Origin of the sequence: Clostridium tetani (genome assembly GCF_900167265.1) — a bacterium.
Classification (GTDB): domain Bacteria; phylum Bacillota; class Clostridia; order Clostridiales; family Clostridiaceae; genus Clostridium_G; species Clostridium_G tetani.
In genome coordinates this window covers 1-115,343 of record NZ_FUWT01000006.1, presented here as the reverse complement: position 1 = coordinate 115,343, position 115,343 = coordinate 1, and the positions used below count along the sequence as shown (strand labels likewise).

Sequence of the window (115,343 nt, the reverse complement as noted above, 5' to 3'; positions counted from 1 at the left end):
CGCTAACAAGCTTTCCATCAGCTCTACCTTTTAGTTTGGGTACAACTATACCCATAACTTTTCCCATGTCTTTTATGTTATTTGCCCCTACTTTTTCTACTGCCTGATTGACAAAATCTTTTATTTCTTCTACTGATAGTTGCTGAGGAAGGTAACTTAACAAAATTTCTATTTCAGATTGGGCCTCCTCTACTAAATCTTGTCGGCCTCCTTTTTTAAACTCAAGCAAAGCTTCTCGCCTTTGTTTGACTTCCTTAGCTAGAACTCCAATGACATCTTCATCGTTAAGTTCTTTACCATTGTTTTTTTCTTCTAATAGTATAGAAGATCTAACCATACTAATTGTATTAGCCTTAAATTTATCTCCTGATTTTAAAGCTTGTTTCCAATGTTCCTGTAATTGTTCTTTAAGGACCATATCAGTACCTTCTTTCAAAGATATTCTTATTTGAACTTTCTCTTTCTAGCAGCTTCTGATTTCTTTTTTCTCTTTACACTTGGCTTTTCATAGTGTTCTCTTTTTCTTGCTTCTGATAAAACACCGGCTCTAGCGCATTTCTTCTTAAATCTTCTTAGAGCGTTCTCTAAAGATTCGTTTTCTCCAACTTTTATTTCTGACATATTCTTCTCCCTCCCTCCGCTAGTTCAATTTATTAAATAAATTAAACACAGGCAATGCAGGTTAAATAACACACATTTCATTATATAATAAAATTACTTGTATTGTCAACAATTTCATGGGCGTTTTTCAATGCTAAAATCTCCTATAATTATCCTGGAGGCCATTGTAGATTTCTTCCTCCTAATAGATGAAAATGAATATGCTCTACCGTTTGCCCTCCTTGTTCCCCACAATTAGTTACAACCCTATAACCTTTTTCATTTATGTCTAATTGTTGTGCTAATTCTTTAATCTTAATATATATATGGGATATAATCTTTGCATCATTATCACTTAATTCATTTAAGTTTTTTATATGCTTTTTAGGAATTACTAAAACATGAGTTGGTGCTGATGGACTTATATCTTTAAATGCTAATATTAATTCATCTTCATAGACTTTTTCAGAAGGAATATCTCCTTTAACTATCTTACAAAATATACAATCTTCCACTTTTTCACCTCCTTAAAATGTCTCAACCTAACATACATAAATATTTTTCACTATTTATTATATATATATAAATTCAACATTTATGCTGCTTTTCCTTTTATTTTATTGTAATTTTCCTAAAACGTAATCTTCTTTTACTTCTTTAATAATAGTATTTACTATTTTCCCTTGTAAATTCATACTACTTTTAGTTACTACTTTTATATAATTTGGAGTATAACCTTCATAGGAGTTTTCCTCTAAATTAGATTTTTCTTCGTATAACACTTGAAGTTCTTGTTCTAAAAACTTCTCCATGAAATCTTTTTCAAGCTTTTTATTTAATTCTATTAAACTATTACTTCTTTCATCCTTTATATTCCCATCTATTTGTTCTTGTATTTCAGCAGCTTTAGTTCCTGATCTAGGACTGTATTTAAATATATGCATTTTGGATAGTTTTATTTCTTCTAAGAATCTATGGGTCTTTTTAAATTCTTCTTCACTCTCACCTGGAAAACCTACTATTATGTCCGTTGTTATTGATACACCTTTAATTTTTTCTCTAAGTTTTTGTACTATATATCTATACTCTTCTGTTGTATAGCTTCTATTCATTCTCTTTAAAGTTTCATCACATCCACTTTGTAGAGATAAATGAAAATGAGGACATAGCTTTTTCAAGTTAGAGAATCTATCGATAATGTCATCTTTAAAATATTTAGGAGATATAGAACCTATTCTGACCCTTTCTATACCTTCTATTTTATCTATTTCCTCTAATAAAGTAATTAGGTCCCAATTATCTTGAAAATCATTGCCGTAAAGAGATATCTGTATTCCTGATAGTGTAACTTCTTTGAATCCATGTTCCACTAATTTTTTTATTTCTTCTATTACCTTTTTAGGTTCTTTACTGCAAATTCCTCCTCTTGCAAAAGGAATTAAGCAATAAGAGCAAAAACTATTACATCCATCTTGTATTTTTAAAAAGGCTCTAGTCTTATCCTTATAACTTTCTATATTTAACTCTTCAAAAACATTGTTTTTTAAAACATCTTCAACTAAAATTACTTGTTCCTTTTTATTTATGTATTCTTCAACTTTTTTTACTATATCTCCTTTGTTTCTAGTACCTATAACTACATCCACTCCAGGAATTTGTGAGACTTTTTCTGGAGCCACTTGAGAGTAACAGCCTACCACTGCTATAGTGGCATTATTGTTAATTCTTCTAGCTCTACTAATCATTTGTCTGGATTTTTTATCTCCCATATTAGTTACTGTACAAGTATTTATAACATATACATCTGCTAATTTATCAAAATCCACAATATCATATCCTGATTTTATAAATTTTTCTGTCATAGCTTCTGTTTCATATTGATTAACTCTACACCCAAGGGTTGTAAAAGCAACTTTCATTAAATATTTCCTCCTAAATCTCCTAATTCATACATAAGTAGTGACACCGCTGTAAATCCAGCTGTTTCAGTTCTTAAAATTCTTGGTCCTAAGGTTATAATATTAGCTCCTATTTTCTCTAATTCTTCTATTTCATCTTCTTCAAAACCACCTTCAGGACCTATTACTACACCTATCTTTATGATTTTGTTTTTTTCAATTTTAGTAATTAGCTTCTTCATTCCAAAACCTTGTTGATTTTCATAGGGAACCACTATTAAATCCATAATCTTTAATTCTTCTAATAAATCTTTAAATTCTACAGGGTTATTTACTTTTGGTATAAGTGTCCTCTTACATTGTTTTGAAGACTCTATGGCTATTTTTTCTAACCTATCAAGCTTTTTATATTCTCCACCATATTGCTTAACCACAACCCTTTCAGTGATTACAGGTGTTATTTCCCTTACCCCTAGCTCGCAATTTTTTTGAACTATTAAATCCATTTTATTGGCTTTAGGCATACCTTGAAAAAGGTATACTTGTATAGAACTTTCATTATTTATATCTAATTTTTCTTTTATATTTACTATAACTTCTTTTTTATCTATATATGAAATTTCTCCTAGGAATTCTTCACCTTCACAATTATTTATTATAACTTCATCTTCCGTTGTAAGCCTTAAAACTTTATATATATGTTTTACGTCTTCATCTAATATTATAGCTTTTTCATTACTTATATTTTCCTTAGGCACAAAAAATTTATGCATTTATAATCCTCCCTACAAACTTGCTACAACACAAACCCATTCGCCCTGTTCTTTAATTTCTTCTATTTTGAATCCATTTTCTTTTAAACTATCCACTACCTCTTCTTTCCTATCCTTTATTATTCCAGAAGATATAAAGTATCCTCCGTCCTCTAAGAATTTCTTCACATCTTTAGATAAAAGAATTATTATATCTGCTATAATGTTAGCCACTATTATATTGCATTTTCCTTTAACTACTTCCATTAAGTCTCCGTGAAGTATTTCTATATTATCTAAGTGGTTAAAACCTACATTCTTCTTTGCAGAATCCACTGCTACTTCATCTAAATCTACTCCTATTACCTTTTTAGCATTTAGTTTAGCTGCTGCTATGCCAAGTATTCCTGATCCTGTTCCTATATCAAACACAACATCTTCTTCTTTAACATATTTTTCTAAAGACTCTATACACATTCTAGTGGTTTCATGAGTTCCTGTTCCAAATGCCATACCTGGATCTAATTCTAAAATTATCTCTTCTGGATTTTCTCCATATTCTTCCCATATAGGTTTTATTACAATTTTTTCTCCTACTTTAGTTGGTTTGTAATACTTTTTCCAATTATTTTCCCAATCTTCTTCATTAACTTTTGATGTGGTAACTATGCCCTTTCCTTTGTCGAAACCAAGCTGTTCTAAATTCTTTACACTTTCTTCTATGTATTTTAAGTATTTCATAAAATTTTTATCTTCTCTATAGTAAGCTTTTATTACAGCCCCTTCTTCTATATTAATTAAAGTTTCATCAAAATAATCCCAATCACCTTTATTTTTCTTTTGAAATTCTACATCCTTTGAATCCTCTATGGCTATGCCCTGCACATCTGTATTATATAGTATAGCTGATACTGCTTCTACCGCCTGGCTACTAGTTATTATAGTAAGTTCAATCCAATCTTTATCTTCTTTTTTCATTTTTTACCTCCATAATTTTATAGGTGTTTTTCTTTAACATTATATATTATACTATAAAAAAGGAAAACTTAAATAATAACTATAATCCGGTTATTATTTAAGTTTTCCTTTTTAATTAATAATGAACAATGAATAATTGTGGATAGCTTTTTTCCATTATCATTTCGAAAAGCTTTTAATTTTATAAAACCTTGATGTTAAGCAAAGCTTAACGAACTACACATAAAACAACTTTCTTTAACAAATCAAATAAAATTAAAATTTTTCTGAGCATAGCGAAAAAAAATACCCTTAATTGTTCATTATTCATTATTAGTTGTTTATTAAATAAAAATTTTGCTTTACAAAATTTTTATTTAAAGTTTTTCTTTATTTTATCAAAAAAACCTTCTTTTTCTGAAGATTGTATTTCTCCACTTGCTTCCATATAGGCGAATAGTGCTTCTTTTTGTTTTTGATTTAAAGACTTAGGAATATCCACTATTATGTTTACATATTGATCTCCTCGACCTCTTCCATTAACATGTGGCACTCCTTTTCCTTTTAATCTAAATACAGTTCCTGGTTGAGTTCCTGATGGTATATCGTATTTAACTTCTCCATCTATAGTTTTAACTTTTAATTCTGTTCCTAAGCTAGCCTTTGCAAAACTTATATGCTGATCTATATATATGTCATCTCCTCTTCTTTTAAAGAACGGGTCTGGCATTACTCTTACAGATATATATAAATCTCCAGGTGGACCTCCATTTACTCCAGCTTCACCTTGTCCTCTTATAGGTATTACATTGCCTGTGTCTACACCTGCTGGTATATTTACCTTTATCTTTTTTTGTTTTCTAACTGTACCTTTTCCTTTACAATCACTACATGGATCAGATATTATAGTTCCTTTACCTCCGCACATATCACAAGTATTTACACTTACAAAACTACCTAGTGCAGTATTTCTTTGAACTTTAATTTGTCCTGATCCATTACATTTAGGACAAGTTTTTGAGTTAGTTCCCGGTTTTGCTCCTGTTCCAGTACAGGTTTCACAAGTTTCACTTTTAGTTATACTTACTTCCTTCTCTACTCCAAAAACAGCTTCATTAAAGGTTAGATTTATAGAATATTGAACATCTGGTCCTTTTTGTGGTCCATTTCTTCTTCTAGAACTTCCACCAAAACCTCCAAATCCACCTCCGAAAAAGGATTCAAATATATCTCCTAAATCAAAGTCTTCAAATCCTGAAAAACCAGCTCCCCCACCATTAAAGTCTGCAGTTCCAAATTGATCATATTGAGCTCTCTTTTGTGGATCTGACAATACTTGATAAGCTTCATTTATTTCCTTGAATCTTTCTTCTGCTTCTTTATTTCCAGCATTTTTATCTGGATGATATTTTAAAGCTAATTTTCTAAATGCTTTCTTTATTTCCGCATCGTTTGCTCCCTTTTCAACGCCTAAAACCTCATAAAAGTCCTTTTTGGGCATTTTTCCACCACCTATTAAAAATCTACAAGTTAAGGGATAGGATACCCTATTCCCTTAATTTTGTAATATTAATTATTTTTCGTCATCTTCTACTTTATAATCTGCATCAACTACGTTATCATCGTTATTTGCATTTTGTCCTGCATTAGCTTCTCCAGCCATATTTGAATCAAAACCTTCTGCTCCTGGTGCCCCTGCATCTTGATATATTTTTGATGAAATTTGATAGAATGCTTGAGTTAAATCTTCAGTAGCTTTCTTTATTGCTTCTATATCTTCTCCATCTTTAACTCCTTTTAATGCATTTAATTTTTCTTCTATAGTAGCCTTATCTTCTGCAGATACTTTATCACCTAATTCATTTAAAGTTTTTTCTGTTTGGTAGAATATTTGCTCTGCATTATTTTTAACTTCTACACTTTCTTTTCTCTTCTTGTCTTCTTCTTCGAATTTCTTAGCATCATTAACAGCCTTTTCTACTTCATCATCTGATAAATTAGTTGATGCTGTTATAGTTATGTTAGCTTCTTTTCCTGTTCCCTTATCTTTAGCAGATACATTTACTATACCATTAGCATCAATATCAAAAGTTACTTCTATTTGTGGAATTCCTCTTGGAGCTGGAGCTATTCCTGATAAAGTAAATCTTCCCAAAGTCTTGTTATCTGCAGCCATTTGTCTTTCACCTTGAACTACATGTATTTCAACGGATGTCTGACCATCTGCTGCTGTTGAGAATACTTGACTTTTTCTAGTTGGTATAGTTGTATTTCTTTCTATTAATGGAGTAGCAACTCCTCCTAATGTTTCAATTCCAAGAGTTAATGGTGTTACATCTAGAAGTAATACATCTTTTACGTCTCCTGTTAATACTCCTGCTTGAACAGCTGCTCCCATAGCAACACATTCATCTGGGTTAACATCCTTTGATGGCTCTTTACCAGTAAAGTTCTTAACAGCATCTTGAACTGCTGGTATTCTTGTAGAACCTCCAACTAATATTACCTTATCTATTTCACCTATTGACATTTCAGCATCTTGTAGAGCTTTCTTCATTGGAGTTAGCGTACCTTCAACTAAATCCTGTGTTAATTCGTTAAATTTAGCTCTTGTTAAGTTCATATCTATATGTTTTGGTCCTGTAGCATCTGCTGTTATAAATGGTAAGTTTATATTTGTTTGTGTTGATGAAGATAACTCTATCTTAGCTTTTTCTGCTGCTTCTTTTAATCTTTGAAGAGCCATTTTGTCAGTTCTTAAATCTATTCCTGAATCCTTTTTAAATGTTTCTGCTATATGATCTATTATTCTTTGGTCAAAATCGTCTCCACCAAGTTTTGTATTACCATTTGTGGATTTAACTTCAAATACTCCATCTCCTAATTCAAGTATTGATACGTCAAAAGTACCTCCACCTAGGTCATATACTAATATTTTTTGATTTGTATCCATTTTATCTAATCCATATGCTAGGGATGCTGCAGTTGGTTCATTTATTATTCTTAGAACTTCTAATCCTGCTATTCTTCCTGCATCTTTAGTCGCTTGTCTTTGGCTATCATTAAAATATGCTGGTACTGTGATTACTGCTTGAGTAACTGTTCCTCCAAGATAAGCTTCAGCATCTGCTTTTAGTTTTTGAAGTATTATAGCTGAAAGTTCTTGTGGTGTATACTCTTTTCCATCTATAGTTTCTTTATGGTCTGTTCCCATATATCTTTTTATTGACATTATTGTTTTATGTGGATTTGTAATTGCCTGTCTTTTAGCAATTTGTCCCACCAATCTTTCTCCATTATCTTGAAATGACACTACGGATGGTGTAGTTCTTGCACCTTCTGAGTTTGTTATAACTACTGGATTCCCACCTTCCATAACTGATACACATGAATTTGTTGTACCTAAGTCTATACCTATTACTTTTGCCATTATTAACTACCTCCTTAAGTTTAAGCTCCTATTTCTATAAATTTATATATTTCAAATTTTTTATTTTAATTTGCAACTTTAACCATAGAATGTCTTATAATTTTATCTCCCTTTTTATAACCTTTAAGAAAGACTTCTACTACTTCTTTTTCTCCATATTGGCTATCTTCCACATGCATTACTGCATCATGTAAATTAGGGTCAAATCCATTTTCTGTGGAGATTTCTTCCACACCTAAGTTTTTAAAAGAATCCTTAAATTGTTTTAGAGTCATATCTACCCCTTTTTTTAAGTCTTCTATATCTCCTTTAGCTAAAATAGCTCTTTCTAAATTATCTAACACAGGTAAAATTTCTTTTAAAACATCTTCACAAGCACTTGCGTAAAGACCTTCTTTTTCTCTATCTGTTCTTTTTCTATAATTATCATATTCTCCTGTTGTTCTCAATAATCTGTCCTTTAAAGCTTCCATCTCATTATTTAGCTTCTCATTCTCATCTTTTAGTGTAGATATTAACTCTTCTACTTCGTTTTCTTCTTCGCTCTTATCTAATTCTTCAAATTCTTTATCCTCATTTACTTCTGATTCTTCTAATTCTTCTTCATTTAAGTCCATCTCTAAGTCTTCAACTTTTTTTTCCGCCATGTAATCATGCCTCCATTTCATTTCTTTTATGCCCTCTTACATATTTAGATATTATCATCTTTTAACAATTTGTCTAGCTCATCTACTAATGTAGATAATATAGAAACAACTCTAGAGTAAGGCATCCTAGTAGGTCCTATAACTCCTATAGTTCCTAAGGGTCTATCTTTTAATTTATATACAGCTGTTATTATAGTACAATCTTTAGCATCTTCTATAAAATTCTCTTTTCCTATCTTTATTGTGATATTATCATCACTTTTTATTAGATTTTTAACCTTATCTTTATCATCTATAAGGGATAAAAAATCTTTAGCTCTTTGAATGTCATTATATTCTGGATAATTAAATATGTTTGTAGCTCCCTCTAAATATATTTCATTAGAATCTATGCCACTTAATAATGTTTCATAAAGTACTGGCAAAATATCCTTTAACCATTTCTCATAGTCTTTAAATTCTTCTAATACTACTTTTAAAAAGTCTAAATTTATACTTTCAACTCTTATCTTATTTAGTTTAATATTTAATATCCTATTTATTTTAACTAATTCATCTATTGTCATTTTAGCATGTAGCTTTATTACATTATTTTTTATTATACCGGTATCTATAACTAAAACTAATAATACTGTGTTTGCATCTAGTCCTATTAATTGAATAGATTTAATGTAACTTTCTATAGATGAAGGTGACATTACAACGGTGGTTAGTTTAGTTAAATCCGCTAAGATAGCAGATGCTTCTCTTACAACTTTTTCAATTTCATATAAAGCAGAATTTATTATATGAGTTTTTATAGCGCATTCTTCCATAGAAGATAATTTTTGAATATTCATTAATTTATCTACATATAGTCTATAACCTTTATCTGATGGCTTCCTTCCTGATGAACTGTGTAGCTGTTCTAAATAGCCCATATCTTCTAAATCTGACATTTCATTTCTTATGGTGGCAGAACTAACACCTAAGTCATATTTTTTTGCTATGGTCCTGGAACCCACAGGCTCTGCTGTCTGAATGTAGTCATGAATTATAGCCTGAAGTATTTTTATTTTCCTTTTGTCCATTTCCATAATAATCACCCCATTTATTAGCACTCACTCTTGTTGAGTGCTAACTGCTATGATTAAAAAATATCATTCTATTTTATATTTGTCAAACTTATATAAGTATTATATTTTTATATAAATGTTAATTTTATAGTTTTTTATATTATTTATAGCTTTTATCTCATTAATACTCTCTTTTTCTAGCTAAAGTAATTTAATCCAAAATAAAGTCACACATTATACTATTAGATAATTCTATCCCTATTGATGATAAAAATATGTTGCCATGCTTTTCTATAATTAAGCCTTCATTAATATATTTTTTTATTATATCACCATAAACTTCATATATATTTTTATGGAATCTTTTATAAAATTCCTCTGTATTTATTCCTTTTATTTTTCTAAGACCCATAAACATAAATTCTTCCATAGTATCCTTTGTTAAATTTTTATAAGTGTTTATTTTTATATTCTTATTCTCATTAATTAATTTTATATAATCTTCTATATTGTGTACATTGGAGTATCTATATCCCTTTAGAAATGAGTGTGCTGCTAATCCACATCCAATATACTCTTCTAAATCCCAATAAATTAAATTGTGAATACACTCTCTATGTTCTTTTGAAAAATTTGATATTTCATATTGATGGTACCCTTTGTTTTCCAAAAATTCAATGGCATATCTATACATATCTCTTTCTATATCTTCATTAGGTAGATTTAACTTTCCTTTTTCATATAGTTTATAAAAAGGAGTCCCTTCTTCTACTATAAGACTATAGCAAGAAATATGTTCTGGATTAAGTTCTACTATCTTTTCTAATGTTTCCTTCCAATTTTCTAACTTCTGGTCTGGTATTCCAAACATTAAATCTACATTTATATTATCAAATCCTAATTTTCTTGCTAATTTATAGCTATATAAAAATTCTTCTATATTATGTATTCTACCTAATTTATTAAGTAAGTGGTGTTGCCATGCTTGCAATCCAAAACTTATTCTATTTATTCCCATTTCCTTAAAAAACTTTAATTTTTCCTCTGTTACTGTGCCTGGATTTGCTTCTATAGAGAACTCTAGGTTTTTGCTTTTATTTAAGTTATCAATGGTTTCCTTTAATATTTCCCAATATTTATTGGGTACATAACTTGGAGTACCTCCTCCTATATATATGCTTCTAATCTTTTTGTCCATACATTCTCTTTTAATTTCTTTTGATAAAGCTTCTATGTATTCTTTCATAAAGCTTTCTTTTTTAGAATAGGAAATAAAATCGCAATACTTACATTTTTCTTTGCAAAATGGAATATGTATATATAATCCTATATTCTTAAAGTTATTATAATCTTCTTTCATAAAATCACCTTATTTCACTTTAGCATAAAATATAAGGAAAATTGATATATCAATCTTCCTTACTTAATTACCTATTCTTCTGTTTTTAGAACAGACATAAATGCCTCCTGTGGTATTTCAACAGATCCTATTTGTCTCATTCTCTTTTTACCTTCTTTTTGTTTCTCTAAAAGTTTTTTCTTTCTGGATATATCTCCACCATAACATTTAGCTAAAACATCTTTTCTTAAAGCTCTTACAGTTTCCCTTGCTATTACTTTTGAACCTACTGCTGCTTGTATAGGTACTTCAAACATCTGTCTTGGTATAATTTCTTTTAACTTTTCAGCCATTTGTCTTCCCCTTGAATAGGCTCTTTCTTCAGGAACTATCATAGATAAAGCATCCACATTATCACCATTTAAAAGTATATCTAATTTAACTAATTTAGATTGAGTATATCCCTTTAATTCATAATCTAAAGAGGCATATCCCCTACTTCTTGATTTTAAAGCATCAAAAAAGTCATATATTATTTCATTTAAAGGTATGTCATAATTTAAAACTACTCTTGTAGTTTCTATATATTGCATATCTTTAAAAACACCTCTTCTATTTTGGCATAATTCCATAATAGGACCAACATAATCTGAAGGTGTTATTATAGAACACTCTACTATAGGTTCTTCCATATAAGCTATTTCTGATTCCTCTGGTAAATTTGTAGGATTAGTAACATCTATAGTTTCTTTATTAGTCTTTGTAACTTTATATATAACTGAAGGTGCTGTAGTTATAATATCTAAATTAAATTCTCTTTCTATTCTTTCTTGAATAATATCCATATGAAGTAATCCTAAAAAACCACATCTAAAACCAAAACCTAAAGCTATAGATGTTTCTGGTTCAAAGGATAGGGCTGCATCATTTATTTGAAGTTTTTCTAAAGCTTCTTTTAACTCTCCATATTTAGCACCATCTACAGGATATATACCACTAAACACCATAGGAATAGCTGGTCTATATCCTTCTAAAGCTTCTGTAGCTGGTCTTTTTGCCTCTGTTATTGTATCCCCAACTCTTGCATCTCTTACATTTTTAATAGATGCAGTAATATATCCAACATCTCCTGCTTCTAATCCATCTATTTTCATGTATTCAGGTACAAATACTCCCGTTTCAGTTACCTCATACTTCCTACCTGTTGCCATAAGTTTTATTTCTGTTCCCGGTTTTATTGTACCCTCTTTAACTCTTACATAACATACAACCCCTTTGTATGCATCATAATAAGAGTCAAATATTAAAGCTTTTAAAGGTTCTTCTTCTTCTCCTTTAGGATAGGGAACTTTTTCAACTACTGCTTCTAGTACATCTTTTATGTTTAATCCTGTTTTAGCTGATATTAGTGGTGCATCTGAAGCATCTATTCCTATAATATCTTCTATTTCCCTTTTTACTTCTTCCGGTCTTGCACTAGGTAAATCTATTTTATTTATAACTGGAACAATCTCCAAGTTATGTTCTAGAGCTAAATAGCAGTTAGCTAAAGTTTGTGCTTGTATTCCTTGAGTTGCATCCACTACTAATATAGCACCTTCACATGCTGCTAAACTTCTAGATACTTCATAATTAAAATCCACATGTCCTGGTGTATCTATAAGATTTAATATGTACTCTTTTTCATCATCTCTTTTATAAATCAATCTAGCTGCTTGAGATTTTATTGTTATACCTCTTTCTTTTTCCAGATCCATTGTATCAAGGGTTTGTTCATCCATTTCTCTTTGGGTAAGGGTTCCTGTTTCTTCTAATAATCTATCTGCGAGAGTTGATTTACCATGATCTATGTGTGCAATTATTGAAAAATTTCTTACACGCTTTTGTCTTTCACTTGTCATCCGTTTTACCTCCATCGTTTCAATGATTCAGATTAAATTATAGCATAAATTTGAGGGTATATGTCAATACAGCTTTTTATTTAGTAAAGAGGTAATGGATATTTTTTAAAGCTTCATCTATCATTAAAGTATTTTCATTAAAAGTAGTTATTATTTCTTTATTTATATTATGTATTTTATTATTTTCTTTTATTTTATCAACTATAGATGAGTTTACAATTTTTTCTTTTGTACTTACAGCTATATCCTTATTTAAATGAAAAGTATATTTAGATAGCTGAATTTTTATATCAAAGGGTTTTTTACTCATATAAACTTTAAAAGAAGAACCCTTCTTTATTGAGTTAGGTGTGGTATTACTTACTTGTAAAAAACCTAAAACTACTATTATAAAAAATGTTGATAATATAAATGCTATTCTTTTATGTTTCATAAAAAACACCCCTCTACAGTATCACTACTATAAAGGGTGTCCTTTTAATAAATAATTATTCATTTTCCATTTATGTATTCTCCAATAATTCTTGCTAAATACTTTGCTGAATTCTTAGCATCTTGTAAATTGTTACTATTAGCACCAACTTCTATTAATACAGAATTATTACTCTTGTTTTGATGAAAATGCCTTGTAACATGATCATAACAACGGTGTGGCTTGCAAAATCCAGGGAAGACCCTACTAGAAATATCTAATAAGCTATTTGCAACTTTTAAATTTTCACTATAATGCGGATTATCTTTTGCCAATACAAACATTATTTTCGCGACTTTTTCTCCATTTATACTAGTTATAAATGGTTCAATCAATTTAGTATTTTTTACTCCATCTCTATGCAAATCTATTATAAGCTTAAAATCCCCATATTTTTTTAAATATTTATCCACAGTTACTCCTGATCTTTCATAACTTCTAGTATATGCATTTGCATCGTGAAGTGTTTTATCATGTATTACCGATATTCCATAGTTATCTTCCAGCTCTTTTGTTAAAATGTCGCCCACTATACAAATATTTTTATTCATATCTAATGAAAAATTATTTTCTGGTTTATAACTTTCCGTTGCATGAGTATGATAAATAAAAATTTCTGGTTTACTTTTATCTAATTTCTTTTTTAAATTAGGATTATGAATCTTTTTATTTATTTCCTTTTTAACCTCTTCTTTTAAAACATATTTTTCGTCTAACTTAAAAGGTTCAAGTTCATAATCTTTTTGCTTATATATTTCACTTGTATTAATAAGTGAAATTTCCTTTTCTAGAACTGTTAAAGGATCTTCTAATTTTATACTGAACAATCCTAATAATTCTTTTTTTACATTAAATGAATTTTCCAATAAGTTTTCCTCATCAAATACAGTTGCCTTTACCAATGGCATACTTCTATTTAATACCTGGATATAAAACATATTATTTTTTTCAGTATATTTATTAGGATTAGCTTTTACTACTACCGGTAAAACAATAAAAAGTGTTGATATAAAAAGTAATATGTACACCCCTTTTATATTTTTATATCTTTTATTAAGAGAATATTTACGCTTCAAACCACATCTCCTCCATATAAAAATTATATGAGGAGATTGTGATTATATTCTTAAATTAATTATTCATTTTCCATTTATGTATTCCCCAATGATTCTTGCTAAATATTTTGCTGAATTCTTAGCATCTTGTAAATTGTTACTATTAGCACCCACTTCTATTAATACAGAATTATTGCTCTTGTTTTGATGAAAGTATTTTGTTCCATAACCATAATAGTGATGAGATCTATAAAATCCAGGAAAAAGTTTATTTGAAATTTCTGATAAACTATTTGCGACCTTTAAATTTTCTTTATAATGAGGATTTTTTTGAGCCAATACAAACATTATTTTTGCAACATTTTCTCCATTTATATTAGTTGTAACCGCCTTGGGATTATCTAACCCATCTCTGTGTAAATCTATTACAAGTTTAAAGTCTCCATATTTTTTTAAATATTTATCTACAGTCACTCCTGATCTTTCGTAACTCATAGCATAAGCATTGGCATCATGAACTGTTTTGTCATGTATTACAGATATTCCATAGTTATCTTCTAATTCTTTTGTTAAAATGTCTCCTACTGCACAAACTGTTTTATTTAAATCTAAAGAGAAATTCTCCTCTGGTTTGTAACTTTCCGTTGCATGAGTATGATAAATAAAAACTTCTGGTTTGCTTTTATCTAATCTCTTTTTTAAACTAGGGTTGTGAATCTTCTTATTAAGTTCTTTAGTAACAACTTTTTCTTCTTTTAAAACATATTTTTCATCTAATTTAAAAGGATGAAGCTTATAATCTGTATTATATACTTCATTTGTGTCTATAAATGCCATTTCCTTTCCTAAAATTGTTAGAGGTTCTTCTGGTTTTATACTGAATAACTTTAATAATTCTCTTTTTACACTAAAAGAATTTTCTGCTAAATTTTCTTCATCGAATACAGTAACCTTTGCTAAAGGTATGCTTTTATTTAATACCTGAATATAGAACATATTATTTTTTTCACTATATTTATTAGGATTTGCTCTTGCCACTACCGGTAAAATAATGAATAGTGTTGATATAAAAAGTAATACATATAGTTTTTTTATGTTCTTACCTCTTTTTTCAAAAGAATATTTAGCCCTCATCTCACACCTCCTCCATATAAAAATTATATGAGAAGATTGTGATTATATTCTTAATTTAAATAGCTATTTATATCCTCCAACTCTAATGCCGGTTGCAAAGCTATATTTATTCCAGTAGAAATTATTTTCGAGATAGAATCCATTAATGTGTCAACATCTTTAGGTGTAACCATTAATTCACCTACATATGGATTTAATACTTCCTTTATCATTCTTTCTTTTTCATCTCTATCTAAAGACTTTAACATATTATAGAAATTTTTATCCTTGTCTGCTACTTTTATCATTTCATCAAGAACCATATCTATAGTATCATTAGCTACAGTTGCTGCGTCTACTACAGTAGGTACACCTATAGCTATTACAGGCACTCCTAGAGTTTTTTCATTCAATTCCATTCTTCTATTTCCAACACCTGCTCCTGGTGATATACCTGTGTTTCCTATTTGTATTGTTCTATTCACTCTTTCAAGTCTTCTTGAAGCTAAAGCATCTATACATAGGATTATATCTGGCTTTATTTTATTAGATACTGCTTTTATTATTTCTGCTGTCTCTATTCCTGTAATACCTAACACTCCTGGTGAAATTCCACACACGGGTCTTATTCCCTCATCTATTTCATTTGGTATATACTCTTTTAGATGTCTAGTTATCATAATTTTTTCAATTACTTTAGGACCAAGGGCGTCTGGTGTTATATTCCAATTACCCAATCCCACAACCAAAGCTGTCATACTATCATCAATTTTTAATAAAGGCATTAAAGTCTTTGCTAAAATTTTACTTATGTGTTCTTTGTATTGTGTATCGTATTGGTTTATATCTGGTATTTCTAATGTTATATAATTTCCTATGGCTTTATTCATAGCCTTTTCACCTTGTTCATTTAATACATTTACCTCTGTAACTTTTATTCTTCCTTGTCTATATTCTTTTAGCTCTACTCCTGGAATCTCTCCAGCATTTTTTTCTTCATATATTTCCTTAGCTTCCACAGCTAAATCTGTTCTAACACTCATTTACTGTTACACCCTTTCTATGCTTTTAAACATAGTTTTCCGCAGGATTATAAATATATTCCTTTTATATAGTGAATAAAACTTTCACTTGAAGTCCTTTGAAATAAATGATATAATATCCTTTGTTAATAAATTGAGATTTGTATGCAGATTTCCCAAACTGCTTATACCCTTAATAAAATATAAGGTGGTGAAGAAATGGCAAATATAAAATCAGCTAAGAAAAGAATTAAAGTTATCGAAGCGAAAACTGCTCAAAATAAAATGATAAAATCAGCATTAAAAACTGATATTAAAAAATTCTTAACTTTTGTTGCAGAAGAAAAAATGGATGAAGCTAAGGTTCAACTTAAAAAGTGTATAAAAGCTTTAGACATGGCAGCTTCAAAGGGAGTACTACATAAAAACAAAGCTGCTAGAACTAAATCTAGATTATCAGCAAAAATAACTGCTTAATCTAGTAAAAAGAAAAGCCACCCTTAAGGTTGGCTTTTCTTTTTTACATAGCTATAGTTTGTATGATTAACATTTCCATTTCAACTTTTTTATTAGTAGAAGTACTTTTTAGTACTTTTTCCGTTTCTAAACACCTTTCCATAGCATTTTTAATTTGAGTTTCCGTAAACTTTTTACTCTGCCCTACTAATTTTGTACATATAAAATTAGGTAATCTAATTATTCTACTAATTTCTTCTATGGTTTTACCTTCTTTTACATATCTAGAAACTTGGTATATTAAATTAAACTGCCTTTCTATCATATATAATATATTAAAAATGCTCTCTCCTATATGTAATAATTCATTGAATCTATCTATGGCTTCTTTTACTCTTTTATCCCCCATTTTATCCACAAGAACAAAGATATCATCCTCCTGTTTTGCAGGAAACATATCATATATGTCTTGCTTTGTTATATCTCGTTCTAATGTATAACAACATAGTTTTTCCACTTCTTTTTCTATTATTCCCATATTATTTGGAAGATTAGAGCAAAATAATTTTAATTCTACAAGGGCAATTTTTTTACCTTTCTCTTCAAATAAATCCTTAACCTTTTTTTCTAAATCTCTTCCCTTTAAATCTTTTATTTCTATAATATCACATTTTTTATTTAGTTTTAAAACTTTGTTCTCTACTCTCTCTCTTTTTTCTTTAAATATGTAATAAAGTACTAACACTGTATTTTCTGGTATATTTTCTAAATACTTTTTGAAAGCCGAATATACTCCTTCACTCTTTTTATTCTTTCCTAAAAAGTTAGCTCTGTATATTAATACAATCTTTTTGCTAGACATAAAAGGGAGAGTTTCACAGGCATTTATAACTTCATCAAAATTCTCTAAGGTATTGCCATCGAATTTTGCAAAGTTTAAGTCAATAAAATCTTCATTTATTAATTTATCCTTTATTAATTTATTTTTTATAAGACTTATATTTTCTTTAATCATATCTTCATCTGATCCATAAAATATATAACAATTCTTAATATTATTCTTTTTAATTTCTTCCCTATACGCTCTTAAATCAATCATTTAACTCACCTATTCTGATTCTATCTTATTCTAAATATTTTTCCAAATATAATTTTGTATTCTTTATAATCATTACTTTTCATACAAATTATATCATACCCTTCATAATTATCTATATTTTTCTGGAAGTATTCTTTATAGAAATTAATAGCCTTTAGTTTATTTTCTTTTATATGAATAGGAAGATATCCCTTTGCATTGGTAATAACTTTATCTATATTAAAATTATCTTTTAGTTCTATTATATATTTTCCTTCTTCTAAGTCATAATCGCAATACATTATACTTTCATCTTTATACTTTATAATAGTTGCTTTTACTTTTTCATTTTTTAATATATATACCTTTGGAAAAACGGTATATGCGTTAAAAAATACGGCTACTAATAAAAACAAGGGTAGATATCTATATTTCACTTTACCAGCTTTATACATCATAAAACATATATATATGCTAATTATGAATATACCAAAAATCTCTTCTATGTATATTAAATCAGGGCATACTTTTATAAGTATATAGGTAGCTCCTTCTAAAAGAATACATAGATTTTTTAATACTAATATAACTAAGTTAAATATATATTTAAAGGGACATAGTATCGCCCCTATTACTCCTATAATTATTATCATTGAAAAAATAGGCATTAAAAAAATATTTCCTAGCAAAAATCCAATACTTAATTCCTTTAATGTAAATGAGCTGTAGGGAATTAAAAATATTTGTGAACTTAATGAAAGGCTTATAGCACTGTTTAATTTTGAAGGTAAAAAATAAATATATTTACTAATTTTTTTATCAAACATTAAAATTCCCAAAGTTGATAAGAATGATAACATAAACCCTATCTCCATAAAAGCATAGGGTTTTAAAAATAAAATTATTAAAAAAGCTAGAGATATAGAAGATAAACTATCATACTCTCCATAAAATTTATCTGATAATTTTAGAACTAAAATCATTATAAACGCTCTAATAGTAGAGTATTTAAATCCTGTAAAAGCTAAATATAAATATGAAGCTATTATGGCAAATTTCATAGTAAATATAATTTCAAAAATTTTATATACTAAGGCTAAATGAAAACCAGAAACACTTAGGGCATGTATTACACCTAACTTTTTGATATTATCTTTATCTTCTTTGTCTAAATATGAACTATCACCAAAACATAAAGATACTACTATTGAGCCTCTTTTTTTACCTAAAGAATTTATAAACTTATTATTTATATTTCTTTTTAAATTATATATTTTACTTCTAAAATCCCTATTTTGTAAAACATAATGCTGTATATTATATTCACCTATTATTCCTTTTTCATATACTACATTCCTTTTAAAATCTCCGCTTTCTACCTTTATAAGTTGGCCTTCTTCTAACTTTTTTATATTGTTCTTTAATATAAGTTTTCTACCTTTTATAGTCCCTTCTACCCTATAATCGTATTTATTATTTATTCTAATCAATGCACCAGTTTTAGGTTGAAAGCTAAAGTATAAATTAAAACTAATTATTCCTAAAATCGAAAATAAAAACATGATTATAGTAAAATTAATTTCTCTTAAAGTTAAATAAATTACAATATGAATTACAAGCATTATTATTAAAGTAATATAAGTGCTTTCATTAAAAATAATACTAAAAAAACATCCTAAAAATAAAGATATTGAATAAAAAACTAAAGGTCTTTCCATATAATTTCTTCTTAATTTATTAATTGCAAAGTAATCTTTGCAGCTTCAGTATAATTAGTAAAAAAAATATTTTGCAACATAAAACAAGCACCTCCACATATCATTTTATCCAATTTATAGAGGTTTAAACAATAACTAATCTTATAATAAACTCAAAACTTCATATGAATACAAACATAAATTGCATAATAATATTTAATAATATTATTATGTTTGATTTTTTATTTTTAAATAATACATTATCTGAAAACTTAAATGCATAAAAAATAAAAATTAAATTCATTATTAAATATACTAATTCTTGTCCACTTATATAGGCTAAGTTAACTTTACTTATTAAAACTATGCTAAAGTGAAGTAGTATAGTTACAAATAATATCATTTTTATAAATTTACATTTATTCTTCTCTAAAATTTTAACATCAATTTTTTGTTGTCTGTATTCAATATCTTCTATATTATAATCAAGCATTATAGCCATAGCTGAGATTAAAACAGTAACATTTTCAGTCCATAAAATTTTCCACGGACTTATAAAAAACTCTTTATTTAAAAAAGATAATAATAACAAAGCAAAGCCTTGGCAAATTGAGCAAATTAAAATATAAATCATACTCTTGTTTATACCTTTTATACAGTTTCTTGAAAATTTTATAAGCTGTAATATAGACTGATAATCTCTATTTATCCAAGTAATATCTGATAATTCTCTTACAATATTGCTTATACCAGATGCTATGCTTACATCAGCACTTTTTAAATAAGGCAAGTCCTTTATTCTACTTCCAGACATGAGTGTATTATATTCTTTATATTCCTTCGATATAAGAGTTTTATGTTTAGTATTTATTCTAGAGAATATAACTATATCATCTATGATTTTAGAAAACTCTCCTTTTGAAATATTATCTATTTCTACTCCTGATATTATTCTACTCTTTCTATCTAATAATCCCACTTTTTTTCCGTATTCCATAGCTGTTATTTTATTTTCATCTGTAACAATTACAGGCTTTATATTCATATGTTTAGATTCTCTTATTATCTCTTTCATATTTTCTTTTATTGGATTATTTATTCCTATAAGTCCTACAAAAACTAAATTACTTTCTATATTTTCTTTTAAGCTAGGTTCATAATTGAAGTTCCTATAGGCTAGGGCTATAACATTTAATCCACTATTAGACATTGCTATATCTGCATTTTTTATATTTAGTATATCCTCTTCTTTTAATTCTGTTTCTATATCCTTTTTTAGTATATGAGTACATCTATTTATTAATGCGTCAGTACTTCCTTTTATATTAGCTCTATAATTATTATCTATTTTATTTATGGTAGTCATTAACCTTCTTTCTTTTTGGAAGGGGATCTGTAATACCCTTGGATATTCTATTTTTAAATTTTCTAAGTTTAGTCCTTTTTTCCATGCTCCTTTAGCTATAGCAATTTCTACTAGGTCCTGTTTTTTATTTATAAATTCTCCCTCTTTAAATTTACTATCATTACATAAAAGCCCTATACTTAAAATTCTTTCTAACAGATTTCTCTCTTCATTACTTTCATTTAAAATACATACCTCTTTAAAATCTAATATTCTTTCTCTTATATATATTTTTTCAACTTCCATATTTCTTTCTGATATTATCCCTATTTTCTCTTCCAATATAAGAGATACGTTAGACAAATTTTCTATTACAGATAGATTCTTAATGTTCATTTCCTTTTCTTTTAAAGATTTAATTAGGAAATAAGATACTAAAGTAAACATTATAAAAATATTTCCAGGAAGAAATGCTAAAATTATGGATGGAATATTCATTAAAAAATCTTTACTTATTCCATTAAAAGCTACAAATGAAGCTATATATATAACAATGATCCATATAGCAGTTACGGAATATTTATTTATTATGCTATTTAATTTTCTCTTAGATAAGTATTTATTGTTTTTTTCTTGCCCTAACATACTTATTATATTTCCTATCTGTGTATTAGCTCCTGTTTCTACTACTATACCTTTACAGTCTCCTTCTATTACAACTGAGGTTCTAAATAGTATATTTCCCATTTGAGTTAGATTTATATCTTCATCTTCTATTTTAGTACTATACTTTTCCACCGTGTCACCTTGTCCAGTTACAGCCCCTTCTTTTACCTTTAATAAATTACTTTCAATTATTCTTACATCTGCTGGTACAATATCACCTTTATATAATAGTATTATATCTCCAGGTACTAAATCCTCTGAGGGTATCTTTATTTGCTCTCCATTTCTTATAACTAAACTTTCTTCAGAATTCAATTTTTCAAATTCTAATAAACTTTTATCTTCTTTGTATTCTCCTAAAGTAAGAAGAAATATATTAATCAAAAACATAACTCCTAATATAGCCGATAGATAAATTTCATCTTTATAAAAAAACATTATAAAAATACCAAGTAATAAAATTAACCAAAGCTTTTTAAATTGCAAAAAAGCTATATGTATGATTCCCTTACCCTTTGGTATATCTATTTCATTTTTACCCTTTATCTCTTGAATTTTATCTACCTCATGGCTATTTAGTCCAATATCATCATGACTTTTTAAATCCTTTACAGCTTCAGTCCAACTCCTACTATACCATTCAATCATTTGTTTACCTCCAAGCTTTGTCATAGACTTCCTAATAAAAGCAGTGAAATAGTGACCTTCACTGCTTTTTATAGTACTTCTATATAAACATCTTCTATTGTTGCATCTGTTATTCCCTCTATATAATTCACCACATTTTGAATCATAGAATTAGCATGATTTGTTTCATTACTTACACATGCTATACCAATTACTATATGTTGATGAATATCTTGTTTTTCCACTTCCGCTATAGATACATTAAATTTATTCTTTGTTTTGCCAATTATACTTTTCACTATAGTTCGTTTTTCCTTTAGTGAGTGTACCCACTCTGCCCTTAAATATATTTTAGCGGTTCCTATTATCATGCCCAACCCTCCAGTCTATAAATTATTATATACTATATATTAACTTATCGTATAGTATTTCACATTCATTAATGGCACATTAAATAAATTATATCCAAGATTATTTTAAATTAAATACATTATTAAAGAAATTTTAAGGTTTTCTTAAGTTTTGTAGTTTAATATATAATATAATATGTATTAGGGATAGGAGGTACTTTATGAACAATTTTAAAAATAATTTAATTCATATGTTTGCTTTATTATCTATACCTGTAATTAATATATTTTATACATTGTTAAATAATAATACTCGTGGGGTATTTCAATTGATTACTACCATTGATAATAACATTCCCTTTATGAAGGAATTTATAATACCATATATATTGTGGTATCCTTTTATGATTTTAAGCCTTTTATTTCTATGTCTAAAAGATTTAAAAGTATATTACAGGACTCTGATCACTTTAAATTTATGTCTTTTGTCCTGTTATTTAATATATTATTTTTTTCAAACCACTGTTCCAAGGCCAGATATTTATGGCAATGATATATTTTCTTATTTAACCCTTTTAATATATAAATTTGACAAACCTTTTAATTGTTTTCCAAGTATTCATGTTGTAACTTCTTATTTAATGATTAAAGGTGTAAATTCTGTAGCCTGTTCTAAAAAAATTAAACATTTAGTAGCATTTATGTCTATATCCATAATAATATCTACCTTATTTGTAAAACAGCATGTAATTATGGATGTTATATCTGCCATTTTACTTGGAGATATAATGTTTGATTTTGTATATAAATTAAGTCTTAAAGTTTTCCCATCTTTTAAAATTGAATAAATGGATATAAAAAAGAGTCTGAAGAGAAGTATTTTTGTAAAAACTTCTCATAGACTCTTTCTTATTTTAATACATTTCCTCTTTAATCCATTTTACTATTTCTTTTGTTATATTTTTTTCTTCTTCTTTTTCAGTACAATTATCAATACTTTTACATATATCTTCTACATTAAAATGAACATCTGTTAATGCATTTTTTATTTTAGAAATTAATTCTGTATTAAGCATATCAGAATACAGAAAAACTTTTTTAATTACAGCATCCTTTAGAGCAAATCCTATATCTATATTCCCAAAACTAAATCTTTTTTCAAAGTTTATTTCGAATTCAGGTGTTTCTCCAAACAACCATTCCCAAGAAGAATATTTATTCTGCAACTCTATTAATTCAGTATTACTCGAACTTACATGTAAATTATTTAATTCTCCATGATAAATCCTTGAAAAACTCTTCGTCATAGCTTTACATATTTTATCTATAGTTAAGTCTTTATGTAGTTCTTTTAAATTTATAACCCTACTTCTTACAGAATCTATACCTTTAGATTTTATCTTATCCGAAGATACATTTAAATATCTTTGTAATTTATCTACATTTACATCTACTAAAATGGTTCCATGATGATAGGCTTTACCTTCATCAAAATAAAAAGCATTTCCTGATATTTTTTTACCATCTACTACAATATCATTTCTTCCACTAAATTCTGCTTTTATTCCTATACTGTTTAGCCCATCTATTATTACACTAAGCTGCTTTCTTAAATCATATAAACCTTCACTCATTAAAAAAGTAAAATTTAAATTACCTAGATCATGGTACACTGCTCCCCCACCTGAAAGTCTTCTAGCAACTAATCCCTTTTCACTTTGAAATAATGACACATTACATTCTTTCCATGGGTTTTGATTTTTTCCAATTACTACAGTATTTTCATTTTGCCATAAATAAAATATAACCTCATCTTTTTTTAAATTATTAAATAGAAATTCTTCTAAAGCTAAATTATGATAAGGGCTAAAACTATCAGATTTTATTATTTTTAAATTTAGCTTATTCTGCAAAATGTAAAGCCCCTCCTTCTACTGCTAAAGAAGCTTCATGCACAACTTCTGCTGTTGTAGGATGAGCATGTATAGTTTCTGCTATTTGCTCTGATGTTAATCCATTTTTAACTGCCAATGTAAGCTCTGCAATTAAATCTGATGCATGTGCTCCTATAATAGATGCTCCTACAACCTTGCCTGTAGCTTTTTCTTTTATAACTTTTATAAAACCTCTATCTTCCCCTAGAGTTAACGCTTTACCATTAGCTGAGAATGGGAACTTACCTACTTCAACATCTAAATTATTTTCTTTAGCTATTTTTTCACAAACACCTACAACAGCAATTTCTGGCTCAGTGAATATAACACTTGGTACTGCTGAATAATCTATCTGAATATCTTTACCCATTATATTTTTTACAGCAACAATACCTTGATGAGAAGCAACATGAGCTAATTGTATTACATTTGTTACATCTCCTATAGCATATATATTAGATACACTTGTTTCCATTTTTGTATTTACTTTAATTCCTCTTTTATTTTGATTTAATTCTATTCCTAATTCTTCTACTCCCATATTTTCCATATAAGGTTGTCTTCCTACAGACATTAATACTTTATCGCAGAATATGAATTTTTCTTCACCCTTGTTTGTAAATTTAACTATACATCCTTCATTTTCGTCCTCTAAAATCTCTTCAACCTTTGAGCTAGTATAGAATTTTATTCCCTTTTCTTTTCCTATGTCTGTTATTTCCTTAATAACATCTTCATCAAGCATTGATAAAATATTATCAAAATACTCAATTACAGATACCTCTACTCCCATATTTGCATATATAAATGCAAATTCCATGCCTATAACTCCACCGCCTATTATAGCGATTTTTTCTGGCACTTCTTTTAGATCTAGTGCCTCTTCACTAGTTATAACTTGTTTTAAATTACTTCCTTTAATAGGCAATACACTTGCTTTAGATCCAGATGCAATTACTATATTTTTAGCTTTAATTAAAGCATCTTTTGTTTCTATAGTATTCCTGTCTATTAATTTACCATTTCCTGAAATAAGTTCTATATTATGCTTTTGTATTAAATATTGAATTCCTCCTACAAGTTTATCTACAATATTATCTTTTCTTGCTACTACCTTTTTAATGTCTATAGAAGGATTTTCTAGACTTATTCCATACTTTTCTGAATTTTTTACATTACTATATACCTCTGAAGATCTTACAAAGGCTTTAGTTGGTATGCAACCTCTATTTAGACAAGTTCCTCCCACTTTATCCTTTTCTACAATAACAACTTTAGCACCAAGTTTAGCTGCTTGAATAGCTGCAACATATCCTCCAGGTCCTGCACCTAATATGGCTACATCACATTCTAAACTCTTTAGTTCAGATTTCTTAGCAAATTCATCTTTATCTATTACAAATTCATCTAAGGTTACTTCTTCTATTTCTATTTTTAATAAAACATCTCCTATTTTTACGGTGGTCCCTTCTTCTATTTCTATACTATGTATTTTACCCTCTTCTTTTGCTTTTATAGGTATATTACCTTTTTTACCCTCTACCTCCACTAAAACTTCTCCTGATTTTATACCATCTCCTATACTTTTATGAATCTTTCCTACTTTTCCTTCTTTACTACCTGGAAATAGTTTTTCTAACTTAATTTCTTTTATCATATATACTCCTCTTTTCTTACATATTTTAAAAACCATTGCTATCCTAATTATTAGTATAGCAATGGTTTTTTTAAAATTCAAGGTACTTTAAATTTTTGTACCTTAATTATTTATTTTCTTCCATTAAGTTTACACTCATTTTATGTAAAACATCCTTAAATACTTGTATGTCTTCACTACTAATTCCTTTTGATACTAACTGACTCATTTTTTCTCCCTCTGGTAGAAGTTTTTCTCTAAGTTCTTTTCCTTTATCAGTAAGATATAAATCGACTCTTCTTTTATCCTCTTTGCTTCTTTTTCTTACAACATATTTTTCTCTTTCCATTCTATCTATTAATCTAGCTACTGAAGATGCCTTAATTGCCATTTTCTCCCCAAGGTCACATTGACTAATAGTACCTTCTTTCCCTAAGTAGTAAAGAGCTATCCATTGAACTCTAGTTATACCCAATAAGCTTAGTCGATCATTAAAGCATTCTGCTACTTCTTTTGCAACATTATTAGTTATAAATCCTAAACATGTATCTAAATCAAACAAAAAAACCCCTTCATATTTCTTAAAGTAGAACTTACCTAACAATTATATTATATAATTATTTTTACATCAATATAACTTGTTAAGTAAATCTATTGTAATCGATGAAAAGGGGATAATCTCTATTTGGATTTTTAAATACTATATATTAAATTTATTTTACAGACATGCAGATCCTAATTCTTTGACCTTTACCATATTAGTTATTTTAGATAGATTAGGTTTAAAATATACCTTAGTATTTCTCTTTTCTGGACAATTCATATCATAATATTTTAGTAGTATATTTATTCTTCCTAATATGTTTTCCAAATCAAATTCTACTATACCTTCTCTTTTTAAACTTATAGCAGCAACAAGAACTAAAAGTTTCAACTTATTAGTCTTGTATTTTTCGTATATATCCTTATCCATAGGAATTAAGGAGATGTTTTTTATGCATACAATCTCCTCAGCAAGGTCCATTTTTAGTCTTTTTTCTATATAATTTTTATTTTTCGAAAATTCACTATAAAAAATTATACCTTTTCCTTGGCATAAGCTAACCATAAAACTCTCCCCCTATATTTTTTACATTTCACAATAAAATAATGTAATTTTTAAAAAACTTATATCTGACTTCACACTATAACTGTCTAACTATAATATTATTTCAAATTTTTGTATTTGTAAAGTTTTATAACATATCAAAAATCTTAATTTTCTTCATTTTCTTCTTCATTTACTTCATTTACTATATATACATCTATTTACTTACGTTTTTTCTATAGATATCTTATTAAGTTAACAAAAAGACTTCAAATAGACATCTCTCCTATTTCAAGCCCCCATATATATTAGCCACTTTTCTTTCCTAAAAGCTTGTTTAAATTGAATACTCCCATTTATTGTATAATTATATATTATTTATTAGTTTCTGTCAACAAGTTAATAGAATATTCTTTCATCTTCTATCTCACATCTAATTTATCTTTTATTTTTTCAAAGGTTTTTTCTCCAATTCTATCTATATTCTTTATTTCCTCTATAGAGTTAAATCCGTTATTTTCCTTCCTATAGTTTACAATCTTTTCTGCTGTAACATCACCAATACCTGGAATAGATTTTAATTCTTCTTTACTGGCTTTGTTTAAGTTTATTTTATCCTTTTTTCTTTTACCTGCCACTGAAGTTCCTTCATCTATTGTATCTACATATATATAATCTTCATCCTTTAATTTCTTAGCAAGATTTAATATTTCTCTGTCCGCTTTTTCGGTAAATCCTCCTGATACCTTTATTAAATCCTCTGTTCTGCTGTTTTCTTTCAACCTGTAAACTCCAGGCTTTTTAACCTCCCCATTTACATATACTATTATAGTTCCTTCATTAACTTTTTCATCTACAACAACTTCCTGAAAAACGTCATTTATTTCGGTTTCTCCTCTTTTATCTTTTATAAAATAACCTATAACCAAAAATATAATAAATATAGTTAAAAAAATTATAGACCCTACAATTTTTTTAGAATTTTTCAATTTATATTACCTCCTTAGAAAGTTTTACTATTTCACATTATTGACAAATGCCTAAATAATTATCGCATTATAATTATTTTTTTGATATAATTATTTTTAATGGTGTTAAGGAGGATAATTATGAAAAAATATATATTAACATTTTTAATATTTTTCCTTAGTTTCGTCTGTATTAATTCTGCTACAATCAATGCTAAAACCTCAAAGCCACCTTCTGTATCTGCTGATGGGGCTATTTTAATGGATGCAAAAACTGGGAAAGTATTATATGAAAAAAATATTAATAAGCCTTACCCTCCTGCCTCTACAACCAAAATAATGACAGCACTTCTTACTTTAGAAAACTGTAACTTAGATGATGAAGTAGTAGTTGGTAAAAAACCTCCTTTAGCTGATGGAAGTAAAATATTTATTCATGAAGGAGAAAAGCTAAAAGTAAAAGACTTATTATATGCTCTACTTTTAGAATCAGCTAATGATGCCGCTGAAGCTTTAGCTGAACATATTGGCGGTTCTATAAATGATTTTTCTAAATTAATGAATAAAAGAGCCAAAGAACTTGGCTGTACTAATACTAACTTTGTTAATCCTAATGGTCTTTATAACGCTAAACATAGAACCACCGCACAGGATTTAGCTTTAATTATGAAAGAAGTTTCTCAGTATGAAGATTATAGAAAAATATCTAATACTATTACATATAAGATAAAACCAACTAACAAAAGTAAAAAAGAAAGACCTTTGTGGAATAAAAATAAATTGGTTCAACAAAATTCTAAATATTATTTTAAAGGTTGTAATGGCGGTAAAACTGGTTACACAACACAGTCACAACATTCTTATGTTGTAAGTGCTAATAGGGGCGACTTTCAACTTATAGTAGTATTAATACATGATAGCAAAAAAACTTTTTTTGAAGATTCTGTAAACCTTTTGAACTATGGATTTAATAATTTTGAATTAATAAAAATGTATTCTAGAGGTGATATTGTAACAGCATATAATGAGAAAGATTTAAGCTTAAATTTAATTGCCCGTGATGATTTTTATTATATAAAAGAAAAGAATGATCCTTCAACGGCTATTTTAAATTTAGAAAAGAAAAATTTAAATTCAATTTCCTTTCATAAAGGAGATACTATCTTAAATGCTCAAGTTCTTTTAAATAATAATAATGTCGGCACATTGAATCTAGCTAGTGATCGTAATCATGAAACTTCTATTTTTAAAATAAACTCTGAGAATAAATTAATTTTCTTTACCATTTTTGTAGTTTTATTTTTAATTTTTATGGTATCTATAATTAGATTTAGAAAAAAAGTGAAAAGAAAAAAACAGCAACGTAAGTATTTTTATTAATTCCATAAAAGAAATCCATATTAGACCTTAACTCTAATATGGATTTCTTTTAATTATTCTCTCTTTTTTTAAAAATTTCCATTGAATCCTTAATATCAGATGGAATATCACAAGACAATTCTAGTATCTCTCCTGTTCTAGGATGTGGAAAAACTAGCTTATAAGCATGTAACGCCTGTCTATTTATATACATTGTATCATCTTCATTACCATATAAACTATCCCCTATGATAGGATGCCCTAAATGTTCTACATGAACTCTTATTTGATGTGTTCTACCTGTTTCAAGCAAAAATTCTACTAAAGAAGCATCTTTAAACTCCTCTACTACTTTATAATGAGTAATGCTTCTCTGTCCTTTTTGATCCACTACTCTCTTTAAACTAGAGTCTTCTGGTCTATATATAGGTAAGTCTATAGTTCCTTCTTTTTTTGTTAATTTTCCATGAATAATGGCTAAATAAAACTTTTTAAAAGTATCCTTGTTCATATCTCTAGCCAATGCCATGTGTGCAAATTGATTTTTAGCAATTATTATAAGTCCTGATGTATCCCTATCTAATCTACTAACTAATCTAACTATGCAATTTTCACCTTTATCTTCAAAATAATACAATATTCCATTAGATAAAGTTCCTCTTGGATGGCTTTTAGTAGGATGTACTACAATACCTGGATTTTTATTTATTACCAAAATATCTTCATCTTCATAAACTATATCTAACTCCATTTTTTCCGGCTCTACATTTTGACTTTCATTTTTATCAAGATCTATTTCTATATGGTCTCCCTTATTTAGGATATATCTTAAATTAACCCTATTTCCATTTACTTTTATTCTTCCATTTCTAGCGGACTTTCTTATAAATCTTCCTGAAATTTTTAATTGATACTTTAAATATTCTTTTATATTACATTCTTCTTCTTTTTCATAATTATACTCTAGCTTACTTATAACTGGTCACTCCTTGCCAAACTATTTTTTAAAATCTTCTCCTATAATTACTTTTACAAATCTTCCCCTATCTCTTAAACTAGAATTTTCAACATTTTTTATTCCTAATTCCTTAGATATACTTTTTAAAGTTTTTTTATCTAATCCACTGGCTATTATTTTAGACTCTTTAGATTGATTAGTATTTCCTACAGATACATTTGAAAATCCTTTTGCCTTCATTTTCTTTCCTATGGTAGCTGCCAATCCATTTACATTAGTCCCATTTAATATCTCCACTTTTATATCCTCTTCATTTATATTATAAGAACTTTCACTAGTTCCCCCTCTAAACATGCTTATAATATCCCTATTTCCATTCTCATCGTATATGAAATAGGATATCTTCCCTATATACTTTGCCTCTCCTTTTAGAGTTCTTATTTGCATATCTGATTTTTCAACTCTTAAAAAGTTGTAGGCATATTTAACCATATCATTTGGTTCCATATTAGTTTCTACATACTTAGGTAAAGTAGATAACATAATAGGTAATCTAGCTATAGTAGATGGACTTTTTACTTTTGCAATAAATTTCTCAATAAATAAATGTTGGTTTTTTATTCTTCCTAAATCTCCCTCTGCAAGTCCTGTACCATCATTATTTTTTCTCCATCTAAAAAATTCTTCAGCTTTCTTTCCATCTAAATGCACTTTCTCCCCTTTTTTAAAATTTATATGTAGGTTTTGAGATGCATCATCGTAATACATGTTTTGAGCTATTTCCATATCTATTCCGCCAACACTATCTACCAAACTTCTAAAGCCTTTGAAGTTTAATTTAGCATAATAATTTATGTTAACCTTTAAAAGATTTTCTACAGAGTTTATTAACCCATTAACTCCATCAATGGCATGGGCGTTATTTATTTTTTGCCAATTGTTATTTATAACAACTCTTGTATCTCTAGGAATAGAAACTATATTTATCTTTTTATTTTTAGGATTATAGTTCATTAAAATTATAGTATCTGTTCTTTTAGGTTCATTATCACTTTCTATTCCACCAATATCTACACCCATAATTAATATATTAACTGGGTCACCACTTTTGCTAATTACTGGAGGTGATTTTTCACTTTTACCTTCACTAAAGCTTAAAAGATAGAAATAAAAAAAACTAGCTGTTGTGGCAATCAGCAGAAGAAGTATTAAAAATATACCCTTTGCCCTATTCTTTTTTCTTCTTTTTTTAATCTTTTTCAAATTAAATCACCTACTATTTTTTAATAAAAAGTTTCTCCCCTTTATAGTATCTAAATGTAAAACTTGATCTTTTTCAATTACATATTTTATAGTTATATTGAAGGAATTTATCAAAGCTTTATCTATATCTTGAAAAGCTAATTCTCTTACTTTTTCAACTCCAGAATATTTTCTACCTGGTTCTATGTAATCAGATAAATATATTATTTTTTCTAACATAGTCATATTTTCTCTACCTGTAGTATGATATCTTATAGCATTTAATATATCTTGATCTTTTATTCCCATTAAATTTTTTGCAATTATTGCACCTACTAATCCGTGTAGTAGTTGTATATTTTTTTCACATTCCTTATCTATATCATATCCATATTTTTTTACTATATTTATAAGTTCTTCATTTTTTTTATTTTTTGCACAATCGTGAATTAATGCTGCCATTTTAGTTTTTTCAATATCTATATTATAAAATTTAGCCATTTTTATAGCCATATCTTTTACTCTCAAACTATGTAAGAATCTCTTCTCTTTTAAATTTTTCTTTAAATAATCTTCTATTTCTTCTTCACTCCACACACCGATTCCCCCCTATTTTATCTGTAAAGTCCATATTTCTTTATTATGTTATATGTTTTTTCAGGTATTAAATCCTTAATATCTTCGCCTTTTTTTATCTTTTCTCTAATTTCAGTGGAAGAAACATCCAAAAGGGGTATGTCTAAAAATATTATATCCTTTTTAAATTTTTCTTCCACTTGTTTTTTTTGAAATAGAATAGTATCCATTGAAAAACCTGGTCTACTAAATACAACTAGTTTTGCTTTTTCCATCATACTATCAATGTTTTTCCATTTATGTATATCCATTAAACAATCTGCCCCTGCAATAAAATATAAATCTATATTGGGGTGATACTTCCTAAAATGTTCAATGGTTTCATATGTATAACTTTTCCCCTTCTTTTTTACCTCATAATCACTTATCTCAAATTTATCTTCCTGTTCTATAGCATATTTAACCATATTATATCTGATATTTTTATCCGTTATACACTCTTTGTGCTTATGAGGCGGATTTCCAGAAGGTATAAATATTATTTTATCTAACTTTAATCTATTTAAAGCCTTATAGGCTATATGGAGGTGACCATTATGAATTGGATCAAAGGTTCCTCCAAATATAGCTTTTTTCTTCATATAGTACTCAATACTCCTTTTAAGGTAATTCTAATTTTGTAGCCTTCTTTTGAGATTTTCTATATAAGACAAGTTTATTTCCTATAACTTGAACTCCTTCACATCTTAATTCATCACACAATGCTTCACAAGCTTCTCTAGCTGTAAATTCACTATTGTTTAATACTTTTATCTTAATAAGCTCTCTTGCTTCTAAAGCAGAATCCACTTGTTTTAAGAAGTTTTCTTCTATTCCAAGTTTACCTATTTGAAATATTGGATCTATATTATGAGCTAATGATCTTAAGTAGCTTCTTTGTTTACTAGTTATCATAATTTCCTCCTATTTAATCTTAATTAAATTACAAATTCAAATTCAAAGTCATTTAACCTTACCATATCTCCATCTTTTATACCTTTTTTTATAAGGTCATCTATAACTCCTTTATTTTTTAATACTACATAGAAATATCTTAGTCCATCTGGTTCATTTACATTTACACTTCCCAATAATCTATCTACAAAACTTCCTTCTACAACGAAAGTTCCATCATCTTCTCTAAGGATTTCATAAGTAAATCTTTTTTCTTCTGGTATAAATAAATCTTCTCTTTTTATTTCCACTTGTGTCACAGGTATAGTAGCTAATGTCTTTGAAACTTCTGCCATTAATTCTTTAATACCTTCTCCTGTTGCTGCAGATATTTTAAATATTTTATAATCCCCTAATTTTTGTATCTTTTCTTTAAATTCCTCAAATCTTTTATCTTCTGCAACTAAGTCACTTTTATTAGCAGCAACAATTTGAGGTCTATCCCATAGTTTAACACTATAGTTTTTAAGTTCTTCATTTATCTTTAAAAAATCTTCATAAGGATCTCTTCCTTCTATACCTGATATATCAATTACATGGATAAGTACTCTAGTTCTCTCAATGTGTCTTAAGAAATCTAGCCCTAAACCTACTCCCTCCGAAGCTCCTTCAATTATTCCTGGAATGTCTGCTATAACAAAAGGTTCTAATCCTTTTATAGATGCTACTCCTAAATTAGGTTTTAAAGTAGTAAAGTGATAATTAGCAATTTTAGGTTTTGCATTTGAAACTGTAGAAAGAATTGTTGATTTACCTACATTAGGGAATCCCACCAATCCTACATCAGCTAAAAGCTTTAATTCCAAAATTATTTCTCTTTCTTCTCCTGGCATACCTGGTTCTGCAAAGTTAGGTGCTTGCCTTGTAGCTGTTGCGAATCTTGCATTTCCTCTTCCGCCTCTTCCTCCTTTAACCACTACCACTTTATCATTTTCATGAGATAAATCTGCCATTATCTTTCCAGTAGATGCCTCTTTTACAACAGTTCCCATAGGAACCTTTATATAAAGGTCTTCTGCATCCTTTCCATAGCTTCTTGACCTTGAACCACCCTCTCCAGCATCAGCCTTGTACTTTCTCTTATATGAAAAATCTAAAAGTGTTGTCATATCTGGATCTGATACCAATACAATATCTCCACCTTTACCGCCGTCTCCTCCATCTGGCCCTCCTAATGGAACGTACTTTTCTCTTCTAAAAGATACTGATCCATTGCCGCCATCTCCTGATTTTACATATATTTTAGCTTTATCTATAAACAAATTTCCTTCACCTCTTTTTCAATTTTTATCAAAAATTATTCTATATCCTATGTGACCACTCCATTTATACCTATAAACATAGAATTTTTCAATATCTACTTGGATATTATCCCACTCTTCTATCCAATCCAATTCATCTTTAACTTCTTCATCATTAGATATTAACAAACTTTTTCCAAGTTCATTTTCAAATAAATATACATATATTTCTTCTGCATCTTTTTTTAATTCATTAAATATATTATTTACTAAATGTCTTTTTTTATAAAATCCATCTTCAAAATAAATATCATTAAAGGATGATATCTCTAATTCTATATCTAATAATATACCATATTTATTAATATTTTTTATATTGTTTTCTAAAATATATGCTAAAAATTTATCTCCTAGGCTATACAGTTGACTTATATTTTCATTTTCTTCACTGATTTTTTTTAAATAATTTAATGCTTCTTCATATTTATTTATTTGCATATATCCATATAGAACTTGAATTTCATTCATGAAGTCATGTCTTTGAGTCCTTAAACTATCTATAACTAACCCCACTTTTTCCATTTACCTCACCCTTTTAAGAATTAATTTTAAAAAAGCACCCTAAAAAGGGTGCTTTTTTATTTTATTCTGCTGCAATTACTTCCTCTACATCTATAGGATAAACTGAAGCTCTCTTTTTATTCTTTCCAACTCTTTCGTATCTTACTACTCCATCTACTTTGGAAAACAATGTATCGTCTCCACCTCTGCCTACGTTTTGACCTGGATGAATTTTAGTTCCTCTTTGTCTTACCAATATACTTCCAGCTAAAACAAATTGACCATCTGCACATTTAACACCTAGTCTTTTAGCTTCACTATCTCTTCCGTTCTTTGAGCTACCTACTCCTTTTTTTGTAGCAAATAACTGAAGGTTCATTAGTAACATATTACTCCACCTCCTCTATTATAACGTTTATATATTCACTGTAATTTCTCTCTATACTTTTCAAACCAAGAATCATAGTTTCCATTAACATTTGACATTTATTTATATGTTCTAAACTATTGTTTTCTAAATTTAAACTTAAAAAACCATCCTCCATATGAATAGAAGAGTTTACTTTTGCAACCTCAGTTATACCATTGGCTATAGTTATTGAAACTGCTGATACAGCACAACAAACTAAATCATAGCCAGCTTCTACTGAATTTGCGTGTCCTTCAATGTTAAAAGAAATTATATTATTACATTTCTTTTTAAAGATTGCTGTAATCATGATTACGCATTAATCTTTTCTATTTGAATTTTTGTATATGGTTGTCTGTGTCCTTGTTTCTTTCTGTAGTGCTTCTTAGGTTTGTATTTAAATACAACAACCTTTTTAGCTTTTCCCTGCTTTAAAACCTTAGCAGTTACTTTAGCTCCTTCAACTACAGGCTTTCCAACTACAAACTCACCATTGTCTTTGCTTATTGCAAGTACATTGTCAAGTTCTATAGCTGCATCAACTTCTGCATCTAGTTTTTCAACGAATAATACGTCACCTTCTGTAACTTTATATTGCTTTCCTCCTGTAACTACAACTGCGTACATTATAAAAACACCTCCTCTATCCAGACTCGCCATTAAGGTACATAAGATTATGTTTTCAACCTTTTCTGTGCGGCTTACAAATGCCATTTTAACACATATGTTATTCTTTGTAAAGATTTTTTATTGGGTTTTCAACTAATAAATAATGGTGAATAGTTATGGATAAACTTTATAATGTTTTAATTTATCTATTTGACTTCTAAATACTAGAGGTTCAAGCTTAAACACCTCATCTGTATTTGAAAATTTAAGATAGATGTTTTTATCAGTAGCTCCAATTTCATAAATAAACTGGCTTAAGTTTTCCTCTACTATTTCTTCATACATTTCATTTAGTTCTATGTATATATGATTCATAGCTCTATCCTTTTGAATCTCATTTTTTATTAAGAATTCTACATAGGACATTTTTATTCTTCTCCCTTTACCATTACAGATTTTACAAGGTTCATCTATATATTCATATAAAACCTTACCCATTCTTCTTCTTGTTATCTGAACAAGATTTAATTCTGTAAAGGGATATACTACTACCTTAGATTTATCTTCACTAAAACCTTCTCTTAATAAGTTGATTACTTCTTCCTTTTTATCCTCATCTTTCATATCTATAAAATCTACTACTATTATTCCGCTTAAATTTCTAAGCTTTATTTGATTGGCAATTTCTATGGCCGCTTGTTTATTTGTTATAAAAGCCGTATCTTTTATAGAAGTACTCTTAGTATTTTTTCCTGAATTTATGTCTATTACATACATAGCTTCAGTTTTTTCAATTACTATATGTCCACCGCACTTTAAAGAAACTTTACTATTTCTTAGTTTTAATATCTCTCTTTCTATGCCATAGTAATCTAATAACTCTCTTTTTTCTTCATGTAGTATTAACTCTACATTTACATCTTCTAAATCCTCAATATACTTTTTTATGTATTTATAATCCTTACCATTATTAATATATATCTTTGTATTTTTATCCTCTAATTTATCCCTTAGGATTTTACCTAATATTCCACTACCCTTCATTAGTAATCCTACTTTAGGGGAATAATACATTTTATTTTTAACTTCTAAATATCTTTCATATAGGCTGTTTATTTCATCTTTTAGAGTTTCTATTGATACCTCTTCACTTTTAGTTCTTATCATTATACCTATATCTTTTGGTTTATTTATATTACTTTGTACATATTTTATAAAATCATTATTATTTATTTTCTTAGAGAATTTTAATTCATTATCTAAGGTATTTAACACACAGTATCTTCCTGGTATAGATACTGCATTAGTTACTTTGGCTCCTTTTTTATCTATTGGTTCTTTTAAAACTTGAACCATTATTTCTTCACCTTTTTTTATATCTAAATTTCTAAACTTTCTATCTAAATACATATAGCAATTGCTTTTATATCCTATATCTATAAAGGCACATTTAATTCCTGGAACTATATTTTTAACAATTCCTCTATATATCTCACCAGGTAAAGGTTCAAAAGTATCCTCTTCTATATAACATTCTTTTAATTCATTGTTTTTCTTTATAGCTATTCTAAAAACACTATCCTGTCGTTCTATAAATATTTCCTTCAAATTTCACACCTCTTATGCAGGATATTTTATTTTAAAAAATCATATAATGGAATATATTTATCTTTCTTTAATCCATAAAGTTCTTCTCTTTTTATATCTGTGAAAGCATTCAAATCTGAATGTGTAGTGTTACTTTTAATATATTGTGAGAATAAGTCTGCAGATAAATTTTCTCTACTTCCACAGCTTAAAATACAATCTATATATAGCTTATTATCCTCTATAGTGTAGCTTATTTTTTTTACTGATGGCTTTATATCTGCTTCATTCTCTCCTCTTTTAGTCTTCTTTATAGTATTCCAATTTTCTAAACTCATTAATTTTTTTAATTCTTCTTCTAACTTCTCTGTATCATTATATTTTATGATTATTCTATATCTTGCTGCATCAATTGCTGCCATGGATTTAGGAGTTTTTTTCTCCCCTTCTTTATCTTCTATTTTTACCACTTCTAAAAAATTTATATTTCTAGTAGTATTTTCATTTAAACTACTTTTAATTATATGTGTATCTACATCTTCTGTTAACTCAACATCCATATATTCACCCTCTGAATATATGCCTACTGATAAAGGTTGTGCTATGGACATAGTCATATGAGGATTAAATCCTTTAGAATATTCTATTGGAATAGCTGATCTTTTTATAATTCTTTGCAATGTTTTCATAAGATCTAAATGTGATATAAATTTTATATTACTTCCTTTAGTGAATTTTATTAAGTATCGAACCTTCAAAGCAATTACCTCCTAAATTTTTGTTTACGCCACAGTTAGTACATCCTTGCCTACAATCTTTTGTTACTTCTGCTCTTTTAGCTCTTTCATTTTCTTCTATTAAATATGCTTTATTTACCCCTATATCAATAAAGTCCCAAGGTAATAATTCACTATATTCTCTATTCCTATAAGCATAGAATTCTGGATCTATACCACACTCTTCAAAAGCTTCCATCCAAGTATCATAACTAAAATACTCTGACCAACCATCAAATTTACAGCCCTTTTCAAAAGCTTTTATAAGCACATCACATATTCTTCTATCTCCTCTTGCAAATATTGCTTCTAAAAAGCTTACTTTAGAGGCATGATAGGTAAAATGTATTGCCCTGCTTTTAATTTCATCTTTTAATGCATATATCTTTTCTTTTACATCCTCTTCTCTATCTTGAGCTACCCATTGGAAAGGAGTAAAAGGTTTAGGAACAAATATAGCCGTACTTACAGTAACCCTTAATCCTTTCTTTCTTTTATCCTTCGGTACTTTATAATATTGATCAACTACTTTTTGAGAAGTATGAGCAATACCTTTTGCATCTTCAATAGTTTCATAAGGTAAACCTAACATATAATATAACTTTATAGTAGACCAACCTGATTCAAAGGCACTTTTTACAGTTCTTATTAAATCTTCTTCATCTACACCCTTATTTATAACATCTCTCATTCTTTGTGTTCCAGCTTCTGGTGCAAAAGTAAGACCTGTCTTTCTAACCTTTTGTATTTCATTTATTAAATCTACGAAAAAGGAGTCTATTCTAAGGGATGGCAAAGATATTCCTACCTTTTCATTCATATACTTTTCTATTAAAATTTTGATTAAACTGTCTACATCTGAGTAATCGCAAATACTTAAAGATGTTAATGATATCTCATTGTAACCTGTAGATTTTAGTAATTCATCTGCTAATTCTATTAACCTGTCCTTACCCTTTTCTCTTACTGGTCTATATATCATTCCCGCTTGACAAAATCTACAACCCCTAGTACATCCCCTAAAAGTTTCTAAAGTAATCCTATCGTGAACTATTTCAGTATAAGGTACTATTAATTTATCTGGATAATCTACTGCATTTAAATCCTCTATTATTCTTTTCTTTACCTTTTTAGGCACATCTTCATAAATAGCTTTAAAATCTTTTAAAGTTCCATCCTCATTATATGAAGCTTCATAAAGGGAAGGTACATATATACCTTCTATTTTTGAAATGGCTCTTAAATATTCCTTTTTACTTTTTCCCTGTCTTTTAAATTCTTTGTATAAGTCTAAGTATTCATTAGTTACTTCTTCTCCTTCTCCCAATACAAAGAAATCCACTATTTTATATAGGGGTTCTGGATTATAAGCACATGGTCCCCCACAAACTACAAGGGGATCTTCTTCACTTCTTTCTTCATAAGTTAGAGGTATATCACTCATATTAAGCATATTTAAAATATTGGTATAACTCATTTCATACTGTAAAGTAAATCCTGCAAAATCAAAATTCTTTAGAGAGTCCTTTGTTTCTAATGTAAAAAGAGGAATATTATTATCTCTTAGCTCCTTTTCCATATCTGGCCATGGTGCAAAAGCCCTTTCACAATAAGTATCTTCTCTTTTATTTAATGTATAATATAGTATTTTCATTCCTAAATGGGACATTCCGACTTCATATACATCTGGAAAGCAAAATGCAAACCTTATGTCTACTTTTTCCTTATCTTTTATACATGAATTAAATTCTTCTCCTATATATCTTCCTGGTTTCTCAACTTTATAAAGTATATCATCTAAATTAAAGTTCATTAAACAAATTACCTCCTCCTAGGTTTTCATTCCTCTATTTTAGCATATATTTAAGTTCATGGACAATTAGCAATGAATAATGAATAATAAATAATGAACAATTATTGAAGATTTTCTTCTGTTTTACTACAGAAAATCCTTAATTTTATTTGTGTAGACTTATTAAATATTACTTAAAATTGTTATAAAATTGTCCTTAACTATTCACTATTAGTTATTCGTTATTCACTGTTACAAGTTCTTCTAAACTCATATTGCCATATAATTTTAATCCTTCTAGAATATCACTTTCATATAATGTATGGATTATATTCATATTTTCATCTAATATAAAAAATATATTATATTTATCTTTTTCTATTATACTAATCACACTTAACAAATCTTTTTTGTAATATACAGATATACTGCTATTCTCTATATATCCTCTTTTTATAAATTTATCCTGCTTTTTTATAATATCACTCATAATTACATATGCCATTCTATTTTTTTCATTTAAGGATGAAATCATTATAAAAAGTGCAATTATTCCTAAGCTAATGTTATTATTTCCTGCAAAAAATAAAAAAAGATAGATGCCCATTAAAATTATCCCTATAAATATACTTATATATACTGTTATTTTATTTGCTACTTTATATACAGTTTTGCCTCTTATTATATCCCTAACTATTCTTCCTCCATCTAAAGGAAAGGCTGGTATTAAATTAATTCCTCCAATTACCATATTGTACTGAAAAAAAATATAAAGCAACTCATGTCCATGTATTCTATATAAAAAATAAAATAAAACTCCCAAAAATATATTTAAAAGAGGAGCAGATAGTGCTATTATTAAATCCTCTTTAGCTGACGCTTCGTCTATATCCTTTAATTTTAACACTGCTCCAACAGGGAGTATCTCTATATTAAAACCTTTAAAACCTAAAGCTTTCGCTACTAAACAATGCACTAATTCATGTAAAAATACTAATATAAAAGAAATAATAATTTTCTCTCTAAAACCCAGCATTAATAAAATTATGACATAGGGCAAAAAGTATTTATTTATCTTTATCAATATTTATTCTCCACCTACTTCATTTCTATAAATTCTTTAGGATCTTTATTATCTCCCATATACATAAGTTCAAAATGTAAATGGGGTTCTGTAGATTTTCCAGTATTACCACTATGTCCAATAACGTGTCCTTTTCCAATAGTCTGTCCTTTTTTTACATTTATTTTATTAAGATGACCATACTTCGTCTCTATACCATCTCCATGATCTACTAAAATGTATTTACCTAAAGTTGTATCTTCTCCTAAATCTTTAATTTTACCATTATATGAACTTAGCACTTCTGTATTTTCCTTTGCATCTATATCTATTCCATAGTGAAATACTTTACTTTTCTCTATAGGATCCACTCTATAGCCATAATCCGATGTTATAGTTCCTTTTATTGGCACTATAAAATTCTCTTTAGTTTTTTCCATGATTGTTTGTTTACCTGTAGTTTTCTTTTTTATTTTTTCTATATACCCTATAAACTCATCTTCAAGATCTTTGAATTGGATGGTATTTATTTTACTGTATATTTTTTTATAATCATAGTTTTTATTTACAATTTCTTTGGAATAATTGTAAAAGGCTTTTGTTTCAGGAGTTACTATTAATTTACATAGTATTACTATGGAAAATAATACCACAGTTCCAATTAATTGTTTTATGAATTTATTCCATATACTTTTAGATTTTCTTTTTCTATTTCCATTTGTTGACCCTCTGTAAAAGTCAAAATTTCCACCTTTTCCATTTCTAAGCCCTTTATAATATTCTTCATATTGAGAATTATATCCTGACATTACAAATAAACCTCCCTAGTAATTAATCCTATATTATATATATTTACTCTCTATACTAAATATTAATAATGTCAGGATATAATTTAAAAAACTGTTAACTCTATTTTAAAGTTAACAGTCTTTTATTTACTCACCCTAAAAGTTTATTTTCTTTTTTCTCATGCCAACATTCAAAACCAATGCTACAGACATAAATGCAGTGGTTAATGCACTTCCTCCATAACTCATAAATGGTAGAGTTATACCAGATACAGGTACTAACCCTATTGTCATTCCCATATTTTGAAGTATTGAAAATAAAAACATAGATGCCACTCCTACACTTACCATAGTACCAAATCTATCCTTTGAATCTCTGGCTATGTTTATAAATTTATACATTAATATGCCATATAAAACTAGTAAAAACACCGCTCCTATAAAACCCCACTCTTCTCCAACTACTGCAAATATAAAATCTGTATGTGATTCTGGTACAAACCCTCCTGCAACTTGAGTTCCTTTTAAAAATCCTTTTCCAGCAAATCCACCAGAACCTATACCTATTTTTGATTGTACAACTTGTAACCCAACTCCTAATTCATCTGACTCTGGGTTAACAAAGGATATCAATCTTTCCTTCCAGTGAGGTTGCATAAGAGGAGAATTCCATATACCTATTATAGCTACAAATATAGCTGAAAATCCTCCAGCTATTATTTTAGGGTTAAGTCCTGCTATAAATAACATTCCTAAAACGATGAAAAAACACACCATAGTCATTCCCATATCTGGCTGTATAACTATTAATACCATTGGTATTCCAGCATACAAAGCTAGGGTGGAAAGATTTTTTAAATTATTTATATCCCCCTCCATTTGATCTACTTTTTTTGCAATCATCAATATAAGTCCTACCTTTGCAAGTTCTGAAGGTTGTCCTATAGTAACAGAACCTATTTTCAACCAGGATCCTGCTCCATTAACTGTAGATTTAAATATAGTATCATTTAAAAACAATAATATTACTCCAAACCAATATATTATATCCGCATAATTTTCTATTAGGGAATAGTCGATTGCTAACATAAGATAAGTTACAATTAAACCTAATGTAATCCAAACTAATTGCGATTTAAAAACGGCTATACCTACTTTTAAATGAGTTGCGCTGTATATATTTAACGCTCCGAAAAAAGCTATTATTAAACAAATTATTATTATGCTATAATCTAATTCTCTTAACAATTTTTTATTTATTTTCAATTTTTCTAACATTTTTTCTCCCTCCACTACATTATGATTATAACAACTGAATTCAAAAAAAGCTATGTATAATTTATACACAGCCTTTTTAAATGAATAATGAATAATGCACAATTATGGATACCTTTTCCTCCATTGTCATTACAAAAAAATTTTAATTATATAAAACCCTTTTGTTCAGCAAAGCTGAACTTTTATAAGTAGCTAAATCTAAAATACCCTCGATGTTAAGCAAAGCTTAACGAGCTACTCCATAATTCAACTATCTACCTATTTTAAATAAAATTAAAGATTTTCTGACATAAGGAAGAAAATCCTCCTAAATTGTTCATTATTCATTGTTAGTTGTTCATTAAATTCACCTTGTTTTCATAGATTTTATTGGAATGCTTGCTATAAGGGCAGGAGCATTTCCTTCTAACTCTTCAGAATTAGTCATTTTTACATCCAATTCCCCTTCATCTATTTCTACGTATTTTGATATAACCTTCATTATATCTGTTCTTATTTTATCCAATATTTCTGGTGACACGCTACATCTATCGTGTATCAATATAAGTCTAAGTCTATCTCTCGCCACTGCTTGAGGGGAATCTTTCTTGCTAAACATATCAAAGATACTCATATTAATCCTCCCTATTGTACACCGAAAAATTTCTTTAATGTGTTAAAGAACCCTTTTCCATCATTATCAATACTTATAAATGGAACTTCCTCTCCAGTAATTCTTCTAGCTATATTTTTAAACGCTTGTCCTGACTTTGAATTATCATTTAATACTATAGGCTCTCCCCTATTAGTTGATACAGTTATATTTCTATCGTCAGGTACAATGCCTATAAGTTTTATAGCTAAGCTATCTAAAATATCTTGTACCGCTAACATGTCTCCCACTCTCACCATCTCTGGGTTTATCCTATTTATTATTAACTGATGATCTTCTATGCCTTTTGATTCTAATTTACCTATAACCCTATCTGCATCTCTAACTGATGTTACTTCTGGATTTACTACAACTATTGCTCTATCTGCACCAGCTACAGCATTTTCAAATCCTTGTTCTATACCAGCAGGACAATCTATTAAAATATAATCAAAATCATTTCTTAATTCGCTTATTAGATTTAACATATTTTCCTTACTAATATCAGATTTATCTCTTATTTGAGCTGTAGGCAATAAATAAAGATTGTTAAATCTTTTATCTTTTATAAGCGCTTGTTTCAATTTACAGTTTCCATCTATAACATCCATAAGAGTAAAAACAACTCTATTCTCTAATCCCATCAACACATCTAAATTCCTAAGACCAGTATCACCATCTATTACAACTACTTTTTTATCCATAGATGCCAATGCAGTGCCTAAATTAGCTGTAGTAGTTGTTTTTCCAACTCCGCCTTTTCCAGAAGTTATTACTATAGTTTCTCCCATATGATTTCCTCCTCATATAAACTTATTTGGTAGGTAAGGTTCTACTACAATTGTATCTCCCCTTACTTTTGCTATTTCAGGATATTGAGGTTTTACATTGTCTTCTGGTGCTCTAGTTGCTACATCTCCCACTTGAAGCATTTGAGGTTGCATAAAATATGCTGCAACTACTGCCTTTCTATTTCCTCTTACTCCAGCATGTACATATCCTCTCAATGAGCCTAAAACTATTACATTTCCTCCAGCATATATTTCTGAACCTGAGTTCACATCTCCTAATATGACTAGGTTCCCTGGATATCTAATTACTTGTCCACTTCTAACAGTTCTTCTTATAAATTTAGTTTTTCCTTCATATATACCTGAAAAAGGTTTATTTACTTTTTCTTCGGAATCCTCAAATATACAATCTTTTATTAAAAATTCATCAAAAAGTACATCCTTTAATCTTCTAAATTCTCTTTCATTTATATATTTTAATTCCGTGATTATTTTAAGAGTACATCCTTTGTAAAAGAGTCGCCCCTTAGATAACTTTTCCATTAAAGATTCTAACATATCATCAAAATCTCTAAAGTTATTCATATTTATAACTGCATTCAATCCGTCTCTGTTACCTTTTATTATAATATTATTATCTAACATAAATTATAAACCTCCAAAAGCCGACATATAGTATATTTCAACATAAATTAAACAAATCCTTCATTTTCAAATATTTTTTCTAAAAAAGGACACATACATTGTTGTATATGCCCTTAAAATTATTTTTCTTTATAAAACTGAAAATTATAGTTTTGCTTTTTTAACTCTTCTTTAAAATAAGCTTCATACATAGATTTAGCTACAGGAATAACGTATCCTCCATGTGCTCCATCTAATACCATTACAGCTACTGCAATTTCCGGATTATCATAAGGAGCAAAACCTATATACACCGCACCAGAGGTTCTACCTACCTTTTCCTGTATTCTCTCATTGAAAGTAGCTGATCCTGTTTTACCTCCTGTTCTTATAGGAAAATCCCTTAACTGAGACGATCCAGTTCCTTCGTCATCAGATGTAACTGCATACATTCCTTCTTTTACCGCTTCAAGAGTTTCTGGTTTTATGTCTATCTTCTCAATTACTTCTGGTTTTACTTTTTGTATTACATTATTATCTGCATCTAAATACTCATTTACTAAGTGAAGAGAATATCTAGTTCCTCCATTAGCAATCATAGCAACAAAATTTGCTAGCTGTAAAGGTGTAAAATAATTTGACCCCTGACCTATAGAAGCATTATATACATTTCCTGGTCTTTTTGATTCTTCCTTAACACCATTTACCGCTATATTTATTTTATTAACACACTTTGATATATCTCCATCAGTAAATTTTATATCCTTTAACTTTGGATCTTTATCTATTAACTCTCTTAATTGTCCATCTATTTCCTTTGAAAAATTCTTTATACTACTATATCTCATTTCTTCTTTTATAGTATTTTGAATATTTGATTTTATTTCTTTTATGCTATCGCTATCTTCTTCATTTATTTGAATATTTATTCCCTGATTTTTACCTACAACATTTTTTATGGATTTTAATTCATCATATAAATTCCACATATAAATATTTGAAGCTTTATTTTTTTCTGATTGCACATTAAATACTTGCCCAAAATTTTCTGGTATTTCTATTCCTGTAGTAGGAGATTCTTTTCCATTGGGATCTACACCTAGCCCAAATTTCCAAGCGTATTTAGCCAATGTATCTAAACCTTTTTTATAAAGTCTATCTCCAACTTCAAAGAAATAGTAGTTATTGGAACATGCTAATGCATCTACTACATTTAAATTTCCTTTGGAAACAGCATTCCAGCTTCTACCTTTGTAGCCATGCTTAGTGAATACAAGGTTATCATATATAGTTTCAGTTGGTGTTATAACTCCCTCTTCTAAGCCAGCTATTGCTGTTAAAGCCTTAAAGGTAGATCCTGGTGGTGCAAAAGTCGAAGTTGCATAGTTAAAAAATGGTTTAGGATATATATCATATTCATCTTTTCTAGGCACCTTTCCACTAGTTTTTTTATCTTTATTTAAAGGTGGAAATAATTCATCTACAGTAACTGGTAAACTTCTTGCTGCTATATAGTCTTTGGCAAAAGCCTCTAAATCTGGGTTAAAAAATTTATTATATAATTCTGTAGTAAGTTTTCCTGGTACTGCAAAGATATTAGGGTCATATCCTGGTCTACTAGCCAAAGCTAGTATTCCCCCTGTTTTAACATCTATTGCTACAGCTGCCCCTCTTGTGGCATTTGCTGTATTTGCATTATCGTAACTTTGATTTGGATTAGCTCTTAAATCTGCCATTACTTTATCTAAAGTAGTTTCTGCGGCTTTTTGCATTTCTTCATCTACTGTAAGTTTTAACGTTTGTCCAGGATAAGGTTCTCTTCTTGCTAGTTCTTCTATTATTCTTCCCTGTTGATTTAATTTTACTATTCTTCCTCCCTTAGCTCCTTTTAATCTATCTTCAAATACGCTCTCTATTCCTGCAACTCCAACATAATCAGAGTTTACATCATATCCTTTTTCTTTATATTTTTCTGTATCTCCACTTATTTTTGAAATATAGCCTATGAAAGCAGAGCCTAGTTCTCCGTTGGGATAATGTCTCAAAGGTTGAATAGTTACATCTATACCTGGTAATTCATTTAATCTCTCTAGTATTATAAAGGCTGTATTCTTTTGTATGTTACTAGAAATAATTACAGGCTTATATCCTGAAAATCTTTGCATTTTCATGGTATCTCTAATTATCATATACTTTCTTTGGAGCTCTTTATCATACTCCATTTTATCTATACCATATTGACTAATTAATTCTTTATATATTTTTTTAGCTTCTTTTGATTTTACTTTAGAATATTTATCTAATTTATTTTTCAAATCCTCCGAGGGAGAAATATTAAATCTTTTAATAATTTCCTTATAAGCTTCATCTTTATCTACCTCGTATTGCTTTATTAAATTTAAAAAATCCTCTTTAGGATATATTCCATAACTTTCTATTAAATAATTGTAAGTTTCTTCTGGAGAAATTTTTAATAACTCTTTATCTATTTGTTTTTCTTCTTCATCTGTTAATTTGTCTTTCTTACCAGGGAAAAGTTGTTTTTTAACTTTTTCATTTAATCCTCTATCTTTTTTAAATCTAAGCTCCTGCATATTTCTAACATTTTCATCACTAGATTTAAATTCAAATCTATATGGATTAATTTTTAGTTCTAGTTCATCTTGAAATTGTTCCTTATTTTCATTTAATATTTGGAATAATTTATCCATAGTTTGAAAAAAGTATTTTTTATTTTCTGGGGTTTCATTATAAACTAGCATATAGCTTTGTTTATTAGTAGCTAAAACTACTCCCTTTCTATCTATTATATTTCCTCTAGGAGCAGCATCTGGTATCTCTGTTATTGCTGTGGTATTAGCTCTTTCTTTATATTGTTCTGATTTGACTACTTGAAGATATGCTAGCTTATAAGCTATAAGAGAGTAAACCAAAGCTATAGTAATAAAAAAAGCAGTATACCTATTTAGCTGTTTTTTTTTCTTGTTCATGTATCACCATTCCTTAAAATTTCCAATCTTTTTGCATATAATCTAAACTACATAGTTTTAGTGTTAACCTATAAGCTACTATAGATATAATCATATTATATATACCACTAGCAAATACAGGTTTAATATTTAATTTCATCTTCAATGCATAAAATATTATAAATAGTATTAAACCTTTTAATATACTTAATAAAAATTCACTTAAAACAGGAATTAATAACTTTTCCTTAAATATATTTTTTCCTATAAATGCTGCTAAAATGCAGCAAATCATATTGGTAAAAGCATTTATCCCCATTGCATTTATAAAATATAGATCTTGAAGTAACCCTGAAAATACTCCTATCCAAATTCCTTCCCATATTCCATTTATAATTGAATATGATATTATAAATATAAATGTAAGGCTAGGGTAAAAACCCTTAATAGAAAAAAAGGGAATAAAAGAATTATCTAATATAATTAAAATCGTAACTATACAAAATAAAGTTATAACTTTCTTCATTCTTATCCCCCTAATGATTTATACTAAGTTTCTCTTTTGGAACTACAATAAAAACCTCTTCTAGTTTGCTAAAATTCACATAAGGTTGAATTACAGCATTTTTCATAACTTTACCCTTATCTTCCTCAATATCTATAACATATCCTATCTTTATACCTTTAGGATATAATCCTCCGTCTAATCCAGAAGTAAGAATTATGTCCCCTTTTTTTATTTTAGATTCCAATGGAAGATAATATAATTTTGCTAATTGATTATTATTGCTGTCTTTAAATCCTTTAACAACGCCCATATTTTCCCTAGTACTCTGTACAATACCACTAACTGCCATATTTTCATTGGATAATGTTTGAACTTTAGCCCAATTTTCCCCAACTGAAATAACTTGTCCTACCAAACCTTGATTAGTAACCGCTATCATCTGCTTTTCTATTCCATCCTTAAATCCTTTGTTTATAGTGAAACCATCTAAATATACTCCACCGCTCTTACCTATTATATCGCAACCTACATATTCATAACCTTCTGCTTGTCTCTTAAAATTGAGCATCTCTCTTAATTTATTATTTTCTTCTTTTAATGTATCATAAGCCAGTTCCTTATCTTTTAGTTTTTCATTTTGTAATTTTAACTCTTCATAATCAGTTTTTATATCAGAATAATTAAATATTACATAGAAAAAATTTTTTATCCCTCTATTAGTCTTGTAAAAAACACCTTGAACTGAATTAATTGCCTTACCTGTACCACTTTCTGCAATAGACACTTTATTTCTTTTTATACTATAACCTATCAATATTAAAAATGTAACTGACAGTATTACTATAGTCACTGCCAGTTTATTTTTTATAAATTTCATAGTTTATCTTTTTTTATTTTCCATAAGCTTATCTAAAGTATCTAATGCTTTTCCAGCACCGATTGCAACACAATCTATAGCTGTTTCTGCTATATTTACAGGCATATGAGTCTCTTCATTTATAAGCAAGTCTATCCCTTTTAACATGGCTCCTCCACCTGTTAACATAATACCTTTATCAATAATGTCTGAAGCAAGTTCTGGTGGTGTTTTTTCCAAAGTACTTTTTATAGCATCTATTATTGCCGAAATTGGTTCTTGTAATGCTTCTCTAACTTCATTTTCTCTAATATTTATCACCTTAGGAAGTCCTGTTATTAGATCTCTTCCTCTTATTTCCATTATTTTTTCTTCTTCTTCACTCTCATAAGCGGATCCTAATTCTATTTTAACATTTTCAGCCGTTCTTTCACCTATCATTAAATTATATTGTTTCTTTATATAATTAATTATAGCTTGATCTAATTCATCTCCCGCTACTCTTAGGGATTTGCTGGTAACTATTCCCCCTAGAGAAATAATTGCAACCTCTGTAGTACCCCCTCCAATATCTACTACCATACTACCTGTAGGCTCATTAACTGGTAATCCTGCTCCGATGGCAGCAGCCATTGGCTCTTCCATTAAAAGCACTTCTCTTGCTCCCGCTGACTTTGTTGCCTCATCTATAGCTCTTCTCTCAACTTCTGTTACTCCTGAAGGAAAGCAAACCACTATTCTTGGGCTTGTAAATGCACTTTTAGGGCTAACTTTTTCAATAAATTTCTTTAACATAGCTTGAGTAACATCGAAATCAGCAATAACACCATCTTTTAAAGGTCTTATTGCAATTATATTTCCTGGTGTTCTACCTATCATTTGTTTCGCTTCATCACCTACAGCCAAAACCCTTTTAGTATCACTATTAATAGCTACAACTGAAGGTTCCCTTAAAACAACACCCTTTCCCTTTACATATATAAGCGTATTTGCAGTTCCTAAATCTATTCCCATATCTCTAGACATTCCAAATAATCCCATTAATTCTTTCTCCTTTCAATTACAATATGTCTTTTTCTTTTAAACTTATGTAAACACCGTTACCAATTATTATATGATCTAGTAACTCTATCCCAATTAGTTTCCCGCACTCTTTTATTCTATTTGATACATTGATATCTTCTTTGCTTGGAGTAGTATCCCCTGATGGATGATTATGGCATATTATTATTGAATAACTATTATTTTTTATAGCTTCTAAAAATATTTCTCTTGGATGTACTATAGAAGAATTTAAACTACCTATAAATACATCTTTTACTTTTATTACATAATTTTTTGTATTCAATAATATTACTTTTAAATACTCTTGCTTTAACCATCTCATTTCTTCCATTACTAAATAAGCTGCATCTTTTGGATTAGTTATGTTATAATTCTCTCCAGATTTAAAGGATCTAAATCGCTTTGTTAATTCTAAAAGAGCTAATATTTGTGAGGCTTTAGCCTCTCCTACTCCATTTATATTTAACAATTCTCCTCTATTTGCATTAAAAAGTCCATTTAATCCCCCGCATCTTTCTAAAATTCTTGCACACAAGCTTATCACATTTTCACTTTTGTTACCTGTTCTTAAGATTAAAGCTAAAAGTTCTATATTAGAAAGACTTTCCACTCCATATCTTGTTAATTTTTCTCTGGGCCTTTCATTTTCTGGTAAATCCATAATTCTTATAGCATTATTCATACTTAAAATTCTCCTTTATAGATTTACCCCCATCTCCTTTAATAAAAAGTATAATTTATTTATAGGAAGCCCTACAATATTATAATAGCAACCATGAATTTTTTCAACAAAAATACCTCCATACCCTTGAATTCCATATGATCCAGCTTTATCCATAGGCTCTCCAGTTTTTATGTACTCTCTTATCATTTTATCATCCAAATTTGAAAATTTAACTTTACTGCAACTATAGTCAGCTTTTATTTTTTTTGATGATAAGTCGTAAATAACTATTCCCGAATATACCTCATGCACCTCTCCACTCAAAGATTTTAACATTTCATAGGCATGCTCTTTAGATGAAGGTTTTCCCAGAACTTCTCCATTAAAATACACAATTGTATCTGAAGCTATTATAATTCCACTATCTCTTTTTAATTTACTAGCAACATTTAAAGCTTTTCCCTTTGATAATTCCATAACATATTCAGAACAATTACCATTAAATGCAACTTCTTTTTCATCATAATCCGAAGGTATAACTTCAAAATTTTCTACTATTCTTTTTAGTAATTCCTTTCTTCTCTCTGAAGAGGACGCTAGTATAAAATTCATTATTTCACATCCAAACATTCTTTTATTAATGATTATTACCATTATTGTACAAAATATATCATAGTTCATATTTAATTTGCAAAATAATAAACTATAAAAAGATATGTTACTACATATCTTTTTATAGTTTATCATTTAATAAAATGTTAAACAAGTATGTTAACTATATTGTTAAAAGTTTTTTTATATTTAGTAAAACCCTCTTATATTGCTATTATTAACTTTTAATTAATGAAGAAGGAACAAGGGATAATGAACAATAAATAATTATGGACATCTTTTCTCAATTATCATTTCGAAAAGTTTTTAATTTTATAAAATCTTTACATTTAGCTCTTAACTAAAATAGCAATGTTTAGCTTAACTAAACGAGCCTACAAAATAAGATTAAAATTTTTCAGAGCACAGCGAAGAAAAATCTCCTAAATTGTTCATTGTTCATTGTTCATTGCTCTAATGGTTGTTCATTAATAAAAAAACTGTGTCACAGTTTTTTTATTATGAATTTGATATTCTATTTAAAATGTTATAAATAAAAATATACTCCTTAGTAACATTTTGTTTATGTAATTCATCAGGTAATTTATTTATATGATCTTTCAATTCATCTTTTATATTTGAATTTTTATATTTCTTATTGGAACTTTCTAAACTTTTACACCAATTTTTAAATTCTTTTATTTTTATAGATTTAATATCTTTTTCATTTAATTTACTTAGAACTTTAATATATGTTTTTATTATTTCTGATAATTCGGCATCACATTGATTTTCTATTTTAATGCTAAAAGTCATTTTGGAATTATCTATGTTTTTTTCCTTTAGTTTTGTCATCATTAGTTCTCCTTCTTTTTCTTCATATATTCCTACAAAAACTCTTGTTCCTCTATCCTCTTCTACACAAAATGGTTCTCCAAAAGTTCTTAGTTTATTTTTATTACTTTCTAAGTACTCTTTATTCTTAAATAATCCCCCCTGTATAACAACAAATTTCTGTTCTCTTAGTTTTATAGAAGCTTCTTTTTTTACTTCATTTGCTTTATTCACATTATTTTGTACTTTGTCTTCTGAAGATTTTTTAATAAAAATATTAAAAAAAGCACTTCCTACTATAAAAGCCAATAATAATATACCTATTATTATTGCTAAAAATAAAAAGTTACTCTTTCTCTTCTTTTCCAAATCATATCTTGTATACTTAATACCAATCACCTCCAAATTATCTCTATATATAATTAGTATTTTTATATATGTATTTTATGACAACAAAAAACCTAACCTTAAAATATTTTAAAGTTAGGTTATAAATTTTAAAAATAAAAACTAAAACATTCTCCTAGCACCAGCATACCTACTTACATAATAACTACCAGATAAATCACTTACTATAACTTTTCCACCACCAGAGGATGCATGTATAAATTGCCCTCCTCCTACATAAATACCTACATGTGAAATACTGCTGGTAGTATTAAAAAATATTAAATCTCCAGGGATTAATTCAGATTTGCTTACTGGTTTTCCTTCTTCATACTGTGAACCTGTGTAATGATCTAAATTCACTCCAAAGTTTTTGTATACATAGGCAGTAAAACCTGAACAGTCAAAAGAATTTGGTCCTGAAGCTCCCCATACATAAGGCTTTCCCATGAATTGATAAGAATAAGATACTAAATCCACACCTCTAGAACTTCCTCTACTTAAAGAATCTCCATTTTTACTTTGTAATGAACCTGTATCTTTTTTAGGTACAACTATGCATTTATTGGTCTTTACATTTGCTGTTACTACTTTTTTACTAAGAGAATTGGTTGTTCTTATTGGTGCATCTGCTTTTACAATGTTTACCTTGTTTAATCCAAACAAAATAGCACAGAACATAACCATAGAAATTAATAAGTTTTTCGTTTTTTTATTATTCATTTTTTCCACCTTTCTTGCTTCCGAAGTTAGCTGACGGGTTAGGTCAAGGTTTTCCCTTCTTTAAACATTTAAAGATTAACCCCTATTTCTTGGTTCCTCCGTACCTATTTTTTTAAATAGGATTCAGCATAGTACGTATTATAAAATACTTTAAACTAACAAGTCAAGGTTTCTTAACAATTTCTTAAATTTACCTTAATAATATATAACTAATATCCCAAATTTTTATTTACTATTATAACTTTTATTCTTCCCTTTTCTCTTTGTTTTTTTAAGGTCACATAGGCTGCACATATTCTATTATCACTATTACAATCCATACAATACCCAACTTTAGCACAAGGCGTATCTAAATTAAGTCTTTTAGCATTTGCAGGAGAAGCTATAGTTCTTAATCTGATTTCAGCCTCCTCCGTATTTTTAACTATTTTGTTTATACCAGTAACCACAATAACTTCCTTAGGCCCAAATATCATAGCAGCTACCCTATTCCCATTTCCATCTATATTATAAAGTTCTCCTGTTTCAGTTATGGCATTTGTACTACACAAATAAGTATCTGCAAAAAATGCTTCTCTGTATATTCTTCCACATTCTTCTTTTGTTATACCTTCTTTATCTCTATCTAAAAAATTATATTCTCCATTTTTTAAAAGGCTTATAGCCCCTATTTCAAATAAACTTCTTGAACCTCCAGCAGTAATCGTAGATCCTTTCTTTAAAAATTCTTTTATTTTTTCTAAGGCCTCATTTTCATCTTTAACATAATATCCCTCCATGTTGTTTTTCTCTAAAGCTTTTATAACTCTTTCTACTCTTTTTTCTATTGCCCATAAAAGATTTTCATCCATAAAAAAATTCCTACCTTTCTTTTTTTAAAATTATAAAATTATTATATTTATAACCATAATCTTTTTTTATATTTTTTATAACACTATATCCATTCTTATACCAGAATCCCAAATACTTTAGCTTATCATTAGATAACACTGAATAAATATCTTGAACCAAAAATTCTTTTTTTATTTCTTTTGTAAATATATCTAATACCTTAGCTCCTTGTCCTTTATTTCTATATATTTCATAAATATAGAAACAGTTTAACCATATTTCAACTGTATTTGTAAATTCCATTCTTCCCTTTATTATTCCAATACTGTTATCTTTGTTTTTAATTTTAAGAAAAAATTCATTTTCACTTATGTAATATTCTAAAAATCTTTCATATATATAATCAAAACATATATTTTTATTTATACACTCTTTATCTAAACTCAAACTTTGATATATATCTTCTACACAATTCTTAGTTACAGTGGAAAGTTCAATATCATGGTATTTAATAAAAATATCTACCATACCTTCACCTCATCTCCGTATATTTTAATTTCTATAAACTTTCTGAAAATCCTTTCAACTTTTAAATTTATTTAACATATTATGGAAAATAATTGCGTATATATTATTACGAGGATATATTTAAGGAGGTATATTTTATGAATTTTAAATTGACTAAGGAACAAAAATCTTTAAAAGAAATGATTAGAGATTTTGTTAAAAAAGAAATTGAACCCATAGCTGCTAAAAGTGATGAAAGTGGTGAGTTTCCTAAAGAAACCTTTAATAAAATGAAAGATTTGGGGCTTTTAGGTCTTCCTTTCCCAAAAGAATATGGTGGCACAGGTGGAGATTATTTTTCCTATGCTCTAGCTGTTGAAGAAATTTCAAAGGCTTGTGCTGCTACTGGAATTTCTTATTCTGTGTCTACATCCTTATGTGCTTCTCCTATATTACAATATGGAACAGAAGAACAAAAACAAAAATACCTAAGTCAAATAGCTTCTGGTAAAGTATTAGGTGGGTTTGGATTAACAGAGCCTAATGCTGGTACAGATGCTGGTGGTCAACAAACTACTGCTGTATTAGACGGTGACCACTATATACTAAATGGAGAAAAAAAGTTTACAACTAATAGTCCTGTAGCTGATATATTTGTAGTATTTGCTATGACAGATAAAGAAAAAGGCCCAAAGGGTATATCTGCATTTATAGTTGAAAAATCCTTTCCTGGATTTTCTATAGGCAAACTTGAAGATACTATGGGATTAAGAGCTGCAAAAGTAGCTGAAACTATATATAAAGATTGTAAAGTTCCAAAAGAAAATCTTCTTGGCAAAGAAGGTGATGGATTTAAGATCGCTATGCAAACTTTAGATGGAGGTAGAATTGGTGTAGCAGCTCAGGCACTAGGTATAGCACAGGGTGCTTTTGAAAAAGCCAAAAAGTACATGATGGAAAGAAAGCAATTTGGTAAAGCATTGTGTAAATTCCAAGGTCTACAATGGATGATGGCAGATATGGATTTAAAAATAGAACAAGCAAGATATTTAGTTTATAAAGCTGCTTGGGAAAAAGATAATGGATTACCTTATTCACTTTCCGCAGCAAGAGCTAAATTAGCTGCTACAGATGCAGCTATGTTTGTAACTACAGAGGCTGTCCAACTATTTGGTGGATATGGATATATAAAGGACTATCCTGTTGAAAGAATGATGAGAGATGCAAAAATCACTCAAATATATGAAGGTACAAACCAAGTACAAAAAATGGTTATTGCAGGAAATATATTTAGATAAATATAAAAAAAGCCCGATAAGCTAAGCTTAATATCGGGCTTTATATAATTAAAAATTTTTCGTAATAACAATTAAGGAAAATTATTCATAGTTGCTCATTGTTCATTGTTAATTACTATTCATTATCTAGTGTTTTTATCATAGATGGGATTACTTCATATAAATCCCCTACTATTCCATAGTGAGCTATTTGAAAAATCGGTGCGTCTTTATCTTTATTTATAGCTACTATACATTCTGCTTCTTTCATGCCGGCTAAATGTTGTACTGCCCCTGATATACCACAGGCGATATAAAGTTTAGGTCTAACTGATTTACCAGTTTGTCCAACTTGATGCTGGCTATCTATCCATTCAGCATCTACAGCTCCTCTTGATGCCCCTACTTCTCCCTGTAATTTATCAGCCAAATCCTTTAATAATTTAAAACCTTCTTTGTCTCCTAATCCTCTTCCACCAGATACTATTATATTGGCTTCTTCTAATGCAATTTCTTTTTTCTTTTTCTTTATTATGTCTATAACCAATGCATTTTTATCCTCTTTTCCTAATTTGAAATCAATTTTTTCCACTTTCCCAACTACATTTTCCTTTAATACGGCCTTTTCCATTACTCCTGGTCTTACAGTAGACATCTGAGGTCTATGTTCTTCACAAACTATAGTCGCCATTAAATTTCCCCCAAAGGCAGGTCTTGTCATTAATAGATTTCCTGTATCTTCTTCTATATCTAGGGAAGTACAATCTGCTGTTAGACCAGTTTTAAGTCTTACAGCAAGTCTTGGTGCTAAATCTCTCCCTATGGTAGTAGCTCCTAAAAGTATAATTTCCGGTTTTCGTTTATTTACTAGTTCGGTTATAACTCTAGTATAAGCTTCTGTAGAATAAATTTCTAGAAATTTATCCTCTATATACATAACATGGTCTGCACCATATTTAATTATATCCCTTGCTAGGCTATCTATTTTATTTCCTAATAATATACCTTTCAATTTTACTCCTAGTTTATCTGCTATTTTTCTACCTTCTCCTAAAAGTTCCAAAGATACATTAGCTATTCTTCCTTCTCTTTGCTCTATAAAAACCCAAACATCCTTATAATCTTTTACCTTCATAGTTAAGCCTCCTATATTATTTGTTTTTCTCTAAGCTTTGAAACTAATTTATATGAAGCTTCCTCAGCTGTTCCTTCTATTATTTCCCCTTGAGAACTTATTGAAGGAGTAAAGGATTTTTTTACTTTAGTAGGGGATCCATTAAGTCCTATTTTCTCCTCATCTATTTCTAAATCATTTGCTGTCCATATATCAATTCTTTTTTCTCTATGAGCTTTATATATTCCAGCAATGGATGGATATCTTGGTTCATTTAATTCTTTTATAGCCGTTAAAAGTATTGGCATTTTCGATTTTATTACATATGAACCTTCCTCTATATCCCTATTAACAATTAGCTCTCTTCCATTTACATCCAATCCACTTACATAAGTTATTTGAGGTATCTTTAAATGTTCTGCAATACCTGGTCCTACCTGTGCTGTATCTCCATCTATTGCTTGTCTTCCACAAAATATTATGTCATAGTCTCCTATCTTTTTAATGACTGAAGATAATATATAGGATGTAGCTAATGTATCTGAACCTGCAAATTTTCTATCACTTAATAAAATCCCCTTATCAACTCCCATAGCTAAAGCTTCTCTTAGTGCACTTTCCGATTGAAGGGGGCCCATAGTTATTGCTATTACTTTAGTGCCTTTTATTTTATCTTTTATTTTTAATGCCTCTTCTATAGCATTTTTATCATCAGGATTTATTATGCTAGGAATTCCATCTCTTATTAATGTTCCTTTTATAGGATCTATTCTTACCTCTGTGGTATCTGGTACTTGTTTTATACAAACTACTATGTTCATATTAAATCACCTCTTATCTAATATATTTTTAGAGATTACCATTTTTTGTACTTCTGAAGTACCTTCATATATCTCTGTAATTTTAGCATCTCTCATCATTCTCTCTAAAGGATAGTCCTTCATGTATCCATACCCACCATGTAGCTGAACTGCTTTTATAGTAACATCCATTGCAGTTTCTGCTGCAAATAATTTTGCCATAGCAGCATCTTTATTTACATTTTCTCCGTTATCAAATTTTACTGCAGCCTTTTGCACTAATAGTCTTGAAGCATTTATCCTTGTTTCCATATCTGCTAACATCCATTGTAAACCTTGAAAAGAAGATAGAGGTCTTCCAAACTGTTCTCTTTCCTTTAAGTAATCTACAGTTCTATCCATAGCACCTTGAGCAATTCCAACTGCTTGTGATGCCATGGCAATTCTTCCACCATCCAACGCTTGCATTGCAATTTTAAAACCTCGTCCCTCTTTACCTATCATATTTTCTTTTGGTATCACACAATTTTTAAATATTAATTCTGATGTGGAAGATGCTCTTATACCCATTTTGTTTTCTTTTTTTCCTATATAAAACCCTGGATGATCCTTCTCTATTATAAAACCTGTAATTCCCCTTGTTCCTTTACTCTTATCTGTCATTCCAAATACTATATAAACCCCTGCTTCTCCACCATTAGTTATAAAACATTTTTGACCATTTAATATATAATTATCTCCCTGTTTTATAGCCTTAGTATTTTGACTGGCAGAATCTGTTCCTGCATTAGGCTCTGTTAATGCAAAAGCTCCTATTTTATTGCCTTTCACCAAATCATATAAATATTTTTCCTTTTGATAATCTGTTCCATACTTTTCTATTATCCAACAAGGTATATTATGAACTGCTAATATAGCTGCAGTAGATGCACAATGCTTTGCTATTTCTTCTATACACATTGAAAAAACTAATTCATTTTGCCCAGCCCCTCCACATTCTAATGGAAAGGGAATACCTAACATATTTAATTTAGCCATTTTCTTTATACTTTCTCTTGGAAATTCACCTGTTTCGTCTATCTTAGCTGCTATTGGTTCTATTTCTTTTTCTGTAAATTCCCTTACAACTTTTAATATCATCTTTTGCTCTTCATTTATATTAAAATCCATCTTTCTCCCTCCTATTACAAACAATGGGGCTGTCACACTAAGGAATTTACATACAATATATTGTATATTCTTAATGCGACAGCTCCATTGCTTAATGAATAACTAAAATTAGACAATTAATAACTATAGATACTTTTCTTCATTGTTCACTGTACACTATCATAGGTTCCTATAAATTCTGTACATAAAATTGGTTCTTCCAATACATCTATAGCACTAGGCTGATTTTCAATCTTAGGATTAGTTGCTATTTTAAAGGTTCTACATTGTATCTTCTTCTTACTTCCATCTTCCCCTATTATTCTTCCAACCATTTCTAAATAATCTCCTGCAAATATAGGGTTATATAATCTTATCATTTCATATTCTATACATTTTCCTTCATTGCCTTCAGTCATAATCATAAGCCTTTCTGCTACATCTCCCATAAGTCTTATAGAACGAGAGCCATTTACAACTCCACCGCCATAAAATACATCCTTTGATGACATTCTTATACGCATCTTTGTTTCATAATTTTTACTAGGTTTTCTAAAAGTCATTTATAACTCCCCTTTCCTTATTCTAACTCTTTCCATGGATTTTCAACTATTCCCGATGGTTGAACCCCTCTTTGAAGGTCTTTCTTTACTACTAAAACAGAGTAACCTTCCCCGCAGAGAATGGGAGTTTCTAAATAATCTATTTCTCTTTCTCCTGCTTCTAATCTTCCATTTTTTATAGCTGGTGTAGCAATTTTATATGTTTCTAACTTACAGGTTCTAGAAGTATTTCCCACTTTAACTAAGGTAGCCTTTATATCAAGTTGGTCTCCTACATATATTTCATGATAAAATTTTACATCATTGTATCCTAAACATAGAGACTCATCTCCATCAACTAGAATCATAAGTTCTGTCTCAGCATCTCCCCAAAAATCCAATTGTCTTCCTACTGCTATAACATCTCCTAAATTATTTCCATCTTCAGGAGTCATTTTATAGTTTAATATTGCTTCCTTTCTCATAAATTAATCCCCCTTATATAATTAAATTATCCCTTGCTCTTCTAATATTTTAAGTTCTTTTTCATCTACTCCAAATTCTTTAAGAACCTCTGCATTGTGTTGTCCAAGTAATGGTGCTGGTGTTTCTACACTGCCTGGTGTTTGGGATAATTTTATAGGAACACCTTGGAAGTACATTTCCCCTATAGTTGGATGCTCTATAGTAACCATCATTTCTCTTGCCTTTATATGTGGATGATCTATAGCTTCTTGCATATTAAGTACTGGTCCACAAGGAATTCCTGCCTTATCAAACATTTCTTCTAATTCTTTTTTATTTTTAATTTTAATCCAGTCAACTATAATATTTTTTAAATCTGGAAGATAGTTTTGACATCTTAAATCATTAGTTTTAAATCTTTCGTCATTAATTAATTCAGGTTTCTCCATTAGGTTACAGAATTTTTCCCAAAGCTTATCATTTCCAACTCCTACTGCTATATATCCATCTTGAACTTCATATATATCGAAAGGAGCTATAGAAGGGTCTATGTTACCTTGCCTTTCTGGAACAACTCCTGTCATTGTATTTACAATTATTGAATTTTCTAAAAGAGTAAATATTGTGTCTAGCATTGCTACATCTACAGTTTGACCTACTCCTGTTTTCTCTCTATTGTAAAGTGCCATTAAAACTCCCACGCAAAGATATATTCCAGTAACATTATCAGCTACTGATGGTCCAACTTTTGTAGGAGGTCCTTCTGGGAATCCTGTTAAATTAACCATTCCTCCCATGGATTGAGCCACTATATCATAACAAGGTCTATTGGATAAAGGGCCATATTGTCCAAAGCCTGATCCTGATGCATAAATTATTTTAGGATTTATTTTCTTTAAAGTTTCATAATCTATTCCTAATTTCTCCATAACTCCTACTCTAAAGTTTTCTACTACAACATCTGCTTCTTTTGCCATTTTATAAAAGATTTCTTTTCCTCTTTCTGTTTTTAAATTTAAAGTAATACCTTTTTTATTTCTATTTAAAAATGCATAAAATCCACTTTCTCCACTTTTAGGATCTAAAGGTCCCCAGGTTCTACATTGATCACCCTTTGGACTTTCTATTTTTATTACATCTGCTCCATTATCTGCTAAAAGAGTTGTGCAAAATGGGCCATTATAAGCATGAGTTAAATCTAATACCTTTAATCCTGATAACGCTTTTCTCATAATAATCCTCCTCAAATAATTTATTGTTTTATAAATATTAATTACAGTAAATACTATGAGCATTCAAAAGAGTTTATTCCTTTAAATTCCAAATTTAATTATAAATCCCTCTGTTCTTTTTCCTGTGTAGTATTAAACTTATTACAATAGCTGTACAGGTTATAGGTATCCACCCTAACCCCATAGATGTTAATGGAACCTTATTATAAACAACTTCGAGAATTCCTGTATTTATTCTAAACATTTTTAAATAAGTTAAAACACCCTCATATATGCCCCATATAAAAGAAACTACCATGGCTACCCTGTAAGAAGAAAATACCTTTTCTCTATATTCTAGGTTTGGTATAAAAGCATAGAATAAAGTCATAGTTATACCTGCGGGATAAACTATATCTAATAGCGGTGCTGCAAGTTCTACAATAGATGAAAGACCTAGTACTGTTACAAATGCACTTATAATTAGAGTAATACCTGCTGACTTTTTATAGGACACCCTATTATTTGTAATTTCTTGAAAGAAATTAGCAGTAGCTACTGCTAGTCCTATAGCAGTGGTTAAGGCTGCAAAAAGTAGTGCAATGTTAAATATTGCACCTCCTACAGTTCCCCATAATTTTAAAACTACAGCAGAATAAAGGGCAGAATATCTTAAATCTTCAAATATGCCTCCTGTGTAAGACCCAACTATCATGTGCCCTAAGTGAGTTAATGTAAGCATGGTAATTCCAATTATGCCAACCTTTATTAAATTAGAATTTATATGCTCCTCCGCTATTCCCTTAAACCTTAAATCATCAATAATTATAGTTGCAAATACTAGAGCACATATAAGTTCTGCTGTAGCATAACCATTTTTAAATCCATAAGCAAAGGCATTGACAGTATATAATTTAGGATTTTGAACTGCTAGTGGAAACATTATTCCTTTTCCTATTACAGCCACCACCGCTATTACTAATACTGGAAATAATATTTTGCTTACTTTATCTACAGCATCTGATTTTTGAGCTATGAACCAATAAGTTATAAGATAATATATTATGGAAAATATCAAAGGTGCTACAAAGGATTCAGGACTAAATCCACTTACCTGTAGAAAAGCATCCCATGCTGCTGCACTCATTCTAGGTATGCAAAATAGAGGTCCTAACACTAACATTGCTATACTGCAAAAAGCTTTTCCAAAGCCTGGTGATACTTTACCTGCCATAGTATAGAAAGTACCCTTTGATCTGGCTAAGGCTAAATAACCTAATAATGGGAAAAATAATGCTGTTAAATATATACCTATAAATGCTAGAAATACACTGCTCCCACTTTCTTTTCCCCAGGTCATAGGCCATATCATACTGGAACCTCCAAAATGCATTGCAAAGATTGCTCCCCCTACTAGCAAGTATTTCATTGGTGTCAATCTAGCTCTACCATCCTCCAAAATAAATCCCCCTTATTTTAATTTACTTTTTACAGTTTATTATTAGCTTTTAACCTTTATTACAATAATTCCCTCTTTTTGTTATGTAATATTTTACAAATGCGTAACTACGTTCTATAATAATAACTTAACAGAACGCATATATTTATTAGGGGGGTATAAAAATGAAAAAAATTCTTAAAATCATAATAGCTATAGTATTATTATTTATAGCTAAGCCTTTCATTGGTAAGGCATATTATAAAATTAATGCACCAGAGCATATAAAAAACTTTTCGAAAAAAGAAGCTTTAGAAGATTATGATTATATGTGGAATGTACTTGAAAAGAATTATCCCTGTTTTAATGTACTAGAGAGAAAATATGGGGTTAATATAAAGAACGTAAAAGAGGAGAATCGTAGAAAAATACAGAATGCAAAAAAAGTGGATTTTAAATACTTTAATGATATTTTAAATAAATCCATTAATAAATTTCCACATGTAGCGCATTTGTATGTCCTGGATTTAGAAAATTATATAAGACTACGTCAAACTACTAGTGCTCTGAATAAAAGTGAAATTGAAGAATTATTTAAAGATAGATATAAAGTAGCAATTAATAAGAAAAGTGAGGAAACCTATAAATATATTTATAGTATAAAAAGTGGAAGTAATAAAATGGAAAGTAAATTTAATAATTCTAATTCAAATAAATCCTATGGTGATAAAAACCTAGTATTTCATGACATTGATAAAGATACTTGCTATGTAAAAATTCATACTTTTAATCATGATTTTGTAAAGATAAATACAGATAAGCTTTTGAATTTTTATAAGGAAAATGCTAACAAAAAGAACTTGGTAATTGATTTAACAAGGTGTAATGGTGGTTCAGATTATTATTGGATAACTAATATAGTGGCACCTAATATTGATAAAGAGTTAAAATTATATAATCAATATGCACTATATAAAAATGGGGATATATTGAACGATGAATGGGTGAAAGAACATAGAAATGAGGAGCATACTAAAATGACTACAGATTTTTCAGAGGTCTTAAAACTTCCTAAAATAAGAAAAGAGGATTTAAAGGATTTAAAATATCTTGAAATCTCTAAATCAATTCCATATAATGTTAAGCCACTATCAAAGGAAAAATTATTTAAAGGAAAGATTTATGTCTTAGTTAGTAAATGGGTTCAATCATCCGGGGAGAGTTTTGCTGAATATTGTAAAAATACAGGCTTTGCAACATTAATTGGACCAAAAACTGGAGGGAATAGTCCTGCTATGAGTCCTGTTTATAATGTGCTTCCTAATAGTGGGTTGATGCTTTCATATCAAATAGATTATAAATTAAATCCAGATGGAACTTGTAATAGTGAATTTGGAATAGCTCCAGACATTATTAGTAAGGAAGATGAAGAACCATTAGATACTTTTAAAAGGGTAATTACTAAAGAAAAGTAATATAATATATTTAAAAAAATTATCTATTCTTATAATTAAAAAAATCATAAGAATAGATAGCCTCCTTTGAATTCATCCTAATTTTCTATATTTATACCACACAGATTTTATTGACATATAATCCACTTCTTCTGGTAATGCATCTTTTATTGGCTTTAGCTTGCTTCCACCAATTTTTTTAATTGCATCTAATATAATTTTTTCATAATCTTTTTTAATAAGATCATCTATATTAATATCCATGTCTTCATTTAAACATTTAAATAAATGTTCCTCTATAGTTGAAGTTTGTAAATTTCTCTCTTTTGAAATTTCTTTTATGTTTTTTCCTTCCTTATAGAGATTATAGGTTATTACGTGAGTTTTTTCCTTAGACTTTTTATTCATGTCATATTCTTCATTAGATTTAGCTGTTATATTTTTTTCTTTTGTATAATCACAAATTGCACTTATAAATTTTTCTCCATATACTTCAGCTTTTTTCTCTCCTACACCTTTTATTTTTAAGAAATTTTCCATATCCTTAGGCATATATTCACTAAGTTCTTTTAAAGTGATGTCATGGAAAATCATAAATGGAGGTATTCCAGCCTCTTGTGATATTTCTTTTCTTATGTCTTTTAAAATTTCCAACAACTCATTGTCAGGCTTTGATATCTTTTTAGTCTTTGTTATTTTAATGTAAACAGGTTCTTTATTTTTTAAAACATTATTAGCCCTGGCTTGTAGCTTTACCACTGGAAATTTATCATCTGTTGTTACTAGATAACCATCTGCTATAAGTTTATTTATTAATGATGATATTTGTTTTTGGGTGAATTCGCTCATTATTCCATAAGTAGACAGTCTATTAAGTCCTGCATTTAATACCTTTTTATTTCGTGAACCTTTTAGTGTATCTGCTATCATATTTACTCCAAAGGATTCCTTCATTCTATAAACACATGAAAATATTTTCTGTGCTTCTATAGTTATATCCTTTTCTTCTCTATCATCATTGCAGGTACTGCAATTTCCGCAATTTTCAAGGTTAGTTTCTTCATCAAAATATTCTAATATATAAGCTCTTAAACACTTTGAAGTGTAGCAATAATCCACCATTGCCCTTAATTTATTGTATTCATTATTCTTTCTTACAGGTGGTAAAAATCCCTGATCTATAAAGTATTTTTGAATTTGTATATCTCTAGGAGAAAAAAGTAATATACACTCACTTTTCTCTCCATCTCTACCTGCACGACCTGCTTCTTGATAATAAGCTTCCATGTTTTTAGGCATGTTATAATGTATAACATATCGAACATTAGATTTGTCTATTCCCATACCAAAAGCATTAGTTGCAACTATTATATTTATATTATCAAAGGAAAAATCCTCTTGAATTTTTTTTCTTTGTTCGTCACCTAATCCTGCATGATACACCCCAACTTTATGTCCTTTATTTTCTAATTTACTATATAAGCTTTCTGCATCTTTTCTAGTGGATGTATATATTATGCCTATTTTGCCTTTATTATTATTTAAATAATTATATATAAATTCATCCTTATTCTCTCCTCGTATAACAGCAAAATTTAGATTCTCCCTATCAACTCCTGTTACAAAAACCTCTGGTTCTTTTAAATATAATAACTTTAATATATCTTCTTTAACGGTTTGGGTGGCTGTTGCTGTAAATGCTGTTACTATTGGTCTTTTTTCTAATCCTTCAATGAATCTGCTAATCCTTGTATAACTTGGTCTAAAATCATGCCCCCATTGAGATACACAGTGTGCCTCATCTACAGCTATTAATGAAATATCTAAATTATTTAAACTATTACAAAAACCTTCTGATTCTAATCTTTCTGGTGCTAAATAAATAAGATCATAAATTCCCATATTTGCATTAAATATTCTCTCTTGTATTTCTAAGTTATTTAATGAACTATTTATAAAAGTAGCCTTTATACCCATTGCCTTTAATGAATCCACTTGATCCTTCATTAAAGAAATCAAAGGAGATATTACTATAGTTATACCTTCTGTAAGTAGGGCAGGTATTTGATAACAAATAGATTTCCCTGCTCCCGTTGGCATAATAGCTACAGTATCCTTTTTATTTAAAATACTTTCTATTACTTTTTCTTGAGCACCTCTAAATTCATCATAACCAAAATATTTACTTAAAGCCTCTTTGGCCTTTTGTAACATTTTCTCACATCCCTTTTATTTACTTATTAGATGATAACATTTTAGCACAAAGAATAATAGAATCAATCCTTTTATTAATTAGTCCAATGTTGACAAATGAAAATATTTAAAATATAATTTATTTGTCATCTTAATATATATTAATGGTTAACAATTAAATTATGGAGGTTTTATTATGAAAAATAAATTTTCAGTAAGAGATTTAAGTATAGTAGCTACTTTTACTGCTCTAACAGCAGTTATGTCTCAAATTTCTATTCCCATTCCCTTTAGTCCTGTACCTATAACTCTTCAAATTTTTGCTATATATTTAGCCGCAATTATTTTAGGAAGTAGACTTGCCACATTATCACAAATTATTTATCTATTGCTTGGAGCAATAGGTGCTCCTGTATTTTCTCATTTCTCTGGTGGGCTTCAATCTTTAGTAGGCCCTACAGGTGGATTTTTAATAAGTTTTCCTATAGTTGCATTTATTGTTGGAAAAATTTCAGAAAAGGATAGAGGATTTTTTGCATTAACTTTTGGACTAATAATCTCATTAATACTTTGTTACAGCATGGGAACATTACAATTATCCTTTGTTGCAAAAATTTCTATAAATAAAGCTATAATGGTGGGCGCTGTTCCCTTCATTCCTTTAGATTTAGCAAAAATATTTACAGCTTACTTAATAGGTACAAAAGTTAAAAGTTCCCTTATTAAATCCAATCTTTTAAATACAAAATAAAAAAGCTGCAACAAGCAGCTTTTTATTGATGTATAATGAACAACCAACAATGAATTATTATGGATATTTTTCTCCATTATCATTACGAAAAAATTTTAATTTTATAAAATCCTATGTTCAGCAAAGCTGAACGAGCTACTCATAGAATAACTATTTGCCTAAGCCAATAAAATTAAAGAGTTTCTGATGATAGGAAGAAAATCCACCTAAATTATTCATTATTAATTCTTAATTACTCTTAAAACTCCTTTAGCTATAGCCTGTGCCATTTTTTCTTGGAAGGCATTATCCTTTAAAAGTTTTTCTTCCGTAGGATTACTTATAAATCCTGTTTCTACAAGTGCTGCTGAAGCATTAGTATTTCTTAATACATAAAAATTTGCTGTTTTTATACCTCTATTATATAAGTTTGTAGCCTTTACAACTTCATCTTGTATAGCTTTTGCTAATTTTTCTCCATTTGCACTACCTGGTGAATAATACACTTCTGTTCCTTTAGCATTTGAAACACTTGCACTATTAGCATGTATAGATACAAAATATTGTACATTAGCATTATTTGCTATATCACAACGTTTTTGAAGATCTTTAGTTTCATTTGAAGGCCATGATACACTATCGCTAGTTCTTGTATATACAACATCTATACCATTTTGTTTAAGTATTCTCCCAACCTTTAGTGTTATTGCAAGGGTTACGTCTTTTTCACGAACTCCTGTAGGGCCAATGGCACCTGGGTCATATCCTCCATGTCCTGCATCTATGCAAACTTTTATGCTTGTTCCCTCTTTTTGTATAAGTTTATTAACTAATGTATCTGATATTACACCAGTACCACCTAATACACTTATGGTAGTTATACTATTCAATTTTGATTTTATTATGGAATTTGTGGTATTTGAACTATTTACTAATACTATTGGAGAAGAAAGTTTTCCTGCCACTGCAGATCCTGACAGTGCATCTGCATAACCTTGTCCACTTGCTAAATAGGTATTACTAAAGTTTATATTGTTTACAAATTCATTTATAACTGCGGAGTTTGTTTCATATCTGTTTTGTCCACTTAATCTTTTGTATTTAATAATACCATCTACAGCTGTTGAATTAACTGAAGCATTTCCTCCAACCACATAATATGTACTATCTTTATTCTCCCTTACATAATTTCTAACTACATCAGGTAGCTTTTTAGATGATGTAAGAATAATCGGCATTTGTCTAGAAGCTGCTATAGGTGCTGCTGATACAGCATCAGCAAATCCTGCTCCTGATGCAATAAATATTCCATTACTATTACCAATGGTTTTGGCTACTTTTGCACTAGTTTCATATCTATCCTTACCATATATACGGGTGCAATTTACTCTCATATTTTTTAATACATTTACTGTTCCTTCCGATACCACAGTAGGTCCCCCTAATATAATTGCATTCTTAGCATTTAATCTTTTTATTTCTCCTAAAGTTATACTATTTATATTCCCACTTTGTGTTAATAAAATAGGTGCATTATATTTTTTCGATAGAGGTGATGCAGTTAATGCATCTGGATAATCCTCTCCTGATACCAATATAACATAATTAGATGCATTCCAATTATTTTGGCAAATTTTCACTGATGTTTCATATCTATTGCTTCCACCGAATCTCTTAATACTTTGAGCTGCTGATACTTTAGCTGTAAAAACTAAAAATACTGATAAAAATATTACTAGAAATTTCAGCGAACTTCTTTTTCTTCCCATTTTAAATTCCTCCTTTTAATGATATATTTTACTATTTTAACATAGATTCTACGGTCTTTACCTTGGTAATTTTTTCAGTACATAGTACATGTTTTTCTCCAAATAAAAAATTAAGGTCAGATGAATATAAACCCATCTGACCTTAATTTTAAAATAAACCATCTCTTACTACACCAGTACCACCAAATATTATGCAACTCTTATATTTTTTTGAATGTATATATTTATTTTGTTCTGATAAATTCATATTATTATTTACAAGTAGTATTGGAGCATTTTTTGATGAAGCATACACGCTTCCAACTAAAGAATCTGGAAAAGTTGTTCCTGACGCTATAGCTAAAGTATCCCCTCCTATATCAAAGTATTTTAATACACTTATATTAGTATTATATCTATCTGAACCTTGAAGTCTTACTATATTATTATTACTTAAACTTGTTAATTCCATAAGGCTATTTTTAACCTCTTTACTTACTACACCTTCTCCACCTACAATATGAATTTTAGATGGTTCTATTTTCTTTATATATTCCTTTGCATCCTTGGATAAGTTATTTTTGCTGGTTAATATTATTGGATAATTTTTCACTTGAGCAATACTTGCTATACTTAAAGCATCTGCAAAGCCCTCACCACTAGCTATAATTATTGGACTTCCTTTTTCAATAGTTAATTTGTTATTGGTTTTAATATTAGTTTCATATCTATCTTTTCCATCCATTCTATCTATGTTTCTAATACCCAATACTTTTAATTTATCTACAAATTTTTCTCCTACTGCACCAGTTCCTCCTACAATAAAAACTTTTCCATCTTTATTCATATACTGTTTTATGTAATCTAAAGCTATTTTATCTTGTTCATTGCTATTTCCTACCAAAAGCACAGGGGCTTTTAAATTATTCCCCAAAATACTTGCAGATATTTCATCTGTATAATTATATCCATTAGTTATAATTACATTTTCACATCCATCTTTATACATAGTTTTAGCTATAGAAACAGCTGTTTCAAATCTATTTACACCTGCTATTCTAGTCTTATTTTCTATATTCCATTTATTATTTTCTTCAGGTTTTATAATTTCAACCCAAGTTCTTCCTATAATTTCATCATTGTAGCTAGTTTGCACTTGAACTTGTCCAACTTTTCCATTAGATAGAAAAACTCCATTACTATCAATAGTTCCATAAGAATTATCTGAAAGACTCCAATCCACTGTTCCCTGAGGTATTGAAATTATTTTTCCTCCTTTATCTATACCTGTAGCTTTAAACTGAACCCTTGCACCTACTTGAAAAGTTTTATGAAATGGCTCTATATGAGCTAATGAGATAATCCCATCAGATTCTTCTTTATTAATTACCAACCATGAGTTTCCAACGTTTCTCATAATTCCACCAGAAGGCTTATTTTTTAATATTAAATCACTACTACCTAGTTTTCTTGAAACGAAAGTTGATGAGCCTCCTCCATCTAAGTTTAATGCTTCTACTGCTCCTAAATCTATCATTAACTGTGCTAAATCAGGCATAGAAATTCCCGCTGAATGCCCCTCTTGTCTTCCATCTACAGTTACAAAAAATATAGTACCATCTTTTTTAATTCCAACTGCTGTTCTTGGTTCTCTATATCCACCTATGGATGGAGTTTGATAAATTCTACCCTCTCTAACAAGTATTGCATTACCTCCTAGAGCTTCTTGTAAACTGTCTTTAACTTCATTGTATTTTTTACCATCTCCAATTATTGGGGTTCCATCTTCTAAAACGCCAAAAAAATTCCATTCTGCTGCATGATTTGCTTTTACTGCCTTTCCATTTTTGTACACTATTCCAATGGGTTCACCAGTTACCGTATAATAAAAATCTCCATTTACCCCACCAACAACGTTGTCTCCTGATGCAATAGAAGCCTTTGCCTGCATAATTACAGATTGCATTCCATAGCTATCCTTATTATTAGGTGTTCCAGCTTTAACTCCTACTCTAGAACTTGTCCATCTTATTTCCATTAAAGACACATATTGTTTTTTACCATCCTTATCTATAAATCTATATGCTTTTTCCGTCACTCCTGGAACTATTTCCAATGTTTTATTGTCTATTTCTTTAGCTATGAAAGAAGATTTAATATCAAACTTCCCCAAGGCTTGTACACTAATAGGTGTAAACATATTAAAAGCTAATGTCATTGAAATTACAGCACTAGCAATTTTTTTATTAAGTCTCATTTTATTCATAATTTCCCTCCTAAATTTCTCATATACCATTATTATACAATAAATTAGTATTATTGGAGGGAAATTTTTTAAATATTATTATGGTAATTTAACCCACAAATTTATTTATTACATTTAACAAGCTGATTTTTTCTCTTAATAGTTGCAAATATAAATATTATAAAAGGTAATACTATCTGAATTACAATTCCATAAGCTGGCCAAAGCTCTCTTACAATCTCGAAAGCCTCCATAGCACTTCCGAACATTACATAAGCAAAAGTTATCAATAAAATAATTACAGGTATTAAGACCCTTCTATATTCTTTTAAGTTAAAAACTTTTGTAATACCCTTTGATACTCCTAATATACAAAAATTTATTTCAAGAAATTGTATTATAGTGAAGGCTATAGAAACTATTATTTCTAACCTTTGAAACTCATTTCCTAAATTCAACCTTTTTATAGATTCGTAACCAGGGTAATAGAAAAATGAATATAATTCTCCCCCTAATAGCATTAAGTTAATCATAGTATATAGAACAACCAACATCCCTCCTAAAATTAAGGGCTTAATAAATACATTCTTAGTTTTACTATTATAGTTAACATAATCAAAAAAATTCAAGAATATAATTACCTCACTAAAAGGAAAAGTAATTAGATGAAGAGCCTGTTTTAGTATATCTTTTAAATCTGCGTAGAAAACTGGTTGCAAATTTGAAATATGCATTTCTGGTATTAACATTATCCATATTAATATCATAGATATTAATATAATCCTTATTAAAAATTTAGCCCAAGCTGCTAAAACTTCGATGCCTTCTGTTAATATCCATATACTCAAAATTCCAATACATATCATAGGTACAATCATAGGTGTACTAAAAAGTGCAGTTACTTTAATAAAATCTGCAAAATCTCTTAGTATGTAAGCTCCTAAAAAAAATGCATGAAAAATAAATATTATATTAAGAACTTTTCCAACCATTCTTCCAAATACCTCTTCTAAAATATCAAAAAAGTTTTTGCCTGGATATAAATTCATAATTTTACCATACATTATTACAATAGGTATAGTAAATATTATAGCTAAAATAGAGGATATCCAAATATCTTGTTTTATTCCTGCTCCCATACTAAATAATAAGTACGCACCTATGCAATAACTAAATATAAGAAGCTGTATTTGTTTATTAGATATAACTTCTTTTTTCATAAATTCCTCCATATATAACTTTAGTTCTTTACTTCTATATTCTTCCTAGTTAATCCACTATATTTTATGTCTATATTTACAGATATATTAATATCTAAAGACTCAAATATTTCATCCCAATTATTAGAAACCTTTTTCCATTTCTGAGGCTTCTTTTTTTTAAGTTCCTTTCCAAAGCCTATGATATCGCTTTTATATTGTTTTTTAAGTTTTTCCACTAGTAAATTACAATCACTTTTTATTTGTTCTTCAGCCCTATTTTTTAATTTATTTCTTTCTTCCTCATTAATATAATTTATTCCTGAATCTGCTAGTTCAGATATAGCTGTATCAATATCTATATAGGTATTCATAACTATTTTATCTTCATTTAAATTTACCTTTATCTCTCTTTTAGATCCCAGTATTTCTAAACTTACAGTTCCATTACCATCTGAATCCACTGGAAATATGAATTCCAAGTCTTTTCCATTGAAAAATTGCAACATCATAGTTTCTCTTTCTGTTAATTCCCCTACTATTTTGTCTCCTTTAAATACAGCAGTTTCAGATACTTCAAAACCCATATTCCCATCCTTTTTAGCCAATTTAACCATAGGTAATATAGGTGAAACCCCTTCAGTTAATAAGGTATCTGTTAGTTTAAAGGTTTCTACTCCTATGTATTTTCCTACTTTGGCACTGTTCTTAATGGCAGCTTCTATATCATAAGATATTATCTCTTGTTCACTTTTAGATTTAGTAAGTATTTCTGATGCAAGGTCTTCTTTAGATACCGCAATCCACATATCGTTTCTCACTTCAACATCTCTATTAATCAAATCAATGGCTGAAACTATACCTTCTCTTGCAATATCTTTACTTACTATAAATACTCTTGCATGAGAGAGTTGAAGTCTATTTCCTATTTTTTTTATTGCATCTCTAAATGCTGCATGTATAATTTTATCTCTACTTTGTACTACATGAGATTTTAATTGCTTTGAACCTGGATATGTTTCTAATATTTCCACAGTAACTATGTATTCATTTTTATCTTTGTCTCTATCCACAGCTATACCTGCTACATGTTTAAAATCTTCCATTTCTGAATAGTCCCAACATCCATAAAAGGATATTGTAGAAAAAATTATAATTAAAATAACAATAATTTTATTTTTAATTATCTTCATTTTCTCTTCCTTCTCTTTATATAATCTTTAAGTCGTACTCTATCTTTAGAAATAAATTTAGTTCTGTACTTTAACAGCCACCAAGGAGCTCTTATAGTTGCATCCACTATATTATATTTATCTAAGTCTATAAGTTTTAACATATATGGAATTCCAAAGGTCTTTATAGACATTAATTGAATAACCAATGCCATGCCTGCAAAAATTACCCCATACAATCCTAAAATTGATGCTAGAATTAAAAATATAAATCTCCAAATAACTATGGCTGTTCTCAATTCGTATAATACTAATTCTGATATACCTGCAATAGCTGCTACAATTACTATAGGTGCACTTACAAATTTAGCATTAACAGCAGCATCACCTAGTACCAATGCTCCCACAATACTTACGGTGGATCCTATATGCTTAGGTAATCTTATTCCTGCTTCTCTTATTATTTCAAAAGTAATTACCATTAATATTGCTTCTATAGATGTAGGCAGTGGTACACCTTCCCTTGCTAGATATATACTAAAAGCTAATTTAATCGGAATCATTTCTTTATGAAATGTGGTAAAGGCAACATAAATTGCTGGAATAGTTATAGTTAATATAAAAGCTATTATCCTTAGAATTCTGTTTACAGAAGCATATATAAAGTTGTCATAATAATCTTCATTTACTTGAAATTGCTCTATAAATAGGTATGGCAAAGTTAACACCGTAGGAGACCCCTCACACAATATAGCAATTCTTCCTTGTAAAAGTTTAGATGCAACTACATCAGGCCTTTCTGTATTTCCTATAGTATTAAAAGGCGACATAGGATTATCTCTTATAAGCTCTTGCATTGTACCTGTAGAAAAAACACCTTCTATATCAATTTTATTTAATCTATTTTCCAATTCTTTTAGTATTTTAGGATTTACTATATCATCCATATATGCAATACAAATTGTTGTCTTAGTTCTAACTCCTATTTCTTTAAATTGAAGTTTTAATTCTTGAGATTTAATTCTTCTTCTTATTAAAGATATGTTAGTAATTAAAGATTCGTTAAATCCTTCCCTTGGACCTTTAACTACTGATTCCCCTTGGGGTTCTTCTATGGATCTTTTTTCCCATTGTATAGTATTGAGTATTAATACCTTTTCAAATCCATCTATAAATAATATAGATTTCCCCATTAGAAGTGAACTTAATATATCTTCTAATCTATTACTTTCTTTTACTTCATTTACTATTAAAACTTCTTCCTTTATGCAATTTATTAAATTCTTCGATTTTGAGTTGACGGTAGTATTCATCAATTGAGGTAATATATTCTCGTTTATAATTTCTGTATTTACCATACCATCTATAAATATTACACAAAATTTTAGTTGGGAATTTTTATTTTTAAATTGTCTATATATTATAGTATTATCCCCAGGAAATATATTATTTTTAAATAGTTCTATATTTTCTTTAAGTGATTTTTTTATGACATATTCTTTAGTATTATCTTCACTTATATTGTTACTTTTATTCTTTTTAGAACTTAAAAGTTTTTTAAGATAATTTGCCATAAAATCACTCCTTATAATATAATTTTCTACTTAATATATTGTTTACTAAAATGTATTAGATATTCATATATATAACAAAAAGATATCAAGAATAACTTTTGATATCTTTTTTTATTACCAGAAATATTTTTAATATAAAGTTTTATAAATTAATTTATTAATATTATAGAATGTTTATTTGAATTGTATAATACCAACTCTTTATTTTTATAGTATATAATTTTTTCTAAGAATCCCCCTTCATAACTTCTGTAAATTTATTTTTACTTATTAAGTTTAAAAATATTATAGATAATAAACATTCAAATATTAATCCAGCTAAGGCTACAGATAATATAATATTTAAACTTGCCTTATTTAAAATGATAGATGTAATAACTATTGCAACCCAACTGATTATTATTATCCATAAATATTCTTTATATTTATCAAATGATTTATATCCATGAAAACTTCTTATAGAAATAATTTTTTTATATTGTTCAAAGAAACTTAGCACACTTTGAGTTACAATAATTACTAACATTATGGCAATAGAACTCATTCCCATTATTAAAACTTTAAGCATATTTTTATATTCATTACTAATTGACACAACCTCTTCATCTGCGAAATTAATTCTAAGACTTGATGTATCTATCCCAACTGAATTTATAATAGGTTTTATTTGATCATATGGTGAAATTTCTTTGTTGATTTTAACTTTAACAGGATCACCAACTGTATTAAATATGTAACTATTCCAATAAGGAAACAATCCTTCTTCAGTACCAACCAAAACAACTGGATCTTCCACATAGTTTCCCTCTTTAGGATTTACACTTACATCATAAGAAAAATACTTTTGATTAGATTTTATCCAAATTATATCTAATTTTGATCTGGCACATTCTAAATAAGATTTTTTTCTAGATTCGTAGTATTCTCTTATCTGTTCTTCATCATTTTTAAATTTATCTGGAATCAATATTACCCAGTTTTTATTTTTCTCAGATATATAGACTCTATCCCCTTTGTCATTATATATAGGATATTTTTTTAAATAATTAGGATTTATAGTTCCATTAAGCTTAAAATACTTAACATTAGAATTTAAATCTTTACCTAATGTTGTATGCATAGGAAATGTAACAAAAATTGCACCCTTAGAATTTAGATTATTATATAATTTTTGTTGCTTTTTTAAAAATTTTTCACCATGACTATAAAAATCTAAATTATCTAGATTCAAAGTTACATAATCACTAGCATCTTCCCATTGCTTATATGAACCATTATATAATTTCTTGAATTCATCAAAATTTGTGATTTGAATATTTAATAAAATAATAAATCCTATAACTAATCCAATTTTAATTAAAGTATTAAATATTAATATGTCTTTTGTGTGTCTTTTGTTTTTTATTATATAAGATATTTTTATAGTTTGTACATAAATATATGGTATTGATGCAACAATGGCAAGTATTATTGTAATCAATAAATAATTCAGTCCTAATTTCTTTAAAAATTTTAAATATGCCCCATTATACTTATTAATTAAAAATATGCTCATAAAAATTGTTGAAATGACTATAGAACCTATTTGAATAATTAATAATTTAGAAATGTCTTCTTTCCAAATATCTAAATTTGAATATCCTATCATCTTTTTAATTCCTATTTTTTTATAAGAATTTAATATATCATACAATATTAATAAAACTAATATAAAAAATAAAACTAAAATATAGAATGAATTTTTATTATCTATCCAGCCAACAATTTGTACTTTATTATGTTCTATAGTACTAACATCATAAATTTCACATAATGTACTCATATGTTGTTCTATAGTCTTATCTTTAGGTAAATCCATTGTACAAAAACCTTTAAATTTTAGCCCATCATCTAACATATTATTTAGTGTACGTACTTCAAATATAAAATCATCACTGATACTTTCAATAACCCCTACTTGGTTTTTATCTCCAGTATTCTCTGTTGATAAAAAGTAATTTGAAGTCATCATAGTTTTATCAAGTTTTTTACCTCTAGAAAGATTAATTTTATCCATATAATCATCTTTCATAGTATATATATATTTTATTATCTTTTCTTTTTCACCAGATCTATCAGTTCTTGTAAAAAATATGGATGACATGGTACTTTGGGTAGCATTAGCTAAAGTTTCATACTGATCTTTTCTTGGTAAACTATCCATAGTTGATGGTAATAAAATATCATAACTATTTTCTAAGTTGTTCTCTATATTCTTCATACTAAAAACTTCAGTTTTTTTAAATTCGTCATATAATATAAAGAATGAGAACATTGAAATAACTAAAATTAAAATTGAAATTAATTTTTTCAAATGTTCTCCCCCTATTCAACAATTATTTTTACAATAACACTTATATATCATCATAGAACATTAATTTAAAGATATAGTTCTATGACACTTTTTAGCAACTTCCATATCATGAGTTACTACTATTACTGTTTTTCCTTCTTTGTTGAGTTTATTTAAATAGTATAATACTAAGTCTCTATTTTTAGCATCTAATGATCCCGTTGGTTCATCAGCTAAAATTATCTTGCTTGGTTTTAATAATAATCTTGCTATTGAAACTCTTTGTTGCTCTCCGCCACTTAACTCAAAGATTTTTCTCTTTTCATATCCTTCTAAATTCATTTGCTTTAATACATTTTTTATCAATTCATCTTTTTCTTTTTTATTTTTCTTAACATATTTAAGTGCTAAATGTAGATTATAATATACTGTTTCTTCATCTACTAATGCAAAGTTTTGAAATAAATATCCTATTTTTTCTCTTAATATCTTATTTGATTTCGATGAATTTATTTTTATATTTTCATCACCATCTAAAATAAGCTTTCCAGAATCAAAACCCTCTAAAAGCCCTATTATATTTAATATAGTAGATTTTCCACTTCCACTTGCTCCAGTTACAGCTAGGAGTTCTCCATCTTGTATATCTAGTGAAAAATTATTTAGTATAATTTTATCTCCAAATTTTTTAGTTATATTCTCCATCTTTACAATTGACATATTAAGAATCTCCCTTCATAACTTCTGTAAATCTCTTTTTATTTATTAAGTTTAAAGATATTATAGATAACACACATTCAAATATTAATCCAACCAAAGCTACAGATAATATAATATTTAAACTTGCCTTATTTAAAATAATAGATGTAATAACTATTGCAACCCAACTCCCTATTATTATCCATAAATATTCTTTATATTTATCAAAGGATTTATATCCGTGAAAACCTCTTATAGAAATAATTTTTTTATATTCTTCAAAGAAGTTTAATACACTTTGAGTTACAATAATTACTAACATTATGGCAATAGAACTCATTCCCATTATTAAAACTTTAAGCATATTTTTATATTCATTACTAATTGACACAACCTCTTCATCTGCGAAATTAATTCTAAGACTTGATGTATCTATCCCAACTGAATTTATAATAGGTTTTATTTGATCATATAGTGAAATTTCTTTGTTAATTTTAACTTTAACAGGGTCTCCATCTGTATTAAATATAACACTATTCCAGTAAGGAAATAATCCTTCTTCAGTACCAACTAAAATAATCGGATCTTCTACATAATTTCCCTCTTTAGGATTTACATTTACATTATAAGAAAAATATTTTTGATTAGGTCTTGTCCAGATTATCTCTACTTCTCTATATGTATTATCTTGCAAACGTTCCTTAAAAGATTGGTAATTTTCTCTTATTTGTTTTTCGTCATTTTTAAATTTATCAGAAACTAAAATCACCCAATTTTTATTTCTTTCTGAGATAAAGATCCTATTTCCTTTATTATCATGAACAGGATATTTCCTCAAATAATTTGGGTTCACTATTCCGTTAAATTTAAAATATTTAATCTTAGAATTTGCATCCTTACTTAATTTTGTATATTTAGAAAACTCAGCAACAATGGCACCATCCGCATTGAATTTTTTATATAAATTTTGTTGTTTTTTTAAAAATTCTTCAGAATATATAACATTAGAATCTAACGTGTCCAAATTTAAAGTTACATAATCACTAGCATCTTCCCATTGCTTATATGAACCATTATATAATTTCTTGAATTCATCAAAATTTGTGATTTGAATATTTAATAAAATAATAAATCCCACAACTAATCCAATTTTAATTAACGTATTAAATATTAATATTTCATTAGTTTGTCTTTTATTTTTTAATATAGAAGATATTTTTATAGTTTGTACATAAATGTAGGGTATTGATGCAACAATCAAAAGTATTATTGTAATTAATAAATAATTCAATCCTAATTTCTTTAAAAATTTTAAATATACTCCATTATACTTATTAATTAAAAATATGCTCATAAAAATTGTTGAAATAATTATAGAACCTATTTGAATAATTAATAATTTAGAAATATCTTCTTTCCAAATATCTAAATTTGAATATCCTAGCATCTTTTTAATTCCTATTTTTTTATAAGAATTTAATATATCATATAATATTAATAAGACTAATATAGAAAATAAAACTAAAATATAAGATGAGTTTTTATTATCTACCCAGCCAACAATTGCTGCTTTATTATGTTCTATAGTATTAACATCATAAATTTCACATAATGTATTTATATTTTCTTCTATAGTTTTATCTTTTGGAAAATCAAGCACACAATATCCTCTAATCTTCAATCCATCATCTAACATATTATTTAGTGTACGTACTTCAAATATAAAATCATCACTAATACTTTCAATAACCCCTACTTGATTTTTATCTCCAGTATTCTCTGTTGATAAAAAATAATTTGAATTCATCATGGTTTTATCAAGTTTTTTACCACTAGAAAGATTAATTTTATCCATATAATCATCTTTCATAGTATATATATATTTTGTTATCTTTTCTTTTTTACCTGTTCTATCAGTTCTTGTAAAAAATATAGATGACATAGTACATTTAGTGCTATTAGTTACAATTTCATACTGATCTCTTCTTGGTAGACTATTTATATTTGATGGTAATAAAACATCATAACCATTTTCTAAGTTGTTCTCTATATTCTTCATATTAAAAGCTTCAGTTTTTTTAAATTCATCATATAATATAAAGAATGAGAACATTGAAATAACTAAAATTAAAATTGAAATTAATTTTTTCAAACAGTCCCTCCTAATAAATTATGTGCATGTGGTAAAAATAGTAAATTGTGATTTTAGGTGTTTTTAAAATATTTAAATCATTGGGAATTTTTCACTTCATTTACCTTATGGTACAATTTTTAATAAAATTTGTCAATGAAATCAATTTAATCTGTATACAAAATATTCAAACTGATATTTTCATTTAAAAATCAAAAAATAATAAAAAGAGAGACGAATTGTCTCTCTTAATTTTCTACTGAAATCCAAAATACCGTTTGCTCCAATTTTGACACCCTATCTTCTGATAGGTGGGTGTTCTCACAGATACTGCATTGTCCTTGCCTTAAACTGGTCTTATAGGTCATTTCATATCTAAATTTTGAACTCCCGTTTATGATCTGTAGGTTCAAAATATGGAACCCTCAAATATTTCAGAAATTATTCTTTTGTTCTTTATTTGTATTATATCAAATATAATTTATATTTTCAAGTGTATTTTTTTGGTGCAGGTGAAGGGACTTGAACCCATACGTTCGTTGAACACACGCACCTCAAGCGTGCCTGTCTGCCAATTCCAGCACACCTGCATTACAAATATGATTATACTATTCTTATTGCATTTGTCAACACCATAATTAATGAATAACGAACTGCCTATAAATTAACTATCTATCATATAAAAACTTATATATCTTATAATTAACCCTTACTTTTTTTACATATTTATCCGTCTCTTTAAATGGTATATTGTGTAGATTTTGTCCATCTTTAGAGTGATCAGCGTTATTTAACCACTTTTGAACATTTCCTCTACCTGCATTGTAAGCTGCTATAACTAAATCCATATCTTTAAATTCAGATCTTAAATTATTTAAATACCAACATCCCATGGATATATTTAATTCGGGTTCATGTAATCTTTTTATATCAAAATCTTCTACTTTCATCTGCTCTGCTATCCACTTACCTGTTTCTGGTGTTATCTGCATAAGACCAGAAGCATTTTTGCAGGAAACTGCATTTTTATTATAATTACTTTCCGCTTTTATTATAGCCGCTACTAAATAAGGATCTAAATTATTTTTATTTGAATAATAAAATATGTTCTCTGAATAATTTAAAGGATACATCTTTTTTCCTAAAAGCATTGATAAATTTACTAATATCACTACTGCAATAATTATACAAACTAATTTAAATAACCTTTTCAATTTAACCTCCCACTTCCTATAAACAATTGATAAATTGAAATAATTTTTCCACTTGTACTCTAGTTTCTTCAATGGTATTACTATTATCTATTATAAAATCCACTAACTCTCTTTTTTTATCTAATGAAATTTGTGCCTCTATTCTATTTAATATTTCATCTTCACTTAAATTATCCCTAATTCCAACCCTTTTTATTTGTGTTTCCTTATTCACCCATGAAAGTACTGTAAAATCCAAATCTTTTTGCATATCCTGTTCTATTAAAAGTGGTGCATCCAATAGGCAAACCTTTTTTCCAATTTTCTCATACAGCTTAAATTGATTTTCTATTTCTAACTTTATATAAGGTATTATTATATTTTCATACTTTTCTCTTTCTTTCTTTGAAATAGAGAATATATGGTTTCCAAATTCTCTTCTATTTAAATTACCAAACTCATCTATATATTGTTCTCCAAAATTTTCTTCTATATATTCTAGTATTGGAGGGTACTTTTCTAAAACTTCTCTTGCTATTTTATCTGCATCTATTACATCTATTCCCATATTTTTAAACATTTTAGAAATAGTACTTTTACCACTACCAATGCCACCAGTTAAACCTATTTTTAGAAACTTGCCTTTGTTTTTTATACAATACTTTTTTTTAAGCCATTCTAAATCTACATCACTTAGCATCATACCAATTTTCTCCTTCATTTATATCAACTTCAAGTGGTACACTAAGTGGTAATACATTTTCCATAGAGTCTTTGACTATACTTTTAATTTCTTCTAATTCATCTTTATAAACATTTAATATAAGCTCATCGTGAACTTGTAATATTATTTTACTTTTTAAATCTCTTTCTTTAAGTACATTAAAGACTTTTACCATAGCCATTTTTATTATATCAGCGGCACTTCCTTGAATAGGTGTATTCATGGCTAATCTTTCCCCTAAAGCCTTTACTATTTTGTTTTTATTCCCTATTTCAGGTATGAATCTTCTTCTGTTTAAAATTGTTGTAACATACATATCTCTTTTAGCTTTATCTATAGTTTCATCCATATATTTTTTAACATTAGGATATCTTTCAAAATAAGTATCTATATACCCCTTTGCTTCTTTTCTAGATATTTTTAAGTCTTTAGCTAAACTAAAATCTCCTATTCCATAAACTATTCCAAAGTTTACTGCCTTAGCATTTCCTCTCATGTTAACTGTTACTTCATCTATTGGTACTTTAAAAACTTCTGATGCAGTTTTTGTATGTATATCTGCATGATGCTTAAATGCATTTATTAAGTTTTCATCATCTGCTATGTGTGCAAGAACTCTTAATTCTATTTGAGAATAATCCGCTGATAGTATAATACTATTTTCATAATTTGGTACAAATACCTTTCTTACTTCTCTTCCCATTTCATATTTTATAGGTATATTTTGAAGATTAGGCTCTGTGCTTGAAAGTCTCCCTGTAGTTGTTACAGTTTGATTAAAGCTTGAATGTATTCTTCCATCTTCATCTATAACATTTTTTAATCCTTCTACATAAGTTGAATATAGTTTTGTAAGTTGTCTATAGTAACCTATTTTACTTATAATAGGATGTTTATCCTCTAAGACTTCTAAGACTTGTGCATTAGTGGAATATCCTGTTTTTGTCTTCTTTATAACAGGTAAATCTAATTTTTCAAATAAAATTTTTCCTAATTGTTTTGGTGAATTTACATTAAATTCTTCATCAGCTAGTTCATATATTTCCTTTTGAACTTTTTCTATCTCCCTCTGAAGCTTTTTGCCTATATTTTCTAGCATTTCTCCATCTACTTTAAAACCTTCTAATTCCATATTGGCTAAAACAAAAGCTAGCGGTAGCTCTACTTCATAATAAAGTTTTTCCATTTCCAAATTAATAATTTGCTCTTTTAAGTTTGCACATAATTTTTCTAACAATGAAGTTTCTCTTATTTCTCTTTCTTCATCATCTTTTACTATTTTACTTAAACATTCTTGTATTAATGTGGACAAGTCATAATCTGACTTTGAAGAATCTATAAGATATGCTGCTATTTTCAAATCAAATAAAGCTTTAGTAAATTCAACATCTAATTTTTTAAGAGCCATAGACAGAACTTTTACATCATGACTTACTACTCTTACGGCTTCTTTTTCAAAAATAGTTTTTAATATTTCTATGGTTTTATCTTTATTTTCTTCAATTCTTTCTTCTATATTAACTACATAGCACTTATTTTTAAATAATATATATAGTTTTTCTAAAGATATTTTAGAATATAAACTTGTATCAGTGCTTTTAAAATTTACATATATTTTTTCATCTTTATTTCCTATTTCAGTACACAATTTAATTAAATCTTCTATAGTATGAATTTCTTCATATACTAGCTCTTCTTCCTCTTCTACTTCTTTATGATTTTCACCTTTAGGTATTTTATCTATTAAAGACTTAAATTGAAGTTTTATAAATATTTCTCTTACTGCTTCTATATCATATTCTTCTTTAGATTTAATTTTTTCCAAATCTATGTCTATTGGAACATTTCTCATAATAGTAGCTAGTTTTTTACTAAATATAGCCTGTTCACTATTTTCTATTAAATTTTCTTTTAATTTTTTACCACTTAAATTTTCTATATTATTTAATACATTTTCTACGCTACTATATTCTTTTATGAGCTTTAGTGCAGTTTTTTCTCCTATACCAGGAACTCCAGGTATATTATCAGATGGATCTCCCATAAGTCCTTTTACATCTATAAACTCAGTGGGAGTAACACCCATTTCATCTACTACCTTTTGTCTGTCATATATTTCTCTTTCAGTTATACCTCTCTTTGTAAATAATATTTTTGTAGTATCTGATGCCAATTGAAGAGCATCTTTATCTCCAGTTACTATGTAAACTTCTATATCTTTTTCTTCTGCAAATTTAGATAAAGTACCTATTAAATCATCAGCTTCAAAGCCTTCTATTTCAAAAATTTCTATTGCCAATTTAGAAAGCAAACCCTTTACTATAGGAAACTGCTCCCTTAGTTCCTCTGGCATTTTCTTTCTTCCTGCTTTATAGTCTTTATAAGCCTGATGTCTAAATGTAGGTGCACTTTTATCAAAGGTACACACTATATAATCTGGTTTTATATCATCTTTAATTTTTAAAAGCATGTTTGTAAATCCATATACTGCATTTGTATGAACTCCCTCATGGTTAGTTAATGGTGGTAAAGCATAAAAAGCTCTATTCATTAAACTATTACCATCTAATATTACTAATTTATCCCTTTTAGGCATTAATATCTCTCCTATCAAAATCTATCTTAAATATATGGTTCCTCTATAATGTGATATATTTCTCTTTAACTCATAATATTCGTCTGAAGGAAATTTATTTAATATTTCCTTTAATATTTCAAAAGCAACTATATTTTCTAAAACAATAGATGCTGGCACAACAGCAGATACATCGGATCTTTCGTATCTTGTAGTAGTTTCTTTTCTATTTCTTAAATTTACAGTTCTAATATTTTTTTTAATAGAAGGTATAGGTTTTATATACACTTTCATTTCTATATTTTCCCCATTTGAAACTCCTGACTCTATGCCACCACAATTATTTGTAGGTCTTTTAAATTTTCCTTTTTCATATAAAATTTCGTCATTAAAAGTGCTTCCTCTTAAATTTAAATTCATACCATTTCCAAATTCTATAGCTTTAACTCCTTGTAGTGACATGATTGCATAACTAAGAAGAGCATCTAACTTTCTATCCCATTGAGAATAGCTGCCAAGTCCTATCGGCACACCTCTTACAGATAAAAATACTGTTCCTCCTATAGTTTCTCCTTGTTCTCTGCAAATATCTATTTTTTTTACAAAAGATTTTTCTACCTCTTCATTATAGCATCTAAGTAAACTGTTATCTATTTTTTTGTATTTGCATTGGTCAAATAAATCTACCTTTTCATCAAAAAGATTTCCTATACTATAAACCTTACTTCTCACTTCTATACCAATACCTTTTAGAATTTGTTTGCAAAGTGCTCCAACGGCAGTTCTTATACTGGTTTCTCTTGCAGATGTTCTTTCTATGCTATCTCTAATATCTCCTGTACCATATTTAAAATATCCTACTAAATCTCCATGTCCTGGTCTTGGAATGGTTATTTTTTCATCTTTTTTTACTTCTCCTGATAATATTTTTTCCCAATTAGGGGAATCATTATTATATATAGCCATGGTAATTGGATTTCCTGTTGTCATAGTTCCTCTTAATCCTGATAAAAATTGTATTTTATCTTTTTCTATCTTCATTCTGCCTCCTCTACCATAGCACTTTTGTCTTCTTTTTAATTCATTATTTATAAAATCTATATCCACTTTAAAGTTAGATGGAATTCCATCTATTATAGACATCATAGCTTTACCATGGGATTCTCCAGCGTCTAAAAATCTAAGCATTGTGTATCTCTCCATTCAAATAAATATATTAACTAATCTTATCTAAGTACTATTTTAATATATATTTTGCCTTTATTCATTCATAAATTACTTTTTTTTTCAAATTTCATTTTATTTTCTATAGAACCTCATTAGTTTATTTTATTTAAATTATGCCTTTCTACCTTTAATTTATATTTATTTTTTATTATATATACATATTGTAATTTACATTTTATTGAATTAAATTTATATTATTAAATTTTTTGGAGGTGTAATATGCATAAATTAGAATACGAATTTGTAAACAATACTCCTATTTTTAAATGCAATTATTGTGGACATTGCAGCAAAGAAATAGAGGCAACATCATTTACTTCAGTAAAAAATAGAGGTTGCTGTTGGTATTTTCCAAAGTATACCTTATTAAACATAAAAAATATTCTAAATATTGGTAAAGAAAATTTCATAATTTCTCTTCTAAACAATAAAAATTCAAATATATCCAGTTATTTCATAGAAGTTAAAGGTTCCTTTGAAGAAGAAGAATATTACAAATTTATGAGAGAAAATGAATATACTGAAAGTTCTTTTGACTATAAATTATTTTTTAGAAAATGTTCTTTTGTTACAGATAAAGGATGTTCTTTAGATTTTTCTCTAAGACCTCATCCTTGTAATCTGTATCTATGTAGAAATATTATTAACACCTGTGATAAAGACTACTCATCTTTTTCAAGAGAACGAAAGGATTATTTTTCATATTGTAATTATTACAATGAATACTTAAAATATGCCCTTATGGATAAAAATCTAGATTTAATTTCAGCTCCACTAGCTACTTTAGAATTTTTAAAAACCATCTCTATACCTAATTTTGAGCCTAGTGAAATTAAGTCTATAGTTTTCAATCCCTATGGAGATGTAGCAAGCTAAATATTATGAAAAATGAGAGGGCTTCCCTCTCATTTAAGTTAGCAATATTTTTTATCAAATTCTTCTAAGTTCTTTATCTCTTTTTTCTTTTCAACTATCATAGCATTTAATGCCTTGTATGTACTTGTATTCATATCCTCTTCTCGTTGAACAATTCTACCTTGAATATATATACAAAGTGCTAAAATATCATTTTGAAACTCTAGACAAAATTTGATAAGACCTTTAATATTAAAAATATCTGGTGCTAAAAGCTTAGTACTAAATTCATCTATTAAAAAAGATATTTTATCATATACAATAAAATCAATTTCTTCCATTTTACTTTTCAACATTTGCTCTTTTAATTCTTTATGAAATTCTATACTTCTATCTAAATTTCTTATCATTACCTTTATAAGTATATATATTCTCATATCATTTTTTGCCTTATCTAATCCAGCTCCACAAATATCTCTCTTTTTCTCCTCTACATAAATTATTTTATCTAATAAATCTAAAGCTGTATATGCCAATATTTTTCAACTCCCAAAAATATAATTATAATTTTAATGAAATAATTATATCCTAGAAACCCTTTATTTGTCCATTTATAAAATATACTTGACTATTATGGGTCTATATGATATTATTTTTTTGTAACTTGCCGAAGTGGTGGAACTGGCAGACGCGCTGGATTCAAAATCCAGTGGGGCTTAAACCTCGTGCGGGTTCGATTCCCGCCTTCGGCACCAGAACTGTTCGCACAAAAGTGTTGTCTTAAGCGAATATAAATAAACCCCAGGATTAAACCACCTGGGGTTTATTTATATTTTATATTACTTTTAAATGTTTTAATATTTTTATACTATCTCTTAAAGCCCTATCATAACATTCTTTCAATCTTAAACATATCAACTCATTTTGAATTTCCTTTAAACTGTTTAATATTACCCTATCTCCTTCTTGAAGCTTCTCATTTAGTTTTTTATACATATTATCATATTTTGCTTTTTCTATAATATAATCTTCACTTAAAAATTCTCTTTCTATAGCAGAATTAAAAAATAAATCCTCAAATACTTCTTCTATATAATCTTTTTCCATATAATTTTGTTCCATATGTATCTCTCCTTACAGCTAAATTATTATTTCCAATTAATTAGTATTATTATACCAAACGTACGTTCGTAATTCAAGTTACTCAATTTTGTTTTTACAGATAATTATCTTTAAATTTATAATAACACGGAATCGTATCGGGTGCCCCGATAGTTTCGACAATTCTGATAAAATTTACGACAAAAAACGACAAAGCACCCTACTTTTTAGTAGAATGCTTCTTTAATAAATCTTCTATTGCTTCATCTAATAATCGACTCATTGGGATCCTTGTTTTTTCACTAAGTTTTTTTAATTTGTCATATAGCTTTTTATCTATCGAGTTACTTATTCTTGTTCTATGTACTAACATAAATCCACCTCATTTAAATACATTTTATTTAAATTAAATTGTATAAGGTGCATAAAGTTAAAACAAGAAACATAAAGTGCAATAACCTACCATAAGTTACCTGTATACAAAGCATATATAGCCCGTTTATAATTAGATTCGGTGATAGAAGGTGGTAGCAATGTACAAACTAGCAATTAGAGAATATAGAATTCTAAATAAATTAACTCAAAAAGATTTAGCCTACAGAATTGGAATAAGCCAAAATTATCTAAGTGAAATCGAAAAAGGCAAGTATGATATTAGAGTATCTTTCTTACTTAGTATAAGCAATGCTCTAGATGTATGTCCTGGATATTTAATAAGATGTAATATGTGTAAATGTAGGAGAAATAGAAAAAGAAGATCTAAGGCTTAAACTTTAGATCTTCTTTTATTATAAAGATGTTTTGAATATAGGAAGTATTTATACATTATACTCTGTTTTTAAGTTTGTTACTGCTGCCTCTTCTTTAAATAAATCATTATGATATTTTTCATTACCTTCTATTAATTCTGTAGCAGTACAAACCTTAGATAATATTTTATGTGTATTCTTAAAATGATTAAATTGATTTTTAATAAAAGTTAGTTCCTTAGGATTGATCTTTCTTCCTTTGCACAATACTTTTGATTTTAAAATTTTCTCCTTTGGAATAACATATAAAGCATCTAATTTTATGAAAGAAGGTCTAACAAAAGGTGGTTTATATTTAGTAATTTCAATATTAGACTCCATTCCTAACTTCCACTCTTTGCCCTTTATACTAGAAACATTAAGCAACCAAAATTGTTGATCTTGATTATCTATTACTAAAAATGTCCTCTCTGCTTTGCATATTCCCCCATCTGCAAAATTAATTCTTAGTAAAAGACCATTGCCAGGTTGTATCATTTAATAGACAACTAATCCTTGTTCTTCATCTATATATAATGAATACGCTTCATCATAACTAGGGAATTCTTCCAACTGTTGCTTTATAGCTTCATTTATACATAGTTCTTCCGGATTATAATAAAATTCAGTATTATTAATTACAATCTTTTCTTCCTTAATATCATAACTTATTTCCAATGCATCAACCATCTTTTTTATCAATAATAAATCATCTTTATAAACATTTTTTATAACACCGATTGGCATTCTAGCTGATTCTTTATTGTATTTGTAACCTTTAGCCTCTTCAATAGATTTGTTATAATAATGTTTCCAACATTTATGTTGATGTGTTAATTCTGATAAATCTTCTGGACTTACATTTAAAAATAATTCCTTAGTTGATTCTAATATATCTATTTCATCTTCATTAAAGTTTTTATCATATTCTTTAGCTAACTTAACAAAATCATCATAATTGTTACAATAATCTTTTCTTATTTTTTCTACAACAACTCCATTTTCAAATGCATATAGCTCTTCCTCAAATAATGGTTTATTTCTTTTAATTAAACTTATCATTTGTGCAAAATATAATAGTTTATTTAACTTTAAATTTCCACTTTTATCGTTGGTAGGTTTAAAATCATTATTAATAAACCATCCCGCCACGCTTATCGCTTTGCACATTAAACTCCCCCCTTAAATTATGTATATAATTATAATATCATAATTTGTTTTATTAAATGTAATTATTTTATTAAATCACTTATATAATTATATATACAATAATGCCATATGTAAATGTTTACTACATATTTAGACATTTTACAACATAAAAAAGCCATGGACTAGGAATTAACCTAACCCATGGCTTTAAAATTACTTTAACGGTACCTTAAGAACTATTTGATTTTCTGATATGACCTGTCCACACTTATTATATCCTTTTATTTTTAGCTTATACATAGAACCTTTAGAAAAAGTATAACCGCCATTTCTCTTGGTTATTACCTTGCTGGTGTTTTTAAATAACTTAGTGTAATTACTATTAGGTGGTGTTAAATCAAATGCCCAGCTTGCTCCTTTATCTTTATCTACCCAAGCGAAAACCCTTACTATATCTTTAGAACAATCTCTAATTATTAGATTTATTCCTGGAGCTCCGCCTTTATATGAAGCATATGCTCCGCCGTCTATATTAATGTAGGAATTATTTATATTATCATACTCATTTAAATTGTATTGCTTTATTAGATTAATTAACTGCTGTGCATATATAGGAGATGTTGCATATCCTGCTCTCTGTAAAGCATTAGCCTGTCCTACATAATCTTTTGCATTAAAAAAACCATGCTGTCTATATCTAGAATTATTTACTAGAAATAAAGCGTGATCCTCTATAGATTCAGAATAAGTATTATATACCCTAAAGTAATCATTTATTAAAACTTTTTTACCATTGTAATATTCGCATGTTGGGTAACTTTTCTTTTGTCCTCTCCACCCACCTATAGCTTTTACACCAAATAGATTTTTACACTCCCTTGATAAACTACTTTTACCCCAACCTGATTCAAGTATGGCTTGTGCAATAGTAATTGAAGCTAATACCCCATATTTCTTCTGCGAAGCTATAGCCCCATCTTTAACACTATTTATAAAGTTAGTTGTATAGCTCAACTATTTCTCCTCCTTACTTTTTACTGTAGTTTGTTTTACTAATTGATTTCCAAATACCGCAACACCTGCTGTAAGTATTCCCTGTATTACTGCATTTACATTAAGTCCAATTAAAGCTATAGAACCTAATATGCCTACAACTAATAATATCCATGGTATTGTCCAATCTTTAATCTGTTTAGTTTGTTTTAACATTAGTCCCAAAATATATAAAGTGGGTACCAATATAAATGCCTGTTCTGTAATAAATTCCATTATGTTTATTTCCATAAAGCATCCTCCTATTTAAAAATATTGTGTTGAATTGCATAAAAAAAGAAGCTTACAAAGCTCCCTATAATTAGCCCCATAAACCATCTCATAGTTGTGGTTAAACCTTTTATATCTTTACATAAATTTTTTATTTCTATTTTAAATTCTCTTCCGTCTTGCTCTATCTTATCTAGCCTTTTATCATGTTCTTTTAATGTTTCTGTATGTTCACTTATTTTTATTCCCATAGTTTCGCTATTCATTTATATTTATCACCTCATTTGTTAACTTTTTACAAAAAAGAATCTACTGATTAGTAGATTCTTTAAAATATCCTATTTATTTAAATAAAACTTTTCTTCGTGCATTGATCCAGTACCTCTAATTAGTTTACCATTTTTATCATATTTATTACAGCTGCTTCTTATTCGATCTTCCAATACTAAATTATCAAATGCTTTCCCTATTAAGTATTCTTGTGACTCATCTATAGATCCTCCGCCAACTGATAGCACTATATTTGCTTTACTTACACCATTTTTGTCATTAACTAACCCCATTGACTCCATATATTTTATTATTAAACCTTTAGCTTCTTCTATATTATTCATAAACAAATCCCTCCCTTTACTGTATTTTACCACAAAGTGAGAACAAGAAGGGCTTTTTTATTTACTTTCTATAACCCCAACATCTTTAAGCACCTCTCTAACAGCTTCATTAGTTATCTTTCCCACCAGTTTAAATCTTTTTTTATTGGAACCTTTGCCATCAATCTTACTTTATAAATATTATCTTCTAAATTTACAGAAGACCCATTTATAACTATTAGATCACCTGTTGTAGTAATAAGACCTCCAATAGTATTTATCTTATCCCTAACTATTGTGCTCCAAATCTGTTTAAAATCACTGTTATAATAATATAAAGTATTATCATAACTTCTTAAATATCCATTTTTTAATTGTGCAAAACCATCTGCATAATACTTATATACTATATTGTTCTTTGTTACAGTGCATAGTTTTTTAGTTTTTTGATCTATTAATAATACTTCATCTCTTAAAAAAGAATTTCTAATAAATTTAAGTTCTTTATAATCATCAAATGTTTCGATCGTATTAATATGCTGTGCTAAATTATTGTATACATATATTTTTTTCATGCTCGTATCGATTATATATATGTATGTATTGTCTGTTTCAATACAACAATGAGGATCTTCTGAATCAGATATCATTGAATACGCAGGCAATGTACTTTGTGCTTTTATATATTTTTTATCACCATCTATAATTAATATAAAATCATAAGGATCATCACCATGACCTTCTGGTCTTCTCATCAAGACTATAAATTCTTTATATTTATTCATTCTAACATCAAAAATATATGCATTGTTTTTGGGTGGAACTCCTGAAATACTTACTTTATCTTTAAAATAGCCTTTAGCATCAAAACTAGAAATATATATTTGGTCATTTTCTAAGGTTACTTGTAATATTTCATTATTATAAAAAATCATATTAGCTCTTAAATTTAAATCAGTTGCATTGTGTGAAATTGATGTTATTTTACCATTTTCATCTACGTTATATAAAGATGGATATGCGTGTACTTGAGTAAATATAAAATTATTATTAATGTAACCATACCTAGATATGTTACCAACTCTGGAAACATTTGAATAAGGTGCAGCTTCTATTCCTAGATCACTAAATAAAACAACTTCACCATCCATAAACCCACCTACTGAGCCAGTATTAGTAAAACCTAATGCCATAATTACACCTCCCTTAATAAATGTATTTCACATTTTAAATCTTTTTCTGGTTTTTTCTTAGAATACAATATAACCTTTGCAGGTTCAGTCTTAGTAACTGGATATAAAAATCTTGAATTGAATAAACTATCTTTTTCAAAAACAACAAAAGCTACCATTTTATCAGTTATTGAGCTATCTAAAAATCTATATTCATATTCGTTGCCTATTTGCTTCCAATTATCCTTATTTATAGTTATATTTTTTATACTTGTGAAAATACTAGATACTAATTCAGGGACCTTTTTATCTAAAATTTCGTACCCTTGCATCATCGTTACTATATCATAAGCATCATCATCTTCATGAATTGGTATATTAAAATTCGAAGTATACTTCATTATTTTATCACCTCATTCTCATTTATTTCATTAATTCTATATTCTTTCATTTGTTTATGTGTAATTCCTTCTATTTTAGGATCGCTGTGTATTACTTTTAAATTATTTTTTAGCATCCCATGTGTAATTAATATAAATTCAAAAGTATAACCAAGATGTGCAGGTTTTATTGTTTCTAGCATATCTTTAAAATCCCCCATATTTTTAGGAATCCCATATGCTCCTATAAATTTTACTGTAAAAGAATAACTTTCAGGATTTTCTATTATTTCTACTTCTCCACCACTAAAAGCTTCTGCTGTCTCTTTTATTAATTTTTTAGTTACAGTTCCATGACCACGTTTCTTAGCTTTAAGAATTTCTCTACGTTCTTCATAACTCTTGTTTAAATCTGTTTCTATTCCATATTCATTTTCCCATAAACTTAACCCCCATGTAGCTGTATCTATAAAGCATTGCTTAATTAGATCTTCTCTTTTCCAGTTTAATAATGCTAGTTCATATCCTACAACATCATCCCATACTTTAAATTCTTTTATCTGTCGTAAAACAGGAGGTAAATAAGCTAACAAATCTGGTCTATATAATTCTATTTCTTTATTTTTAGTTTCCAATTCTTGTCCATATTGATTTGCACCATAGTTTATAGATCCATACAATTATTACCCCTCCCTTAAAACTCCGTTAATTTTAGTCCAAACTTTATCTATTTCCCTAAGTTGACCATCAACTTTAACCCAACCATTTTCATAGTCACATTTTTTTTTATCAACTTTAATACTTAAATTTATATTGATTGGAACTTCATATTCAATTGTAATATATGGTTTTTTTAAATGATTAGAGGAATAAAATATTTTTCCATTATCATTATTTTTGTAATCGGTGCATAATATTATTACATTTTGACCGGATTGCAACGATGAAACAAGATGTTTTGCATTTAGTTTCTTCCATCCAATGCCTTTTACAGTGCGTGTTCCCCAAGAACTACTTGGTCTTCTTTTCCACTCTGGAGTATTAGACCATGTAGCTGTTTTTTCAAAATCACTATTATAAATAGAAGTATTACCAAGCTTAATGCCATAATCAACATTGCTATCTTCTTCATACCACAAGTATATGTTTAAGTTAGCACTTATTATATTTGCATTTAATGGTAAATCTTTTAAATTAAATCTGATGTAAGAAACAGCTTGGCCTATTGAATTATTACATACTTCTAAATTATTTTCGTTATGATAATTTGTATTCGGTGAATGACTTAAAATATATGTGCTATTTGTTGCATAGATTTTTTTTATATTCATAATATCACCTCTATTTATACTTAATCCATATCTCACCATCATTCATAGCATTAACATTTGCATCGTTAGGTGATAAAATTATATTTCTAATTTGAGATACTGTATATGAGGTATTAGGGTAGGCTTTAGCAATTCCAGTAAAGGTATCTCCTGTTTTACTTATTTTTTTGTTTAGATCCGGTTTATTTTCTATATTCATCCAATCTACACTCTCTGCCACCTCTGCAATATCAACTTTGCCATTTTGGTTTTTATCATATTTTTTTGTATGCATATCTCCTTGTCCAGTATTGCTTAAATCATCTTGTGTTATATATTTTTTATCATTTTCAAGTTGTGAAATCTTAGTTGGTATACTGTTTATATCTGCTTTATCATTCCAGTTATCAATTAATCCTTGTGTTATCTTATCTAATATAGATTTATTGCTATGATCATGCCTTTTATTATAAGCTTCATTAAAGTTAGTTTTTTCAGTGTCATTTATAAATCTTCTATTTTTATTTTCAATTATCATATCAGCAGAATGACTAGCTGGATGTATATATTTATTAGCATTTTCCTCTATTCCTGCAAGTTTTGCTTTTTCAGCACTTGTATAGTTCTCTGTAGAAAGTCCTTTACCTTCAATCTTATCAACTTTGTTTGCAAGTTCCTTAGTTATGGTTCCAGCAAAGTCAGGATCATTGTTTAAAGCATTAGCAATTTCAGATAAAGTATCTAGTGCCTCTGGAGCAGTACCTATTATATTTTTTATTTTTTCTAATACTTCTTCTTTTGTAAAAACTTGCTCTTTTAAATATCTTTTATTTAGCTCAGTATCTACATATGTTTTATCAGATTTTTTATTTTCTAAATTTCCTGCTCTAACTTTTAAATTACATATTTCTAAATTATTACTAGCCTTATATTTTTCTACTTCTATCTGAGTATTTACTATGCTTTCTTGTACTTTATTAATATCATCTGCTTCTACTGTGTCACCTGGGGTTTCATAAGTTATATAGCACTTATCTACTTTAGCAAAGATTTTTATTTCCTTTTTCCATGGAGTTAAACTTGGAGTAGATAAAATGAAGTTTTCTATCTTATTTCCTGTTAGTTTTGGGCCAGTATAAACCCTTACGCTAGTGTTGCTTATATTATCATGCTGCAATTCTCCTTCATAAACTCCATCTTTAAGCTCTACTTCTTCCTCAATTACATAAGTGTTCCCATCAATCTTATTTAGTTTTTCTGTAAATTTATCTATACTTATCACACCTCCAATTCCACATTGTCCAATATCGGTATTTCTTCATCTTCTAAGCTTATATTTGCTGTAGAATTATTTATTTTTAAATTACTATAGTCTAGTACTCCTGGAGTATTTAGGATAATATTACCTATCCTTGCTATACTAATGTAAGAAATTTCAAACCCTATTTCTTTTAAATAATTATCTAATAAATTGCTTAACTCACTTTGTATACTTCCTATATTAAAACCATTTGCCAATGTTATCTTTGCAATTATATTTATAGACTTTTCTTTAGCACTAACAACTGTAACAGTTGCTCCAATTGGTCTTTGTTCTTCTATATACTTAAATACTTTATCTATTAATTCTTTACTTGCACTATGCTTGTTTGAATCTATAATTACTACTTTTACTGTTCCATTACCATCCCACAAAGGAAATACTTTTGCATCTCCAACTCCTGGAACTTCTAATGCCCACAATTTATAATGATACTTATTTCCAGAAGTGGCTGGTGTAGTTACTTTTATCTTATATCTTTTATATAGATCCTCTATACTTTCAATGTTTATTCCACTATTTATATCACTTTTATTTGTAACTTTAGTAATATTAATTAACTGTATAGGCATTTCAGTTATTGTATTAGCTTTTACATTATATCTACTTCCAATTTCAATAGCTTCAATTTTTACATCAACTTCACCAATTTCTCTAATAGTAGCATTTTCAATAGTTTTAAATTGCAACTGATTTTTTGTTTGTATTAGTGTTCCTTTTTGTATTATTGTATCTTTAGCACCGTAAAAAGTTGATGTACCAGTAGCTTTTGTACCTTCTTTTCTATAGATGCCTATTTCAGCAGCTCTTTTTATAACTTCTTCTTCAAAACCATTCATAAAAGCACTATCTATAAAAACTTTGTTTAATATCTCTTCTAAATCTTCTCTAGTATCCTCCAATTCGTATGCAGTAGGTGCTAAAGTATCATGTAGTAAAGTACCTTCCATTGTAGATACATCATTCTCAACATAGTTTTTCATACGCTTCAAAATATCATCTGCATTTTCTTTATACACTAGCTTCCACCTCCCCATATATTGTTTTCGTTTTTACATTTATAGTTAATTTACTACCTTCAAAATCTACATTTATATTTTCTATACTTTTAATATAAGGATTAGCTAATAAACATTCTTCTAAATATCTACTAACTTCACTATCTACAAGTTTTTTAGAATAGCCTTTCCCTATAAGGGTTTCTAATTCATTTCCATAGTTATTACTATATATTTTATATTTATTTTTACTAGTCTTTAATACCTTCCATATCCATATTTTTAGTGCTTCATTTTTTTCAACTATTATATTTTCTCCATGGTCATTAGTAATAAGTTGTCTTGAAGAAAAATTTATTTTATATTCTCGGAAAACAGGTAATTCTTCTTTTATATTTTCTATTTCTCTTTCTTCTTCAATATTTATATCAGCATTGGCTGGGAATATACTCAAATCTACACCACCTTTGCTAAAACAATATATGTTTGATTCTTTTCTATCGGTATAGTTGCCACTAGATCATTTATATTTAATTCTTTTATATCTACATTTACCAGCATATTTTCTCTATGAAGTATTAAATCCTTAACCTTAATTTTCAAAGGGTTAGATGATAAAACAACTCCCATTCCTAATGGTGGGGGATTATTTTCAGCACCTTCTTTTTGCATTATTCGAATTAATTCTGCATATGGATTATTTCCTATTTTTCTTCACCTTCTTTTTAGCTAACCTTTGCTTTTTCTTAGCTTCTCTTATAGCTTGTTTTTTCATTTTAGTATCAAATTTTAATGTATCATCTGATTCTTTAGTATCCATTTTGTTAATATAAGATAACTCTAATTGTGTTGTAAATGTACCAGTTTCCATATCCCATGTATGTGTATCAGAAGTAATATACATAAGTGCATTTTTCAATGTACTTATGTATGGTATTTGTACATTAACTGCATATCCTGTTCTATAATTATAATCTCCTAAAACCCCTACACTAACATCTTTATCTATTCCATGTAACATATTTCTAGCAACTATATTCGGGTCCTTATCCTGTTCTTTAACATAGTTATCTTGTAATATTCCATAAGTTTTTATATCTGTTGTATTTTCAATTTTAGATAAGTATTTGTTTTTATCATCATACACTTTAACTCTGTTTATCATGTTGCCCATAGAATCTTTATATTCAAAAGACAGTAAATTCCCATCTCCAGTAAATACATCCCTAGCTGGCTTGATTATTTTACTAGTTAATTTAGAACCCATTTCTATTACATTAACTTTAGTATTAGACATTACAATAAAATATTGTTTCCCAGTTTGTTTACTCACTTGTGTATATAATTCTTGGATTGCATCATATACACTTTTTTGTGCTATTAACCATCTTAATTTTATATTGCTACTAGCGATATTACCCGTTTGAACCCCTATTTCTCCTAGTATTTGTTTAACTGCTCTGTCTGCTGTTGTATTAGAAAAATTATAAGTAACTTTATTCTTAGTTAAATAGAAAGCATAATCAAATGCAGTAAAATTTAAAGTATCATCACTATTTATGCTTCTGTCTATTAAAATTCCCTTAAAAATCTCTTTATTATCTAATGTTGCCAATACTTTTGTCGCTACTCCAATTTGTTGTTTGATTTGATATGGATCATTTAATGGGTACATAATAGTACATTCTAATTTTCTACTAACTTCTGCTATGCTTCTACTAATTGTTATATTCTTACAAAATTCTGTTATTTCTGTTGTTTTACCATTATAATTTTTAAATATTCTAATCAAAGTACCACCAACTTTTTTTGCCCTACGACTTTATGCTCCTTAAAACTTATACTAAAGTAAATATCTCCACTTCCATCCTTTTCTCCCCATGTAAATTCTTCTATTGTGCAAGCACTATTAAGTCTTGTGCCAGTAGCTATAAATCTGCATACCTGTTTACTATATTTAATACTATCTATTATCTTGCAATAATCATATGGATTAGACTTCCTAGAACACTGTAAAAAAGAATAATCTTTAGAAGGGAAAAAACCTGATACACTCCATTCTCTTAATCTATTCTCACCTGGCAATGATAACTCTCCGAAATTAAGCAAATTAACTGTTTTAGTCATAGTTCCGAAACTTACCTCGAATTCTGAAAAAGGTACTGGAAATTGAAAGGTCTCTATTTTATTTTTAAGCCAAAACTCCATATAAAACCTCCTAATAATAAAAGGCACTTAATTTAATAAGTACCTTTATGCCATATTTAGACTTTGTATTTTTAATTTCTGTACTATAGCATTTGCTATTGCGTCTATGTCAGACTCATTTCTTACATGCACATCTCCAAAAGTTATTGTTACACTTCCACCATTACCAACCATTCTCATACTATCTTTATTATCGTGTACTTTACTACCAGATGGCATTTCCACAATCTCTGGTCCATGTTCTCCTACTACAGATAGTCCGCCACCCCAATAAGGAGTACCAAGTGCATTTTTACCTTTTACACCACTTAAATCTCCATTTTTAATTAAAGATATAGTCCCTTGTATTGGATGCTTCATCCATTCTTTTATGCTACCCCATGTTTCTTTAATAGCTTGTGCAAACTCTGCACATTTCTCTTTTACACTATTAAATGTTTCTTTTATGCTATCTATTTTTCCTTTTACATAATCCACTACAGCTTGTGTCTTATCCTGTATTCCACCCCAGTTCTTTACCCAAGCCTTATGAAGTAAAATAGCTACCCCTATTATAGCTCCTATAGCTAACACAATCCAACCAACTGGTGTTGCAACAAAGGCTGCATTTAATGCCCATTGTGCCGCAGTTAATAACTTAGTAACTGCGGTTAATCCAATTACAGCTGCTTTATGTGCTATAAGTTTAATAGTATGTGCTACTACAACTCCTTTTTGGATTATCCATGCAGAAGTTTGTGCTACAATAGCTCCAACAGCTTTCCAACCTTTTGCAGCATAAGAAACTATAGCTATTATTAAATCACCTGTTATTTTTGCAGCAGTTATAATTACTTGAGTTCCTAAATCAACAAGTTTGCTAATTAAGTTTATTGTTATTTTTGCTCCTGTTTTTACTGCTTCTACTCCTAATTTTATAATAGATCCTATTAAAGTTATAAGAGATTCTGCTCCCGTTATAAGTGCATTTATTCCAAGTTCTATAATTTTAGGTATTAAACTACCAGCTATTTTTATTCCAGCTTTAACTGCTTGTATACCAGTTTTTATTAATGCAGGTGCAAATATAACTCCTAAAATTTTTGCTACACTTTTTATAGCAGGTTCAGCTTTTTTTAATGCTTCTTTGAATTTCTCAATTTTTTTCTTAGCAACTTCAAAAGATTTATGAACCTTATCTAAAGCATTATTTTTTAATTCGATTAGTTTTTCTTTAACTTCTTTAGCAGTTTTACATATTTTATCCCAATTTTTAATAACTAAAGCTGTAGTCGTTACTATGGCAATTAATGCTATTACCACTAAATGTCCTGGGCTAGTTAACCAAGACATTATACCTCCAGCTTTTTTAATACTACTAGATAATTTATTAATTCCAGTAATAGTTTTACTTATACTTGTTGTTATTTTTCCTATTACAAAAATAACAGGTCCTATAGCGATAGCTAACATAGCAAATTTAATTATAGATTCCTTTTGAGCTTTAGATAACTTATCAAATTTATTCACTGCTTTAGTTATTATATCACTTGCCTGTGTAACTATTGGTAACAATACAACCCCTAATTCTGTTAAACTAACTCTAAGATTATTTATAGCTACATTAAATTTGTCTTTTGTTGTGTCACTAACTTTTTTTAATGCCTTATCTGTTGCTCCTGTTGCATTTTTCATTTCTTTTGTTTTTCTTATTAAATCAGAGTAGTTTGCACCAGTTAATGCCGTTAGTGCAGTTATAGCTTCTGTACTGGAAAACAATTTAGCCATCTTATCAGATTGTCCACCAGTTTCTTTCTTTAGAATTGCTAATGTTCCAGCTAATCCTTTCGCTTTTATCATAGCTTCACCATTTTTAAAACCATATTTTTTTAATAGTTCGGTCATATCTTTAGTTGGTCTCATTAAATTGCTAAAGATAGCTTTCATTTGAGTGCTTACTTCACTTGTATTTCCTGTAACTCCCGTTAAGGTTGCCATTGTTCCAAATAACTCCTCATAGCTAAAATTTAAGTTTTTAGCAAGGGGAAAAAGAGGTTGCATTGATTTAGCCATTTCTGGAAAAGTGGTTACCCCTAATTTTGCAGTTTGGAATGCCAAATCTGATATTTTTTTAGCTGTTGCATCATTTATAGAACCATAACCCTTCATTGCAGCACTTATAAGTGCAACTGAATCATTAACTTCTGCTCTTCCAGCTTTAGCTGAATTAGCCATAGTTTTAAATATAGCTTGTGTTTCTTTTCCACCATCACCTAAAGAAGATACCGCAGTATACATACCCTCACTCACTGTTTTTAAATTCATGCCCGTTGATTTAGATATATTTAATACTTGTTGTTCGTATCCTTTTAAATGTGAATGATTATCTAAAAGAGTGTCTATATCAGCTATGCTTTCTTTAAAATCCATAGCTGATTTGGTTGCTAAAGTACCAATAGCCGCAAGTGGTGCAGTAACATGAGTAATAAAATTTTTCCCTATATTTTCTGTACTCTTGCCAACCTTCCTCATATCATTGGCAATATATTTAGATCTCCTCTGAAAATCATTTAAGCTTTGATTAATATTTCTTAACTGTCCAGAGAATTGATCTCTAAGCATTAAAACTGCATCTATAACGTGAGCCATGTATTACCTCCTTTCTTAGATAATAAGAAAAAGCACCTACAATAAGTAAGTGCTTAGCTTTCCCTATTCCATTTTCCGTTATTATAAGTATATTTAACAAAATCATGCGGTTGTTCTTGTATTATAGTTAAATACATATCTTTATATTTATTTACGAATTCTTGTTCAACTAATTTAGTAATAGCATTAACTACGCCTTCTCTTAACATTTCATCTTTATATGCTATATCTATTTTTAGAGTTGCATTATCATCTTTAACTGTCTCTGTGCATTTAGCATAATCCAAATCTAAAGAAGGCATATTATGCTTTAATTTCTTAGTTAACTTAGATGAATCTATTTCAGTGACCGTTTCCTCGCTATCTCCTCCGCAACCAATTAATGCAAATATAAATACACAACTTAATAATATACTTAAAAATTTCTTCATGTATAATTACCTCCCCTTCTAAGGTATATTATACAAAACTTTCTTATTCTTTTCTATCTTCTATTTCCTGCATTGCAAAAGCATGTAGTATTTTCTTTTCTCCAATTCCCATAGAATAAAAAGAAGATGGTGTAATATTCTTATGTTTAAATAAATAATACATAAGACTTACTTCTCCATCTTCTTTTATAAGTTTTTTATTTCTTCTTCCTCTTCTTCATCCTGTTCATAGCCATTTAATTCATTTATTGTGTTATATAACTCGTCTATTTCTCCAGCTAATAGTAATTTATTAATTAATTCTTTTGGAGTAGGAGCATTAAAATGTTCTAGTAAATCTTTATTTCTAAATGTGTCCGAGCAACCTTCCATAACTGTAAGTACTTTATTCTTCCCCATGTTGGTACCTTGGATATTTCCCTTTTTAGATATTTCTATTAAGTTATCCTGTATCTTGGCCATCTTTTCTGGACTTACTGCTTTACATAAAAATGTAACTTTTGCTCCTCCTAATTTACCTAGCTTTAATGTAACTTCCTTATTAGGCATTTCTAATCTTCCAGCATCTAAAGCTAATAATTTTTCTACTGTATTCATATTATTTTTCCTCCATTATACTAAATACTTTTCTAGTTAAATCACTTTTTACTTCCGTAGGTACTCTATTGTCTGTTAATAATGATTTTATACAATTAATTAAACCTAAAAATTTATCTGTATCTGTTAAACTTATTTCAATCCCTGTTTTCATATTATTACCTCACTTTATTATTTTTTATATTGAATCTAACACTTCGTAATCAGAAAAACTAAATGGAACACTTTCTTCTCCATTTTTCTTCCCTTCCCAATCTGCCAATGTCAGCTCTTCAAATGTTGCATCCTTAATACATACTCTTTCAACTCCAAGTGCATCTGGATCAGATAATTTACTTATTATAGTAACCTTAGTTTGTTTGCCTTTTTTAATGTTATCAGCCATTAATTTAATAAACATACTATCTACTTTATTAAGTTTTAAAGTTCCTTTTCCCTCATATCCAATTACTTTAGTATGCTTTGCTAATGTCCCTAACATATTTACATCTGCAGTTTTTAAAGAAATTTTCGCCTGAAATGCTGTAGCGTTAGCTAGTAACTCCCCATTTATCCAAAGCTCCGCCCAGGTACCATTTATAACATTTTCCTCTGCGTAATGTCCAGCCATTTAATCACTTCCTTTACATTTACATTTCAAATTGTATTTCTAAATCTTCCATAGCATCTAAAATTCTTATTTTCCCTTTTAGAAATACATTAGATCCAGTACTTAATTCTTCTAATTCTTTTTTATTTAATTTAGATACGTCTACTTGTTTTTTAGTCCAATATTTTTTTATAGCATCTACATTTATAGATATGTTATTTTGTCTTTTTGCTAAAATACCTTCCTGCTCTAATCCTTCTAAATAGCCATTAACCGCCACTACGAAATTAACTTGATTATCATATCCATTGCCATATTTACTCACATAATCATCTTCAAAAGTTTTTCTAATATCCCTATCTATTAAATCCATAGTAGATACGATTTTTATTTTTTTATATTCTTCTCCCTTACCTTCTATAGTAGAAGTTAGACTGTTTACCGCCCTTCCTATCTTGCATTTTTCACCATCATTAATAAGCACTAATTCTCCATTATTTATCTTCTTATCAATCTCACTTTTTCTTAAATGCGGTACGTCTGTAACTTCATTTAAGACATAATAAGTTGCACTTATGTTTAATGGTGTTCCAGCAAAAATACCTGCCAATCTAGAACAGTATTGAGTATTTGTATACTCTTTTTCTCCTACTTGTATTGGTGTAGTTGTAAAGTTAATTATTCCTTCATTATCTGCTTTTCCATTTGGCAATACTGCTTGAACTTTTATATTATCTTCTCTAAGTCCTTTTATCCAAGTTGCTACCTTATCTACCTCCCCTTCTTGGATACATGGTATAGCTATATAATCCCATACCTCTGCTTCCATAACATTTAAAGCATCTTCTAATACTCCTTCTTCTCCAAGGCAATAAAAAATGACCTTCTTAGGTGTTTTATACCCACCCTTAAAAGCCAGTTCTATTTGCTCTTTATTTTCTGTACTTAATTCCTTTGGTGTATCTTTTACACTTTCTAATGTAATTACTTTATCTATAACTTTCTTATCTTTAAGTACTAATGCTACTGTACCTTTTGAACCACGTTCTATTGCACTTTTAGCTAAAGATTTAAAGACAATATCTATATTAGGTAATCCCATGTAATCACTCCATTTCTAATTTCAATTTTGTTGCTTTTGTTGTATTTTCTTTTCTAGGTAATGCATCTAACCAGCTAAGGTTGAACCTAAAACTTAGTACACCATCTATATCCTCGTTACGGACATTCCTAGGCACTAGTTTTCTATCCTTAATATTTATATAAGGAAATACTTTTTTCTTTAGTATTTCAGCCATTTTAAGGTTGTCAATTTGCTTTTGGCTTTTAGAAAAATAATTTATTTCTATCATATAACTATTTTCTAAAATGCTACCTTTTAATAAATCTGTTCCCCCTATAGGCAGAATCTGCACAAAAAAACAAGGTCTTTTAAAACCTTCTTTGTATCCATTATCAACTGTTTTAATTCCTGTATCTTTTAATAGATCGTTTATAGTTTCCTTTATATCTAACATATCAATCAATTGTATCACCTTACTTCCAAAGCATAAAAGATTCATCTCTAAGTCTTCAATTCAGTTCTTCAATTCTTACTTATAATATTTTTTAAAGTTGATAATTGACCATCTAAAGTTAAATTAGCAACTTTTCTTGCTTCATCAATATACTTTTTTGTATACTCAAAATCCTCTTCTAAGCCATCGTAACCAACACATTTATATGAGCTACATAAAATATTTTGTAGCAATATCGGTAGATCACAATAAATTAACTTCATAGTTTCTCTGTAATTATTATTTTGATAATCTTCCATATTCTCACCTACCTTAAAATTTTCTTAACCATCTTTTCTAGCATTTTAGGGAATTCTTCTTCCATTTCTTCCATAGATCTTTCTACCATGTGCTTACCTTCATACCACCCTTTTTCTATGCCCCCAGGTGTTACTATTCTATGTCCCTTTTCCTCAAGATGGAAATGTGGGGCTGTATTTGTCATCTTAATGTTCATTCCATTTCTTTCATACTCTATAGGTAAAACTTTATAACTATTCCTTATATGTTTCTTTCCTTTATCATTATAAGATGTTTTTTCTTTAGATAATTTCTTAGTTTTATTCATACCTTTTTTTAAAGCTTTTTCACTTAATTCAGGTACCCTTTTTTCAGCTTCTTTTAATTCGTTCATTGTTTCTTCTAATCCATCAAATTTAAAATCAACTGTATGTTCACCACTCATTTTCTTCACCTTCATAAGTTTCGTTTTCGGATACTTTTTCTTCTGCAAATAGAGTAAGATATTGACCATTCATATCCTTGCCTAATATATCCTTAATATTAAAAATAGTATCTTTATATTTAACAAACATACTTTGGTCTATATCTTTTATATACCTAATAATAATCTTATAAATTAATCTTTGCTGTAATTTTTTATTTTCTAAGTATTCTCCACCTTTGTCTAAGCTAGTTATAAATGCCCATACTTTTTTAGTAGGTACTAGCTTTAATTCTATGTCTCCTACTTCATTTTCTACATCTTTATATTCCATAATACTAACTCTTTTATTTAATGCTCCTGCATCCATATTATCACCTACCTACAATACTGAATTTGGGTTAATAAACTTCTTACTGTATATCTAGCCTTTTCACTTGTTTTCATGTTCATAGAACGATTATCGTACCAATCACTTATTAGAACTAAGGCTAATAATTTAGCTTTTTCTTTAGTTCTATCGCTCATTTCATCTATAGATTTACTAGCATCTTCTATATATAATTCTGCATTTCTTATTAATAGTTTTAATGTATTATCTTCTTCTTCTGTATCAATTCTTACATATTCTTTAACTTCTTCTAATGTTAAAATCATAATATCACCTACTTTTTAGTAGACTTTTCTGCGTAACCAAAATTAATAAGTTTTTCAGATAATTCCTTTGGTAACTCTCGAATTTCATCTTTTTTAAAATCTTCATATCCTATCCCAGTACAATTTATTAGTGCTATTACTTTCATTTTATCACCCCTATAATAAAAAATAAGAGGGAATAAATCCTCTTATTTTATTGTTAATTGACCATAAACAAACGCTTCACCATCTCTTGTTTTAACTTCTTCTCTTTCTATAGCTCTAAATAATGTTACATCTGTTAAGTAAGCATCTCCAGCAACATCACTCGCCATAACGGATAATGTTTCTCTGTCAAACATTACAACTGCTTCTTTTAAATCTCCAATTATAACTGGTGCTTTAGTACCATCTGTTGTGTCAGATGGTAAATCTTTATTTGAAATGACGATAATTGGCACACCAAATAATTGTTTACCACTTGGAGCGGTAATTGAAGGTTGTAATAAGTAATCGCCGTCAGTATCTTTTAATTTATCTAAGTAATTATATCCATCTTGATTAGTTACTATTGAGCTTGTATATCTAAATGCAGGATCTAATTGAACATTTAAAACATCTTTAATATCATCAATTTTAGCTATTGCAGTTTTAGGCTTTTTATTTAATTCAGCTAATATTAATTTGTTTCTTGTAACTCTACTTTCATCACCAATCCATTTTATTAGTGCACCTCTTATAGCTTGGTCGTTATCTTTTAGCAATTCATTTGTAACCTTAAAAAATCCAGCATATTTTTTAACTGAATAAGGTAATTGAGTAAATTTAGGAGTTGCGTTCTCCTTTATCTCTCCACTTTCAGCAACCTCAGCAAAACCTGTCTGTTGACTTCTTGACTTGAATACTCTTGAACCACTTAGAGTTTGAACTGGCTCAACTGTAATTAAGTTTTGAAGTGCATCTTTAGACTGTCTTAATTCATTAATAGCCGTGCTTATATCTTGTGGTACTATATAACCACCATCTCCGGCACTTCCTTCACTCATAGAGTTTTTGAACTTAGTTCTTAAACCATTAATAAATTCTTTAGTATAATCATTTTCTACTGGGGTTGGTTCTTTAGGTACTTTATTCTCCACTTTTTCCTTTTCTTCTTGCTCTAGTTTTTCTTGCATTACTATTTTAGCCTGTAAAATTTCAATTGCTTCATTTTTAGCTTTTATATCCTCTAATTTAGCTTCCTTATTTTCTAATAAAGCTTTTGCTTCATTCTTTAAAATTTCTAATTCTTGTTTCATTTCTATACTTTTTAACATATTATAAATTCCTCCCTTAAAATAAAAATAACTACATATTTAAATGTAGTTGTAATTTTGCTTTTTCTAATTCTAAATCATTGTTTATATTTTCTTGTGGTAACTCATTTTTTAATTTATCTCGCATTTTATTAATAACTTCTTGTGGTAACATTCCACTATTAATACTAGCCACAAGTTTAACCCCATCTGTAAACATAATTTCATCTACAAATTTATTATCTAATGCATTTTGAGGTGTTAACCACGTTTCTTTATTCATCATATCAAGTAATTCTTCACTTGATAAGCCTGTTTTCAACTTATAGGCATTTGATATTGTAATGTTAACATTTTTCAATATCTCTGAACCTTTTTCCATATTCCTATAATCTCCACTAAAACAACCACTAGCATTATGAATCATAATTTGCCCAGTTGGTGAAATTAAAACTTTATCCCCAGCCATAGCAATTACTGAAGCTGCACTTGCTGCTAAACCTACTATTTTTACAGTTACATTACCTTTATAATCTTTTAGCAAAGTATAAATTTCACTTCCAGCAAAAACCGAACCCCCGCCAGAGTTGATTTCAACTTCTAAGCCCTCATTATTTTTTGAATTAGATAATTCATTTTGTACTTTTTTAGGACTTGTAGCATCTATCCCAAACCAATCATATATCCATTGGTCATCACTATCTATAATAGGACCTTTAACATTTATTTTCATACTGTGTTACCTCCTTTCTTGTATTGTTCTCCAGCCATTTCTATAGGCATGTAGTTACCATTTACAAGTAATGCATCACCTCCCTGGGCGGTTGGCATATCCAAATAGTTTCTTGCTTCATTAGGAGTATATATACCATTATTCACGGCTTTTGCTAAACTTTCCATTTGAGTTTTCATATCAGCTCTTAAAATTGCATTTACGTTAAATTTAAAAAAGTAACCATTGTTAATTAACTGGCTACTTAATATCTTATAGGTTATTTCTTCTTCGTAATGTTTTAAAATATATAATAATGTATCTGTGTAAAATGCTAAGTTCTGACTTTCTGCACTCGCATAACTAGACTTCTCAAAGTCGTTTATCTGTGATGGCATAATACCAAATGCACTTGCTATTTGTAAAGCACTATATTTTTTCAATTCAAAAAACTGACTATCGGTTAGCTTTAGGTCTAATGGCACAAGTCTCATTCCAAGTGGTACTGGTATAATCTTGCCGGCATTAGTTGAGCCAGTAGCATATCCTTCAAAACCTTTTACAAGTCTAGTTTTAGCAGTATCATCTAAATCACCCGTGTACTCCAACACCGCTTTAGCAGTTAAGCCATTCTTATACAAGTTATTCATAAAATTTTGACTTTCTAAGCTTCCTTCAATAGTAGTAGCTAATATTTCTCTTACTGATTTTCCAATAATCCCATCAAAAGTTGTACTAGTTTTAAAGTGCATAACTTCTTTATTATTAAAAGTATATGTTTTACCATTTTTTCTATCTTGATATTTATACCATATACTATCCTTAGTACCTAAAACACCTTTATTATCTATAACTACAATAACATCTGAACTAGGCATTATCCATAAATCTTGTAGTTTAGGTCCTGAATATCTACACCAAACATAAGCATTACCATAATGTAACCTATTCATTTCAACCGTGCTCCAAAATGTTGCAGCAGTCATGTATGGATTAGGTCTACTTTTTAAGACATTATATAAGTTTGTTTTATCTGATTTTACTATGCCTTTATTAGTATTTTGATACATCTTTAATGTAAGTTTACCAACACTTTCACTTAACTTTTTTATACACGCAAAATAAGTAGCATCTGATAATTTATCTTTATTTGTTAAAGGATCTATACCTAACCACTCTAACAATTTTGGATTATTTAAATTTACAGTTTCATTTTTAAATTTAGATTTTACCCAATTGAATAATTTCAAATTCTCACCTCCTACCACCCCATCATATTTAGATAATCCTCTGTAACTTCATTTATATCAATTTTATTATCTAATAAATACAGTTGACTATAACAAAATGTACTAGCAACTAATAAGTCAATTCTTTGCTTATTTTTATTTTCTTTATCAAGCATAATGTCTTCTGCTTTACCTTTATTAGTAGTAGCACAACTTACACACCAATCAAGTAATTTATTTTTTTGGTATACTATCTTACCTTCATATACATCATCACGAAAACTCTTTGTAGGCGCACTTAAATTAGTATAAGTTTGTTTTAACAGTATAACTTCATAGTCACTTGATAGGCTCTCCATCATCTGTAAAGCATTATATGGGTCACTAACAATACATTTAATCTTACAGTTATAAGTGCTTTCAATACTTCTTATATATTCCTCTATCTTAGTATAGTTGATTATATATCCATCATGTATTTCACAATAACCTAACCTTTCATATAATCTATAATCTATTTTTTCACGCCTTTTACTTAAAGTTTCTGACGGTAAAAAACCTTTGGAATGTAAATAATACTTTCCTTCTTCCTTACACATTATAGATACTGCAGTTAAGTCTGTCGTAATAGACAAGTCCACTCCAACTACAACTTCTTTACCATTAAAATCTATTTTATCAACTTCACATTTCTTCCATTCTTCAATATTAAGATATTTTTCTTCACTATTTTCTTGTGTAAATACATTACAAGTCTTAGTTATAAATTCTTCTTTAAGATTATCCTGTACTAGTGCCTTTGCTCTATCTTCTCTCATTATTTTATAATTTTCTTCTAATTGTAAAGGATTCGCTTGATATAATCCTTTATCATTCCAAATGTTTTCTTTATCTGCATAATATATAAGAGCAAACATTCTTTCATTATCTACTACACAGTTATAAACTTTTCTAATATAGTCTAAATCCTCTTCCATAATTGAATTATTTATAGCATAAGCTGTTGTAGTTCTAAAAACTAAAGGATTTATTACGTTCTTTTGACCAGACTTCATAGCGTTAAAGTTATCAGCATTTTGGAAATTACCATGTTCATCTGATACAAATGCACTCGGTCTAATAGAGTTGTTTTTTCCTGCTTCTGCAACTCTAGGCTCAAAAAAACTATTGGTTAACTTACAAGTAATTCTTCCTGTTTTAGTAGTTGATATGTTAAAATGCTTTTTAATAAGTAGACTAGCATTAATAATTTGCTCCATGATTTTCTTAATCTCTGCTGCAAGTTCTTTAGTTAAACATATTGAATAAAATTCACTATATTGTTGCTCTGTAAGTAGCAATAGTATAAATACTAATCCTATTAATGCTGTTTTACCATTCTTTCTAGCAATAAATAAAGTTACATCATTGTATCTAAACTTAGCTTTATTATTTTTATGTCGCCATCCAAAAATATTGCAAATAAAAAAGCACTGGAACGAGTCCAAATGCTCTAACACTTCATTATTCGCTAAATACCCAGTAGCAAAATTCATTAATTTTAATAAATCATTTATCTTAGATAATTCCTCAATATCTATATAGAATTCAAAACTTTCCTCATGTTGCCTTTTATAATAATCCTGAATAAAAATAGCACACTGTTTTTTTACTTCCCATGTAGTAATCCCCCTACCTTCTACTACATCAGTAGCGTATTTAATAGCACGATCCAAAAGTATCACTTACTACCACCACGCAATACCTGGAGTAATACATCTTCTCGCTGTTCTTTAGCTTGTAGATTGATGTTACCTAATTTTGCACGCGATTGAGGACTTAACGACAACTCGTTGCAACACCTGAAAAAGTCTTTAGTGTATTTATCTTTTGCACTCATTAAATCCTTATCTAATAACCTTTCAATATCCTTATTAATTAACTTTTCAATTTCCTGTAATCTATCTATCGATATAGAACAAGTTCCTAAAATATAAATGTCTAAATTCCCAAGTATTCCACTTACTTCAAGCTCATGTACTATATATTTAAATATTTTTTTTTGCCTAACGTTTAAGTGTGAAGGTGGGGAAATTTTATCAACTCCACCTTTTAATCTTTCTTCTGTTTCTAGTCTACTTTCTTTTTCTTCTTTTGTTAGATTTTTACTCATTGTTTTAACTGATTTTGAAGGTCTCGCCATTTTCCTCACCTCCTATAATTTTCATTTAGGGAATTTTGTTTAACCGAGAGTGCACCAGGGACTTCCTTCTGTTACTTAAAACTTTCTAGATACCCCCCTCTCAATTAACTTTTCCAACTCCTTCTGTATATCCAATTTATTATTTTTATATTCCTCATGTACCTTCTGGTGACAACTTTCACATAAAGAAATGAGATTGCCAGGGTCTAATCTCTTATCCCAACAATCTTTCAACTCTTCTATATGATGTACTGTATCCATGTAAGTTATATTACATTTGCTCAAACACAACTTACATAAACCTCTATCTCTTTGCTTTACTGTATCCCTTATTATTGTCCATTCCTTACTAACATAAAATCTCTGTTCTTTCTTATCTTTCCTATTCTTTTTATAATGTCTATATCTTTCTCTATTTTGTTCTTCAAATTTCTTACTACAATCATTGCAATATTTCTGTGTGTAATCTAGTACTTTTCCACATCTGCATAACTTGTATAGCAATCAATCACCTTCTTTCATTTAAATAGAAATATAAAAATTAAAATTATTTCTAACATTCTTCCTTAATTACTTGACACGTATATATAGCACGTGTTATAATATAATTGTAAGGAGGAAGGGGATGAATTCAAAGGAAATAATTAAAATTATTACAAAAGATGGTTGGTTTGAAGTAAGACAACGAGGCTCACACAAACAATTTAAACATCAAATTAAACAAGGTACAGTAACAATACCTTATCACAATAAGGACTTGGACATAAAAACTTTAAACTCAATCCTAAAACAAGCAGGGCTTAAATAGCCCTCCTTGTTACAAGGATTTAATATATAAAATAAAAATTAAAAGGAGGTTTCTATATTGGATAAATATATTTTCTCTGCTATATTTGAACCTGGTGAAACTAAAGGTTATTGTGTAACCTTCCCTGATTTACCTGGATGTATAACAGAAGGTGATACTTTAGAAGAATCTTTGTTAATGGCAAAAGAAGCATTAGAATTACATCTATACGGACTTGAGGAGGATAATGGCGATATTCCTCTAGCAACTTTACCAGAAAAAATAAATTCTCCTGATAGTTCTTTTATAGTACCTATAGAGGTTTATATGCCTTTAGTAAGGAATGAAATGTCTAATAAGGCAATAAAAAAGACCTTAACCATTCCTTACTGGCTTAATAAAATTGCAGAAGATAAAAAAGTTAACTTCTCCCAAACACTCCAAGTAGCTTTAAAAGAACAACTCGGTGTACAGGATTATAAATAATTATTAATATAATTTAAAAGAGGTAAATTTATTTTACCTCTTTTGTTTTTGTCTAATAACTTCATTTACTTTTTTATAACTTCTTTCTTGCCCACCCTTCAACTAGTATAAGTTTATCTTTTACATTAGTTTCATATTTAGATTTTGCCATGAGCTCACCTCCTCATTGTTAATTGCTATTGTTTCTTCTTATAACAACTATTTTCAAACGGTTTGTTTTGCAATGTATCTCCAATCTCGACAATTTATCTCTGCCTTATAGCTCCTCTATGCCTTTTGTAACTATTATGCTTCATAAGCTCCATTACATCACTAAAAGAGATGTGCTCTCCCTCTCTCCTAGACTTCTTCTTTCTATTCTGTTGCTTTAATCTTTTATGTATATCTGGTTGCTGTGCCTTTATTATATTTTCTATCTTCACACCTCTCACCTTCTTTACATTTACTTATACAACTAACTAAGTTTATTGTAGATTCTGTATAATTAACGCAAAATCCGTCTGTTCCTTTTTCAAAGTGTTTACAATGCCCATTTAATCTCTTTTTCTTTTCCCTTTTAACTTTAGGTTTGATTTCCATGGTAAATATATATTTTTCTAAAAAATCTTTTAATAGCATTTTTATTTCCTCCAATAAAATAGCACCTGGAATACAGATTAAAAGCCTGCTCCAAGTGCTTTAATGTTATTACTGCGGTGCTTGTAGGCAAAGGCTTACCCTGCAACAACATTAGTATATTTCACTCTTCTTATGTTGCCTACAGATACATAAGCTTCATTGCTACTAAAATAAGCAGTTTATACACTTGCTTAGGTGTTGTGTTAATAAATGTGGCAAGTACGCACTACCTGCCTGTTACAGTAATCCCTGCTGTAACGATTCAGTTGTTTAATTTAATTAATTATATTTGTTTATGCTAATATATTATCACATCTATTCAGTAAATTCCTTGCAGTTTTGTTGCAATTTTGTTGCACGTTTTTATTTTTCATCTTTAAAATAAGTTTCAAAACCATCTTCAAGTGTATTTAAATATTTTTCTAGTTCTTCATCTGTCATGCTATCGTAATTGGGTTTATATCCAGATAGTGTTTTATATTTACTTAATTTTTTTAATAACTCTTTTCTATTCATTCTTATCACTCCTATAGATTTAACACTTTACTTATATCTTCAACTATTTTTACTCTTACTCTACTAACAGTACTCTTGTCCATATTTAAATTGAATCCTATTTTTTCTAAACTTAATTTATCCTTATATTTCATTTCTGCTATTAATCTATATTGAGTACCTAAAAGTCCAATTATATATTCCATCTCTGCATTTTCATTTTTAGTTTTCCTTATCCTTGCATGAAGTCTTAATATCAGTTTCCTGGTATATTTCCATTCTTCCATTAGTTTATCTATTTGTTTAATGGTTTCTTGTTCTGCATAACTTACTCCCAATGAAGAACTTTGAACCTTTTCTGAATAGCTTATTCCCATATTTAACTCTGTTTCTATATCTACATTGTTGTTTCTTATATCTTGCCTTAATTGTTCTTTAGTCTTTTCTAATACCATGCATCTATATTCTAGTTTTTCTATGTTCTTTAAATTATCATAATATCTATAGATCCTTCCCTCTGTTTTTCTAAAAGTTTCTTTATCTATCATTCAAGTCCTCCTCAACCTATTTAATTAATACATTCTCATACTCCAAATAATCTCAATATCGCTATACTTTTGAAATAACTTTTTAACTATATCAACTGTTAGTCCTTTTATTGGTTCGCTATTCATAAACCATCCTCTATGCATATGCGTATGCATATATGACATACTTGCCTTTTCTCCATCTAATTTTAAAGTTAGTTTAGGACAAAATAACATTTTATTGATTAATTGCCTTTGTGTAACCTTCATTTCCATTCCTCCA

The 115,343-nt window shown here is 28.5% G+C and carries 125 protein-coding genes, 2 tRNA genes, 1 other RNA gene, 1 riboswitch and 1 other annotated feature (1 of these 130 running past the window's edge); of the genes, 11 read left to right on the top strand and 117 right to left on the bottom strand.

Annotated features, from left to right (window positions below; all coding sequences use genetic code 11):
- The 16 genes from B5D21_RS06235 to gpr form a co-directional block, all read right to left on the bottom strand.
- Positions 1–418 carry the 5' portion of a GatB/YqeY domain-containing protein gene (locus B5D21_RS06235; protein ID WP_035109136.1) on the bottom strand. 38 nt of this gene lie to the left of the window's left edge, so only the first 418 of its 456 coding nucleotides appear in the window; it begins with the start codon at positions 416–418; its stop codon lies beyond the left edge, outside the window.
- Positions 419–444: 26 nt separating this feature from the next.
- Positions 445–621, bottom strand: a complete 177-nt coding sequence (gene rpsU, locus B5D21_RS06230) for a 30S ribosomal protein S21 (protein WP_023439012.1) — start codon at positions 619–621, stop codon at positions 445–447.
- Between the two features lie 149 nt (positions 622–770).
- Entirely contained in the window at positions 771–1,115 is a 345-nt protein-coding gene (locus B5D21_RS06225) for a histidine triad nucleotide-binding protein (RefSeq protein WP_011100187.1), read from the bottom strand.
- A 102-nt stretch (positions 1,116–1,217) separates the two neighbouring features.
- Positions 1,218–2,519 carry a tRNA (N(6)-L-threonylcarbamoyladenosine(37)-C(2))-methylthiotransferase MtaB gene (gene mtaB, locus B5D21_RS06220; RefSeq protein ID WP_011100188.1) on the bottom strand — a complete coding sequence of 434 codons (1,302 nt, stop codon included), beginning with the start codon at positions 2,517–2,519 and terminating at the stop codon, positions 1,218–1,220.
- Positions 2,519–3,271 (bottom strand): 16S rRNA (uracil(1498)-N(3))-methyltransferase, encoded by a 753-nt coding sequence (locus B5D21_RS06215; protein ID WP_011100189.1) that lies wholly within the window; start codon positions 3,269–3,271, stop codon positions 2,519–2,521. Before B5D21_RS06215 ends, mtaB begins: the two co-directional genes overlap by 1 nt.
- A gap of 12 nt (positions 3,272–3,283) precedes the next feature.
- Positions 3,284–4,228 (bottom strand): 50S ribosomal protein L11 methyltransferase, encoded by a 945-nt coding sequence (gene prmA, locus B5D21_RS06210; protein ID WP_011100190.1) that lies wholly within the window; start codon positions 4,226–4,228, stop codon positions 3,284–3,286.
- A gap of 352 nt (positions 4,229–4,580) precedes the next feature.
- A complete protein-coding gene (dnaJ, locus tag B5D21_RS06205) occupies positions 4,581–5,708 on the bottom strand; it encodes a molecular chaperone DnaJ (RefSeq protein ID WP_011100191.1) in 1,128 nt (375 codons plus the stop codon).
- A 72-nt stretch (positions 5,709–5,780) separates the two neighbouring features.
- A complete protein-coding gene (dnaK, locus tag B5D21_RS06200) occupies positions 5,781–7,637 on the bottom strand; it encodes a molecular chaperone DnaK (RefSeq protein WP_011100192.1) in 1,857 nt (618 codons plus the stop codon).
- A gap of 65 nt (positions 7,638–7,702) precedes the next feature.
- Positions 7,703–8,284 (bottom strand): nucleotide exchange factor GrpE, encoded by a 582-nt coding sequence (gene grpE / locus B5D21_RS06195; protein ID WP_035109132.1) that lies wholly within the window; start codon positions 8,282–8,284, stop codon positions 7,703–7,705.
- 44 nt (positions 8,285–8,328) lie between these two features.
- Entirely contained in the window at positions 8,329–9,354 is a 1,026-nt protein-coding gene (hrcA, locus tag B5D21_RS06190; RefSeq protein ID WP_171816080.1) for a heat-inducible transcriptional repressor HrcA, read from the bottom strand.
- A 196-nt stretch (positions 9,355–9,550) separates the two neighbouring features.
- A complete protein-coding gene (gene hemW, locus B5D21_RS06185) occupies positions 9,551–10,699 on the bottom strand; it encodes a radical SAM family heme chaperone HemW (RefSeq protein WP_011100195.1) in 1,149 nt (382 codons plus the stop codon).
- 71 nt (positions 10,700–10,770) lie between these two features.
- Complete coding sequence (lepA, locus tag B5D21_RS06180; protein WP_035109129.1) at positions 10,771–12,579, bottom strand: translation elongation factor 4; 1,809 nt, start codon at positions 12,577–12,579, stop codon at positions 10,771–10,773.
- 76 nt (positions 12,580–12,655) lie between these two features.
- Complete coding sequence (locus B5D21_RS06175; RefSeq protein WP_035109128.1) at positions 12,656–13,012, bottom strand: hypothetical protein; 357 nt, start codon at positions 13,010–13,012, stop codon at positions 12,656–12,658.
- A 59-nt stretch (positions 13,013–13,071) separates the two neighbouring features.
- Positions 13,072–14,127, bottom strand: coding sequence for a stage II sporulation protein P (locus B5D21_RS06170; protein WP_011100198.1), 1,056 nt, complete (start codon positions 14,125–14,127; stop codon positions 13,072–13,074).
- 63 nt (positions 14,128–14,190) lie between these two features.
- Positions 14,191–15,240 (bottom strand): stage II sporulation protein P, encoded by a 1,050-nt coding sequence (locus B5D21_RS06165; protein ID WP_011100199.1) that lies wholly within the window; start codon positions 15,238–15,240, stop codon positions 14,191–14,193.
- A gap of 50 nt (positions 15,241–15,290) precedes the next feature.
- On the bottom strand, positions 15,291–16,262 hold the full coding sequence (gpr, locus tag B5D21_RS06160) for a GPR endopeptidase (protein WP_011100200.1): 972 nt from the start codon (positions 16,260–16,262) through the stop codon (positions 15,291–15,293).
- Between the two features lie 198 nt (positions 16,263–16,460).
- Here gpr and rpsT point away from each other — a divergent pair, with 198 nt between their 5' ends.
- Positions 16,461–16,718 carry a 30S ribosomal protein S20 gene (rpsT, locus tag B5D21_RS06155; protein WP_023439029.1) on the top strand — a complete coding sequence of 86 codons (258 nt, stop codon included), beginning with the start codon at positions 16,461–16,463 and terminating at the stop codon, positions 16,716–16,718.
- Between the two features lie 43 nt (positions 16,719–16,761).
- On the opposite strand, the gene holA is transcribed toward rpsT, so the two are convergent.
- The 4 genes from holA to B5D21_RS06135 form a co-directional block, all read right to left on the bottom strand.
- Complete coding sequence (holA, locus tag B5D21_RS06150; RefSeq protein ID WP_011100201.1) at positions 16,762–17,796, bottom strand: DNA polymerase III subunit delta; 1,035 nt, start codon at positions 17,794–17,796, stop codon at positions 16,762–16,764.
- Between the two features lie 20 nt (positions 17,797–17,816).
- Entirely contained in the window at positions 17,817–19,493 is a 1,677-nt protein-coding gene (locus B5D21_RS06145; protein ID WP_011100202.1) for a ComEC/Rec2 family competence protein, read from the bottom strand.
- Between the two features lie 160 nt (positions 19,494–19,653).
- Positions 19,654–22,131, bottom strand: coding sequence for a P-type ATPase actuator domain-containing protein (locus B5D21_RS06140; protein ID WP_052042364.1), 2,478 nt, complete (start codon positions 22,129–22,131; stop codon positions 19,654–19,656).
- Positions 22,132–22,199: 68 nt separating this feature from the next.
- Positions 22,200–22,481, bottom strand: coding sequence for a DUF503 domain-containing protein (locus tag B5D21_RS06135; RefSeq protein WP_035109127.1), 282 nt, complete (start codon positions 22,479–22,481; stop codon positions 22,200–22,202).
- Positions 22,482–22,681: 200 nt separating this feature from the next.
- Between B5D21_RS06135 and B5D21_RS06130 the strand changes: the two genes are divergently transcribed.
- The gene (locus B5D21_RS06130; RefSeq protein WP_011100204.1) at positions 22,682–23,308 is read left to right on the top strand and encodes a phosphatase PAP2 family protein; all 627 of its coding nucleotides are present in this window, start codon (positions 22,682–22,684) and stop codon (positions 23,306–23,308) included.
- A 66-nt stretch (positions 23,309–23,374) separates the two neighbouring features.
- Here the strand turns inward: B5D21_RS06130 and lplA are convergent, their stop codons facing one another.
- The 5 genes from lplA to B5D21_RS06105 form a co-directional block, all read right to left on the bottom strand.
- The gene (lplA, locus tag B5D21_RS06125) at positions 23,375–24,373 is read right to left on the bottom strand and encodes a lipoate--protein ligase (RefSeq protein WP_011100205.1); all 999 of its coding nucleotides are present in this window, start codon (positions 24,371–24,373) and stop codon (positions 23,375–23,377) included.
- Positions 24,363–26,051, bottom strand: coding sequence for a dihydrolipoyl dehydrogenase (gene lpdA / locus B5D21_RS06120; protein ID WP_035124555.1), 1,689 nt, complete (start codon positions 26,049–26,051; stop codon positions 24,363–24,365). Before lpdA ends, lplA begins: the two co-directional genes overlap by 11 nt.
- A gap of 106 nt (positions 26,052–26,157) precedes the next feature.
- A complete protein-coding gene (locus B5D21_RS06115; RefSeq protein ID WP_035109121.1) occupies positions 26,158–26,592 on the bottom strand; it encodes a MarR family winged helix-turn-helix transcriptional regulator in 435 nt (144 codons plus the stop codon).
- Between the two features lie 156 nt (positions 26,593–26,748).
- Positions 26,749–27,138: a hypothetical protein gene (locus tag B5D21_RS06110; RefSeq protein ID WP_011100208.1), complete on the bottom strand. Its 390-nt coding sequence runs from the start codon at positions 27,136–27,138 to the stop codon at positions 26,749–26,751.
- Positions 27,139–27,539: 401 nt separating this feature from the next.
- Positions 27,540–28,106: a helix-hairpin-helix domain-containing protein gene (locus B5D21_RS06105; protein WP_011100209.1), complete on the bottom strand. Its 567-nt coding sequence runs from the start codon at positions 28,104–28,106 to the stop codon at positions 27,540–27,542.
- A gap of 120 nt (positions 28,107–28,226) precedes the next feature.
- On the opposite strand from B5D21_RS06105, the gene B5D21_RS06100 reads away from it, so the two are divergent.
- The gene (locus B5D21_RS06100) at positions 28,227–29,465 is read left to right on the top strand and encodes a D-alanyl-D-alanine carboxypeptidase family protein (protein WP_035109120.1); all 1,239 of its coding nucleotides are present in this window, start codon (positions 28,227–28,229) and stop codon (positions 29,463–29,465) included.
- Between the two features lie 49 nt (positions 29,466–29,514).
- Here the strand turns inward: B5D21_RS06100 and B5D21_RS06095 are convergent, their stop codons facing one another.
- The 29 genes from B5D21_RS06095 to B5D21_RS05955 form a co-directional block, all read right to left on the bottom strand.
- Positions 29,515–30,420, bottom strand: coding sequence for an RluA family pseudouridine synthase (locus tag B5D21_RS06095; RefSeq protein ID WP_035109119.1), 906 nt, complete (start codon positions 30,418–30,420; stop codon positions 29,515–29,517).
- Between the two features lie 21 nt (positions 30,421–30,441).
- Entirely contained in the window at positions 30,442–31,665 is a 1,224-nt protein-coding gene (locus B5D21_RS06090) for an LCP family protein (protein WP_011100212.1), read from the bottom strand.
- Between the two features lie 6 nt (positions 31,666–31,671).
- Positions 31,672–32,241 (bottom strand): bis(5'-nucleosyl)-tetraphosphatase (symmetrical) YqeK, encoded by a 570-nt coding sequence (gene yqeK, locus B5D21_RS06085; protein WP_011100213.1) that lies wholly within the window; start codon positions 32,239–32,241, stop codon positions 31,672–31,674.
- A 17-nt stretch (positions 32,242–32,258) separates the two neighbouring features.
- Complete coding sequence (gene nadD, locus B5D21_RS06080) at positions 32,259–32,861, bottom strand: nicotinate-nucleotide adenylyltransferase (protein WP_011100214.1); 603 nt, start codon at positions 32,859–32,861, stop codon at positions 32,259–32,261.
- Between the two features lie 19 nt (positions 32,862–32,880).
- The gene (gene yhbY / locus B5D21_RS06075; RefSeq protein WP_023439045.1) at positions 32,881–33,174 is read right to left on the bottom strand and encodes a ribosome assembly RNA-binding protein YhbY; all 294 of its coding nucleotides are present in this window, start codon (positions 33,172–33,174) and stop codon (positions 32,881–32,883) included.
- A 23-nt stretch (positions 33,175–33,197) separates the two neighbouring features.
- Positions 33,198–34,475, bottom strand: a complete 1,278-nt coding sequence (obgE, locus tag B5D21_RS06070) for a GTPase ObgE (protein WP_011100215.1) — start codon at positions 34,473–34,475, stop codon at positions 33,198–33,200.
- An 18-nt stretch (positions 34,476–34,493) separates the two neighbouring features.
- Positions 34,494–35,036, bottom strand: a complete 543-nt coding sequence (locus B5D21_RS06065; RefSeq protein ID WP_011100216.1) for a Spo0B domain-containing protein — start codon at positions 35,034–35,036, stop codon at positions 34,494–34,496.
- Between the two features lie 61 nt (positions 35,037–35,097).
- On the bottom strand, positions 35,098–35,403 hold the full coding sequence (rpmA, locus tag B5D21_RS06060; RefSeq protein WP_011100217.1) for a 50S ribosomal protein L27: 306 nt from the start codon (positions 35,401–35,403) through the stop codon (positions 35,098–35,100).
- Between the two features lies 1 nt (position 35,404).
- Positions 35,405–35,734 (bottom strand): ribosomal-processing cysteine protease Prp, encoded by a 330-nt coding sequence (locus tag B5D21_RS06055; RefSeq protein ID WP_011100218.1) that lies wholly within the window; start codon positions 35,732–35,734, stop codon positions 35,405–35,407.
- 2 nt (positions 35,735–35,736) lie between these two features.
- The gene (gene rplU, locus B5D21_RS06050; protein ID WP_011100219.1) at positions 35,737–36,051 is read right to left on the bottom strand and encodes a 50S ribosomal protein L21; all 315 of its coding nucleotides are present in this window, start codon (positions 36,049–36,051) and stop codon (positions 35,737–35,739) included.
- 12 nt (positions 36,052–36,063) lie between these two features.
- Positions 36,064–36,137 (bottom strand) — a sequence feature (ribosomal protein L21 leader region).
- Between the two features lie 70 nt (positions 36,138–36,207).
- A complete protein-coding gene (locus B5D21_RS06045) occupies positions 36,208–37,641 on the bottom strand; it encodes an Rne/Rng family ribonuclease (RefSeq protein ID WP_011100220.1) in 1,434 nt (477 codons plus the stop codon).
- A gap of 26 nt (positions 37,642–37,667) precedes the next feature.
- The gene (locus B5D21_RS06040) at positions 37,668–38,378 is read right to left on the bottom strand and encodes a TIGR03936 family radical SAM-associated protein (RefSeq protein WP_011100221.1); all 711 of its coding nucleotides are present in this window, start codon (positions 38,376–38,378) and stop codon (positions 37,668–37,670) included.
- On the bottom strand, positions 38,347–40,209 hold the full coding sequence (locus tag B5D21_RS06035; RefSeq protein ID WP_011100222.1) for a TIGR03960 family B12-binding radical SAM protein: 1,863 nt from the start codon (positions 40,207–40,209) through the stop codon (positions 38,347–38,349). Before B5D21_RS06035 ends, B5D21_RS06040 begins: the two co-directional genes overlap by 32 nt.
- A gap of 214 nt (positions 40,210–40,423) precedes the next feature.
- Complete coding sequence (locus B5D21_RS06030; RefSeq protein WP_011100223.1) at positions 40,424–41,272, bottom strand: M50 family metallopeptidase; 849 nt, start codon at positions 41,270–41,272, stop codon at positions 40,424–40,426.
- A 14-nt stretch (positions 41,273–41,286) separates the two neighbouring features.
- Positions 41,287–42,060 (bottom strand): M23 family metallopeptidase, encoded by a 774-nt coding sequence (locus B5D21_RS06025; RefSeq protein ID WP_011100224.1) that lies wholly within the window; start codon positions 42,058–42,060, stop codon positions 41,287–41,289.
- Between the two features lie 135 nt (positions 42,061–42,195).
- On the bottom strand, positions 42,196–43,317 hold the full coding sequence (gene rodA / locus B5D21_RS06020) for a rod shape-determining protein RodA (RefSeq protein WP_035109110.1): 1,122 nt from the start codon (positions 43,315–43,317) through the stop codon (positions 42,196–42,198).
- A gap of 346 nt (positions 43,318–43,663) precedes the next feature.
- Positions 43,664–43,930, bottom strand: coding sequence for a cell division topological specificity factor MinE (minE, locus tag B5D21_RS06015; RefSeq protein ID WP_023439057.1), 267 nt, complete (start codon positions 43,928–43,930; stop codon positions 43,664–43,666).
- Positions 43,931–43,941: 11 nt separating this feature from the next.
- On the bottom strand, positions 43,942–44,739 hold the full coding sequence (gene minD / locus B5D21_RS06010; RefSeq protein ID WP_011100226.1) for a septum site-determining protein MinD: 798 nt from the start codon (positions 44,737–44,739) through the stop codon (positions 43,942–43,944).
- Between the two features lie 12 nt (positions 44,740–44,751).
- On the bottom strand, positions 44,752–45,384 hold the full coding sequence (minC, locus tag B5D21_RS06005) for a septum site-determining protein MinC (protein WP_011100227.1): 633 nt from the start codon (positions 45,382–45,384) through the stop codon (positions 44,752–44,754).
- A gap of 119 nt (positions 45,385–45,503) precedes the next feature.
- A complete protein-coding gene (locus B5D21_RS06000; RefSeq protein ID WP_052040320.1) occupies positions 45,504–48,353 on the bottom strand; it encodes a penicillin-binding transpeptidase domain-containing protein in 2,850 nt (949 codons plus the stop codon).
- A gap of 13 nt (positions 48,354–48,366) precedes the next feature.
- Positions 48,367–48,858 (bottom strand): rod shape-determining protein MreD, encoded by a 492-nt coding sequence (gene mreD / locus B5D21_RS05995; protein ID WP_011100229.1) that lies wholly within the window; start codon positions 48,856–48,858, stop codon positions 48,367–48,369.
- A gap of 10 nt (positions 48,859–48,868) precedes the next feature.
- Entirely contained in the window at positions 48,869–49,717 is an 849-nt protein-coding gene (gene mreC / locus B5D21_RS05990) for a rod shape-determining protein MreC (protein ID WP_011100230.1), read from the bottom strand.
- Between the two features lie 3 nt (positions 49,718–49,720).
- On the bottom strand, positions 49,721–50,737 hold the full coding sequence (locus B5D21_RS05985; protein WP_011100231.1) for a rod shape-determining protein: 1,017 nt from the start codon (positions 50,735–50,737) through the stop codon (positions 49,721–49,723).
- Positions 50,738–50,756: 19 nt separating this feature from the next.
- On the bottom strand, positions 50,757–51,443 hold the full coding sequence (gene radC, locus B5D21_RS05980; protein ID WP_011100232.1) for a RadC family protein: 687 nt from the start codon (positions 51,441–51,443) through the stop codon (positions 50,757–50,759).
- A 15-nt stretch (positions 51,444–51,458) separates the two neighbouring features.
- Positions 51,459–52,037, bottom strand: a complete 579-nt coding sequence (locus tag B5D21_RS05975; protein WP_035109104.1) for a Maf-like protein — start codon at positions 52,035–52,037, stop codon at positions 51,459–51,461.
- Between the two features lie 498 nt (positions 52,038–52,535).
- Complete coding sequence (locus tag B5D21_RS05970; protein ID WP_052040319.1) at positions 52,536–53,219, bottom strand: hypothetical protein; 684 nt, start codon at positions 53,217–53,219, stop codon at positions 52,536–52,538.
- A gap of 141 nt (positions 53,220–53,360) precedes the next feature.
- Positions 53,361–53,960, bottom strand: coding sequence for a C40 family peptidase (locus tag B5D21_RS05965; RefSeq protein ID WP_035124557.1), 600 nt, complete (start codon positions 53,958–53,960; stop codon positions 53,361–53,363).
- Positions 53,961–54,099: riboswitch (cyclic di-AMP (ydaO/yuaA leader) on the bottom strand.
- A gap of 70 nt (positions 54,100–54,169) precedes the next feature.
- Entirely contained in the window at positions 54,170–54,811 is a 642-nt protein-coding gene (locus B5D21_RS05960) for a lactate utilization protein (RefSeq protein ID WP_011100236.1), read from the bottom strand.
- 10 nt (positions 54,812–54,821) lie between these two features.
- Complete coding sequence (locus tag B5D21_RS05955) at positions 54,822–55,319, bottom strand: GNAT family N-acetyltransferase (protein ID WP_011100237.1); 498 nt, start codon at positions 55,317–55,319, stop codon at positions 54,822–54,824.
- Between the two features lie 137 nt (positions 55,320–55,456).
- Here B5D21_RS05955 and B5D21_RS05950 point away from each other — a divergent pair, with 137 nt between their 5' ends.
- Positions 55,457–56,596 carry an acyl-CoA dehydrogenase gene (locus tag B5D21_RS05950; RefSeq protein WP_035109098.1) on the top strand — a complete coding sequence of 380 codons (1,140 nt, stop codon included), beginning with the start codon at positions 55,457–55,459 and terminating at the stop codon, positions 56,594–56,596.
- 115 nt (positions 56,597–56,711) lie between these two features.
- On the opposite strand, the gene B5D21_RS05945 is transcribed toward B5D21_RS05950, so the two are convergent.
- The 7 genes from B5D21_RS05945 to B5D21_RS05915 form a co-directional block, all read right to left on the bottom strand.
- Positions 56,712–57,710 carry an electron transfer flavoprotein subunit alpha/FixB family protein gene (locus B5D21_RS05945; protein WP_011100239.1) on the bottom strand — a complete coding sequence of 333 codons (999 nt, stop codon included), beginning with the start codon at positions 57,708–57,710 and terminating at the stop codon, positions 56,712–56,714.
- A gap of 11 nt (positions 57,711–57,721) precedes the next feature.
- Complete coding sequence (locus B5D21_RS05940; RefSeq protein WP_011100240.1) at positions 57,722–58,510, bottom strand: electron transfer flavoprotein subunit beta/FixA family protein; 789 nt, start codon at positions 58,508–58,510, stop codon at positions 57,722–57,724.
- 6 nt (positions 58,511–58,516) lie between these two features.
- Positions 58,517–59,659 carry an acyl-CoA dehydrogenase gene (locus B5D21_RS05935; RefSeq protein WP_035109095.1) on the bottom strand — a complete coding sequence of 381 codons (1,143 nt, stop codon included), beginning with the start codon at positions 59,657–59,659 and terminating at the stop codon, positions 58,517–58,519.
- A 146-nt stretch (positions 59,660–59,805) separates the two neighbouring features.
- Complete coding sequence (locus B5D21_RS05930; protein WP_011100242.1) at positions 59,806–60,201, bottom strand: hotdog fold domain-containing protein; 396 nt, start codon at positions 60,199–60,201, stop codon at positions 59,806–59,808.
- Positions 60,202–60,218: 17 nt separating this feature from the next.
- Positions 60,219–60,665: a hypothetical protein gene (locus B5D21_RS05925; protein ID WP_011100243.1), complete on the bottom strand. Its 447-nt coding sequence runs from the start codon at positions 60,663–60,665 to the stop codon at positions 60,219–60,221.
- Between the two features lie 21 nt (positions 60,666–60,686).
- Positions 60,687–61,877 carry a CaiB/BaiF CoA transferase family protein gene (locus tag B5D21_RS05920; RefSeq protein ID WP_035109094.1) on the bottom strand — a complete coding sequence of 397 codons (1,191 nt, stop codon included), beginning with the start codon at positions 61,875–61,877 and terminating at the stop codon, positions 60,687–60,689.
- A 94-nt stretch (positions 61,878–61,971) separates the two neighbouring features.
- On the bottom strand, positions 61,972–63,315 hold the full coding sequence (locus tag B5D21_RS05915) for a branched-chain amino acid transport system II carrier protein (RefSeq protein WP_011100245.1): 1,344 nt from the start codon (positions 63,313–63,315) through the stop codon (positions 61,972–61,974).
- Positions 63,316–63,479: 164 nt separating this feature from the next.
- Between B5D21_RS05915 and B5D21_RS05910 the strand changes: the two genes are divergently transcribed.
- On the top strand, positions 63,480–64,769 hold the full coding sequence (locus B5D21_RS05910; RefSeq protein ID WP_011100246.1) for a S41 family peptidase: 1,290 nt from the start codon (positions 63,480–63,482) through the stop codon (positions 64,767–64,769).
- A 72-nt stretch (positions 64,770–64,841) separates the two neighbouring features.
- Here B5D21_RS05910 and recQ read toward each other — a convergent pair whose 3' ends face one another.
- Positions 64,842–66,962 carry a DNA helicase RecQ gene (gene recQ, locus B5D21_RS05905; protein ID WP_011100247.1) on the bottom strand — a complete coding sequence of 707 codons (2,121 nt, stop codon included), beginning with the start codon at positions 66,960–66,962 and terminating at the stop codon, positions 64,842–64,844.
- A gap of 175 nt (positions 66,963–67,137) precedes the next feature.
- Here recQ and B5D21_RS05900 point away from each other — a divergent pair, with 175 nt between their 5' ends.
- Positions 67,138–67,692 (top strand): biotin transporter BioY, encoded by a 555-nt coding sequence (locus tag B5D21_RS05900; protein WP_011100248.1) that lies wholly within the window; start codon positions 67,138–67,140, stop codon positions 67,690–67,692.
- A 221-nt stretch (positions 67,693–67,913) separates the two neighbouring features.
- Here the strand turns inward: B5D21_RS05900 and B5D21_RS05895 are convergent, their stop codons facing one another.
- From B5D21_RS05895 to aroC, 14 genes are all read right to left on the bottom strand, one after another.
- On the bottom strand, positions 67,914–69,440 hold the full coding sequence (locus B5D21_RS05895; protein WP_011100249.1) for an N-acetylmuramoyl-L-alanine amidase: 1,527 nt from the start codon (positions 69,438–69,440) through the stop codon (positions 67,914–67,916).
- A 148-nt stretch (positions 69,441–69,588) separates the two neighbouring features.
- Positions 69,589–71,685 (bottom strand): cell wall-binding repeat-containing protein, encoded by a 2,097-nt coding sequence (locus B5D21_RS05890; protein WP_052040318.1) that lies wholly within the window; start codon positions 71,683–71,685, stop codon positions 69,589–69,591.
- 101 nt (positions 71,686–71,786) lie between these two features.
- Complete coding sequence (locus tag B5D21_RS05885) at positions 71,787–72,884, bottom strand: endospore germination permease (RefSeq protein WP_035109089.1); 1,098 nt, start codon at positions 72,882–72,884, stop codon at positions 71,787–71,789.
- A gap of 20 nt (positions 72,885–72,904) precedes the next feature.
- Positions 72,905–74,056, bottom strand: coding sequence for a Ger(x)C family spore germination protein (locus tag B5D21_RS05880; protein WP_011100252.1), 1,152 nt, complete (start codon positions 74,054–74,056; stop codon positions 72,905–72,907).
- On the bottom strand, positions 74,053–75,609 hold the full coding sequence (locus B5D21_RS05875) for a spore germination protein (RefSeq protein WP_011100253.1): 1,557 nt from the start codon (positions 75,607–75,609) through the stop codon (positions 74,053–74,055). The genes B5D21_RS05880 and B5D21_RS05875 overlap by 4 nt, the downstream gene beginning before the upstream one ends.
- 226 nt (positions 75,610–75,835) lie before the next feature.
- A complete protein-coding gene (locus B5D21_RS05870; protein ID WP_011100254.1) occupies positions 75,836–77,962 on the bottom strand; it encodes a bacteriocin-associated integral membrane family protein in 2,127 nt (708 codons plus the stop codon).
- A gap of 60 nt (positions 77,963–78,022) precedes the next feature.
- Positions 78,023–78,661, bottom strand: a complete 639-nt coding sequence (locus B5D21_RS05865) for an ABC transporter ATP-binding protein (protein WP_011100255.1) — start codon at positions 78,659–78,661, stop codon at positions 78,023–78,025.
- 1 nt (position 78,662) lies between these two features.
- Positions 78,663–80,792, bottom strand: coding sequence for a bacteriocin-associated integral membrane family protein (locus B5D21_RS05860; protein ID WP_011100256.1), 2,130 nt, complete (start codon positions 80,790–80,792; stop codon positions 78,663–78,665).
- A 238-nt stretch (positions 80,793–81,030) separates the two neighbouring features.
- Positions 81,031–81,215, bottom strand: a non-coding RNA gene (gene ssrS / locus B5D21_RS05855) — 6S RNA.
- Between the two features lie 60 nt (positions 81,216–81,275).
- A tRNA-Leu gene (locus B5D21_RS05850) sits at positions 81,276–81,361 on the bottom strand.
- A gap of 78 nt (positions 81,362–81,439) precedes the next feature.
- Positions 81,440–81,985 (bottom strand): lytic transglycosylase domain-containing protein, encoded by a 546-nt coding sequence (locus tag B5D21_RS05845; RefSeq protein WP_035109086.1) that lies wholly within the window; start codon positions 81,983–81,985, stop codon positions 81,440–81,442.
- A gap of 16 nt (positions 81,986–82,001) precedes the next feature.
- On the bottom strand, positions 82,002–82,544 hold the full coding sequence (gene coaE, locus B5D21_RS05840; RefSeq protein WP_046656111.1) for a dephospho-CoA kinase: 543 nt from the start codon (positions 82,542–82,544) through the stop codon (positions 82,002–82,004).
- A gap of 109 nt (positions 82,545–82,653) precedes the next feature.
- Complete coding sequence (gene polA / locus B5D21_RS05835) at positions 82,654–85,284, bottom strand: DNA polymerase I (protein WP_035109085.1); 2,631 nt, start codon at positions 85,282–85,284, stop codon at positions 82,654–82,656.
- Positions 85,285–85,305: 21 nt separating this feature from the next.
- Positions 85,306–86,451 carry a chorismate synthase gene (gene aroC / locus B5D21_RS05830; protein WP_035109083.1) on the bottom strand — a complete coding sequence of 382 codons (1,146 nt, stop codon included), beginning with the start codon at positions 86,449–86,451 and terminating at the stop codon, positions 85,306–85,308.
- A 258-nt stretch (positions 86,452–86,709) separates the two neighbouring features.
- On the opposite strand from aroC, the gene B5D21_RS05825 reads away from it, so the two are divergent.
- On the top strand, positions 86,710–87,366 hold the full coding sequence (locus B5D21_RS05825; protein WP_011100261.1) for a hypothetical protein: 657 nt from the start codon (positions 86,710–86,712) through the stop codon (positions 87,364–87,366).
- A gap of 38 nt (positions 87,367–87,404) precedes the next feature.
- On the opposite strand, the gene B5D21_RS05820 is transcribed toward B5D21_RS05825, so the two are convergent.
- Entirely contained in the window at positions 87,405–87,881 is a 477-nt protein-coding gene (locus B5D21_RS05820) for a hypothetical protein (RefSeq protein WP_011100262.1), read from the bottom strand.
- Between the two features lie 130 nt (positions 87,882–88,011).
- Here B5D21_RS05820 and B5D21_RS05815 point away from each other — a divergent pair.
- Positions 88,012–88,100, top strand: a tRNA-Leu gene (locus tag B5D21_RS05815).
- A gap of 79 nt (positions 88,101–88,179) precedes the next feature.
- Here B5D21_RS05815 and B5D21_RS05810 read toward each other — a convergent pair.
- Positions 88,180–88,467 carry a hypothetical protein gene (locus B5D21_RS05810; protein ID WP_035124561.1) on the bottom strand — a complete coding sequence of 96 codons (288 nt, stop codon included), beginning with the start codon at positions 88,465–88,467 and terminating at the stop codon, positions 88,180–88,182.
- Positions 88,468–88,666: 199 nt separating this feature from the next.
- Entirely contained in the window at positions 88,667–88,819 is a 153-nt protein-coding gene (locus B5D21_RS05805) for a ribbon-helix-helix domain-containing protein (protein ID WP_035124563.1), read from the bottom strand.
- 160 nt (positions 88,820–88,979) lie between these two features.
- Between B5D21_RS05805 and B5D21_RS05800 the strand changes: the two genes are divergently transcribed.
- A complete protein-coding gene (locus B5D21_RS05800) occupies positions 88,980–89,216 on the top strand; it encodes a helix-turn-helix domain-containing protein (RefSeq protein ID WP_052042365.1) in 237 nt (78 codons plus the stop codon).
- 48 nt (positions 89,217–89,264) lie between these two features.
- On the opposite strand, the gene B5D21_RS05795 is transcribed toward B5D21_RS05800, so the two are convergent.
- From B5D21_RS05795 to B5D21_RS05640, 34 genes are all read right to left on the bottom strand, one after another.
- Complete coding sequence (locus B5D21_RS05795) at positions 89,265–89,732, bottom strand: hypothetical protein (RefSeq protein WP_011100263.1); 468 nt, start codon at positions 89,730–89,732, stop codon at positions 89,265–89,267.
- Positions 89,733–90,404 (bottom strand): Panacea domain-containing protein, encoded by a 672-nt coding sequence (locus B5D21_RS05790; protein ID WP_011100264.1) that lies wholly within the window; start codon positions 90,402–90,404, stop codon positions 89,733–89,735.
- A gap of 192 nt (positions 90,405–90,596) precedes the next feature.
- Positions 90,597–91,397 (bottom strand): glycoside hydrolase family 73 protein, encoded by an 801-nt coding sequence (locus B5D21_RS05785; protein WP_078688080.1) that lies wholly within the window; start codon positions 91,395–91,397, stop codon positions 90,597–90,599.
- The gene (locus B5D21_RS05780; protein WP_338028165.1) at positions 91,398–91,667 is read right to left on the bottom strand and encodes a phage holin family protein; all 270 of its coding nucleotides are present in this window, start codon (positions 91,665–91,667) and stop codon (positions 91,398–91,400) included.
- Between the two features lie 11 nt (positions 91,668–91,678).
- Positions 91,679–91,912, bottom strand: coding sequence for a hemolysin XhlA family protein (locus tag B5D21_RS05775; protein ID WP_035124565.1), 234 nt, complete (start codon positions 91,910–91,912; stop codon positions 91,679–91,681).
- A gap of 72 nt (positions 91,913–91,984) precedes the next feature.
- On the bottom strand, positions 91,985–92,260 hold the full coding sequence (locus tag B5D21_RS05770; protein ID WP_035124585.1) for a hypothetical protein: 276 nt from the start codon (positions 92,258–92,260) through the stop codon (positions 91,985–91,987).
- A gap of 113 nt (positions 92,261–92,373) precedes the next feature.
- Positions 92,374–93,432 (bottom strand): hypothetical protein, encoded by a 1,059-nt coding sequence (locus B5D21_RS05765; RefSeq protein WP_011100267.1) that lies wholly within the window; start codon positions 93,430–93,432, stop codon positions 92,374–92,376.
- Between the two features lie 2 nt (positions 93,433–93,434).
- Positions 93,435–93,812 carry a hypothetical protein gene (locus B5D21_RS05760; RefSeq protein WP_035124595.1) on the bottom strand — a complete coding sequence of 126 codons (378 nt, stop codon included), beginning with the start codon at positions 93,810–93,812 and terminating at the stop codon, positions 93,435–93,437.
- The gene (locus tag B5D21_RS05755) at positions 93,812–94,471 is read right to left on the bottom strand and encodes a YmfQ family protein (RefSeq protein WP_011100268.1); all 660 of its coding nucleotides are present in this window, start codon (positions 94,469–94,471) and stop codon (positions 93,812–93,814) included. The genes B5D21_RS05760 and B5D21_RS05755 overlap by 1 nt, the downstream gene beginning before the upstream one ends.
- 3 nt (positions 94,472–94,474) lie before the next feature.
- Positions 94,475–95,164: a DNRLRE domain-containing protein gene (locus B5D21_RS05750; protein WP_011100269.1), complete on the bottom strand. Its 690-nt coding sequence runs from the start codon at positions 95,162–95,164 to the stop codon at positions 94,475–94,477.
- Entirely contained in the window at positions 95,133–96,383 is a 1,251-nt protein-coding gene (locus B5D21_RS14140; RefSeq protein ID WP_011100270.1) for a hypothetical protein, read from the bottom strand. Before B5D21_RS14140 ends, B5D21_RS05750 begins: the two co-directional genes overlap by 32 nt.
- Entirely contained in the window at positions 96,380–97,441 is a 1,062-nt protein-coding gene (locus B5D21_RS05740) for a baseplate J/gp47 family protein (protein WP_129052575.1), read from the bottom strand. The genes B5D21_RS14140 and B5D21_RS05740 overlap by 4 nt, the downstream gene beginning before the upstream one ends.
- Positions 97,434–97,874 carry a DUF2634 domain-containing protein gene (locus B5D21_RS05735; RefSeq protein ID WP_011100272.1) on the bottom strand — a complete coding sequence of 147 codons (441 nt, stop codon included), beginning with the start codon at positions 97,872–97,874 and terminating at the stop codon, positions 97,434–97,436. Before B5D21_RS05735 ends, B5D21_RS05740 begins: the two co-directional genes overlap by 8 nt.
- Before the next feature lie 2 nt (positions 97,875–97,876).
- Entirely contained in the window at positions 97,877–98,092 is a 216-nt protein-coding gene (locus B5D21_RS05730; protein ID WP_035124599.1) for a DUF2577 family protein, read from the bottom strand.
- 25 nt (positions 98,093–98,117) lie between these two features.
- The gene (locus B5D21_RS05725) at positions 98,118–99,212 is read right to left on the bottom strand and encodes an XkdQ/YqbQ family protein (RefSeq protein WP_011100273.1); all 1,095 of its coding nucleotides are present in this window, start codon (positions 99,210–99,212) and stop codon (positions 98,118–98,120) included.
- On the bottom strand, positions 99,209–99,628 hold the full coding sequence (locus B5D21_RS05720; protein WP_035124602.1) for a phage baseplate protein: 420 nt from the start codon (positions 99,626–99,628) through the stop codon (positions 99,209–99,211). Before B5D21_RS05720 ends, B5D21_RS05725 begins: the two co-directional genes overlap by 4 nt.
- Before the next feature lie 45 nt (positions 99,629–99,673).
- Complete coding sequence (locus B5D21_RS05715; protein WP_011100275.1) at positions 99,674–102,256, bottom strand: phage tail tape measure protein; 2,583 nt, start codon at positions 102,254–102,256, stop codon at positions 99,674–99,676.
- Between the two features lie 53 nt (positions 102,257–102,309).
- Complete coding sequence (locus B5D21_RS05710) at positions 102,310–102,687, bottom strand: lipoprotein (RefSeq protein ID WP_011100276.1); 378 nt, start codon at positions 102,685–102,687, stop codon at positions 102,310–102,312.
- 186 nt (positions 102,688–102,873) lie between these two features.
- Entirely contained in the window at positions 102,874–103,284 is a 411-nt protein-coding gene (locus tag B5D21_RS05705; protein ID WP_011100277.1) for a phage tail assembly chaperone, read from the bottom strand.
- A gap of 1 nt (position 103,285) precedes the next feature.
- On the bottom strand, positions 103,286–103,438 hold the full coding sequence (locus B5D21_RS14045) for a hypothetical protein (RefSeq protein WP_155274217.1): 153 nt from the start codon (positions 103,436–103,438) through the stop codon (positions 103,286–103,288).
- 24 nt (positions 103,439–103,462) lie between these two features.
- Positions 103,463–103,894, bottom strand: a complete 432-nt coding sequence (locus tag B5D21_RS05700) for a phage tail tube protein (RefSeq protein WP_011100278.1) — start codon at positions 103,892–103,894, stop codon at positions 103,463–103,465.
- Between the two features lie 19 nt (positions 103,895–103,913).
- Complete coding sequence (locus B5D21_RS05695; protein ID WP_011100279.1) at positions 103,914–104,975, bottom strand: phage tail sheath subtilisin-like domain-containing protein; 1,062 nt, start codon at positions 104,973–104,975, stop codon at positions 103,914–103,916.
- A 4-nt stretch (positions 104,976–104,979) separates the two neighbouring features.
- Entirely contained in the window at positions 104,980–105,408 is a 429-nt protein-coding gene (locus tag B5D21_RS05690; RefSeq protein ID WP_129128810.1) for a phage tail terminator family protein, read from the bottom strand.
- 50 nt (positions 105,409–105,458) lie between these two features.
- Positions 105,459–105,689 carry a hypothetical protein gene (locus B5D21_RS05685; RefSeq protein ID WP_035124607.1) on the bottom strand — a complete coding sequence of 77 codons (231 nt, stop codon included), beginning with the start codon at positions 105,687–105,689 and terminating at the stop codon, positions 105,459–105,461.
- Positions 105,690–105,697: 8 nt separating this feature from the next.
- Positions 105,698–106,114: an HK97 gp10 family phage protein gene (locus tag B5D21_RS05680; protein ID WP_035124609.1), complete on the bottom strand. Its 417-nt coding sequence runs from the start codon at positions 106,112–106,114 to the stop codon at positions 105,698–105,700.
- Positions 106,104–106,463, bottom strand: coding sequence for a phage head closure protein (locus B5D21_RS05675; RefSeq protein ID WP_011100282.1), 360 nt, complete (start codon positions 106,461–106,463; stop codon positions 106,104–106,106). The genes B5D21_RS05680 and B5D21_RS05675 overlap by 11 nt, the downstream gene beginning before the upstream one ends.
- A gap of 8 nt (positions 106,464–106,471) precedes the next feature.
- On the bottom strand, positions 106,472–106,750 hold the full coding sequence (locus tag B5D21_RS05670) for a head-tail connector protein (protein ID WP_035124611.1): 279 nt from the start codon (positions 106,748–106,750) through the stop codon (positions 106,472–106,474).
- A gap of 8 nt (positions 106,751–106,758) precedes the next feature.
- Positions 106,759–106,896: a hypothetical protein gene (locus B5D21_RS14135; protein WP_162827859.1), complete on the bottom strand. Its 138-nt coding sequence runs from the start codon at positions 106,894–106,896 to the stop codon at positions 106,759–106,761.
- Positions 106,897–106,938: 42 nt separating this feature from the next.
- Positions 106,939–108,045, bottom strand: a complete 1,107-nt coding sequence (locus tag B5D21_RS05665; RefSeq protein ID WP_011100283.1) for a phage major capsid protein — start codon at positions 108,043–108,045, stop codon at positions 106,939–106,941.
- Positions 108,046–108,076: 31 nt separating this feature from the next.
- Entirely contained in the window at positions 108,077–108,757 is a 681-nt protein-coding gene (locus B5D21_RS05660; RefSeq protein WP_011100284.1) for a head maturation protease, ClpP-related, read from the bottom strand.
- A complete protein-coding gene (locus B5D21_RS05655) occupies positions 108,754–109,986 on the bottom strand; it encodes a phage portal protein (RefSeq protein ID WP_035124613.1) in 1,233 nt (410 codons plus the stop codon). The genes B5D21_RS05660 and B5D21_RS05655 overlap by 4 nt, the downstream gene beginning before the upstream one ends.
- An 11-nt stretch (positions 109,987–109,997) precedes the next feature.
- On the bottom strand, positions 109,998–111,689 hold the full coding sequence (locus B5D21_RS05650; RefSeq protein WP_011100286.1) for a terminase large subunit: 1,692 nt from the start codon (positions 111,687–111,689) through the stop codon (positions 109,998–110,000).
- Positions 111,686–112,147, bottom strand: a complete 462-nt coding sequence (locus B5D21_RS05645; protein ID WP_035124616.1) for a P27 family phage terminase small subunit — start codon at positions 112,145–112,147, stop codon at positions 111,686–111,688. The genes B5D21_RS05650 and B5D21_RS05645 overlap by 4 nt, the downstream gene beginning before the upstream one ends.
- A 75-nt stretch (positions 112,148–112,222) precedes the next feature.
- Entirely contained in the window at positions 112,223–112,651 is a 429-nt protein-coding gene (locus tag B5D21_RS05640; protein WP_011100288.1) for an HNH endonuclease signature motif containing protein, read from the bottom strand.
- A gap of 121 nt (positions 112,652–112,772) precedes the next feature.
- Here B5D21_RS05640 and B5D21_RS05635 point away from each other — a divergent pair, with 121 nt between their 5' ends.
- Together B5D21_RS05635 and B5D21_RS05630 are read left to right on the top strand one after the other, a co-directional pair.
- Positions 112,773–112,955 (top strand): type II toxin-antitoxin system HicA family toxin, encoded by a 183-nt coding sequence (locus tag B5D21_RS05635; RefSeq protein ID WP_035124618.1) that lies wholly within the window; start codon positions 112,773–112,775, stop codon positions 112,953–112,955.
- Between the two features lie 57 nt (positions 112,956–113,012).
- Positions 113,013–113,420 (top strand): type II toxin-antitoxin system HicB family antitoxin, encoded by a 408-nt coding sequence (locus tag B5D21_RS05630; protein WP_011100289.1) that lies wholly within the window; start codon positions 113,013–113,015, stop codon positions 113,418–113,420.
- A gap of 375 nt (positions 113,421–113,795) precedes the next feature.
- On the opposite strand, the gene B5D21_RS05625 is transcribed toward B5D21_RS05630, so the two are convergent.
- The 4 genes from B5D21_RS05625 to B5D21_RS05615 all read right to left on the bottom strand — a co-directional run.
- Positions 113,796–114,038 carry a hypothetical protein gene (locus B5D21_RS05625; RefSeq protein ID WP_052042366.1) on the bottom strand — a complete coding sequence of 81 codons (243 nt, stop codon included), beginning with the start codon at positions 114,036–114,038 and terminating at the stop codon, positions 113,796–113,798.
- A gap of 363 nt (positions 114,039–114,401) precedes the next feature.
- Entirely contained in the window at positions 114,402–114,554 is a 153-nt protein-coding gene (locus B5D21_RS14040; protein WP_155274225.1) for a hypothetical protein, read from the bottom strand.
- An 11-nt stretch (positions 114,555–114,565) separates the two neighbouring features.
- Positions 114,566–115,081, bottom strand: coding sequence for a hypothetical protein (locus B5D21_RS05620; RefSeq protein WP_011100290.1), 516 nt, complete (start codon positions 115,079–115,081; stop codon positions 114,566–114,568).
- 24 nt (positions 115,082–115,105) lie between these two features.
- Positions 115,106–115,343 (bottom strand): hypothetical protein (locus tag B5D21_RS05615; protein ID WP_207643827.1); only part of this gene is annotated, 238 nt, incomplete at its 5' end.

Coding starts and splice junctions, on each gene's coding strand:
- mreC (WP_011100230.1), bottom strand. CDS start 49,717: ATGAAATTTATAAAAAATAAACTGGCAGTGACTATAGTAATACTGTCA.
- B5D21_RS06025 (WP_011100224.1), bottom strand. CDS start 42,060: ATGTCAGGATATAATTCTCAATATGAAGAATATTATAAAGGGCTTAGA.
- dnaK (WP_011100192.1), bottom strand. CDS start 7,637: ATGGCAAAAGTAATAGGTATAGACTTAGGTACAACAAATTCATGTGTA.
- lepA (WP_035109129.1), bottom strand. CDS start 12,579: ATGACAAGTGAAAGACAAAAGCGTGTAAGAAATTTTTCAATAATTGCA.
- B5D21_RS06110 (WP_011100208.1), bottom strand. CDS start 27,138: ATGGTTAGCTTATGCCAAGGAAAAGGTATAATTTTTTATAGTGAATTT.
- B5D21_RS06145 (WP_011100202.1), bottom strand. CDS start 19,493: ATGGAAAGACCTTTAGTTTTTTATTCAATATCTTTATTTTTAGGATGT.
- B5D21_RS05965 (WP_035124557.1), bottom strand. CDS start 53,960: ATGAATAATAAAAAAACGAAAAACTTATTAATTTCTATGGTTATGTTC.
- B5D21_RS05625 (WP_052042366.1), bottom strand. CDS start 114,038: ATGCTATTAAAAGATTTTTTAGAAAAATATATATTTACCATGGAAATC.
- B5D21_RS05895 (WP_011100249.1), bottom strand. CDS start 69,440: ATGGGAAGAAAAAGAAGTTCGCTGAAATTTCTAGTAATATTTTTATCA.
- B5D21_RS05940 (WP_011100240.1), bottom strand. CDS start 58,510: ATGAACATAGTAGTTTGTATAAAACAAGTACCAGATACCACAGAGGTA.
- B5D21_RS06215 (WP_011100189.1), bottom strand. CDS start 3,271: ATGCATAAATTTTTTGTGCCTAAGGAAAATATAAGTAATGAAAAAGCT.
- recQ (WP_011100247.1), bottom strand. CDS start 66,962: ATGTTACAAAAGGCCAAAGAGGCTTTAAGTAAATATTTTGGTTATGAT.
- B5D21_RS05900 (WP_011100248.1), top strand. CDS start 67,138: ATGAAAAATAAATTTTCAGTAAGAGATTTAAGTATAGTAGCTACTTTT.
- B5D21_RS05720 (WP_035124602.1), bottom strand. CDS start 99,628: ATGGAGTTTTGGCTTAAAAATAAAATAGAGACCTTTCAATTTCCAGTA.
- B5D21_RS06065 (WP_011100216.1), bottom strand. CDS start 35,036: ATGGAAAAAGTGGGGTTAGTTATAGATAGTTTAAGGACTCAAAGACAT.
- radC (WP_011100232.1), bottom strand. CDS start 51,443: ATGAATAATGCTATAAGAATTATGGATTTACCAGAAAATGAAAGGCCC.
- B5D21_RS05885 (WP_035109089.1), bottom strand. CDS start 72,884: ATGAAAAAAGAAGTTATATCTAATAAACAAATACAGCTTCTTATATTT.
- rpsT (WP_023439029.1), top strand. CDS start 16,461: ATGGCAAATATAAAATCAGCTAAGAAAAGAATTAAAGTTATCGAAGCG.
- B5D21_RS05770 (WP_035124585.1), bottom strand. CDS start 92,260: ATGAATAATATAGAAGAAGCTAAAGGTTTAATAATAAAATATATGGAG.
- mreD (WP_011100229.1), bottom strand. CDS start 48,858: ATGAAGAAAGTTATAACTTTATTTTGTATAGTTACGATTTTAATTATA.
- B5D21_RS05925 (WP_011100243.1), bottom strand. CDS start 60,665: ATGAGAAAGGAAGCAATATTAAACTATAAAATGACTCCTGAAGATGGA.
- B5D21_RS05705 (WP_011100277.1), bottom strand. CDS start 103,284: ATGAATACAGTAGAAAAATTATTAGCTTTAGATGCTGGAAGATTAGAA.
- B5D21_RS05985 (WP_011100231.1), bottom strand. CDS start 50,737: ATGGGATTATTTGGAATGTCTAGAGATATGGGAATAGATTTAGGAACT.
- B5D21_RS06140 (WP_052042364.1), bottom strand. CDS start 22,131: ATGATTGAATGGTATAGTAGGAGTTGGACTGAAGCTGTAAAGGATTTA.
- B5D21_RS05945 (WP_011100239.1), bottom strand. CDS start 57,710: ATGAAGGTAAAAGATTATAAGGATGTTTGGGTTTTTATAGAGCAAAGA.
- B5D21_RS05975 (WP_035109104.1), bottom strand. CDS start 52,037: ATGAATTTTATACTAGCGTCCTCTTCAGAGAGAAGAAAGGAATTACTA.
- minD (WP_011100226.1), bottom strand. CDS start 44,739: ATGGGAGAAACTATAGTAATAACTTCTGGAAAAGGCGGAGTTGGAAAA.
- rpmA (WP_011100217.1), bottom strand. CDS start 35,403: ATGTTACTAATGAACCTTCAGTTATTTGCTACAAAAAAAGGAGTAGGT.
- lpdA (WP_035124555.1), bottom strand. CDS start 26,051: ATGATAAAAGAAATTAAGTTAGAAAAACTATTTCCAGGTAGTAAAGAA.
- B5D21_RS05920 (WP_035109094.1), bottom strand. CDS start 61,877: ATGAGAAAAGCGTTATCAGGATTAAAGGTATTAGATTTAACTCATGCT.
- B5D21_RS05890 (WP_052040318.1), bottom strand. CDS start 71,685: ATGAATAAAATGAGACTTAATAAAAAAATTGCTAGTGCTGTAATTTCA.
- coaE (WP_046656111.1), bottom strand. CDS start 82,544: ATGTTTAAAAATATGGGAATAGATGTAATAGATGCAGATAAAATAGCA.
- B5D21_RS05880 (WP_011100252.1), bottom strand. CDS start 74,056: ATGAAGATAATTAAAAATAAAATTATTGTTATTTTAATTATAATTTTT.
- yhbY (WP_023439045.1), bottom strand. CDS start 33,174: ATGATAACTAGTAAACAAAGAAGCTACTTAAGATCATTAGCTCATAAT.
- B5D21_RS14040 (WP_155274225.1), bottom strand. CDS start 114,554: ATGAATAGAAAAGAGTTATTAAAAAAATTAAGTAAATATAAAACACTA.
- B5D21_RS05960 (WP_011100236.1), bottom strand. CDS start 54,811: ATGGATGAAAATCTTTTATGGGCAATAGAAAAAAGAGTAGAAAGAGTT.
- B5D21_RS05955 (WP_011100237.1), bottom strand. CDS start 55,319: ATGGTAGATATTTTTATTAAATACCATGATATTGAACTTTCCACTGTA.
- rpsU (WP_023439012.1), bottom strand. CDS start 621: ATGTCAGAAATAAAAGTTGGAGAAAACGAATCTTTAGAGAACGCTCTA.
- dnaJ (WP_011100191.1), bottom strand. CDS start 5,708: ATGCCCAAAAAGGACTTTTATGAGGTTTTAGGCGTTGAAAAGGGAGCA.
- prmA (WP_011100190.1), bottom strand. CDS start 4,228: ATGAAAAAAGAAGATAAAGATTGGATTGAACTTACTATAATAACTAGT.
- grpE (WP_035109132.1), bottom strand. CDS start 8,284: ATGGCGGAAAAAAAAGTTGAAGACTTAGAGATGGACTTAAATGAAGAA.
- B5D21_RS05810 (WP_035124561.1), bottom strand. CDS start 88,467: ATGGAACAAAATTATATGGAAAAAGATTATATAGAAGAAGTATTTGAG.
- B5D21_RS14135 (WP_162827859.1), bottom strand. CDS start 106,896: ATGAAAGTAATAGCACTAATAAATTGTACTGGGATAGGATATGAAGAT.
- B5D21_RS05800 (WP_052042365.1), top strand. CDS start 88,980: ATGTACAAACTAGCAATTAGAGAATATAGAATTCTAAATAAATTAACT.
- B5D21_RS05660 (WP_011100284.1), bottom strand. CDS start 108,757: ATGAAAATAAATGTTAAAGGTCCTATTATAGATAGTGATGACCAATGG.
- polA (WP_035109085.1), bottom strand. CDS start 85,284: ATGCCTAAAAGGGATAAATTAGTAATATTAGATGGTAATAGTTTAATG.
- B5D21_RS06100 (WP_035109120.1), top strand. CDS start 28,227: ATGAAAAAATATATATTAACATTTTTAATATTTTTCCTTAGTTTCGTC.
- rodA (WP_035109110.1), bottom strand. CDS start 43,317: ATGTTAGAAAAATTGAAAATAAATAAAAAATTGTTAAGAGAATTAGAT.
- B5D21_RS05680 (WP_035124609.1), bottom strand. CDS start 106,114: ATGAGTGGTGAACATACAGTTGATTTTAAATTTGATGGATTAGAAGAA.
- B5D21_RS05730 (WP_035124599.1), bottom strand. CDS start 98,092: ATGCAAAAAGAAGGTGCTGAAAATAATCCCCCACCATTAGGAATGGGA.
- B5D21_RS05710 (WP_011100276.1), bottom strand. CDS start 102,687: ATGAAGAAATTTTTAAGTATATTATTAAGTTGTGTATTTATATTTGCA.
- B5D21_RS05825 (WP_011100261.1), top strand. CDS start 86,710: ATGCATAAATTAGAATACGAATTTGTAAACAATACTCCTATTTTTAAA.
- aroC (WP_035109083.1), bottom strand. CDS start 86,451: ATGCTTAGATTTTTAGACGCTGGAGAATCCCATGGTAAAGCTATGATG.
- B5D21_RS05645 (WP_035124616.1), bottom strand. CDS start 112,147: ATGGCGAGACCTTCAAAATCAGTTAAAACAATGAGTAAAAATCTAACA.
- B5D21_RS05950 (WP_035109098.1), top strand. CDS start 55,457: ATGAATTTTAAATTGACTAAGGAACAAAAATCTTTAAAAGAAATGATT.
- B5D21_RS05805 (WP_035124563.1), bottom strand. CDS start 88,819: ATGTTAGTACATAGAACAAGAATAAGTAACTCGATAGATAAAAAGCTA.
- B5D21_RS06000 (WP_052040320.1), bottom strand. CDS start 48,353: ATGAACAAGAAAAAAAAACAGCTAAATAGGTATACTGCTTTTTTTATT.
- B5D21_RS05790 (WP_011100264.1), bottom strand. CDS start 90,404: ATGTGCAAAGCGATAAGCGTGGCGGGATGGTTTATTAATAATGATTTT.
- B5D21_RS05665 (WP_011100283.1), bottom strand. CDS start 108,045: ATGTTAAAAAGTATAGAAATGAAACAAGAATTAGAAATTTTAAAGAAT.
- hemW (WP_011100195.1), bottom strand. CDS start 10,699: ATGAAAGAAGATTATAATAACTTTAAGAATATAGGATTATATATACAT.
- B5D21_RS05910 (WP_011100246.1), top strand. CDS start 63,480: ATGAAAAAAATTCTTAAAATCATAATAGCTATAGTATTATTATTTATA.
- minE (WP_023439057.1), bottom strand. CDS start 43,930: ATGAGTATCTTTGATATGTTTAGCAAGAAAGATTCCCCTCAAGCAGTG.
- B5D21_RS05700 (WP_011100278.1), bottom strand. CDS start 103,894: ATGGCTGGACATTACGCAGAGGAAAATGTTATAAATGGTACCTGGGCG.
- B5D21_RS06035 (WP_011100222.1), bottom strand. CDS start 40,209: ATGAACTTTAATTTAGATGATATACTTTATAAAGTTGAGAAACCAGGA.
- B5D21_RS06175 (WP_035109128.1), bottom strand. CDS start 13,012: ATGAAACATAAAAGAATAGCATTTATATTATCAACATTTTTTATAATA.
- B5D21_RS14045 (WP_155274217.1), bottom strand. CDS start 103,438: ATGAAAACAGGGATTGAAATAAGTTTAACAGATACAGATAAATTTTTA.
- B5D21_RS05715 (WP_011100275.1), bottom strand. CDS start 102,256: ATGGCTCACGTTATAGATGCAGTTTTAATGCTTAGAGATCAATTCTCT.
- B5D21_RS05795 (WP_011100263.1), bottom strand. CDS start 89,732: ATGATACAACCTGGCAATGGTCTTTTACTAAGAATTAATTTTGCAGAT.
- holA (WP_011100201.1), bottom strand. CDS start 17,796: ATGATTGATTTAAGAGCGTATAGGGAAGAAATTAAAAAGAATAATATT.
- B5D21_RS05765 (WP_011100267.1), bottom strand. CDS start 93,432: ATGGCATTAGGTTTTACTAATACTGGCTCAGTAGGTGGGTTTATGGAT.
- B5D21_RS05935 (WP_035109095.1), bottom strand. CDS start 59,659: ATGGATTTTAATATAAATGAAGAGCAAAAGATGATATTAAAAGTTGTA.
- B5D21_RS06135 (WP_035109127.1), bottom strand. CDS start 22,481: ATGATAATAGGAACCGCTAAAATATATTTAAGGGCAGAGTGGGTACAC.
- nadD (WP_011100214.1), bottom strand. CDS start 32,861: ATGAAGAAAAAAGCTATATTTGGAGGAACCTTTGATCCAATTCATAAT.
- hrcA (WP_171816080.1), bottom strand. CDS start 9,354: ATGGACAAAAGGAAAATAAAAATACTTCAGGCTATAATTCATGACTAC.
- mtaB (WP_011100188.1), bottom strand. CDS start 2,519: ATGAAAGTTGCTTTTACAACCCTTGGGTGTAGAGTTAATCAATATGAA.
- B5D21_RS05865 (WP_011100255.1), bottom strand. CDS start 78,661: ATGTCAATTGTAAAGATGGAGAATATAACTAAAAAATTTGGAGATAAA.
- B5D21_RS05775 (WP_035124565.1), bottom strand. CDS start 91,912: ATGAATAGCGAAACTATGGGAATAAAAATAAGTGAACATACAGAAACA.
- B5D21_RS06055 (WP_011100218.1), bottom strand. CDS start 35,734: ATGATTACAGCAATCTTTAAAAAGAAATGTAATAATATAATTTCTTTT.
- B5D21_RS05930 (WP_011100242.1), bottom strand. CDS start 60,201: ATGACTTTTAGAAAACCTAGTAAAAATTATGAAACAAAGATGCGTATA.
- B5D21_RS05875 (WP_011100253.1), bottom strand. CDS start 75,609: ATGGCAAATTATCTTAAAAAACTTTTAAGTTCTAAAAAGAATAAAAGT.
- B5D21_RS05760 (WP_035124595.1), bottom strand. CDS start 93,812: ATGAAGTATACTTCGAATTTTAATATACCAATTCATGAAGATGATGAT.
- gpr (WP_011100200.1), bottom strand. CDS start 16,262: ATGAGTGTTAGAACAGATTTAGCTGTGGAAGCTAAGGAAATATATGAA.
- B5D21_RS05675 (WP_011100282.1), bottom strand. CDS start 106,463: ATGGATGCAGGAGCATTAAATAAAAGAGTTAGTATTATGGAATATAAA.
- B5D21_RS06130 (WP_011100204.1), top strand. CDS start 22,682: ATGAACAATTTTAAAAATAATTTAATTCATATGTTTGCTTTATTATCT.
- B5D21_RS05750 (WP_011100269.1), bottom strand. CDS start 95,164: ATGATGGTGAGATATGGATTAAGTATAAATAGAGGTGATATTATGAAT.
- minC (WP_011100227.1), bottom strand. CDS start 45,384: ATGTTAGATAATAATATTATAATAAAAGGTAACAGAGACGGATTGAAT.
- B5D21_RS05635 (WP_035124618.1), top strand. CDS start 112,773: ATGAATTCAAAGGAAATAATTAAAATTATTACAAAAGATGGTTGGTTT.
- rplU (WP_011100219.1), bottom strand. CDS start 36,051: ATGTACGCAGTTGTAGTTACAGGAGGAAAGCAATATAAAGTTACAGAA.
- B5D21_RS05695 (WP_011100279.1), bottom strand. CDS start 104,975: ATGGGATTACCTAATATAGATATTGTCTTTAAATCTTTAGCTAAAAGT.
- B5D21_RS05780 (WP_338028165.1), bottom strand. CDS start 91,667: ATGGAAATAAACATAATGGAATTTATTACAGAACAGGCATTTATATTG.
- B5D21_RS06165 (WP_011100199.1), bottom strand. CDS start 15,240: ATGAGGGCTAAATATTCTTTTGAAAAAAGAGGTAAGAACATAAAAAAA.
- B5D21_RS05670 (WP_035124611.1), bottom strand. CDS start 106,750: ATGATTTTAACATTAGAAGAAGTTAAAGAATATGTAAGAATTGATACA.
- B5D21_RS05685 (WP_035124607.1), bottom strand. CDS start 105,689: ATGGAAGATTATCAAAATAATAATTACAGAGAAACTATGAAGTTAATT.
- B5D21_RS05620 (WP_011100290.1), bottom strand. CDS start 115,081: ATGATAGATAAAGAAACTTTTAGAAAAACAGAGGGAAGGATCTATAGA.